92 protein-coding genes and 5 tRNA genes (1 of these 97 running past the window's edge) are annotated in these 115,343 nt (G+C 57.4%); 43 read left to right on the top strand and 54 right to left on the bottom strand.

From position 1 onward, the window contains the following. The 7 genes from AAAX72_RS02875 to aroQ form a co-directional block, all read left to right on the top strand. On the top strand, nt 1-269 hold the 3' portion of the coding sequence (locus tag AAAX72_RS02875; RefSeq protein ID WP_349128960.1) for a prephenate dehydrogenase/arogenate dehydrogenase family protein. 646 nt of this gene lie to the left of the window's left edge; the window shows 269 of its 915 coding nt (coding positions 647-915); its start codon lies beyond the left edge, outside the window; its stop codon occupies nt 267-269. A 36-nt stretch (nt 270-305) separates the two neighbouring features. Continuing rightward, nucleotides 306-1,412 (top strand): 3-dehydroquinate synthase, encoded by a 1,107-nt coding sequence (aroB, locus tag AAAX72_RS02870; protein WP_238057417.1) that lies wholly within the window; start codon nt 306-308, stop codon nt 1,410-1,412. Next, nucleotides 1,406-2,725: a 3-phosphoshikimate 1-carboxyvinyltransferase gene (aroA, locus tag AAAX72_RS02865; RefSeq protein ID WP_117861955.1), complete on the top strand. Its 1,320-nt coding sequence runs from the start codon at nt 1,406-1,408 to the stop codon at nt 2,723-2,725. Before aroB ends, aroA begins: the two co-directional genes overlap by 7 nt. A gap of 1 nt (nt 2,726) precedes the next feature. Next, nucleotides 2,727-3,824 carry a chorismate synthase gene (gene aroC, locus AAAX72_RS02860; RefSeq protein WP_349128959.1) on the top strand — a complete coding sequence of 366 codons (1,098 nt, stop codon included), beginning with the start codon at nt 2,727-2,729 and terminating at the stop codon, nt 3,822-3,824. A 53-nt stretch (nt 3,825-3,877) separates the two neighbouring features. Next, nucleotides 3,878-5,023, top strand: coding sequence for a prephenate dehydratase (pheA, locus tag AAAX72_RS02855; protein ID WP_349128958.1), 1,146 nt, complete (start codon nt 3,878-3,880; stop codon nt 5,021-5,023). Then, on the top strand, nt 5,024-6,274 hold the full coding sequence (locus AAAX72_RS02850) for a shikimate kinase (RefSeq protein ID WP_349128957.1): 1,251 nt from the start codon (nt 5,024-5,026) through the stop codon (nt 6,272-6,274). Between the two features lie 64 nt (nt 6,275-6,338). Further along, nucleotides 6,339-6,776, top strand: coding sequence for a type II 3-dehydroquinate dehydratase (aroQ, locus tag AAAX72_RS02845; RefSeq protein ID WP_349128956.1), 438 nt, complete (start codon nt 6,339-6,341; stop codon nt 6,774-6,776). Nucleotides 6,777-6,880: 104 nt separating this feature from the next. On the opposite strand, the gene AAAX72_RS02840 is transcribed toward aroQ, so the two are convergent. The 3 genes from AAAX72_RS02840 to AAAX72_RS02830 all read right to left on the bottom strand — a co-directional run bounded on the left by AAAX72_RS02840 (nt 6,881) and on the right by AAAX72_RS02830 (nt 8,636). Next, a tRNA-Arg gene (locus tag AAAX72_RS02840) sits at nt 6,881-6,957 on the bottom strand. Between the two features lie 54 nt (nt 6,958-7,011). Continuing rightward, complete coding sequence (locus tag AAAX72_RS02835; RefSeq protein WP_349128955.1) at nt 7,012-7,779, bottom strand: ABC transporter ATP-binding protein; 768 nt, start codon at nt 7,777-7,779, stop codon at nt 7,012-7,014. Nucleotides 7,780-7,790: 11 nt separating this feature from the next. Continuing rightward, nucleotides 7,791-8,636 carry an ABC transporter permease gene (locus tag AAAX72_RS02830; protein ID WP_349128954.1) on the bottom strand — a complete coding sequence of 282 codons (846 nt, stop codon included), beginning with the start codon at nt 8,634-8,636 and terminating at the stop codon, nt 7,791-7,793. A gap of 160 nt (nt 8,637-8,796) precedes the next feature. On the opposite strand from AAAX72_RS02830, the gene AAAX72_RS02825 reads away from it, so the two are divergent. Next, nucleotides 8,797-9,768, top strand: a complete 972-nt coding sequence (locus tag AAAX72_RS02825; RefSeq protein ID WP_052044190.1) for a glycosyltransferase family 2 protein — start codon at nt 8,797-8,799, stop codon at nt 9,766-9,768. Between the two features lie 102 nt (nt 9,769-9,870). Here AAAX72_RS02825 and AAAX72_RS02820 read toward each other — a convergent pair whose 3' ends face one another. The 5 genes from AAAX72_RS02820 to rfbA form a co-directional block, all read right to left on the bottom strand. Next, on the bottom strand, nt 9,871-11,325 hold the full coding sequence (locus tag AAAX72_RS02820) for a sugar nucleotide-binding protein (protein WP_349128953.1): 1,455 nt from the start codon (nt 11,323-11,325) through the stop codon (nt 9,871-9,873). Nucleotides 11,326-11,447: 122 nt separating this feature from the next. After that, on the bottom strand, nt 11,448-12,467 hold the full coding sequence (gene rfbB, locus AAAX72_RS02815) for a dTDP-glucose 4,6-dehydratase (RefSeq protein ID WP_349128952.1): 1,020 nt from the start codon (nt 12,465-12,467) through the stop codon (nt 11,448-11,450). Nucleotides 12,468-12,542: 75 nt separating this feature from the next. Continuing rightward, entirely contained in the window at nt 12,543-13,517 is a 975-nt protein-coding gene (locus AAAX72_RS02810; protein WP_349128950.1) for a hypothetical protein, read from the bottom strand. A gap of 9 nt (nt 13,518-13,526) precedes the next feature. Continuing rightward, nucleotides 13,527-13,964 carry a DUF4869 domain-containing protein gene (locus AAAX72_RS02805; RefSeq protein WP_349128949.1) on the bottom strand — a complete coding sequence of 146 codons (438 nt, stop codon included), beginning with the start codon at nt 13,962-13,964 and terminating at the stop codon, nt 13,527-13,529. 95 nt (nt 13,965-14,059) lie between these two features. After that, nucleotides 14,060-14,959, bottom strand: coding sequence for a glucose-1-phosphate thymidylyltransferase RfbA (gene rfbA, locus AAAX72_RS02800; RefSeq protein WP_349129032.1), 900 nt, complete (start codon nt 14,957-14,959; stop codon nt 14,060-14,062). A 156-nt stretch (nt 14,960-15,115) separates the two neighbouring features. Between rfbA and AAAX72_RS02795 the strand changes: the two genes are divergently transcribed. After that, on the top strand, nt 15,116-17,587 hold the full coding sequence (locus AAAX72_RS02795; RefSeq protein WP_349128947.1) for a glycosyltransferase family 2 protein: 2,472 nt from the start codon (nt 15,116-15,118) through the stop codon (nt 17,585-17,587). Between the two features lie 147 nt (nt 17,588-17,734). Here AAAX72_RS02795 and AAAX72_RS02790 read toward each other — a convergent pair whose 3' ends face one another. From AAAX72_RS02790 to AAAX72_RS02740, 11 genes are all read right to left on the bottom strand, one after another. Further along, complete coding sequence (locus AAAX72_RS02790; RefSeq protein ID WP_349128946.1) at nt 17,735-19,582, bottom strand: hypothetical protein; 1,848 nt, start codon at nt 19,580-19,582, stop codon at nt 17,735-17,737. 111 nt (nt 19,583-19,693) lie between these two features. After that, nucleotides 19,694-21,235 (bottom strand): DUF2142 domain-containing protein, encoded by a 1,542-nt coding sequence (locus AAAX72_RS02785; RefSeq protein WP_349128945.1) that lies wholly within the window; start codon nt 21,233-21,235, stop codon nt 19,694-19,696. 213 nt (nt 21,236-21,448) lie between these two features. Beyond that, a complete protein-coding gene (locus AAAX72_RS02780; RefSeq protein WP_349128944.1) occupies nt 21,449-22,243 on the bottom strand; it encodes a glycosyltransferase family 2 protein in 795 nt (264 codons plus the stop codon). A 4-nt stretch (nt 22,244-22,247) separates the two neighbouring features. Next, complete coding sequence (locus AAAX72_RS02775) at nt 22,248-22,601, bottom strand: DUF2304 domain-containing protein (protein WP_349128942.1); 354 nt, start codon at nt 22,599-22,601, stop codon at nt 22,248-22,250. Between the two features lies 1 nt (nt 22,602). After that, entirely contained in the window at nt 22,603-23,307 is a 705-nt protein-coding gene (locus AAAX72_RS02770; RefSeq protein ID WP_195520344.1) for a glycosyltransferase family 2 protein, read from the bottom strand. A gap of 300 nt (nt 23,308-23,607) precedes the next feature. Then, nucleotides 23,608-24,714 (bottom strand): UDP-N-acetylglucosamine 2-epimerase (non-hydrolyzing), encoded by a 1,107-nt coding sequence (wecB, locus tag AAAX72_RS02765; RefSeq protein ID WP_349106009.1) that lies wholly within the window; start codon nt 24,712-24,714, stop codon nt 23,608-23,610. A 129-nt stretch (nt 24,715-24,843) separates the two neighbouring features. After that, the gene (locus tag AAAX72_RS02760; protein WP_195520342.1) at nt 24,844-26,088 is read right to left on the bottom strand and encodes a polysaccharide biosynthesis protein; all 1,245 of its coding nucleotides are present in this window, start codon (nt 26,086-26,088) and stop codon (nt 24,844-24,846) included. A gap of 3 nt (nt 26,089-26,091) precedes the next feature. After that, on the bottom strand, nt 26,092-26,916 hold the full coding sequence (locus AAAX72_RS02755) for a LicD family protein (protein ID WP_349091546.1): 825 nt from the start codon (nt 26,914-26,916) through the stop codon (nt 26,092-26,094). 14 nt (nt 26,917-26,930) lie between these two features. Beyond that, entirely contained in the window at nt 26,931-27,899 is a 969-nt protein-coding gene (locus AAAX72_RS02750) for a hypothetical protein (RefSeq protein WP_349128940.1), read from the bottom strand. A 267-nt stretch (nt 27,900-28,166) separates the two neighbouring features. Beyond that, nucleotides 28,167-30,236 (bottom strand): L,D-transpeptidase family protein, encoded by a 2,070-nt coding sequence (locus AAAX72_RS02745; RefSeq protein WP_349128938.1) that lies wholly within the window; start codon nt 30,234-30,236, stop codon nt 28,167-28,169. A gap of 43 nt (nt 30,237-30,279) precedes the next feature. Further along, nucleotides 30,280-32,451 (bottom strand): hypothetical protein, encoded by a 2,172-nt coding sequence (locus AAAX72_RS02740; RefSeq protein ID WP_349128937.1) that lies wholly within the window; start codon nt 32,449-32,451, stop codon nt 30,280-30,282. Nucleotides 32,452-32,616: 165 nt separating this feature from the next. Between AAAX72_RS02740 and AAAX72_RS02735 the strand changes: the two genes are divergently transcribed. After that, on the top strand, nt 32,617-34,389 hold the full coding sequence (locus tag AAAX72_RS02735) for a phosphotransferase (protein WP_199408842.1): 1,773 nt from the start codon (nt 32,617-32,619) through the stop codon (nt 34,387-34,389). Between the two features lie 2 nt (nt 34,390-34,391). After that, nucleotides 34,392-35,333, top strand: coding sequence for a DMT family transporter (locus tag AAAX72_RS02730; RefSeq protein WP_273378273.1), 942 nt, complete (start codon nt 34,392-34,394; stop codon nt 35,331-35,333). A 64-nt stretch (nt 35,334-35,397) separates the two neighbouring features. Here AAAX72_RS02730 and AAAX72_RS02725 read toward each other — a convergent pair whose 3' ends face one another. From AAAX72_RS02725 to AAAX72_RS02715, 3 genes are all read right to left on the bottom strand, one after another. Beyond that, nucleotides 35,398-37,911, bottom strand: a complete 2,514-nt coding sequence (locus tag AAAX72_RS02725; protein ID WP_349128935.1) for a C39 family peptidase — start codon at nt 37,909-37,911, stop codon at nt 35,398-35,400. Nucleotides 37,912-38,953: 1,042 nt separating this feature from the next. Next, the gene (locus tag AAAX72_RS02720) at nt 38,954-41,002 is read right to left on the bottom strand and encodes an N-acetylmuramoyl-L-alanine amidase family protein (protein WP_084591862.1); all 2,049 of its coding nucleotides are present in this window, start codon (nt 41,000-41,002) and stop codon (nt 38,954-38,956) included. Between the two features lie 59 nt (nt 41,003-41,061). Beyond that, nucleotides 41,062-42,282, bottom strand: coding sequence for a hypothetical protein (locus tag AAAX72_RS02715; protein ID WP_349128933.1), 1,221 nt, complete (start codon nt 42,280-42,282; stop codon nt 41,062-41,064). 360 nt (nt 42,283-42,642) lie between these two features. Between AAAX72_RS02715 and AAAX72_RS02710 the strand changes: the two genes are divergently transcribed. Further along, nucleotides 42,643-43,092, top strand: coding sequence for a DUF4869 domain-containing protein (locus AAAX72_RS02710; RefSeq protein WP_035138642.1), 450 nt, complete (start codon nt 42,643-42,645; stop codon nt 43,090-43,092). Beyond that, complete coding sequence (locus AAAX72_RS02705) at nt 43,092-44,069, top strand: translation initiation factor 2 (protein WP_349128932.1); 978 nt, start codon at nt 43,092-43,094, stop codon at nt 44,067-44,069. Before AAAX72_RS02710 ends, AAAX72_RS02705 begins: the two co-directional genes overlap by 1 nt. On the opposite strand, the gene AAAX72_RS02700 is transcribed toward AAAX72_RS02705, so the two are convergent. The 5 genes from AAAX72_RS02700 to AAAX72_RS02680 all read right to left on the bottom strand — a co-directional run bounded on the left by AAAX72_RS02700 (nt 44,066) and on the right by AAAX72_RS02680 (nt 50,976). Further along, the gene (locus AAAX72_RS02700) at nt 44,066-46,552 is read right to left on the bottom strand and encodes a glycosyltransferase family 2 protein (protein WP_349128931.1); all 2,487 of its coding nucleotides are present in this window, start codon (nt 46,550-46,552) and stop codon (nt 44,066-44,068) included. The genes AAAX72_RS02705 and AAAX72_RS02700 overlap by 4 nt on opposite strands. Beyond that, nucleotides 46,553-47,620, bottom strand: coding sequence for a glycosyltransferase (locus tag AAAX72_RS02695; RefSeq protein ID WP_349128929.1), 1,068 nt, complete (start codon nt 47,618-47,620; stop codon nt 46,553-46,555). Between the two features lie 12 nt (nt 47,621-47,632). Then, nucleotides 47,633-48,751 carry a glycosyltransferase family 2 protein gene (locus tag AAAX72_RS02690; protein WP_349128928.1) on the bottom strand — a complete coding sequence of 373 codons (1,119 nt, stop codon included), beginning with the start codon at nt 48,749-48,751 and terminating at the stop codon, nt 47,633-47,635. Between the two features lie 74 nt (nt 48,752-48,825). Next, nucleotides 48,826-49,866: a glycosyltransferase family 2 protein gene (locus AAAX72_RS02685; RefSeq protein ID WP_349128927.1), complete on the bottom strand. Its 1,041-nt coding sequence runs from the start codon at nt 49,864-49,866 to the stop codon at nt 48,826-48,828. A gap of 6 nt (nt 49,867-49,872) precedes the next feature. Further along, the gene (locus AAAX72_RS02680; RefSeq protein WP_349128926.1) at nt 49,873-50,976 is read right to left on the bottom strand and encodes a glycosyltransferase; all 1,104 of its coding nucleotides are present in this window, start codon (nt 50,974-50,976) and stop codon (nt 49,873-49,875) included. 256 nt (nt 50,977-51,232) lie between these two features. Between AAAX72_RS02680 and AAAX72_RS02675 the strand changes: the two genes are divergently transcribed. Next, nucleotides 51,233-52,255, top strand: coding sequence for a glycosyltransferase (locus AAAX72_RS02675; RefSeq protein WP_349128925.1), 1,023 nt, complete (start codon nt 51,233-51,235; stop codon nt 52,253-52,255). 17 nt (nt 52,256-52,272) lie between these two features. Here AAAX72_RS02675 and AAAX72_RS02670 read toward each other — a convergent pair whose 3' ends face one another. The 3 genes from AAAX72_RS02670 to AAAX72_RS02660 form a co-directional block, all read right to left on the bottom strand. Then, nucleotides 52,273-54,072: an AAA family ATPase gene (locus AAAX72_RS02670; protein ID WP_349128923.1), complete on the bottom strand. Its 1,800-nt coding sequence runs from the start codon at nt 54,070-54,072 to the stop codon at nt 52,273-52,275. Nucleotides 54,073-54,273: 201 nt separating this feature from the next. Continuing rightward, nucleotides 54,274-56,088: a hypothetical protein gene (locus tag AAAX72_RS02665; protein WP_349128921.1), complete on the bottom strand. Its 1,815-nt coding sequence runs from the start codon at nt 56,086-56,088 to the stop codon at nt 54,274-54,276. Between the two features lie 139 nt (nt 56,089-56,227). Beyond that, complete coding sequence (locus tag AAAX72_RS02660) at nt 56,228-56,659, bottom strand: Rrf2 family transcriptional regulator (protein ID WP_117770222.1); 432 nt, start codon at nt 56,657-56,659, stop codon at nt 56,228-56,230. Between the two features lie 219 nt (nt 56,660-56,878). Between AAAX72_RS02660 and sufC the strand changes: the two genes are divergently transcribed. The 5 genes from sufC to sufU are packed head-to-tail and all read left to right on the top strand — an operon-like array spanning nt 56,879 to nt 62,124. Beyond that, nucleotides 56,879-57,679 (top strand): Fe-S cluster assembly ATPase SufC, encoded by an 801-nt coding sequence (sufC, locus tag AAAX72_RS02655; RefSeq protein ID WP_006235561.1) that lies wholly within the window; start codon nt 56,879-56,881, stop codon nt 57,677-57,679. Between the two features lie 12 nt (nt 57,680-57,691). After that, complete coding sequence (gene sufB, locus AAAX72_RS02650; RefSeq protein WP_022094821.1) at nt 57,692-59,104, top strand: Fe-S cluster assembly protein SufB; 1,413 nt, start codon at nt 57,692-57,694, stop codon at nt 59,102-59,104. Beyond that, nucleotides 59,104-60,375, top strand: coding sequence for a SufD family Fe-S cluster assembly protein (locus AAAX72_RS02645; RefSeq protein ID WP_349128920.1), 1,272 nt, complete (start codon nt 59,104-59,106; stop codon nt 60,373-60,375). The genes sufB and AAAX72_RS02645 overlap by 1 nt, the downstream gene beginning before the upstream one ends. Continuing rightward, complete coding sequence (locus AAAX72_RS02640; RefSeq protein ID WP_349128918.1) at nt 60,372-61,697, top strand: SufS family cysteine desulfurase; 1,326 nt, start codon at nt 60,372-60,374, stop codon at nt 61,695-61,697. Before AAAX72_RS02645 ends, AAAX72_RS02640 begins: the two co-directional genes overlap by 4 nt. Further along, nucleotides 61,690-62,124 carry a Fe-S cluster assembly sulfur transfer protein SufU gene (gene sufU / locus AAAX72_RS02635; RefSeq protein ID WP_349128916.1) on the top strand — a complete coding sequence of 145 codons (435 nt, stop codon included), beginning with the start codon at nt 61,690-61,692 and terminating at the stop codon, nt 62,122-62,124. The genes AAAX72_RS02640 and sufU overlap by 8 nt, the downstream gene beginning before the upstream one ends. A 65-nt stretch (nt 62,125-62,189) precedes the next feature. Here sufU and AAAX72_RS02630 read toward each other — a convergent pair whose 3' ends face one another. After that, nucleotides 62,190-62,999, bottom strand: coding sequence for a transposase (locus tag AAAX72_RS02630; protein ID WP_349128915.1), 810 nt, complete (start codon nt 62,997-62,999; stop codon nt 62,190-62,192). Between the two features lie 403 nt (nt 63,000-63,402). Here AAAX72_RS02630 and AAAX72_RS02625 point away from each other — a divergent pair, with 403 nt between their 5' ends. The 4 genes from AAAX72_RS02625 (at nt 63,403) to dinD (ending at nt 67,965) form a co-directional block, all read left to right on the top strand. Next, nucleotides 63,403-64,137: a nitrogen-fixing protein NifU gene (locus tag AAAX72_RS02625; RefSeq protein ID WP_006235554.1), complete on the top strand. Its 735-nt coding sequence runs from the start codon at nt 63,403-63,405 to the stop codon at nt 64,135-64,137. 18 nt (nt 64,138-64,155) lie between these two features. Further along, nucleotides 64,156-65,160, top strand: coding sequence for a GGGtGRT protein (locus tag AAAX72_RS02620; protein WP_006235553.1), 1,005 nt, complete (start codon nt 64,156-64,158; stop codon nt 65,158-65,160). 256 nt (nt 65,161-65,416) lie between these two features. Continuing rightward, complete coding sequence (locus AAAX72_RS02615) at nt 65,417-66,943, top strand: FAD-binding protein (protein WP_349128913.1); 1,527 nt, start codon at nt 65,417-65,419, stop codon at nt 66,941-66,943. A gap of 161 nt (nt 66,944-67,104) precedes the next feature. After that, nucleotides 67,105-67,965, top strand: a complete 861-nt coding sequence (gene dinD / locus AAAX72_RS02610; protein WP_035138660.1) for a DNA damage-inducible protein D — start codon at nt 67,105-67,107, stop codon at nt 67,963-67,965. 83 nt (nt 67,966-68,048) lie between these two features. Here the strand turns inward: dinD and AAAX72_RS02605 are convergent. From AAAX72_RS02605 to AAAX72_RS02595, 3 genes are all read right to left on the bottom strand, one after another. Further along, a tRNA-Lys gene (locus AAAX72_RS02605) sits at nt 68,049-68,124 on the bottom strand. A gap of 43 nt (nt 68,125-68,167) precedes the next feature. Further along, nucleotides 68,168-68,243: transfer RNA gene (locus tag AAAX72_RS02600), tRNA-Lys, on the bottom strand. A gap of 22 nt (nt 68,244-68,265) precedes the next feature. Then, nucleotides 68,266-68,342 (bottom strand) — tRNA-His (locus AAAX72_RS02595). A gap of 166 nt (nt 68,343-68,508) precedes the next feature. Here AAAX72_RS02595 and AAAX72_RS02590 point away from each other — a divergent pair. Together AAAX72_RS02590 and AAAX72_RS02585 are read left to right on the top strand one after the other, a co-directional pair. Next, nucleotides 68,509-69,690 (top strand): aminotransferase class I/II-fold pyridoxal phosphate-dependent enzyme, encoded by a 1,182-nt coding sequence (locus AAAX72_RS02590; protein ID WP_195239198.1) that lies wholly within the window; start codon nt 68,509-68,511, stop codon nt 69,688-69,690. Between the two features lie 141 nt (nt 69,691-69,831). After that, entirely contained in the window at nt 69,832-70,722 is an 891-nt protein-coding gene (locus AAAX72_RS02585; RefSeq protein ID WP_349128910.1) for an ROK family protein, read from the top strand. 113 nt (nt 70,723-70,835) lie between these two features. On the opposite strand, the gene AAAX72_RS02580 is transcribed toward AAAX72_RS02585, so the two are convergent. The 4 genes from AAAX72_RS02580 to argS form a co-directional block, all read right to left on the bottom strand. Continuing rightward, the gene (locus tag AAAX72_RS02580) at nt 70,836-71,285 is read right to left on the bottom strand and encodes a VanZ family protein (RefSeq protein WP_349128908.1); all 450 of its coding nucleotides are present in this window, start codon (nt 71,283-71,285) and stop codon (nt 70,836-70,838) included. A gap of 7 nt (nt 71,286-71,292) precedes the next feature. After that, nucleotides 71,293-72,693 carry a hypothetical protein gene (locus AAAX72_RS02575; protein ID WP_349128907.1) on the bottom strand — a complete coding sequence of 467 codons (1,401 nt, stop codon included), beginning with the start codon at nt 72,691-72,693 and terminating at the stop codon, nt 71,293-71,295. A 313-nt stretch (nt 72,694-73,006) separates the two neighbouring features. Continuing rightward, nucleotides 73,007-75,580, bottom strand: a complete 2,574-nt coding sequence (rho, locus tag AAAX72_RS02570; protein ID WP_349128905.1) for a transcription termination factor Rho — start codon at nt 75,578-75,580, stop codon at nt 73,007-73,009. A 528-nt stretch (nt 75,581-76,108) separates the two neighbouring features. Beyond that, a complete protein-coding gene (gene argS / locus AAAX72_RS02565; RefSeq protein ID WP_117655689.1) occupies nt 76,109-77,962 on the bottom strand; it encodes an arginine--tRNA ligase in 1,854 nt (617 codons plus the stop codon). 341 nt (nt 77,963-78,303) lie between these two features. Here argS and AAAX72_RS02560 point away from each other — a divergent pair, with 341 nt between their 5' ends. Continuing rightward, nucleotides 78,304-78,789 carry a CarD family transcriptional regulator gene (locus tag AAAX72_RS02560; RefSeq protein ID WP_022094807.1) on the top strand — a complete coding sequence of 162 codons (486 nt, stop codon included), beginning with the start codon at nt 78,304-78,306 and terminating at the stop codon, nt 78,787-78,789. A 108-nt stretch (nt 78,790-78,897) separates the two neighbouring features. Then, nucleotides 78,898-79,497: an HD domain-containing protein gene (locus AAAX72_RS02555; protein ID WP_349128904.1), complete on the top strand. Its 600-nt coding sequence runs from the start codon at nt 78,898-78,900 to the stop codon at nt 79,495-79,497. A 69-nt stretch (nt 79,498-79,566) separates the two neighbouring features. Here AAAX72_RS02555 and AAAX72_RS02550 read toward each other — a convergent pair whose 3' ends face one another. Continuing rightward, nucleotides 79,567-80,853 (bottom strand): glutamate-5-semialdehyde dehydrogenase, encoded by a 1,287-nt coding sequence (locus AAAX72_RS02550; RefSeq protein ID WP_349128902.1) that lies wholly within the window; start codon nt 80,851-80,853, stop codon nt 79,567-79,569. A 112-nt stretch (nt 80,854-80,965) separates the two neighbouring features. On the opposite strand from AAAX72_RS02550, the gene AAAX72_RS02545 reads away from it, so the two are divergent. After that, a complete protein-coding gene (locus AAAX72_RS02545) occupies nt 80,966-82,384 on the top strand; it encodes an alpha/beta fold hydrolase (protein WP_349128901.1) in 1,419 nt (472 codons plus the stop codon). 99 nt (nt 82,385-82,483) lie between these two features. Here the strand turns inward: AAAX72_RS02545 and proB are convergent, their stop codons facing one another. The 5 genes from proB to AAAX72_RS02520 form a co-directional block, all read right to left on the bottom strand. Then, on the bottom strand, nt 82,484-83,611 hold the full coding sequence (gene proB / locus AAAX72_RS02540) for a glutamate 5-kinase (protein ID WP_035137237.1): 1,128 nt from the start codon (nt 83,609-83,611) through the stop codon (nt 82,484-82,486). A gap of 80 nt (nt 83,612-83,691) precedes the next feature. Continuing rightward, the gene (locus tag AAAX72_RS02535; RefSeq protein ID WP_035137238.1) at nt 83,692-85,197 is read right to left on the bottom strand and encodes a nicotinate phosphoribosyltransferase; all 1,506 of its coding nucleotides are present in this window, start codon (nt 85,195-85,197) and stop codon (nt 83,692-83,694) included. Between the two features lie 82 nt (nt 85,198-85,279). Continuing rightward, nucleotides 85,280-85,738 carry a hypothetical protein gene (locus AAAX72_RS02530; RefSeq protein ID WP_349128900.1) on the bottom strand — a complete coding sequence of 153 codons (459 nt, stop codon included), beginning with the start codon at nt 85,736-85,738 and terminating at the stop codon, nt 85,280-85,282. 61 nt (nt 85,739-85,799) lie between these two features. Further along, a tRNA-Ala gene (locus AAAX72_RS02525) sits at nt 85,800-85,875 on the bottom strand. 150 nt (nt 85,876-86,025) lie between these two features. Beyond that, nucleotides 86,026-86,964 carry a radical SAM protein gene (locus tag AAAX72_RS02520; protein WP_349128898.1) on the bottom strand — a complete coding sequence of 313 codons (939 nt, stop codon included), beginning with the start codon at nt 86,962-86,964 and terminating at the stop codon, nt 86,026-86,028. Between the two features lie 525 nt (nt 86,965-87,489). Between AAAX72_RS02520 and AAAX72_RS02515 the strand changes: the two genes are divergently transcribed. Beyond that, the gene (locus AAAX72_RS02515; protein WP_349128897.1) at nt 87,490-88,689 is read left to right on the top strand and encodes an MraY family glycosyltransferase; all 1,200 of its coding nucleotides are present in this window, start codon (nt 87,490-87,492) and stop codon (nt 88,687-88,689) included. A 159-nt stretch (nt 88,690-88,848) separates the two neighbouring features. Next, entirely contained in the window at nt 88,849-89,898 is a 1,050-nt protein-coding gene (gene trpS / locus AAAX72_RS02510; RefSeq protein ID WP_035137246.1) for a tryptophan--tRNA ligase, read from the top strand. Nucleotides 89,899-90,291: 393 nt separating this feature from the next. Here the strand turns inward: trpS and AAAX72_RS02505 are convergent, their stop codons facing one another. The 5 genes from AAAX72_RS02505 to pckA form a co-directional block, all read right to left on the bottom strand. Continuing rightward, nucleotides 90,292-90,612, bottom strand: a complete 321-nt coding sequence (locus AAAX72_RS02505) for an MGMT family protein (protein WP_217107928.1) — start codon at nt 90,610-90,612, stop codon at nt 90,292-90,294. Nucleotides 90,613-90,692: 80 nt separating this feature from the next. Continuing rightward, on the bottom strand, nt 90,693-91,547 hold the full coding sequence (locus tag AAAX72_RS02500) for a DegV family protein (protein ID WP_349128896.1): 855 nt from the start codon (nt 91,545-91,547) through the stop codon (nt 90,693-90,695). A gap of 119 nt (nt 91,548-91,666) precedes the next feature. Then, entirely contained in the window at nt 91,667-92,116 is a 450-nt protein-coding gene (locus tag AAAX72_RS02495) for a MarR family transcriptional regulator (RefSeq protein WP_022093866.1), read from the bottom strand. 173 nt (nt 92,117-92,289) lie between these two features. After that, nucleotides 92,290-93,009 (bottom strand): phenylalanine--tRNA ligase beta subunit-related protein, encoded by a 720-nt coding sequence (locus AAAX72_RS02490; RefSeq protein WP_349128894.1) that lies wholly within the window; start codon nt 93,007-93,009, stop codon nt 92,290-92,292. A 227-nt stretch (nt 93,010-93,236) separates the two neighbouring features. Beyond that, entirely contained in the window at nt 93,237-94,907 is a 1,671-nt protein-coding gene (gene pckA / locus AAAX72_RS02485) for a phosphoenolpyruvate carboxykinase (ATP) (protein ID WP_349128892.1), read from the bottom strand. A 379-nt stretch (nt 94,908-95,286) separates the two neighbouring features. Here pckA and AAAX72_RS02480 point away from each other — a divergent pair, with 379 nt between their 5' ends. Further along, nucleotides 95,287-96,867: a lipopolysaccharide biosynthesis protein gene (locus AAAX72_RS02480; RefSeq protein WP_349128890.1), complete on the top strand. Its 1,581-nt coding sequence runs from the start codon at nt 95,287-95,289 to the stop codon at nt 96,865-96,867. Nucleotides 96,868-97,173: 306 nt separating this feature from the next. Here the strand turns inward: AAAX72_RS02480 and AAAX72_RS02475 are convergent, their stop codons facing one another. Continuing rightward, nucleotides 97,174-98,013, bottom strand: a complete 840-nt coding sequence (locus AAAX72_RS02475) for a metallophosphoesterase family protein (protein WP_238023057.1) — start codon at nt 98,011-98,013, stop codon at nt 97,174-97,176. Between the two features lie 253 nt (nt 98,014-98,266). Between AAAX72_RS02475 and AAAX72_RS02470 the strand changes: the two genes are divergently transcribed. The 5 genes from AAAX72_RS02470 to AAAX72_RS02450 all read left to right on the top strand — a co-directional run bounded on the left by AAAX72_RS02470 (nt 98,267) and on the right by AAAX72_RS02450 (nt 104,577). After that, the gene (locus AAAX72_RS02470) at nt 98,267-99,868 is read left to right on the top strand and encodes a potassium/proton antiporter (protein WP_349128888.1); all 1,602 of its coding nucleotides are present in this window, start codon (nt 98,267-98,269) and stop codon (nt 99,866-99,868) included. A 227-nt stretch (nt 99,869-100,095) separates the two neighbouring features. Beyond that, nucleotides 100,096-101,220, top strand: coding sequence for a 3-phosphoserine/phosphohydroxythreonine transaminase (serC, locus tag AAAX72_RS02465; RefSeq protein WP_349128887.1), 1,125 nt, complete (start codon nt 100,096-100,098; stop codon nt 101,218-101,220). A 72-nt stretch (nt 101,221-101,292) separates the two neighbouring features. Next, nucleotides 101,293-102,456 (top strand): phosphoglycerate dehydrogenase, encoded by a 1,164-nt coding sequence (locus tag AAAX72_RS02460; RefSeq protein ID WP_349128885.1) that lies wholly within the window; start codon nt 101,293-101,295, stop codon nt 102,454-102,456. Between the two features lie 177 nt (nt 102,457-102,633). Then, entirely contained in the window at nt 102,634-103,854 is a 1,221-nt protein-coding gene (locus tag AAAX72_RS02455) for a M20 family metallopeptidase (protein WP_349128884.1), read from the top strand. Between the two features lie 39 nt (nt 103,855-103,893). After that, nucleotides 103,894-104,577: a DUF1015 family protein gene (locus AAAX72_RS02450; RefSeq protein WP_349128883.1), complete on the top strand. Its 684-nt coding sequence runs from the start codon at nt 103,894-103,896 to the stop codon at nt 104,575-104,577. Nucleotides 104,578-104,706: 129 nt separating this feature from the next. Here AAAX72_RS02450 and AAAX72_RS02445 read toward each other — a convergent pair whose 3' ends face one another. The 3 genes from AAAX72_RS02445 to AAAX72_RS02435 form a co-directional block, all read right to left on the bottom strand. Then, nucleotides 104,707-105,342, bottom strand: a complete 636-nt coding sequence (locus tag AAAX72_RS02445; protein WP_349128882.1) for a histidine phosphatase family protein — start codon at nt 105,340-105,342, stop codon at nt 104,707-104,709. 17 nt (nt 105,343-105,359) lie between these two features. Next, nucleotides 105,360-105,902 (bottom strand): histidine phosphatase family protein, encoded by a 543-nt coding sequence (locus tag AAAX72_RS02440; protein WP_040359466.1) that lies wholly within the window; start codon nt 105,900-105,902, stop codon nt 105,360-105,362. An 83-nt stretch (nt 105,903-105,985) separates the two neighbouring features. Continuing rightward, nucleotides 105,986-106,657 carry a nitroreductase family protein gene (locus AAAX72_RS02435; RefSeq protein ID WP_006235441.1) on the bottom strand — a complete coding sequence of 224 codons (672 nt, stop codon included), beginning with the start codon at nt 106,655-106,657 and terminating at the stop codon, nt 105,986-105,988. 264 nt (nt 106,658-106,921) lie between these two features. On the opposite strand from AAAX72_RS02435, the gene AAAX72_RS02430 reads away from it, so the two are divergent. Both AAAX72_RS02430 and AAAX72_RS02425 read left to right on the top strand, forming a co-directional pair. Next, nucleotides 106,922-107,524, top strand: coding sequence for a DUF308 domain-containing protein (locus tag AAAX72_RS02430; RefSeq protein WP_349128879.1), 603 nt, complete (start codon nt 106,922-106,924; stop codon nt 107,522-107,524). Then, a complete protein-coding gene (locus AAAX72_RS02425) occupies nt 107,525-108,007 on the top strand; it encodes a DUF188 domain-containing protein (RefSeq protein ID WP_006235439.1) in 483 nt (160 codons plus the stop codon). Nucleotides 108,008-108,173: 166 nt separating this feature from the next. On the opposite strand, the gene AAAX72_RS02420 is transcribed toward AAAX72_RS02425, so the two are convergent. Then, complete coding sequence (locus tag AAAX72_RS02420; protein ID WP_349128878.1) at nt 108,174-109,262, bottom strand: putative manganese transporter; 1,089 nt, start codon at nt 109,260-109,262, stop codon at nt 108,174-108,176. 171 nt (nt 109,263-109,433) lie between these two features. Between AAAX72_RS02420 and AAAX72_RS02415 the strand changes: the two genes are divergently transcribed. The 5 genes from AAAX72_RS02415 to AAAX72_RS02395 all read left to right on the top strand — a co-directional run bounded on the left by AAAX72_RS02415 (nt 109,434) and on the right by AAAX72_RS02395 (nt 115,064). Then, entirely contained in the window at nt 109,434-110,402 is a 969-nt protein-coding gene (locus AAAX72_RS02415) for a 3'-5' exonuclease (protein WP_118935060.1), read from the top strand. Nucleotides 110,403-110,753: 351 nt separating this feature from the next. Further along, complete coding sequence (locus AAAX72_RS02410; RefSeq protein WP_349128875.1) at nt 110,754-111,944, top strand: hypothetical protein; 1,191 nt, start codon at nt 110,754-110,756, stop codon at nt 111,942-111,944. 419 nt (nt 111,945-112,363) lie between these two features. Continuing rightward, nucleotides 112,364-112,729 carry a metalloregulator ArsR/SmtB family transcription factor gene (locus AAAX72_RS02405; protein WP_035137284.1) on the top strand — a complete coding sequence of 122 codons (366 nt, stop codon included), beginning with the start codon at nt 112,364-112,366 and terminating at the stop codon, nt 112,727-112,729. A gap of 63 nt (nt 112,730-112,792) precedes the next feature. Beyond that, nucleotides 112,793-113,011: a heavy metal-associated domain-containing protein gene (locus AAAX72_RS02400; protein WP_035137286.1), complete on the top strand. Its 219-nt coding sequence runs from the start codon at nt 112,793-112,795 to the stop codon at nt 113,009-113,011. Nucleotides 113,012-113,111: 100 nt separating this feature from the next. Continuing rightward, on the top strand, nt 113,112-115,064 hold the full coding sequence (locus tag AAAX72_RS02395; RefSeq protein ID WP_349128874.1) for a heavy metal translocating P-type ATPase: 1,953 nt from the start codon (nt 113,112-113,114) through the stop codon (nt 115,062-115,064). Nucleotides 115,065-115,343 lie beyond the last annotated feature (279 nt).

The raw sequence follows: 115,343 nt of genomic DNA, 5'->3' as shown, positions 1-115,343 counted from the left end.
ACGTAAAGAGCCCGACCGCCCAGGTCCACCACGGTTTTTCGGCCGGTAGCTACCGCGATCTCACCCGCGTGGCGCACCTCAATCCTCAGATGTGGTCCGAGCTCATGATCGACGACGCCGACGCGCTTGCCTTCGAGATCGACCACCTGATCGACTCGCTTGGCGCCTACAGCCGTGCGCTCAAGAACCGCGACCAGCGCTATCTGGAGAATCTCCTTGCCGAGGGCGACCGCATCAAGCGCGCACTCGACGACGAGGCCTCCCACTAGACCACCTATCACGCCAGGTCGAAAGGACCGAAGCTTATGGCGATTACCATCGATATCGACACCGCACGCCCCTACCAGGTGCATGTTGGCACGTTTTTGCTGGAGCAGGCGGGACCGCTCGTGCGCGCCACTGCCGGCGGCACCAAGGCCGTCATCGTGACGGACACCAACGTAGGCCCGCTCTACCAGATGCCCGTTAAGCAGAGCCTGGAGGCATCAGGCTACGAGGTGAGCATCTGCACCTTCGAGGCCGGCGAGGCCCATAAGCGCGCCGAAACCTATGTTGCCATTTTGGAGTTTGTGGCCGAGCACGAGCTTTCGCGCTCCGACGTGATCGTGGCACTCGGGGGCGGCGTCGTGGGCGATGTGGCGGGCTTTGTGGCCGCGACCTACATGCGCGGCTGCAAGTTTGTGCAGATCCCGACGAGCCTGCTCGCCATGGTGGATTCGTCGGTGGGCGGCAAGACCGCCATCGACCTGGCTGCCGGCAAGAACTTGGCCGGCGCCTTTTGGCAGCCGAGCGTGGTTATCGCCGACGTGGGGTGCCTGGCCACCCTCACGCCCGAGCAGTTCGCCGACGGCTGCGGCGAGGTCGTCAAGCACGCCGTGATCGCCGACCCGGAGCTTTTCGCCGAGCTGGAGAAGACCCCGCTCACGCTGGAGCTGCTCAACCGCGATGTGGCCCGCGTAGCACTCATCATCGCCCGCAACATCGACATCAAGCGCGCCGTGGTCGTCGCCGACGAGCACGAAACCAACCAGCGCAAGCTGCTCAACTTTGGACACAGCGCCGGACACGCCGTCGAGGCCTGCGAGCACTTTGAGCTCGGACACGGCAACTGCGTGTCGATCGGCATGGGCATCATCACGCGCGCCGCGGCCCTGCACGGCGTTTGCGATGCTGCACTGCCCGGCCGTATTGAGGAGCTCTGCGCCCGCCACGGCCTCAAGACCCGCTGCGACCTCAATGCCGATGCCGTCTTTGCCGAGGCGCTCCACGACAAGAAGCGCGCGGGCGACACCATCGACCTGGTGATTCCGCACGGCATTGGCCGCTGCAGCATCGACCGCACGCCGCTTTCCACTTTCCACGAACTCATTGCCGAGGGCCTCGGCCAGAAGGGAGACGCATCCGCATGCTAGCCCGCATCACCCCATCCCCGCTTAAGGGCACCGTTCCCGCCATCGCGTCCAAGTCGATGGCGCACCGTCTCATCATCTGCGCTGCCCTTGCCAACGGCGAGACACACGTCACCTGCAACACCACCTGCGCCGATATTGAGGCCACGGTCCGCTGCCTCACGGCGCTCGGCGCCCGCATCGAGACCGTCGAGGACGGCTTCCAGGTCCACCCCACCATGAAGAGCATTGAGTTCGGCCTACTCAAGGCCCTTGCCGGCGGCACGCTCGACTGCGGCGAGAGCGGCTCCACGCTCCGCTTTATGCTGCCCGTCGCCTGCGCGCTGGGGGCAGAGGCAACCTTTGTGGGACAGGGCCGCCTAGGCGCACGCCCGCTGTCCCCGCTCTCGGACGAGATCATTGCCGCCGGCTGCGACCTACAGGGTCTGGGCGGTTTTCCGCTCAAGACGAGCGGACGCATGCGCCCGGGCACCTTTGTGCTGCCGGGCAACGTAAGCTCGCAGTACATCTCGGGCCTGCTGCTGGCAGCCCCGCTGCTGGCCCAGCCCTCCTGCGTGCAGGTGACCGGCCTCATTGAGAGCCGCCCCTACATCAACCTGACGATCCAGGCCATGAAGGCCTTCGGCGTCGAGGTCAACGTCGAGCGCATTCCCGCCAAGGACGGTCAGCCCGAGGTCACAAACTTCCGCGTGAGCAGTGGCTCGTACCGCACGCCCGGCAGCGTGGCCGTCGAGGGCGACTGGTCCAACGCCGCCTTTTGGTTGTGTGCTGGCGCCATCGGCACCGATCCCATCACCGTGGAGGGCGTGTCGCTGAGCTCTGCGCAGGGCGACCGCAACGTGCTTGCCGCGCTTTCGCGCTTTGGCGCCCGCATCGTGCGCTCCACCAACGCCGCCACCGTGCAGTCCGACAAGCTCGCCGGCTTTGAGATGAGCGCCCACGACATCCCCGACCTGGTGCCCGTTATCTCGGCCGTGGCCTCGCTGGCACAGGGCCGCACCTTTATCCGCGATTGCGCCCGTCTGCGCATCAAGGAATCCGACCGCCTGGTCACCACCACCCGCGAGCTCACCGCGCTGGGCGCGCAGGTGCGTATTGCCGGCGACGACCTCATCATCAAGGGTGTCGATGCCTTTACCGGCGGCGAGGTCGATTCGCACAACGACCATCGCATCGCCATGATGGCCGCCATCGCCGCGAGCCGTGCCACCGGCGAGGTCGTGATCCACGGCGCCGAGGCCGTCAACAAGTCCTATCCCGATTTCTTCGACCACTACCGCCTGTTGGGCGGCAAGGTCACGCTCGAGGAGGAATAGCATGTCCTCGACCTTTGGCAACGTTTTGCATCTGAGCATTTTCGGCCAGTCGCACTCCCCCGCCATCGGCTGCTCGCTCGATGGCATCCCGGCGGGCATCGCCGTGGACCAGGAGAAGCTGCAGGCCTTCCTCGACCGTCGCGCCCCTGGCCGCGACGAGACCGCAACCAAACGCCGCGAGGCCGACGCCGCGCATATCATCGCCGGTGTTGTCGATGGACATACCACCGGCGCGCCCATCGCCGCGATTATCGAGAACACCAACACGCGCTCCAAGGATTACTCCGAGCTGCGCCGCAAGCCCCGCCCCGGACATGCGGACTTCCCTGCGCGCGTGAAGTATCACAACATGCACGATGTCGCTGGTGGCGGGCATTTCTCCGGCCGCCTAACGGCACCCTTATGCATCGCCGGCGGCATTGCGCTGCAGGCACTCGAGGCCCGCGGCATTCAGGTCATGGCGCACGTCGCGCAGATCGGCGGCATCTCCGACCTGCCGATGGACGATATGGTCTATCGCGAGGCCGACCGCAAGGCGATCCTTACGAACGATCTGCCGTGCATTGACGCCGCCGCAGCCGGCCGCATGCGCGAGGAGATTCTGGCCGCGCGCGACGAGCTCGACAGCATCGGCGGCATCGTGGAGTGCGGCATTTACGGGCTTCCCACGGGCATAGGCGACCCCATGTTCGACGGCATCGAGAACCGCATCGCGCAAATCGCGTTTGGCATTCCCGCCGTAAAGGGCGTGGAGTTTGGCATGGGCTTTGCCGTGGCCGCCATGCGCGGCAGCGAGAACAACGATCCATATCGCATCGATGCCGAGACCGGCGAAATCGAGGTCGAGTCCAATAACGCCGGCGGCATCCTGGGCGGTATTTCGACCGGCGCGCCCGTCATGTGGCGCATGGCCGTAAAGCCGACGCCCTCAATTGGCCGCGAGCAGCAGACCGTAGACATGGACGCTATGGAAAATGCCGAGCTCTCGGTGCACGGCCGTCACGATCCCTGCATCGTCCCCCGAGCCGTCCCCGTAGCCGAGGCAGCCGCGGCGCTCGCCATCTGGGACGCTCTCCTCGAGGACGTCGCCCAGCTCTAACCCGACTCACCTGGGTTGCCTGTCAACTCAGCCGTTACGTGAAAGGGGCCTCCATGGACCTTGCTGACATCCGCCAGGCCATCGATGGCATCGATACCACGCTCCTCAACAGCTTTGTCGAGCGCATGGACATTGCCACCGAAGTCGCCAAGTCAAAAATCGAGATGGGCAAGGCCGTCTTCGACCCCGCCCGCGAGCGCTCCAAGCTCAACAACCTCGCCAGCCGCGCGCCCGAGCGCTACGAGGCACAGACCATCGCCCTGTTCCGCCTCCTCATGAGCATGAGCAAGGCCGAGCAGCAGCGCTACATCAACGAGCTCAAGGGCATCACCGTCTCGCAAAAGGCACACGCCACGGCTGCAGCCTCCGACACGCCCTTCCCTCAAACGGCCACCGTCGCCTGCCAGGGCGTGGAAGGTGCCTATAGCCAGATCGCCGCGTGCAAACTCTTCGACGTGCCCGACATCGCGTTTTTCGAGACCTTCGAAGGCGTCATGCGCGCTGTGCGCGACGGCTTCTGCGAGTTTGGCGTGCTGCCCATCGAGAACTCCACCGCCGGATCGGTCAACGCCGTCTACGACCTGCTCGCCCAGTTCGATTTCCACATCGTGCGTTCGCTGCGACTCAAGATCGACCACAACCTGCTCGTCAAGCCCGGCACCAAGCTCGCCGACGTGCGCGAGGTCTACAGCCACGGCCAAGCCATTGCCCAGTGTGCCGGCTTTATCGAGTCCCACGACCTGCACGCCACCAAGTACCCAAACACGGCCATGTCGGCCGAGATGGTCGCCAACTCCGAGCGCACCGACGTCGCCGCCATCGCCTCGCGCAGCTGTGACACGCTGTATGGCCTGGAGGTGCTGGAGCCCAACATTCAGGACTCGGACAACAACTACACGCGCTTTGTCGTCATCAGCCGCGAGCCGCGCGTCTACCCCGGCGCCAACCGCACCTCGCTCATGATCACCACGGCCAACGAGCCGGGCGCCCTCTATCGCGTGCTCGAGCGCTTCTACGCACTCAACATCAACCTGATCAAGCTCGAGAGCCGCCCCATCCCCGGCCGCGACTTTGAGTTTATGTTCTACTTTGATCTGGACTGCCCCTTTGGCAGCAAGGCCCTCGACGACCTGCTCGATTCCATCGACGACGTGTGCGAGAGCTTCACCTACTTTGGCAGCTACACGGAGGTGCTCTAGATGACCGATATCACTGCAACCCGTCCCTACGGCGTGCTGGGCCGTGTGCTGGGCCACAGCTACACCCCGACCATCTACAAAGAGCTCGCTGGGCTCGAGTACGTGCGCTTTGAGCGCGAGCCCGAGGACCTCGCGGCCTTTATGACCGGCGACGAGTGGGAGGGCACCAACGTGACCATCCCCTACAAGCGCGCCGTCATGGACTACCTTGACGAACTGAGCCCGCTCGCCGAGCGCATGGGCAACGTCAACACCATCACGCGCCTGCCCGACGGCCGCCTGCGCGGCGACAACACCGACTACTTTGGTTTTCAGTGCCTGGTCGAAGAGTTGGGCGTTGAGGTTGCCGGTAAGAAGGTCCTCGTGCTCGGTGCCACCGGTGGTGCGGGTACTACGGCCAGTATGGTGCTCGGAGATCTGGGCGCCATCGTCGTACCCGTGGGTCGCACGAGCGAGGTCAATTACAGCAACATCGCTCAGCAGTCCGATGCAACGCTGCTCGTCAACTGCACGCCCGCCGGTATGTTCCCCCACTGCCCCGACGCTCCCTGCACGCTCGAAGGCCTCGATGCGCTCGAGGGCGTCATCGACATTGTCTACAACCCCGCCCGCACGGGACTCATGCTCGAGGCCGAGCGCCGCGGCATCCCCTGCATCGGCGGCCTGCTCATGCTCGTGGCCCAAGCGGCGCAGGCTGTCGAACGCTACACCGGCCAAGTCACCCCGCGCGAGCGCATCCTGGACGTAACGGAGCGCCTGTCACGCCGCGAACAGAACATCGCGCTGATCGGCATGCCGGGTTCAGGCAAGACCCGCGTGGGTGAGCAAGTCGATGTGCTCACGGGCCGCGAGCACATCGACTTGGATCACGCGCTCGAGGAGCGTCTGGGCATGCCCTGTGCCGACTTTATCGTCGAGCGCGGCGAGGCGGCCTTCCGCGAACAGGAGACGGCTGCGCTGGCCGACATCTCCAAGCGCAGCGGCCTGGTGCTCTCCACCGGCGGCGGCGTGGTCACACGCGACGAGAACTACCCGCTGCTACACCAGAACAGCCAGATTGTGATGCTCAACCGCAAGCTCGACGAGCTCGCCCACAAGGGCCGCCCCATCACCGCGCGCGACGGCATCGACAAGCTGGCCGAGCAGCGCATGCCGCGCTACCGCGCCTGGGCCGACTACATCATCGACTCACGCGACTGCGCCGCCAACACCGCCCAAGCCCTCCTCGAGACCCTCCAACCCGCTCTCTAACCAAAACCACCACAAAGGGGACAGGCACCTTTGTGGTGGTTTCTCGACTGCAAAGGAAGCAACCATGAAAGCACTCGTCATCAACGGCCCCAACCTCAACATGCTCGGCATTCGCGAGCCGGGCATCTACGGCAACGACAACTACGACCGCTTAGTGCAGATCTGCCAGGAAGCGGGCGCCGCACAGGGCTTCGAAGAAGTCGAGGTCTTCCAGTCTAACCACGAGGGCACCATCGTCGACAAGATCCAGGAGGCCTACGGCAAGGTCGACGGCATCGTCATCAACCCGGCGGCCTACACGCACACAAGCGTCGCGATCCTCGACGCACTCAAGGCCGTCGCCATCCCGGCTGTGGAGGTCCACATCAGCGCCGTAGAGACGCGCGAAGACTTCCGCCAGGTAAGCTACGCCCGCCTGGCCTGCTTCGCCACCATCACCGGCGAGGGCCTGAAGGGCTACGCCCACGCGTTGGAGCTGCTGAAAGAGCATCTCGAAAAGTAAAATGCCAACCCCAACAAACAGCAGCGGCTTGCTCGCGCTCGGCTCCAGCAACACACAAGATGAAAAAAGCCCAGACCACCAAGCGGTCTGGGCTTAATAAACGATGGTGCTCCATGGCGGATTCGAACCGTCGACCTTGGGATTAGAAGTCCCCTGCTCTATCCAACTGAGCTAATGGAGCAAATAACCGCACGCCCAAGCAAGCACAAGCCTGTCAGGCGCAAGTAATTATAACCTAGTTGAACTGCTCGCGGTACGCCTTGCAGACCTCATCGACCGGGCCGTCCATGCGAAGGTCACCCTTCTCAATCCAAACGGCACGCTGGCAGATGCGCTCAACCTGCTCCATAGAGTGCGAAACGAACAGAACCGTCACGTCGCCGCTCTGGATAAAGTGTTGGATGCGGGCCTCACACTTTTGCTGGAAGAACACATCACCGACGGACAGCGTCTCGTCAACGATCAGAATATCGGGCTCGGTAATCGTCGCGATTGCAAAGGCGATACGCGCCACCATGCCCGAAGAGAAGTTCTTAAGCGGCATATCGACAAAGTTCTGCAGCTCAGCGAACTCGATAATGCCGTCAAAGTTGGCGTCGATGAACTCCTTGGTATAGCCGAGCAGGGCGCCGTTCAGATAGATGTTCTCGCGGGCGGTCAGCTCGGGGTCAAAGCCGGCGCCAAGCTCAATCAGCGGCGCGATGTTACCGTGCACCTTAACGCTGCCCTCGCTAGGCTCAAGAACGCCAGCGATAATCTTGAGCATCGTAGACTTGCCGGAGCCATTGGTGCCGACCAGACCCACAACCTCGCCGCGATGAATATCAAACGAGATGTGCTTAAGCGCCCTAAACTCCTCAAAGAACAGCTCGTGCTTGGCAAGCTTAATGAAGTACTCCTTGAGGTTGGTCAGCGACTCGGACGCCATGTTAAAGATCATGGTGACGTCGTCGACCTCGACAGCCAGAGGCTGCTCGCTGTAATCAACAACAAATTCAGTCATCACAGCACTCCTTAGATGTAGAGGATGAACTTGCGCTCGGACTTATGGAACACGGTGTAGCCAATAACAAGCGCAAGAACCGCCCAAGCGACGCACATACCAAACGTCATAAGCGAGGGCGTAGTCTGGAACAGGAAGATATCACGCATAAACTGCAGGTAGTTGTACATGGGGTTCGCATACATCAAGATACGCACGAGATGCGGCATTTGCGCAATAAAGTCAGTCGTCCAAAAGATGGGCGTGATGTAAGTCCACGCCGTAATGACGACGCTCCACAGATGCATGACGTCGCGGAAGAAGACCGTAAGGGCAGAGAGCATCATGCCCAGGCCCATGCAGAAGCACATAAGCAGCAGCAGGCAGACCGGCAGCAGAATCAGGTGCCAAGAAGGCGCAACGCGGAACCACAGCATAACGATGGCGACGGCGACCAGCGAGAAGGCAAAGTTGACCAACGAGAAGAGCACCTTCTGCACCGGGAAGACCCAGCGGTGTACCTTAACCTTCTTGAGCAGCGGAGCCGCACCCACAATCGAGGTCAGCGCCTGGTTCGTAGACTCGGACATGACGGCAAAGGTAACGTTACCTACGATCAAGTACAGCGGGTACATCTCGGGCGTAATCGAGCCATTGCGGCCCTGGGCGAAAATCGTCGAGAACACGATGGCCATGACGATCATCATCAGCAGCGGGTTGAGCACCGACCATGCGACGCCCAGAACGCTACGGCGATACTTGATCTTAAAATCCTTGGTAACCAGCTGACGAAGGATAAACGCGTCCTTCTCAAATTCGTTCTTAGCAAACGTCGCAGGCAGACTGCGAGTTTCTTGTTGCTTTGTCTGATCCGACACGGATGCAACTCCTTTACTCGTAATCGTTGACAAACGAACAGTATAGACCCGACGGCCATGCAAACGATTCGCGCAACAAAACTGGAGAACTAACCCACATCTTAGGATGCCAGGCCCAAACGGCTATACTTTCTAGGATTGAATGTATAAGGAGCATTAAGTGAATTCTGAATCCATCGCCGTCATCATCCCTTGCTACAACGAAGCGCTCACGATCGGCAAAGTCATCGACGACTTTCACCGCGAGCTTCCGCAGGCGACGGTCTATGTCTATGACAACAACTCGTCGGACGATACCTCACGCATTGCCACCGAGCACGGCGCCACAGTCCGCTTTGAGCCCCGTCAGGGAAAGGGCAACGTGTGCCGCCAGATGTTTCGCGATATCGACGCCGATTGCTACCTGATGGTCGACGGAGACGACACCTACCCCGCCGAGGCGGCCAAGGCCCTCTGCGAGCCCATCCTTAACGGCACGGCCGACATGACCGTAGGCGATCGCCTTTCCAACGGCACCTACGCCGAGGAGAACAAGCGTGCCTTCCACGGCTTTGGCAATAATCTGGTCCGCGCCATGATCAAGTGGATCTATGGCTACAGCTTCGATGACGTCATGACAGGCTACCGCGCCATGAGCCGCCCGTTCGTTAAAACCTTCCCAGTGCTTTCCGAGGGCTTTCAGATCGAAACCGAGCTCTCGATCCACGCCGTCGACCACCGCTGGCGCATCAAAGATGTGCCCATCGAGTACCGCGACCGTCCCGAGGGTTCCGAGTCCAAACTCAACACCGTGAGCGACGGCATTAAAGTCGTTGCGATGATCGGCACGCTGTTCAAGGACTACCGCCCGCTGAAGTTCTTCAGCCTCGTTGCGCTTCTGTTCGCGGTATTCGGCCTCGCCCTGGGCATGCCCATCGTTGTCGAATATTTCCAGACCGGCCTCGTCCCGCGCTTCCCCACCGCTATGCTCGCCGCCTCGTTTATGTTCCTGTGCGGCCTGAGCCTTGCGACCGGCTTCATCCTAGATTCTGTAGCAAAGGTCGAAAAAAAGCAGTGGGAGGTCAACGTGTACAGCAAATACGCCTACGACGACCAGCCCGGCCACCCTACTTCCATGCCAAGCGAGAGGTAGATCTTCCGCAAAATACTATTGGCACCACTGCGCAGATAGCCACCAACAAGAAAAGCCGCCGTTAAAGAACGGCGGCTTTTACTCTCGAAAAGTTAATAGCGGCTAGAGCGTCTTGATGTACTCCCCCAGCTCTTCCTCCCAGTCGGGCATGTGGAAGCCCGCGGCCTCGAGCCTGGACAGGTCGAGCGCGGAGTGGACCGGGCGCGGGGCGATGGGGCCCGCGGCGTTCGCGTAGTAGTCGGCGGTCGACACCGGCACGACCTTCTCCCCGTTGCCGTTGGCGGCCTCGAAGACGGCGCGGGCGATATCGGCCCAGGACTTGACGGCGCCGGAGCCGGTGCAGTTGTAGGTGCCATAGGGGGCCTTCACGTCCAGCACATGGAAGATGGCAGCCGCCATGTCGCGCGTGAAGGTCAGGCGGCCCAGCTGGTCGTCCACGACCGTGACCTGCGTGAGCCTGTCCTCGGGGTCGGCTACGCGGTCGGACAGCCCCTTCATGGTCTTGACGAAGTTGTGCCCCTCGCCGATGACCCAGGAGCTGCGCATGATGTAGTGGCGGGGGCACCCTGCCACGGCGATGTCGCCGGCGGCCTTGGTCTGGCCGTAGACGGACAGCGGGCTGAGGGGCTCCTCCTCGGCGTGCACCTCGGCCGTGCCGTCGAAGACGTAGTCGCTGGACACGTGGACCAGGGTGATGCCGTGCCCGGCGCAGGTGCGGGCCAGAAGCGCCGGCCCGGTCGCGTTGGCCTTCCAGGCGATGGCGCGGCCCTCGGGGGTCTCCGCTTTATCCACGGCCGTGTAGGCGCCGCAGTTGATGACGGTGCCGTAGAGCGACCAGTCGTACTGATCGTAGGCGTCCGGGTCTGACATGTCGAAGGTGTCGATGTCGCAGAAGTCGAAGTCCTTGGCGACCCCGCGCTCCTCGGCCAGCGCGCGCACCGCGCGGCCCAGCTGGCCGTTGCAGCCGGTGACGAGCGTCCTCTTGGGCGCCATGGGGACGACGTCGGCGAGCATCGGGTGGTTGAGGTCCGCCTCGGAGACGGTGGCCTCGTCGAGCGGGATGGGCCACTGGATGGCGAGCTCGGGGTCGGCGAGGTTCACGAAGGTGTAGGTCCTCTTGAGCTCGAGGGACCAGTGGGCGTCCACCAGGTAGGTGTAGGCGGTGCCGTCTTCGAGCGCCTGGAAGGAGTTGCCCACGCCGCGGGGCACGTAGATGGCCTTGGAGGGGTCCAGGACGGTCGTGTAGACCTTGCCGTAGGTGTCACTGCCCTCGCGCAGGTCCACCCAGGCGCCGAAGACGCTGCCGCGCGCCACGGAGATGAACTTGTCCCAGGGTTCGGCGTGGATGCCGCGGGTGACGCCGCGGCTGTCGTTGTAGGAGATGTTGTTCTGGACGACCCTGAGGTCGGGGATGCCCAGGGAGGTCATCTTGGCGCGCTGCCAGTTCTCCTTGAACCAGCCGCGCGAGTCGCCGTGGACGGCGAGGTCGACGACCTTCAGGCCCTCGATGCCGGTCTCGGTGACGGCGAGGTCCTTCTCGAATGCGATGTCTGCCATGTGGGAAAAGCTCCAATCGAAGAGGTTGGGTAACCGGGGGCGCCCGCGCGGGGACGCAGGATCATCCCCATGCCCTGCGGCCCCGCGCGGGCGCCCCGCGGTGCGGTTCGCCGGGATGCGGTCTACTGGCCCTGTGCGCGGTAGCGCGCCTCGGTGGCCTCCTTGGCCGGGCGCCACCAGGACTCGTTCTCGACGTACCAGTCGATGGTGGCCTTGAGGCCCTCGGCGAAGTCGGTGTGCGCCGGCCTCCAGCCGAGCTCGCGCTGGAGCTTCGTGCTGTCGATGGCGTAGCGGCGGTCGTGGCCGGGGCGGTCGGCGACCCAGTCGAAGTCCTCGGGGTCGCGGCCCATGGCCTCGAGGATCATGCGCAGGACGGTGATGTTGTTCTTCTCCCCATTGGCGCCGATGAGGTAGGTCTCCCCCATCCGGCCCTTGGTGAGGATGTCCCAGACGGCCGAGGAGTGGTCCTCGGTGTGGATCCAGTCGCGGACGTTCTCGCCCTTCCCGTAGAGCTTGGGGCGGACGCCGTCGATGATGTTGGTGATCTGCCTGGGGATGAACTTCTCCACGTGCTGGTAGGGGCCGTAGTTGTTGGAGCAGTTGGAGATCGTGGTGCGAAGCCCGTAGGTGCGGGTCCACGCGCGCACGAGCATGTCGGAGCTGGCCTTGGTGCTCGAGTACGGCGAGGACGGGTGGTACGGCGTCTCCTCGGTGAACTTCGCCGGGTCGTCGAGCGCCAGGTCGCCGTAGACCTCGTCGGTGGAGACGTGGTGGTAGCGGACGCCGTATTTGCGGACGGCCTCCAGCAGGCGGAAGGTGCCCTCGACGTTGGTGCGCAGGAAGGGCTCGGGGTCCGCGATGGAGTTGTCGTTGTGGGACTCCGCGGCGTAGTGCACGATGGCGTCGTGGCCCGGGACGATGCGGTCCAGCAGCTCGGCGTCGCAGATGTCGCCCACGACGAGCTCCACGCGGTCGGAGGGCAGGCCGGCGATGTTCTCGGGGTTGCCGGCGTAGGTCAGCTTGTCCAGGACGGTGACGTGCACGCCGGGGTGGTTATTGACCACGTAGTGCACGAAGTTGCTGCCGATGAAGCCGCAGCCGCCCGTGACGATGATATTCTTGGGTTCAAAGATCTCAGACATGAAAATCCAATCTGAAGCATGTACAGCTTCTTTAGTATGCCGCAGGAAGTGACGCCGCGGCACTATTCAACAAAACTATCGGACATTTCGGCATGCGATAAGAGCCATAACCTTCGCAGAATTACTTCCCCTACAAAACGCCTCCGGAATGCAGTCTTTGTCGCAACGGAAGACCGAATTCCCAGTTTTATCGCGTAAGTACTTATAGAAGAAGTCCTCCCAGCTTTTAAACTTCTCACTGTTTATAAAGGCTTCTGGGGTTTCCAAAACCGCCTTAACATCTAACCCTGAAATTACGCCGGAGCTCAGCAGAAGCCACTCGAATGACTCGGGAAGACAAACCGTAACAGTATCGCGGTGAATGTCTTGCAGCTTAAGGACGCGGTCCGCATAGCACCCAAATGCCGCTCCGTCCGCGACAACAAACACGCGATCGTCGAAATGCTGATCCAACCAGCCCAAAATCGCACTGTTCGTCATGGCCGAAGCGCAGGTAAGCTCACTGTCAGCGAAATGCCGTTCAAAGAACTGGAAACCAGACTTACTGTCCTCGCATAGAAGGATAGAAAAGTCCTGTTTTGGCGCCGACCGGGAAATAGCATAACGATGATTCCCGCGATCTTGATAAACAGGGACGAAAGAATGGTATTTTCCGCTCGTCTTAATCTTGTAAATCTCATCCACGCTATACGGAAGATTGGGGAAATCAGCCCTTGAGGTCAGCACGAAATAATTCGAGGAATACAGCACATGATGGGCAAACTCATCAGAATGGATCTCTTTTAAGCCCTCATCGACAAATACAATCGAATCATGAACGGACGAAAGCTGGTTTCGCCAATCATAATCGGTCAGGGCGACACAGGGACAATCGCATTGCAAGGAAACGCCCGACTGCTCGCCCGTTCGCATGTAGTCTGCGACCATGTCAAACAGCGTCGTCTTACCCGTGCCGCTATCGCCACGCACAATAGTGATGTTCCGCTTGATGGTAAATGTGTACTTGGTTCCCCTACGGCGGGAAATCTTAACGAGATGCGAACCGTTCATAAGCAGCACCTACAGATACGGAATCGACTCGTGAATCAATTCGGCCATGTTATGAACGATTCGGCCGCTGTTCACGACTTTGATTTTAAAATCCTCGCGACCAAAGTCCATCACATGATAGAGATTCACAACGAGCTTGCGGTCTTTCGCCATGTCGAGAACCCACTTGGCACAGTTGTCACCACAGGTAGAAGCGTTAAAAATATGCTTACGATCAAATCTCATAAGCAGCAGCGTTTTCACGCCACCAGAAAGCTGGAGTGGGGAGATGGATCCAAGCACAGGGCTTTCGATGACGTTTTCGGAGACAACAACCGATCGATCGACATCTTTAATTATCGAGACTGCATAGGGATCCGTAATCCAAGTAGACCGGTAAGAGTTTTTGAAATATGTCGCTGTGTTGTAAATCGCTTCTGGCATATCGCCAAAGTAGACGCTTAACACATCCACTCCCAATCATATTGTCTTTATGGTCAACGTAATCATAACGAAAGGGGCCACCAGATAAACGGTGACCCCTAAAAGAAAACAAGCTGGCGCTAGTACTCGCGCGGGCTGTTGACGATCTCGCCGGCGGCGACCTTCTTCAGGTGCTGGCCGTAGACCGACTTGCCGTAGGCCTCCGCGGCCTCCTCCAGCCCGGCGGTCGTGATCCAGCCGTTCTCCCAGGCGATCTCCTCGGGGACGGACACGGGAAGGTCCTGGGAGTGCTCCACGGCGCGGACGAACTCCGCGGCCTCGTGGAGGCTCTCCATGGTGCCGGTGTCCAGCCACGCGTAGCCGCGGCCGAGGGTGACCACGGACAGCGTCCCCTCCTCCAGGTACATCTGGTTGAGCGTGGTGATCTCCAGCTCGCCGCGGGCCGAGGGCTCCACCCTGTGCGCCTTGGCGGCCACGTCACCCGGGTAGAAGTACAGGCCGGTGACGGCGTAGGAGCTCTTGGGGCGCTCGGGCTTCTCCTCGATGGAGACGGCCCTGCCCTGCGCATCGAACTCAACGACGCCGAAGCGCTCGGGATCGTCCACGTGGTAGCCGAAGACCGTGGCGCGGCCCGACTCGGCGTTCTGGACGGCGCGCGTCAGGTGGCGCGACAGGCCGTTTCCGTAGAAGATGTTGTCGCCGAGCACCAGGGCGCACGGCTCGCCGGCGATGAAGTCCTCGCCGATGGTGAAGGCCTGGGCGAGGCCGTCGGGGCTCGGCTGCTCGGCGTAGGACAGGTTCACGCCGTAGCGCGAGCCGTCCCCGAGCAGGCGCTCGAAGTTGGGGAGGTCGGTCGGCGTTGAGATGACCAGGATGTCCCGGATGCCCGCCAGCATGAGGGTGCTAAGCGGATAGTAGATCATGGGCTTGTCGTAGACCGGCAGCAGCTGCTTGGAGGTCACGAGCGTGAGCGGGTACAGGCGCGTGCCGGACCCGCCGGCGAGGATGATGCCTTTCATAAAAATCCTCTCGATTGACAATCGTTGAGCAAAAGCCGCTGTTTACAGAAGCATAGCTAATAAAATTATACGCACCGGCGGCAACCTCCCCGTCTTCTTATTTAAATCGGACAGCAGAAACACGCAACTCTTTCTGCATTTCTAGCGAGGCAACAAATGAAAAAGTACAATGGGCAGTGTCCAACAAACGAAAGGCAGACAATGCGAGTCGAAACAACCGGAGTATGCAGAGGAAACTGGAAAATCTACCAGCAGCTTAAGATTGAAGGCATCCATAAAGGCTCCAGCGTAACAGCCCAAGCGGCTACAAACGACAACCGCTGCTTACCTTTATCCCTCCTAAAATTCCGGGACAATGGTTGTGACTCGAACTCATACGTCCTTGTACTCCCCGATCCCGATGCCCGCACCATCAAAATTGAGTTTTGCGAAATCGGCCAAGACGGTCGTACCCTGAGCAGCGACTCCCTTTCACTCAATTGCAAGAACATCAAATGGGAGTCTCGCCTTAACTACAAAATTAAACCTGACATGTGCAGTAAACTCCGAAACTATGATGACGTTTCAGAGTTTGACATGGCAACGATTGATTTCTGGCAGTGCATCGAAGATTCAAGCGACTACATCCTTAGGTGCACGGTGAGAACGCCGTATCGTAGCGACTCCCAAATCAAACTTCGCTGCCTCGATCGAACCCTCAATGAAGTTGATTTGAGCATCGTCAATTTCGGTTCGAATGTAACAAGCGTTGGATTTACGTCTGAGAAAAAGCAACTTGAAACGCAGCTCTCGGTTCGTATGCCAAAGGCGTTCGATCGTTATTATTTTGTTATTGACGATCAAAATCACCCATCATTCAGTGCATTCGACTGCTTAACGCCCGATAAATTAGGCATGCTTCTTGAGGAGACCAACTTTCTCTTTACCCATGCGCAGTTTGACCCTGAATACCCCGAATGGTTCACGGAACATAAGTCAACCATCGGCGCTCTGGAGAAACAGAGAAAAATCGTCTTCAACAGCGCTCCGAAGTTCAGCATCATTGTCCCTCTTTACAACACGCCCATTTCGTTCTTTAACGATATGGCCGAATCCGTAAAAACCCAGTCTTATGCAAACTGGGAGCTCATCCTAGTTAATGCAAGTCCTGACAATCAGGAACTAAAGGCTCGCGTTGAGCAGGAGACGGCCCACGACAACAGAATTAAATCAATTAACCTTACCGAGAATAAGGGCATTTCCGAAAATACAAACGCCGGCGTTGCCATCGCTACGGGTGATTTCGTTAGTTTCTTTGACCATGACGATATTCTTGAACCGGACCTGTTGTTCTCATATGCCGAGGCAATTGAAAACAATGATGCCGTCGATCTTCTTTATTGCGACGAAGACAAACTCATGCCCGATGGAAAGCTAGCGCAGCCGTTCTTTAAGCCGGATTTCAATATCGATCTGCTCAGAAACAATAACTATATCTGCCATATGCTTACCATCCGTAAGTCGCTGCTTGATGTTCTAGAACCGAACACGAAAGAGTTCGATGGAGCACAGGATCATAATCTGACTCTCCGCGCCGTGGAAAAGGCAAGGAAAGTTCATCATGTTGCAAAGGTTCTATATCACTGGCGCCTAAGCGGGACCTCCACCGCAGCAAATGCCGATAGCAAGCCGTATGCCACTATCGCAGGTATCAAAGCGGTCCAGAGTCATTTGGACAGGCTTGGGCTCAATGCGAAGGTCGAACAAGCGCGTCGTCCCTTTACATATAAAGTAACCTACGCTGTGCCAGATTCCCATCCACTCGTGTCAATTATCATCCCGACTAAAGACCACGCCGACATTCTGGACAACTGCATTAAGTCAATTGTTGAGAAATCAACGTACAACAATTACGAGCTTGTCATAATCGAAAACAACAGCACAGAAAAGGCGACGTTCGATTACTACGATAAGTTGCAAGCAAAATATCCAGATATCGTTCGTCTTGTAACTTGGGAGCACGAATTCAATTTCTCCAAGCTCATGAACTTTGGCGTTGCTCACGCCAAAGGTAACTATCTCTTGCTGTTGAATAACGATACTGAGGTAATTACGCCCAATTGGATTGAGATAATGCTTGGCATCTGCGCACGTGAGGATGTTGGCGCAGTTGGTGCAAAACTCTACTATCCCGACAACACCATTCAGCATGCGGGCTTATGTGTCACTGGTGGCGTGGCGGGGCATCTTTGCCAAAGCATGCCAAAGGATAACTGGGGCTACTTTGCACTCAACGATGCACAACAAGACTTCAGCGCCGTCACTGCAGCTTGCATAATGACTAAGCGTAGCGAATATGAGAAAGTCGGAGGTTTCACGGAAGAGCTTCAAGTTGCATTTAATGACGTTGACTTTTGCTTAAAGCTACGCGAGATCAACGACCTGATCGTATACACACCCGAAGTCGAGCTCTATCACTATGAGTCGATTTCTAGAGGCGTTGAAAACAATACGGAGAAGCAGATTCGCTTCCACAAAGAGGTCGCATACATGAATTATCGCTGGGCCAAGCATTACATCGAAGGTGATCCCTATATGAATCCAAACTTTACCGTTGGGGAACCCGCGAATCGTTATTATCATTTATAAAAAGTTGGCGTTTCTTCTCTTATTCAATCAGGACAAATTAACGTGTGCCTAAGCTAGATAGGGGAATCGAGGATTAACCCTCGATTCCCCTATTGTGGGTTCCCCCATTGTGATAAGTTGTCCTCCACTCGACAGTCAGAGAGCATCTTATTCTAATGGCGTATTTAAAACCCAGCCCCACTGAGGCGTAGCAGTAGTGTGGTAGTAGTTCAGCCACCAGGCCAGTGATGTCGTCCTAATGTAACCGATGTTATCCATAACCATACCGTTACCAACATAAATAGCAATGTGTCCCCAGCGAGCCCCCGCATTAGTATGCGTATGAGTAGGGACCGCAACAATCATTCCAACCTTAAGCTGCGATATATCTCGACTGTGACACCAATTCCAAAACATGTCGCATGCGTCACCGTTGGGATAAGACCCCAGCACGGGATAAAAAACTTCGCTAACCCACTCCGAGCACAATCCCACTCCAGGAGAAGGAACGTTGTAGCAGCGACTAACAATTTGAGACTGAAAGGAAGTACGGGCAGAACGCTCGGGCTCTACCCAAGCACCAGCAGCATTAAAGAAATACTCGCCATTCTCGATACTGTTCCAGCCAGTTGCCATTTGACCTGACGACATAAGGTAATACCATAGCCCGTCATCATCGCGGAACCAGCCTGTATTCATAACGCCAGATTCGTTATCGAGGTGATACCACTTCCCGCCAATTAATTGCCAACCGCGCTGTAGCACCCCGTCTGGATCCGTGTAAAACCACGTCTGAGCAGCGGAGGACCAATACCAGCCTACCATGGGCTTTCCTTCGGCGTCGTTGAGCTTAATTGCGCCCACGCTGTCCTTGACACCCTTTAACGCAATTGCACCACTGCTGCACGCATAATATGCGTTTCCATCTTGCGAGAAGACCCAGGCGTTGCACTCTAATGCGCCGCCACTATCCGAATCCAAATAGTACCAATTACCATTTACAGACTGAAATCCTTCGAGCATGGCGCCATTATTATTGGAATCAAGCAAATACCAGCTAGAATCAAAGTAAAACCATCCTGTGCGAATCGCTCCAGAGCCATTGGCGCAATACCATGTCCCATCGTCAACAAACCAACCAGTGTTCATGGATCCAGATTGAGAAAAATGATACAAACTGCCGTTTACAAGTTTAAAGCCCGTAGCCATTGATCCGGAAGGCTCAAGCCAATACCAAGTATTGCCAAGGAGCAGCCAGCCAGTATGCATAGCACCCGAACCATCCAAATAGTACCAGTTATGATTGTCTAAAACCCAACCGGTCTTCATTGAACCTGATGTTTCGTCAAGGAAGAACCAATGACCGCCGATGGCAGCCCATCCCTTCAAATGCGCACAGGATTCAGAGAATAAGTGCCATCCATCACTCAGGTATCTCCAGCCAGTAGCTGCGTAGCCTTCGGAATCAAAATAATATTCGGCTCCCCCAATAGTCAGAAAACAGTTTGACGGCCAACCACCGGCCTCATATCTCCACCACCATTTACCGTTTTCGCAGACCCAAGAACCAGGAAGGGCGATTTTGTTATCAGAAGAGCGAACAATCTGGAACGACAACCGGGTGGTAGCGCCAGCGTAGTCCCCTAGCCCATTTACAGCTATATCAGCACAGCCAGGTGCAACATTATTCGCATAAAAGACTTCATAATCGGTCCCACATGTAAGCTTTAAACCGCTATCAGCAAAAACCGACACACTCGGAGTAATCGCATCACCAGTGTATTCATATGTCGACAAATCGATAGACGCTGTGAAGTTAACCGAATCAGAAGGTAACCGATCACCATCCGATGGCCCAACTGGACCCTGTACCGATTGATCTGTAGAAATATCAGCGCCTAGAACCGCACAATCTTCGGGTAATGAAAAAGCAACCGTTGGGCATAAAAGAGGGGTGAAACAAATTGATACAAGGCAGACCACACCGATAAAACTCAAATAACGATTTCTCAACATTACACTTTTCCCATACAATCTAATTGGTCTTTGATAGACCAGGCCTAGTTAACCCTGAGATTAAGTCCCCAACTACAAGAAATTACCAAAGCAACTGCGCGCGAGATAAATCTACAAACAGGAGGCGACGCTAATAAAACGAATAAGATATAGGCAGTTCATAACACAGACGCCAGTAGTAACAACGGAAATGGAAGTAGAGCTGAACCTAAATAATCGTGTTCTTAGTCCAAACAACAAAGCTGGTAAAGCCGGAAGAAAATAGCGCCCCTGAACACCCTGTATTACATTTTCATAGTTGAAGGTCCATGCCAACCACATTGATGCAATGGAACCGAGTGCAGCCAAAAGGAAAGCAAAAATGAAAAGAAAGGATACAGGAGCAGTAAGAAACGAGGGCTCATCACTAGAGTCAAGGCAGCAAATAAACCCGAAAAACAAATAAGGAATCATATAGAATGCAGGGAAACGCAAGTTCTCTTGAAGCCATCCAAGGGAATAGCCCAAAGACGTTTCCCAATAGAAATCACCTAGAGAGTCGAGAGTTCTACAAAAAACAAGGAAACTATTCTTTGGATGCAGCAGAATATCGCCGAGCGAATATAACTGCCCCGCTTCATGGCCCCGAGAGGAATCTGAAGTCTGAGAAACCAAGCTGCTCATCGATGCCAAACGTAAGGCCAATACAGAAAGCATAACGCAAAAGATCAACAAGAACCTGCTAAAACGCCCGGTCTTCTCATCAATGAACTGCGAAAGAGGGACGAACAATCCAAGTAAAATCAACCCTGAATAGATAACCTTGCACGGAGCCAAAAGAACCGAAATGATTAAATATATAATGATTTCTCTTTTTCCTATCGACCGCTGTTCGCCAAAAAAACCGCGCATCAAACATGCGAATACCAGAAGTGAATAAGCAATGATTCCAGAATCATAGGAATATGAAGCTGCCAAATGAAGCGTCATGGGCAACAATGAAACGAATACAATGACCGATTTGCCTTTAGGTGCGATTCGAAATGCCTGGAAAGCGCAGAAGCAAAAAACGAGAGCCGAACCAATTCGACCCATATAGAACGCGGGATAAGCTCCAAGCCCAAAGAACAACCCTATCTGCAAGCCAATGATAGAGCCCAGTTTTGCAGTAATATTCTCACCGCCGGCACTAAAAGAAAATTCACTGAAAGGAACCAGCTGTCCATTTCCAAATAGTGAAAAACCATCAATAACAGAATCAAATGAAGCTGAATTAATTACATCGCCCGGTTGGCGGCTATTGTATAGCGCGTAATCAATATCTCGCACCAGAAAAGCACCGTCATTAGACACATGGGCATTAAATGGAAGGCTATCAACCAACCAATAAGTCGAAAAATAATGATGGCCCTCATCGGGCGCGGTGAACGGAGGGAATATAAAGCAAAATATGATTAAAAATGATATGAGCAGTACCAAGAATACCCACTCACTTTTAAGGCGATCCTTATCACTAGCAAATACGCTGCCGAGCGCGAGAATTATAATTAACGAAATCGCAATTGTAAGCAGAACAAGCAATCTAGGATTATTTAAGTACCAAAATACTGAATAGACTGCAAATAAACCGGCAAAAGCAAGAAAAGCAGGTTTGCATCTTACAAAACTCGTCATGCTAGAATCCTTAAATTTCAAAACTCACATAAGCGCAACTAAATATAGTGGTAGCAAGTATATCAACAAGTTAATTATTATCTCAGAGCTTGCGTCGATGATATCAACGCAAGAACAGTGCCGTAGCATCCGACTTCGATGGCTAATATCCGAATTCAGTCATACACGAAGCGCTCGTCAACCGACTCAGAGGAGACGTTCAACACAGAGACGTTAAAGAGTGTTGCTATTCATGCTGACTGAATATAGTCGATGGATTACTTTCGCAACCTTTTTAGGCCAAAATTTTTCAAGCATAGCAAGGTCTTCGGAGCTCCGTGTATTATCTTGGATCAAGGAAGTCGTCTCAGATTCTTTGTGAATTCGATGATGCATAAGAATCTCGGGAGAATAAACAAAAGAGCCTTCAAGTCGCGAAAATCTCTCCCACGCTTCCCAGTCCAAGTCACACTTCATCTCACTCGAAAACAAAGGTGTCTCGAGATTAGGCATAACATACGTGACCGAAGGGCAACAAATCGCAGATCCAAACCGCAAAGCCCGACGCTTGTCCCTGACTATAGATGAATTACCAACTCGAGCGAGTTTTCTTAGTATTATTCTTTTGACTTTAAGAATCGAGATGTCATCGACATATTCCCCATTACGAATCTCCCCATAATTAGAAAAGAAGATCAGGGGATGATTGGAGGCGTTCACAGAGCGAAGCATTTCAATTGAATAATTAGGGGAATACAGATCATCTTGATGAGCAATGGTGACCAATGGAGTTTGAGCATGGGAAATTGCACAATTCCAGTCATGGCCAATCCCTGGCATCCCATTGTTAATAAATACAGGCAAGTTATAGCTAGAAGCAATCTGCTCAATATGCTTATTCGGAGTAGAAGTAGAGATAAAGATCCTACTGGCTTGCTTCTGGTTCATTAAAGACGATATACAGTCGTTCAAATACGGTGATTCGCCATAGGCGCAAACTACGAATGTATGATCATTGCACGTAAACATAGAACTACTTATCCCTCAGAATGCTCTCGATATCTTTTTCAAGCAATGCAACTCGTTGAGTTAAGTTCTTAATCGCATCGGCCTGTTTGCTGGCAATTAAACTAAGTGAAAGCATGATTAGGATTACAAAGACAAACCCCAGAACAAATATAAAATTGGAAGGCATGGCAAACCCCATCGCCGACGATAAATAGCACAGGGGCTGCGGAAATAGAGCAGACAGGACTAGGACTAGGACCAGAGCCAGCCACAATAGAGAATACTTAAGTTGGAGCCTGCCACTCTCAATAAGCTTAACTACATATGCAGCAAGTAAAATACAGGCCGCTGCGACAGAAACGCGAAGGGTTACCGGCACTTTAACACCTCGTTTTTGAACATGCAGAAATAATAATTGCAAGGGTAACTTTGATCATGTAATAGGCACTCGAAAAGCCCGAAATGGATGATGAGCCCCCTTGTCTCTCTTTCATGACAACGGGAATCTCAGATACAGACAGACCGCGAGCAAGCACTGAGACAATAGAATCGGGTTCAGGGTAATCAACTGGATAGTTCTTACAGAAATAGTCGATAGCTTTCGGTCCGCAGGCCCTAAATCCAGATGTCGGATCAGCTATGTACTTCCCCGTACACATTTTAATCACCCTAGTAAGCCATGAAATACCCACTCGGCGTAAAAACGTAGACTGAAACCCCCCAGTTCGCTCGAGAAACCTAGACCCGATAACCAAGTCATAGCCAGCTTCAATCTGCTCAACCATACTGGAAATAAAACAAGGATCATGCTGTCCATCGCCATCCACCTGAACGTCGATGTTATATCCATATTTTTTAGCGTACTTATGGCCGGCTTGTACAGCCCCTCCAATACCAAGATTCTGCGGTAGATCAAGTACATTGAGATGGTTAGCATGACAAATCTCAAGCGTATTATCAGTTGAACCATCATTGACCACGACATAATCATATCCTGAATCAATCACGGCTTTAACTGTCGCACAAATTGATTCAGCTTCATTATAAGCAGGCACAATAACTAGCACCTTATAAGGATTGCTCATGAACAACCTTTCAATGATAGCCCGTTATCCTTAGCTAAAAGTAAAAGTAGCACCAACAAGACGAACTACATGTTATGCAAGGAGCTAGCGTGATAGGCAACACAGTATCCACAACGGTCCTAGAACATATAAACACTATAGCTGTTATCACCATCGACAATCTGTGGTCTGCGTAGTGACCACTGTGATTGCCGCAAGGTGTCCTGCATCTGCCCTCTTGCAAATGCCACGAATCTTATAGAAAAGAACTAAACAGATGAATTGTTTAATCAAATATAGCTAAGTTTCTACTAGCACGGTTCATCGTAAATGACCGTCAGAAAGAACCGAAGCGATTCTTTCGCTTGCATGGCCATCACCATAAGGATTGGAAGCGTGACTCATCGATTCATACTCTGAGACATCCGAGAGCAACCTGCTAAACTCGTTGTAAATTACATCTTCCTCTGTGCCAACAAGTTTCAAAGTCCCCGCCTTAACGCCCTCAGGACGCTCAGTAGTGTCACGCATGACAAGAACAGGCTTACCAAGGCTTGGCGCTTCTTCTTGAATACCGCCTGAGTCAGTGAGTATCAGATAGCTTTTAGCCATAAAGTTATGAAAATCAAATACTTCAAGGGGGTCAATAATATGCAGTCGATCAAATCCATCTAGCTCTTCATGAGCAGCCTTGCGAACAAGAGGATTCATATGAATAGGGTATATGGCCTTGGTATCGGGATAATCTTCCATTACGCGACGAATAGCACGGAACATGCGATGCATAGGTTCACCAAGGTTTTCGCGGCGATGTGCGGTGATAAGAATCAAACGAGAACCCTTTGCCCAGTCAAGCTCATGATGTGAATACTCCGGATCCACGGTAGTATGAAGTGCATCAATTCCCGTGTTACCTGTAACCCAAATCTTTTCGGGTCTTTTTCCCTCATCGAGAAGGTTTTGTCTGCTCACCTCGGTTGGTGCGAAATAATATTGACTCACGATGTCAACTGCTTGGCGGTTAAACTCCTCTGGCCAAGGACTGCTGATATCATGTGTGCGTAAACCAGCCTCAACATGACCGACCGGAATTTGCAGATAAAAACAAGCTAAGGCTGCAGCAAAGCTTGTCGTGGTATCTCCATGGACAAGCACGACATCCGGTCTTTCCCCCTCAAGAACCTTCTTAATTTTAAGAAGGATGCTACACGTAACATCGAAAAGAGTCTGACCAGGCTTCATGACTGCTAGGTCAATATCGGGTACCACATTAAAGACATGCAAAACCTGCTCAAGCATCTCCCGATGTTGACCAGTCACGACAACAACGGTACTGAAATCATCCGGATGAGTTTTGAGCACATTCACAAGTGGGCACATCTTAATTGCTTCCGGACGAGTTCCGAAAACTAGCATTACCTTTTTCATTTCAAGAACCAGCCCCTTAAAAAAACCATTGAAATGCACATAGTCATTACGAACAAATTATAATCATTTAAATAATTCAGAGGAAGAAGTCAGGAAGAGAGCAATTCGCCCTGAAATCAAATGATGCAATTAAACGAGATTATTAAAATGACGTCTCAACAAGATAGACAATACGACCACCATATATACAAGTCCAAAAAGACAAGATATTAAGCTACACACTGTAACACCATTTAAATTGAATACTTCTACGGAATACTTCATTGAACTTAGCGAAACGATAAACATCAACACGCCAGCAACAAGGGTATGCGAAAAATACCTAAATGAAATCAACAAATCATTGACAAGCCACATCAGTCCAGTCAAAACAGCAGAAGCTATCAAAGGTGGAACTAAATACATGAAAGGTAGTATTTCCTCACCAAATACAAATGAAAATAAGCTATTTCCAATCACCTCAAAACCAATACCGAACACAACGGCGATGATTAACGCACCAAGTAAGCAGGCAAAGCATAGGCGAAAGAAAGAACACCTGTCTTTATCTGAATAACTTTTCGAGAAATAACCCAGCAGGGGGTTATACAAATATGAAACACCCATTTGAATGATAGCAATAGGAGCCGCAATAGACGAGTAGACCCCAAGAGCAGAATCCCCCAATGCAGAAGATAAATATTGGCGTGGAATTGACGATGACGCGGAAACCGCTATGCCAGCAACCACAGCCGGCAAGCATGTTATCAATAATCGCTTTGCCTTATTTCGGCTAATTCCAACAACAATGCTTGTTAGGGCGGTAGTTCGTGGCAAATCGTAAATCCATCCAACTAATACGACCGCAATAAACATTGCAAATATAGCTAGCGGCACCGAACGAAAGCAAGATAAAGCAACGCAGAAAAAAACTAGAGACAATGCTCCCTGAAGCGCAAGTGAGACTCCAACATAATCCATCCGGGAGAACTGCTGATCAGCAGCATGAAGGACATCTATCAATTGGTTGGCGCTTTTATATAAGCCGTAGAGAAAAATGCAGAAAACGGAAGCAGGGCGACAAGTAAATAGCGAATAAGCAAAAGTCAAAGCAAGTGATAAAAGTATGGTTAGTAATCTAAAGGAAAGATACTCCCCTACCGTGTTTTCCCCATTAACATCTGAAACTTGATATGTATACATCCTATATTGAGCAATTGGGAAAAAAATGCCATAGACAGACATCGAAAGCGAGTATAAGCCAGCATCAGAAAAACCAAAGGATAGGCGAACCACCAGCACGCTTATTAACCATTGGCAAGATAAACCGATAATCGAGCCAATAGAACTCCATAAAATATTAGACTTTATCGAAAGAACTTTATCGGAACCCAACAATTACTCCGTTCTTGAATTAACTGATGCAGTTAATTGATGAGACACCTGTTTATCAGCAGGAGGAATGGTCATATAGTCGCCATAAAGTTGAGTAAGCATCTCATCATAATGAGTTGGGATTTTAAATTGATGACCCTCAAATTCCGCATCCATTACATCCGTAAAATACCTATTTGGAAAAGCCTCCCTGAGACCAAACCCCCATCCGATTTGTCCCGCTCTCTTTGTTTCGCCAATATCATATTTTCTTGAAAGTTTATGTAAACGTTCGGAAGCCCATTTCTCTATAGGCAGTACTAGAGAAATGGGATAAAAAATAGCCATGAGAATTTTCATGCTAATCGGATGTGGATAATGGAAGTTGAGCCTTGATACAATACAAATCAAATCAAGCAATTTCACTTCGTAAAACATAATAGTGGCCTTTAGATTTGAATCGGATATACCGTCAATTGGGAACACATCTATCCAAAGCCATTCTGGAACTGAAGGGCGATCTCTCTCTGTCTGAACGGAGATCTTAGGATTAATTACTTTTGCGAATGAAGGTAAATACCCATCAATCTCTGTAGCCTGAACGCGAAGCCACGGAGAAAACCTACCGCTTTGAACTAGGCCAAGAAACCTATCGTAATCCTTCCGAGGCATGACAACATCTATATCATCATCCCAGGGGATAAAACCCTTATGACGCACGGCACCGATTAGAGTTCCATACGACAGCGAATAGCACAAATTATATTTCTCACAAAAATCGTGAAATTCCACCAAGATTTTCAGTTCTTCGTGTTTCACCGCATCAAAAGAAAGAATTTCATTCGTCATTAAAAAACCAAGCCTTAAGAAATGAACGAAGTATATCTATCCGAATAGTTCTGATTGTCATCATATGCATCGGTTAACAATTTCTCGCAACCCTTAATAAAGCTATTCGAATCTAGACCGGTATAGTATTCGAACAATAAATCGGGCCAATTAACATTTGTATTATCTAAATCAAGTGTAAAACCAATACCATAATCACTTGCCATTGTTTCCATTGCGGTATTCGGGCAAACAAGAATTGGCATATGAAGCTGGGCAGCTATATACATTTTGTTAGAAATAGCATAATCGAGAAATGGATCCCCATTGCCGTACAGATTGTGGATTATGTTGACTCCTGTATATAAAGAGTACATTTTTTCAGGTGCAAACCTCCCTAACAGTTGGACGTTTTCTACGTGATTATTTCTACAATAATCCTTTAGCTTTTCAGATCCAGCTCCTGCAAACATCAAACGGAAACGTGAATCATTTTTAAACATATTGATCAACTTAACATGTTGCTCAATATACTGGCCAACACTACCAATGAATGCAATCACGATCGGTAAAGAAGGATTGCCATTTAAACTATTCACGCATGAACTAGCATCAAGATCAGAGAATGACGGTCGCTGCAGATTGTGGACATAACTGTATTCAGAAGGGGCGAGAAAAGCGGCATAAAAACGTGATGAAAGCACCACGATTCCAGCAAAGGACACTATAGCGCGAGACATGAGGCCCAGAATCGGATTAAACTCTCCTCCGTAATCTCGAACATCCATTACATAGCGTTTGCGATACTTAATAAGTAGTGCAGGAAACGCAAAATAACCAGCAATAGTATTAAGTAAAACTATGTGATCAAAATCACTATTTAATAGCTGTTTATTTACAAACAACATATAGGCAAAATAACTGTAAAGCCTGCGTAATAAACCAGTATCTGGGCAGGGCTTAGTATATTCAATGCCCTTAATCGACCCTAGCGTCTCTTCCACGCCATCCCTATTCCAGTAGACAAGGTATTTTTCCCCGGGAGTATTATCGACATAAAAGTTAAACAAATAAGGACATAGATACGCATTACCACTAAGAACAAAACAGGTTTTTTTCATCTCTTGAATTACTCCAATGCCCAGACTAATTAATCCACTTAGTAGATATCTTTGATGAATCGCCCATTCATAAAACCAGTACGAAACTTGACCCTCTTACAAAAGACATGCGACTTATTCTTCCGTTGAAGATATTGATGCAGAAATCACTTAATACGTAACAACTTTTGTTCCATAAGGAATATTATCGTAAATCCATTTTGCGTTCTGAATCTCAAGGCGAACACATCCCGCAGAGGATGGAACACCCATCGTGGGATCCATCACGCGATTGCTGTTAACGTAGTAGGGCGAAGAATGGAACAGATAATCACCATAGAACTGCGTGTAGTAATAGCAAGTATATCCATGCCCAAAGGAATATCCCTTTCCGTAGACTTGATACTCCCCTATCACCGTAGGTGTGCTAGCTTTTCCCGTCGAACATACATATCGACGGTTTAAGGACCAGTTATTCCAGGATCCAGTGTAAATACTCGTAATGCAACGCGACGTATCGACAAGTATCAGCCAATTTGTATTGCTTGAATAACTTTGAGCTTTAGCATCCATATAGTCTGACACCCACGCGCCGTTTGCCATAAAGTAATTCCAGGACCCGTCCACAACGCGCCAGCCAGTAGCCATAGCGCCGCTAGCGTCAAGCCAATACCAGGTGCCGCCCAGATTGAGCCATCCCGTCTGCATGAAACCAGACGAATTCAGGTAATACCAAGATCCGTTAACGGCAACCCAACCGGTTTTCATAGCATAAGTGGACGGATCTAAATAGAACCAGGAGCCATCCTTGTACAGCCAGCCAGATCGTGCATAGCCAGCGGTCTCATCAAAAAAGTACCATTTTCCGTTAACGTTCTTCCATCCAGCGCAGGGGGAGCCATCGGTTGGATCAGCATAGAACTTACAGCCTCCAAGCATCACAAACCCGTGAGCTTCGACCAATTCGCCATCGCCGTTTGATGTAAACAGTTTTCCATTACGCAATGCTCCACACAATGAGCAATCAGAACCAGCAAAAGCCTTAGATGGCTCATCCTGAACCGAGTCCTGGACATCTACCCATTCACGACAAGCAACAGCGCCTGAAGCTTTTGCATAATAGCTTTTCCCATTTACAGAAAAATGACCAAGAAGCATTTTACCGTCGGCGGCAGGATCGAGATAATAGTATTGACCACCGTCCTTCAGCCATTCAGTCTTTATAATGCCCGACGCTTGAGAAGGCTCAGCGTAATACCAGTCTCCATCGCTCATAAACCAGCCAAGTGACAACGCTCCCGTTGAAGAAAAATGATACCGGTTGGATCCGATGACATAAAAGCCGGTAGCCATTCTATTGTCATTTGCGACATCGAGCCAATACCAAACGCCGTTCACCAAACGCCAGCCCGATGCAAGTGCGCCGGAACCGTCAGCGTAATACCAGTCCGTCCCATCAAACGCCCAACCAACAGCCATTGCGCCGGAATCCGATAAATAGTAAAGAGACGAACCGACAGAAACGATTCCTCTAGACATAACACCATCATTGGCGGGATCAAGCCAATACCAATTATTGCCAGTTTGAAGCCAACCGGTTAAGACTTCACCATTGTTTCCCCAATACCATAAACCGTTATCAAGGCACCAACCATTAATCAGTCCATAGGTTCCAAGAAGATAAGGGTGCCCATCAATAACACGTCGACCAGTAGCCATAGAACAGCTGTCAAAGGAGTCAAACCAGTACCATTGGCCTCCGATAAACTGCCAACCACTTGCCAAAGCGCCTGATGGACCCGCGTAATACCACTTATTTTCAGTAAAAATCCAGCCGCAGCTCATTGCGCCGTCACGAGCGGGGTCCAAGTAGTACAACGAGTCGTCAATATTCTGCATTCCGGTCAAACGACAGCCGTCTAGATAGTAGTACCAGGACAAACCGTTCCATTGCCATCCAGATAGTTTTTCTGTCGTCGACGGGTCTTGGCTTTCGACAACCTGTAGGCTCGAATCTTCCGTTGTTTTGCCGGCACAATCACTGGAGTCTTGAGAGCAACCGCCACCGACAAATGCTCCCGACCCTCCTGTCGAGTCGCGCTCTACGACACCGTTATCCGCCCCCTCTTCCACGGCATAGGCAGTGCAAGAAAATGCGGGGACGGAAACTGAGAGCAAGGCGGAAAATAGCATCAAGCCAATTACTCGCCAACAAATTCGATGTTCAATCCTGACATTCATTTCAGGCCCCCAAACCGATATCGATCGTCTTGCAGCAAATCAATTAAATAAACGGACGAGCTGCGCCGATTACATTTCCCCTTGCGCTAATAGGATGAATTCCGACACCCTGATGAGGCCAGGAGTCGATCATCATACCGCCGCCAAGTGCAATTGCGATATGCCCGCGATAATAAATTACATCGGCGCGTTGAATCGAGCTCGTGCTCACGGGCATAAAGATATTGCTTCGATACCAATTCATGGAATTGTAGGTTTGGCTTGGATCCCAGCGATGGTTATAAGGGTTGTAAACACCCATATCCATGACAGTAGCATAAAGGCACTGCAAGACAAAACCAGAGCAATCAACAGCTCCACCGGGAGCGGTAGACCAAGGCTCAATATATTGCGTACCGATATACTCATAGGCGCGCTGGATAAAGGCGTTCACGCAATCTTCCCGCGTTGCTTCGACAGAAATGCGAGAAGGGGTCACATAGGTAAAGTATCCGGTGCAATAGCTAGGCAGCTGAACAGTCCAAGAACTGACCTGAGGATACTGGGATGGATTTTGCCAGCCAACTTTGTCGCACTGACCATCGCTCCAGAAAACTCGACGAACGCCATCGATGGTTCTTGCACCCGTTGCCATAGCGCCGCTACCGTCTAACCAATACCACTTACCCGAATCTTTAAGCCAGCCAGCATGCATGCTGCCATTGGACTCAAGGTAATACCATGTTCCATTCAGGCATTTCCAACCAGTTGCCATTTTTCCGTCAGCGTTTAGGTAATACCATGCTCCGCCAGTAAAAACCCATCCGGTCTTCATTACGCCAGAATCAGCATCAAGCCAATACCAATCGCCGTCAATCTGTAACCATCCAAGATGAATGACGCCCGTTCCGGGCTCAGCGTAAAACCTTAGATTTGCGACATTAACCCAGCCGGACGCAACCTGCCAACCATCGGCTCCGGCTATTTTTAGGATGGTGCCGTTTTCGCGAATCGCATCCTTGCAAAGGTATCCATTACCATCGGCGTATCTTTCAACGCCTTCATTAACGGTAACCCAGCTTGAAATCACAAGCCTACCGCTCTGGTTTGCAAAACAATCGTTGCCGCCCACCTCAAATAAGCCCGTTTTCATGAGATGGCTAACAGGGTCCAGGTAATACCAGCTCGTGCCCTCTTTATACCAGCCAGAAATAAGTGCACCAGATTGGGAGGCGAAATACCAGCCGTCCTCGACCTGAGCCCAACCAACAGCCATAGCCCCGTTAGGCTTTAAATAATAAGCTGCATTGCCAAGGTCTAAATACCCAACGGACATCTTACCATCGGAGGCTGGGTCGAGATAATACCAAGCGCCGTTAACGAGTTTCCAGCCAGTGGCCGCAATACCGTTAGAGCAGTAATACCAATCTGCTCCGTCTTTGTACCATCCATTTGCGAGGCCATAGTCACCAAAAATGTAGGTTCTTCCATCAATCTTTTGACGACCCTTAAACATGATGAGCGTCTGTGGGTCAAAATAATAGCGAGTCCCACCTATCGTCTGCCATGACGAAGCAAGGGCACCCGATGAATAAGCCCAGTACCAATTCCCGTCAACGAGAATCCAGCCGGTTTTCATAGCACCAGTGGCATCTAAATAGTATTTCCCGCTCCCGAGGTCGACAAAACCAACCTGCATTATATGGGTGGCAGGATCCAGGTAATACCATGTGCCGTCTTGATAAAACCAACCAGCAGCTAAATCGCCTCCAGCATTGGCATAAAACCAATTTCCATCTGAGTTACGTAGCCAGCAGTTCTGATATAGCGCGCCAAAAGGCGTTGCGGCATTGCCGTCATTCGCATAAAACGAAGCAGTCGATCCGCCAGCATCGGTCACATTGAAATAACCTGTCTGCATTGCACCATCATTGGCTGGATCAAGCCAATACCAATAGCCCCCGCTTTGCAGCCAGCCAGTTTGGTGTTTACCGTTTTTTCCGTAATACCAAACTCCAGACGACTCGTCTCGTTGCCAGCCATCTTTTATGACGGAAGAATTATCAGGTTGCAAATCATCGGAAACCACAGAAGAAAAAACCGCTTTTGACTCAATACTCTGAGCCTCAACGGAATCCTGTGCAAACGCGACATTCGCGCTCAGGGGCAAGCAGCAAGCAGTGATTAATGACGCGGCAGCACAAACAAGCGTGGCCTTCTTTTCGAATCGATACATAAGCGACCCTCCCAGATATCTCATTTATTTATTTTAATCCACATTCCAGGATTGATTTTCGTTACTGTCTGTTCAGTCTATGTAGATAAATATATTAAATTGAACATATCGTTCAATCATTCTATTCTTTCCCTGAGCAATGAACATCTTAATTGGAGGCCTGCAGTGGAACTGACCAAGCGTAACTTTACTGTTCTGTACGAATACCTAAAGAACCCATATGCTAGCCAGCGAGAAGTTGCCGAGCGCACTGGCCTCTCACTTGGATCGGTAAACGCAGCAAATAAAGAGCTTACGAATGAGGGCCTTCTCGAATCGGACAGCCTAACCGACAGCGGTTACGAAGCACTTCACCCCTATAAGGTTGAAAACGCAGTGATATTGGCTGCGGGGCTTTCGAGCCGCTTTGCTCCCATTTCGTATGAAAAGCCCAAAGGCCTTTTAAAGGTACGTGGTGAGATTCTCATCGAACGTCAGATTAGGCAGCTGCAAGACGCAGGTATCAGCAATATCACCGTCGTTGTCGGCTATAAAAAAGAATATTTCTTCTATCTCGAAAGCAAGTTCGGCGTCTCGATTGTCGTCAACAACGAATATGCATCCAAAAATAACCACGCATCGCTTATGTGCGTAAAAGAGCGGCTTGGCAACACCTATATTTGCTCAAGCGATGATTACCTTCTAAACAATCCGTTTGAAGCATACGTTTGGAAAGCATTTTATTCTGCTCAATATGCTGAAGGCGCCACCAAAGAATGGTGCATTCAAACCGGAGCAATGGACAGAATCACCAATGTTACGATTGGCGGTTCCGATGCTTGGTATATGCTTGGACATGTCTACTTTGATAAAGCCTTCTCGCTTGCATTTAAGCAGATTCTCGAAACGGAATATAACAAGCCCGAAACAACGGACAAGCTTTGGGAAGATCTATATATCGAGCACATCAAGGAGCTCGATATGGTTATCAAGAAGTATCCTGAGGGCGAGATCAACGAATTCGATTCTCTTGATGAACTGCGTGCCTTTGATCCGCATTTTATCGAAAACGTTGACTCCGATATTTTCGATAACATCGAGCAAGTGCTCGGCTGCTCCAAATCAGAGATTCACGACGTTTATCCCCTTAAACAAGGTCTTACGAATCTATCGTGCCACTTTAGAACCAATGACGGAGAGTACGTTTACCGCCATCCGGGAGTCGGGACCGAACTGCTTATTAACAGAAATGGAGAAGTAGCCGCACTTAAAAAGGCCAAGGAACTCGGCCTTGACGATACGTTTATTCATGAGGACCCAAAGCGTGGTTGGAAAATTTCGAAGTTTGTACCCAACGCAAAGCAGCCTGATCCGCATGATGCTGCCCAAATGAATCGAATGATGCAGATGTGTCGTTCGCTTCACGAGAGTGGTGCAAATGTCGAAACCGAATTTGACTTCTACCTCGAAGCGAAGCGCTACGAATCACTTCTTCTGGAAAAAGGTCCCATCGACATTCCAGGCTACAGGGAGATGTCCGCCGAAATCGATGAATTGGAGCGCTTTGTACAGGCCGATAATGCACCAAAATGCCTTTGCCACAATGACTTCTTTTACCTCAATTTCCTTATCGATGAGAACGACAAGTACTATCTCATTGACTGGGAATATGCTGGCATGAGCGATTACGCAAACGATTTTGGAACGTGCAGTGTCTGCTGCGAGCTTTCCGAAGATGAAGTCGACCGCGCGCTTGATGCATATTTTGGGCGCAAGGCAACAAACAACGAAGTTGCGCATAACTATGCGCACATTGCCCTTGCAGGATGGTGCTGGTACCTCTGGTCTCTTCTGAAAGAAGCCGAAGGTGACTTCGTGGGCGAGTGGCTCTATATCTACTTCAATTACGGTGCCAAATACCTTAAAAAGGCACTGGAGATCTATCGGAAAGGTGAGTAACGATGCAATTCGGCTTTTTTAGCGGCCTTCTTTGGGGCCTTGATACAGTAATTCTTGGAATCGGTTTGGCGCTCGCGCCCTATATAGGATCGGCGGAAGCGCTTGCATGCGCCTCCATTGCAGGATCTTTTCTCCATGATGCTTTCTGTGCAATCTGGCTCTTTGGGTACATGGGAGTTCGAGGCAGATTAAAAGACACGCTCGCTGCACTTAAAACTCGTTCGGGCAAGGTCGTCATCGCCGGCGCTCTGCTCGGTGGACCTATCGGAATGACCGGATACGTATTGGCGATTAATAATATCGGAGCAGCCTACACGGCAATTATCTCCGCCTTCTATCCCGCTGTCGGAGCATTCCTTTCTTTCGTGCTGCTGAAGGAGAAAATGGGCAAAGGACAGATTCTTTCCCTTCTCGTTGCTCTTTGCGGCGTAATGACGATGGGCTATCTATCGGCCGGATCGAGCGAGATTGCAAATGCCCCCCTCGGCTTACTCGGCGCGGTGCTTGCTGTTATCGGATGGGGATCCGAAGCGGTGCTGTGCGCATGGGGAATGAAAGATGATGCCGTTGATGACGAAACGGCTTTGCAAATCCGCGAAACTACGAGTGCGCTTGTTTATGGAGTGCTTGTACTTCCCCTCTTCGGAGCGTGGCATTTCACGCTGAGCGCTATCCCGAGCATGCCCACATTGATTATTGCACTCGCCGGGCTCGCAGGAACTGCATCCTATCTGTTCTATTACAAGGGCATTGCGGCAATCGGAGCAGCGCGTGCGATGGCTCTGAATATCTCCTATTCGGCATGGTCGGTGGTCTTTGGCCTGATCTTGCTTGGAACAATTCCCGACATGGCATCCGTAATCTGCTGCGTTGTAATCGTATGCGGAACAGTTTTGGCAGCTAGTAACTGGGACGAACTATTTGGACGTAATAGGACAGCGTAGCTTGAATAAAAATGTAGTAAAAAGGGGAGAGCTCGACGAGCTCTCCCCTTTTTTAACATCATGGCTATTCAATTACCACGGCCTGGCTATCCATCTGTTGCCACGTACCGAAGAACACCTGGGCATTTCGCGTAACATTGCCGTTAATCGAATCCGAAAGATAGACAATTCCCTGCTCGTCATCATAGCCTTTAAGGACTACGGCATGATTACCGCCCCACAGACCATAGGAATGCCCGTTATACCAACGCGCAGCATAACGGCCTCCTGGCCAACTTCCCCATTCGGTATTCCACATCTCAACAGGTTGACCACAGGTCAGCCTGTTCTTAATGGAAGAAATTGACGAGAAAGAGACGTCTTTTGCCTGCTTGCCACTTCCAGCAGCACGCAGAAAGTTATTACCAGCAATAGTAATCGCAGGTGCGACGCATCCCATGAGACCCCCGCTGCTACGCCTTGGATTGCCATCAAAAGCGGTAACAAAATTGCCATTGCTTCCCTTGGGCAAATAGTAATCCGCAATAATCGTCTTACCTAAACCGAAACCATAGTAGTTAAGCAAGTTTGTAAGGGCAACCGACTCACAGCCAGTAGGAAGTTCCGGGTACTGCGAATAGCACGGGACATCGACCCAAGCGCCAACCATTGCGCCGGATGAACTGAACTTGTAGTCAGTAGAGCCGATCCAATACCAACCGTTGCTCAACATTACTCCCCCACGTGCGGCATCAAGGTAATACCATGTGCCCCCACGGGAAAGCCATCCCGTTTTCATTATGCCAGAAGCGGAATCTAGCCAGTACCAGTTACCGCCATCGTTAAGCCAGCCGGTCGCCATTCGACCATCCGAGTTAAAGTAATACCAAGACCCAGCTATTTGCTGCCATCCAGTCAGAATTACCCCATCAGCAGAACAATAATATCGAGAACCCTGACTCTCAATCCAGCCCGTTCTAACATTCCCGCCATCGTCAATCAGCTGGATTCCCGAATCGGTCATGATGCCCTTAAGGTCAATTGCACCGCTGGATGAAGAATGATACATACAGGACCCATCACCGTTTGACCAGCAATTAGCCATCATCTTGCCGGAACTATTAAATATGTATTCACATGATCCAATAGTTTGAAAGCCCGTTGCCATGGCGTGCGTCGCGGGGTCGAGCCAGTACCACGCACCGTTTAGGCTGAGCCAGCCGGAGGCCAGCGCGCCGGAGCCTGTCGCGTAGTACCAGGTGCCGCCGTCGAGGACCCATCCGGTCGCCATCGCGCCGGAGTCATTGAACCAGTACGCGGAGCCGTGGCACGAATGGAGGCCCGTCGCCATGGCGCCGCCCGCGTCGGGCTCGAGCCAGTACCAGGAGCCGCCGGTGTAAAGCCAGCCGGTCGAGGCGATACCGTCAGCGAACCAGTACCAGGAGCCGTCGACGAGGCCCCAGCCGTTAAGGGGACCGCAGCTGCCGAAGTAGCGGCGGACGCCCTGCGCATCAGTCTGGTAGCCCGTCAGCATGGCCCCCGTCCGGGCGTCGAAGCAGTAGGGCACGCCGCCGACGGATACGGGGCCGCGCGCCAGCGCGCCGGAGCCCGTCGCGTAGTACCAGGTCCCGCCGTCGAGGACCCACCCGGTCGCCATCGCGCCGGACGAATTAAACCAGTACAGGGAGCCGTTGCACTCGTGAAGGCCGGTAGCCATGGCATGGGTGGAGGGGTCAAGCCAGTACCAGGCGCCGCCGACGTAGGCCCAGCCGGAGGTGAGGGCGCCGGAGCTCGTCGCGTAGTACCATGTGCCGCCGTCGAGGACCCATCCGGTCGCCATCGAGCCGGAGCCGTTGAACCAGTACATGGAGCCGTTGCACCCATGGAGCCCGGTGGCCATGGCGTGCGTCGAGGGATCGAGCCAGCACCACGTACCGTTTAAGTTGAGCCAGCCGGAGGCGAGGGCGCCGGAGCCCGTCGCGTAGTACCAGGTGCCGCCGTCGAGCACCCAGCCGGTCGCCATGGCGCCGGAGGCGTTGAACCAGTACGCTGCGCCGTTGCACGCGTGGAGGCCCGTCGCCATGGCGCCGCCCGCGTCGGGCTCGAGCCAGTACCAGGAGCCGCCGGTGTAAAGCCAGCCGGTCGAGGCGATACCGTCAGCGAACCAGTACCAGGAGCCGTCGACGAGGCCCCAGCCGTTAAGGGGGCCGCAGTTGCCGAAGTAGCGGCGGACGCCCTGCGCGTCCGTCTGGTAGCCCGTCAGCATGGCCCCCGTCCGGGCGTCGAAGCAGTAGGGCACGCCGCCGACGGATACGGGGCCGCGCGCCAGCGCGCCGGAGCCCGTCGCGTAGTACCAGGTCCCGCCGTCGAGGACCCATCCGGTCGCCATCGCGCCGGAGGAGTTGAACCAGTACAGGGAGCCGTTGCACTCGTGGAGCCCGGTGGCCATTACACCGCCCGCGTCGGGGTCGAGCCAATACCAGGCTCCGCCCTGGCGCAACCATCCGGTATACGCTTTGCCGTCAGAGGTTGCGTAATACCAAGTGCCCTCTTTTAACTGCCAGTAATAAAGAGAGACATCAACATACGCGTAATTCATATCAACGTTTCCGCTAATACCAGAAACTTTTCCGCGGCTTGTATACTGCCAAAAGCTGTAACTGCCGGTATAGTGACATTGGGAGTTGTATTGAGCAATCCAATGATCCCAAGAACCGCTCTTAAATACAGGGTCGGTCAATATATTGTTAAACCAATTTAGGTTTGCATAAATGCCTGGCTTATATCCAGCACTAGAAATCTTATTACAGAATGTCTGAGCCCTAGATGCAATTCCGGATTGACGACCATCTGCAATAATTGTCTTGTCCTCAAGATCGTAATACACCGGTAGCCTAGGATTGTGCCCCGATAGGCAGTCAATCACCATGGACGCCTCATCGGCTGCCTGTTGATTATCAAAAGCATATGAATAGATATAGACGCCGTAAGGAATTCCGAGTCGCTCGCACTCAGAAATATTTCGATTAAATTGATAGTCAACTCGACCGCCCCAAGATGGAGCGCCAAATCCAACACGCAGAATAGCGAAATCGATACCAGAAGCCTTAACAGCATTCCAGTCAATACGTCCTTGATGCTCACTGACATCGATGCCCTGCGCCGTAGCCCCATCGGGAAGAATGTCCATGGACAATAAGGCTATTCCATCTTCTTCGGAAGAAGCATCCTCTGCGACCAATTGTCCATCCTCATAACGCCAGGAATTCTCAACTAGGGACCGCGCAGCTTCCGCGTTCGAAGGAAAAACAAACACAGAAATGGGCGCAAGGACCATCAGCACCAACAATGCCGAAAATAACTTAAGATGTTTGCTCATGTAAACCTCGTCATTCGTTCTTGTTTGCGTCTAGCTTACAGCATGGCTGTGAAAGATTCCCGAACATCCAACTGGACAAGGCGCCATCTAGGACGACAAATAACTGCACGCAATACCACAATGTAAACAAGAACTTCCCAGCAGGGTGAAACCAAGGACTCCTGGTCCCTACTCTTTGCCCAAAGAATGCCGACATCAGTTAGCTTTCAAACCAGATGTCAAAAAGGCAGGGGGCCCAGAGAGTCCCCTACAACTCGGAATTCTAACGAATCAATATTACTTTCGATGGACCCAAAGCAGTCAAACCAGAAATACGGTTTCCATAACCGTCACTATGCCAAAACAAGTTTTCGCTCGGCGAATTGCCCCAGAAAAAGCCAATGTGGCTATCGTCCGCATATGGGTTGTAAGGATTGAAGAACACAATGTCCCCCTTACGAGCCAAACCGCTACGTAACAACTCATCAATAGAGTTGAAATAAGTCACGTTTGCGCACGTATCGATAGCGTAGCCGTACCAACGATAAGCGTTAACGCAGCCGCCCCTTCCGGGACCACCACTCCAAGGGGAATGGCTCTGCTCGGCGGCAATTGGAGCTAAATCCCCGCCTGCTTTCATATATGCATGCGATACAAATCCGCCGCAGTTCATACCGGTATACCCGTCCCAACGAGGATCACCCTTTGGATGCATGCATGATTCTTGGCTAAGATGCGTATCATAGCGTGTTCCACGGTAATAGCCATCGTTCTCGTGGCTCATAAGCCAATTGACCAGGCTGGACCTATTAACCCCTAAAACAGAACCAGACGTATTCAACCATGCACCACTTGCATTGAAGTAATAGTCAACGCCATCGATTTTCAGCCACCCGTTAGCAAACATGGCGCCCGAAGGCTGGAGCCAGTACCACGTACCGCCGTCATTAAGCCATCCAGTTTTCATCTTGAATGTGGAAGGATCCATCCAATACCACGCGCCGTTGACATATTGCCAACCAGACTTAAGGACACCATTGGAAGATGTGTAGTACCAAGTGTTGTCGCTTTCGTCAGAAGCGTCATTCGACATAATCCAACCAGATGCCACATTAACGACACCGTTTGCGTCCGCATAGAAAACCGAGTCTCCAATATGAATTGTACCTGGCAATGAAGACAAGTCGGCACGATCAGCGATTACGGGAGATCCATCAGATGAAGTAGGCAACGGCTCGCTCAGTGCTCCAGACGAATTCGCCCATGAAATACCGTCGCTCAAGTTGATCCAGCACGAAGATGCCATCGCACCGGAATCATAAGAATAATAGCGCGTGTCGCCTACCGTATATTCACCAGTACGCATTGCGCCGGATACATCATCAAGGTAATACCAGGCGCTTCCGGACTTTATCCATCGCCCTCGTTGAATTGCTCCGTTTGATGCGGCGTAGTACCAAGTATCATCAGCAAGTGCCCAGCCTGTTGCCATGGCACCTGAACTCGTAAGGAAATAGGAGGATGTACCCACTTGCACAAAGCCCGTGAGCATAATATGGCTTCCTGGATCCAGGTAATACCAAGAATTCCCTAGAAGTAACCAGCCTCCATGCAGCAAGCCGTTGGAGTCAGCGTAATACCAGTTGTTGTCAATAAGCGCCCACTGGGAGGAGAGCATGGCCCCCGAACTGTTAAAGATATAAGAGGTGCCATTACATTCTTTCAGCCCGGTGGCCATAGAACCATCTGCAGGATCAAGCCAGTACCAACGACCCCCATCCGAGAGCCAGCCCTTTACCAGAGCGCCAGAGCCGGAGAAATAACGCCAAGCAGAAGTGGAGCCCGTAGAATCTAGGTACCAGCCGACACGCATTGCACCCGAAGAGGAGAATCCATAAGTCGCACCCCCGACTTGGACCAATCCATCCTGAGCCATTCGACCTTCGTCGTCGAACCAGTACCAGCTACCGTTTATATGTCTCCAAGAGGAAACAGCGATCGTTCCGTCGGACAAGCCCCAACGCCAAAAACCAGCCCCTTCTTCGGGTGATATCCACCCCTGATGCCAAACAATTTGATTCGAAACCTCAGAAGGGGTCTCATTATCCACCTGAGAGTTCTGCTCGACAGCGAAGGTCGAATCGCGCTGAGCATCAATGGCTGACTCAACAGAAGCAATAGCAACGTTAGATGCGGAACCTTCGTCAGTGTTATTCGAATCAAGGGCGTATAACATCGAGGGCGAACTCAAAAGGAGCCCCAAAGAAACAAGGCCGGAAAAGACCAGCACCCCGAATGAGCATTTCTTCATAGCAGCACGGTATCCAATCACGCAGCGACCCCGTCACCTCAGGGCAACGGGGTCTCAATCAAAACTAACTCAGTAATGTGCTAGCCAATTTGCTGGCAGTTTTTGCACTCTCGTGAAGCACCACGCCTCTGGGCCTCCTGAATAGAGATCTGCGAATAGCCCTTTGCGTCCTTACCAACGGTACGGCACTTATGCGTATGGTAAACATTGCTACCGTTCTTATACCAAACTAGGCCGTAGCCCGGAATCCACTTACCGTCCTCGCCGACATAATAGGAGCCGATCCAGGCATTAGTAGCCATGGCACCGGAAGACTGGAGGTAGTAGTCGCCGACCCAGGAGTCGTGGGCCATAGCGCCGGAACCGCTAAAGTAGTACCAGGCGCCGCCGATCTGACGCCAGCCGGTGGCCATCACGCCGGAATCGTCGAACCAGTACCAAACTCCACCAACGTTGGCCCAAGAGTTAGAGGCCATAGCGCCCGAACCTCCGAGCCAATACCACGTGCCGCCATTGCTGAGCCAGCCGGTTACCATGGCGCCCGAACCACTCGCATAGTACCAAGAGCCACCTGCCAAGAACCAGCCGGTAGCCATCGCGCCGGAATCGCCGAACCAGTACCAGGAGCCGCCCAGGCTGCGCCAGCCGTTAGCAACCATGGCGCCCGAGCCATCGAGGTAGAACCACGTACCGCCGATATTGAGCCAGCCAGTGACCATCGCACCGGAAGCGTTGGCGTAGTACCACGTCCCCGAAACGTTGATCCAGCCGGTCAGCATGACACCATACTCGTCGAAAAAATACCAAGTTCCACCGATATTATGCCAACCGGTCAGCAGTTCGCCACTGGAGGTCGCATAGAACCACTTTCCATAGATGGAGTCATAGAGCCAGCCGCTATGCTGCATGCGGCCATCGGCGTTGGCACCAGGGGTGTTCAGGAAGTAGTTCTTGCCGTCAATCTGAACTCGGCCGTATGCCATATCATGGCTTTCGGGGTAAAAGTAATACTTGTCCCCACCGATAGACTGCCAGCCCGACACCGCGATCCCGTCAGCGCCAAAATAGTACCAGACAGCTTCGTATTCGTTATGCCACTGGTTCGTGACCATGGCGCCAGTTTCGGGATCGAAATAGCGAAGGTTGCCGTCCTCGCACCGAACGAGTCCAGTCTTCGGACGACCGTCGGAACACCATTCCGTAATCGGTCCACCGTCTCCGCCACCGCCAGCAATATCAGCAAATGAGGGCACCGGGGCAACCGTCATGCAGGCAGCGGCAAATGCAACAACTCCCAGCACTGTTAGTCCGCGCCATCTTTCTCGAAGGTTTTTCATACGACATCCTTTCTCCGAGATTTAAGGCTCTCTTAAGTTATTTTTAAACTATCAATTCAGTATTTCAACGGGAAATCGATAAAAGGTGTCTTTGTGACTGCAATTTAAATATGAGTCGCCACACCTCAACCGTTACGCTGAATAGCTTCTAAGGCAAACTTAGCGCATGAACGAACTGATTAAACGAGTGAACTGATTAATAAAGCAACAAAATACAAACCTTGGTCATCAATCACATCTACCGCGGGCCGATAACGCCCGCCTAATGTGCTGCGATATAATCAATCTCACTAAATGCCAAATCAGCAAGCCGAAGGAGCTAACGTGCTAACAATTCACTATGGTGATATGGAAAACGTTATCTACAACACGTCGGTTTACTTCGATAACGTCTATTCGCCCCAGTGGTTTCAAGACTCCTTTGCCCAAAGGGTCATTAAATCCATCGATAAAGGCACCGTGGTAGGCCCCAATGCAATCGATACCAAGATTCTAGGCGTCATTCCTCCCGAGAAACTATCCAGCGGCACCAAAACACTACTGCTTATGTACTTTATGCCGCAGAATATATATAACGCCTCAAATTGCGGTGATAATTGCGCCTACTGGATTCTGAGGATCGCCGCGCAAAAGGATCTAACAATCAATCTCTACCATTTAATGGATTTCGGAAACGGAAAATTCACGGCTGCCATTGCGAACACAGGCGATGTCGTTCACACGATGTTTGACCTTGTCCCCATAGCTGGAAAATGCCTAAGGGAGAACTCCTGATGCGCGGATCATACAAGGTAACTATTCAAAATAACCGGGTTCAGTTTAAACTGACCATCAATCGAAATCTGGCCATCATCCAAGGCAACAGTGCTACAGGCAAGACAACTTTGCTTGAAATGGTGGCAGCTCACGAAGATCTTGGGGCACAAAGCGGCGTAACAGTAAGTTGCAAAGTGCCCTGTAAAACAATATCTGGAAAATATTGGCGCAGAGATCTCCAAGAAATTTCCAGCAGTATTGTATTTATTGATGAGGGCAATACTTTTGTTCGATCAAGAGAATTTGCCCATGAAGCAAAACGTAGCTCAAACTACTACGTAATCGTCGCCAGAGAGTCACTGCGTCAACTGCCCTACAGCGCTGATGAAATCTACGGTCTTAAGAACACCAACCGAACCACAACGAAGTATCCCGTTTACTCTCGTGTCTACACCTCTACATATCGTATTTACGGTGATACTGATTTTAGAGGCGAGAGGCCCGAGCTTGTCATCGTCGAGGACACAAATTCGGGCTACGAATTCTTCAGTTTGCTATGCAAAAAGAGCAGCATTAAGTGCATCAGCGCGGGAGGAAAATCAAACATTTGCAACTGCATTATGGACGCACCGGAAAACGACATCCTCGTGATTGCCGACGGCGCCGCCTTTGGACCAGAAATTGCGGAAGCAGCTGCTCTATTGCGCCGAAAGAACATCAAGCTATTCCTACCGGAATCGTTTGAATGGCTCGTGTTGAAGTCGGGATTATTCAACAGCAAACACATTAAGGACATGCTGCTTAACCCCGCTGAACATATCGAAAGCTCAAAGTTCTTTAGCTGGGAGAAGTTCTTTACTGCAGAACTCATCGAATGCTCACGAGACACACGTTTTCGATATGACAAGAGCTGCTTGAACGAGGAGTACTTGAACCCCACCGCTCTTGCGGCTCTTGAAGATACTTTGCCGGAACTTGGCATTACTTCGCACTAAAACGAGAAGTACTCACTGTCGGAGGATAGGTTTGGTCCGAGCCACGGGTCGCCATCGAGGAAGAACTCAGGCCAGCGCCGCATGAACAGTGCCTGCTCGCGCTTCCAGCGGCGCAGCTTTTCCTCGTTGGCCTCTTCCCTGCCGCGCGAGGTGAACTCGTAGTGATACAGCTCGGCATAGGGCGTAAAGATGGTGCGGTAGCCCGCCTCCCACACACGAAGGCAAAAGTCCGCGTCGTTGAAGCCGACGGCGAATTCCTCGTCGTAGCCTCCGACCCGCTCAAATACGTCGCGTCGGACCATCTGACAGGCACCTGTTACGGCGCTAAAGCTGCCCGGTCGTACGGCACGAGCAAGATAGCCCTCGCGCTTTGCCGAGAAGTCCTGGTTGGCATGGGCAAGTGCGCCGCGCACCCCAACCACAATGCCGGCATGCTGCACCAGATGATCGGCAAAGTAGAGTTTGGCGCCCACCACGCCCGCATCGGGACGCTGCAGATAACCCATCATCTCTTCGATAAAGTCGGGGCTTATGACCTCGGTATCGTTGTTGAGCAGCAGCAGATAGTCGCCCTTGGCATGCTCCACGCCAAAGTTAATGATCTGGGAGTAATTGAACTCGCCCGGCCAGTACACAACGCGCGCGCTACCTTTGCCCTCAGATGCCGCGACCACGCGCTCCGGCAGGGTTTCGTAATACGCAAACGTCTCCGGGGCTTCGCTGTTGTTCTCCACCAAGACGATCTCGTAGTTGGCATACGTGGCCTTCTGGGCGATCGACATCGCACAAGCATCGAGCGTCTCAACATGGTCCTTGGTGGGAATCACAATGCTCACCAGTGGCGCAGGCTCCGGCAGCGCATAGCGCATGCGGTAGACAAACGGCGTCTCGGTCTCCTCGACCGTTCCGTGAACGCCCAGCGAGTCAAAGTGGCGCTGCAGAGCCAGGCGCCCGGCCTCGATGGCATACGGTTTGCTGTCGGCGGATCCGTCGGCGGTCGATCCCGGATGAACGCGCCAGTGATACAGCACGTGCGCAACATGCTCAAACCGCGCGTCCGCCGAAAGGCAGCGAAGCGTCAGGTCGTAGTCCTGGGCACCCGCAACGTCTTCTGGGGACGTGCCGATACGATCGATAAGCGTCTTCTCCACCATCAGGAAATGCGTCACGCAGTTATGGCTATAGAGCAGGTCGACGTTGAGTTTGGTCTTAAAGACCGGCTGGCCCCACTCCCCCGTTTTCTGGAACATGTCCTCGTCGCAGAATAGGACCTGGGGACGCTCGTCCTCGGCCGCCTTATTCAGCGCGGAAACATAGTGGAATAACGCGTCCGGCTCCAGAATGTCATCGTGGTCCAAGAACGCGATGTAGTCGCCCATCGCTTGCTCAATACCTGCGTTGGTGTTGACCACAATGCCGCCGTTGCCGGGCAGCCCAATGCGACGAACGCGCTCGTCGTGGGTGCCTGCCGCAAGGTCGGCAACCGCATCCCATTCAGGTGAGGCATCCATAAGGAGCAATTCCCAGTTGTCATAGCTCTGGGCTAGCACCGAGTCCAGTAGCTCGCGCAGGTAGACCCGATCAGTCTTGTAGCACGGCACCACAATGCTCACGAGCGGCCTATAGGCAAAGGCCGCCGAAGCGACACGCTGGCACGCCAGATCGCCCGGCTTTGCGCGATGCTGCTCAAACCAACGTCGATAAGCTGCGTCGTCAGCGCGTGCATCCTTCATGCGGTTCCAGCTGTCGTCGACCATGCCGTTGTACAGGCGACCATCCATGGCGCAAAACCCGCTCTGGATCTGCTCCGTAGGATCGCTCACAATCGAGACAAAATCTCGTATATCCCGAGGCATCTCAACGCTCAGATACGTTTTATTGACGCGGCATCCGTTGCACTGCGGTACATCGACCTGCGATTCAAACACATGCATGGTGGCATCGATGGCGTTCATATGCGTATCGAAGACCTGGAGCTCAGGTGCGCACTGGGGGTCTCCCACCCACGTAACCTCATAGCGCCACACCGCGCCGGCGTCTGCCGGTAAATAACGAACGGCATCGATCTCATAGCGACCGCAGCACTCGCCGCGCTGTGCATCGCGAACGAGCGCGCACATCGCAGCCTTTGCTTTGTAGTTAATCTTGGATTCCAGCTTGGCCACGCGGCTATCGAGGCGAATGGAGCCCAACCTTTGACCACCGGATGCAAAGACGACATCCATCGACGAGCCATCCAAAAACGGAAGCACCAAGACGGCGAGCTCGCGCTCGTAATCGGAAACGGAAGGGCAAAGCGCCAGCACACGGTCATGATCGACCGGGAGCACCAGCGACGGCACACAAGAACCGCTCGTCGTCGCGCGGGCAAACGCTTGAGAACCCTCCCGCTCAATAAGCGCGGCGACATCCTGACCGGCAAAACGAAGCAGCACAAAAAGACGGCCCTGACTGCGGCAAAGTGCCAAACGCTTGATACTCATCTACACTTCTCGCTTTCCCAGGGCGTTCGCTGCCATGCGTTTGCAGGCACCCAGGCGCCCAAACCTCAAGACGTCGTAATCGAACATGAGCTTTTTGCACCCACGGGCATTGGGGGCCTTGCTGGTAAGCGCCGCACGCACCATGGCAGCAACAGAAGGAGCGCATTGTGCGAGCGCAGCATCGCTGCCCACGGCAGAACCGGCAAGTGCCGTGGCAACGGCAGCAAACACCTTGCCGCAATCCGAACCCAGCAACCTGAGCGCATCGTACAGCACCAGGTCGCATAGGAAGTACGCCAGGTCATCGGCATACTGGACATCGAGACCGTCGCGCTGCCAGTCAGCCAGCACAGCGGAGTAAATCTTCACATGCTCCAGCAGACGCGTCTCGTCGTCATAGCGCATGGTGTCCATGAGCGAACCCTTGCGCGCCACGCGGTAGTCATACAGTTTGCTGGAGATAAGCGCGGTCTTGCGCGAGCGGCCATACACGGCAAAGTCAAAGACCTGATCCTCGCCATACTTGACGGTCTCATCAAACACGATCCTGTTGTCCAACAAGAACGCGCGCCTGCAGGCAGTGCGCCACGCAAACGGGCGAGATGCTTCCTTAAACAGCAGGTCGAAGCTATAACCCTCAAACAACACATCGCGTGGGCTCAGCACATGGTTGAGCCACGGGTACCCCGCCTCCAGCGGATACGGGTTCGCGCCAAAGGTCAAAACGTCGCAGTCCTCGCGCTCAAAGGCATCGACGATCACGCGGCATGCATCGGGCGTAAACCGGTCGTCGGAATCCAAAAACGCGACGATAGGCGCCGTGGACGCAGCGATGCCGGCATTACGTGCACTCGACAGGCCACCGTTCTCCTTATCGACCAGCGTAAAACGCGCATCCTTTTCGCAATAGGCAGCCGCAATATCGCGCGAACCGTCCGGCGAGCCATCGTTGACCAGCACGCCTTCCCAATCGGGCATGTCCTGAGCAAGCAGGGAGTCCAGGCACCAGGCCAGGCACTCCTCCACCTTATAGATGGGAACGACAACGGAAATCTTGGGGGTAACCATAATCACTCGCTCCTACTGTGCGGCCGGAACGTCATCGGGGTGCGGGTTGTCGCCGTAGGTGCGCTGATACGTCAGCACGCGCCAGACCAGCGGCAGGCCGCCGATCTTAAAGTAATGCTTAAACGTATTGAGCTTGCCCGGCTTCTTGAAGTCAAAGCGCGACTCGATATAGGCGCGGGGCGACTTGACCATCAGGCGCAAGTCGGTCTCGCCACGCGGATCAAACAGCGACAGGTCAAAGCGACCGGCATCCCAATCGGCCTTGAGATCGGACGAGGCTTTCTTCCAAAACTGCTCACGCAATTCATCGACCAGACGCTCATCATTCCAACGATACGTATCGACCTTCATGCGCATTAAAATGCCCTGGAGCTGAGCCTTGAGCTCGGGACGTTCGTCCAAAAAGCGCTGCATCTCGGCATATTCGTCGCAAACGCAAAATACCTTGTTGGGCGAATTAACGGAGCTCTTCTCGTTATCCTGGCGATAACACAGGATGGGGTCCGCAATAAACGCGGCACGCTCGGCGCACGCCCAAACCTTGAAGTTAAAGCCCGCGTCCTGATACGAGGCACCCGGCGTGGGAAGGAACCGAATCTGATTGTCGTTGAGGAACTCGCGCCGATAGATAGCCGACCAAATGGAAGGTTTGCGGTAGAAGATGCCCGGACGATCGACGGGGCGATACGCGGCGCCCGTCATATGCTCGTCGATGATCCCAAACAGCTCACGTCGCTCGCTGGGCGTGGACCAATACAGGTAAAAGTCGCCCTTAACCACATCGGCATGCTCAGCATCGGCCTTGGCGACCAGCTTTTTGAGCGAATCCTCAAACATAAAGTCGTCGGACTCAAGGATGCCCACGTACTCACCGCGCGCCATCTCCAGGCCGCAGTTCATCGAGTCACCGTAGCCGCTGTTGGCTTTGTCGATCATCTTTACACGGGGATCGCGCTCCATGTACTCGCGGATGATATCTGGCGAGCTATCGGTGGAGCCGTCGTTGATACAGATGATCTCGATGTCCTTGAGCGTCTGCGCCACGGCGGAATCGAGGCACTCGCGCAGGTAGCGCTCAACATTGCAGATGGGGACAAGCAGCGAAACTTTAGGGTTATCAGAGTTCTGCAAGAGAACCTCCTGTTGAATAGCGTGTAACAGGGTTATTTTAGCAGCCGAGTTGCGGCGGGCGGAAGCGCTTGGAATTAGATAAAGCGCTCCAGGCAGGCTTTGAGACCGCGAGTCGAAAGATAGAACAGCGTGGCGTCTGCCATCGAAACGCCCGAGGTCGCCGCAACGAGCTTGTGGGCAACACGGCGAACGGCGCCCTTAGCAGGCATATCCGCCCACTCAGTTCCCAAAAATGTCGTGAGGTCCATGTTGACGCAAGCCGCCACGCGATGGAAGTCGTCGGCATCCAAGCGCGCTAGGTCGAACACAATTAGGTCCAAAAACCAAGTTATCAGCTCGCCGGGGCACAGGTCCCAAAGACCGTAGGCCGCCCAGTCCTCCAAGACCTCCTCGAGCATCCTCATGTGGGCGTCAAGCTTTTTGGCGCGAGCCTCGGCACTGTTGAACTCGTGCGTCGCCGATTCACTCTCCATCACGTAGTGGTAGAACTTGTCCGGCATGACGACGGTCTTGCGGGCAAGCGCATAAGCCGCAAATTGGAAGACGACGTCCTCGCCCAAAGCCAAACCGGGGGCGAAGCGAATACCTTCGCGATTGAGCAGCTCGCGCGAAAAAGCCGCGCGGCAGGCATAGGGCTGCGCATTCGAATGGAACAGCAGTTGGGGATCACGGGCGCCGAAGGTACCAGCTTTGGGGCTCATGAGTTGCTGGACGCGTTTGGGGGCAGCATCGGCAGGTTCACAGACGCCGCCAAAAACGGCGGCCTCGGCATCCGCAGACTCCATGGCATGCAGCACGCGCTCGACCGTCTGGGCATCGATATAATCGTCGGCGTCCACAAAAAAGACGGTCTCGCCCTCGGCAGCATCGATACCGGCATTTCGAGCGCACGAGACGCCCGCGTTTTCCTGGTCAATCACCAGTACACGATCGTCGGCCTGCGCGATCTGGCGCAACGCGTTCAACGAATCATCAGTCGAACCGTCGTTGACGCAGACAACCTGAATCGAGCGCTCGGACTGGGCCAACAGCGAATCGAGGCATCGCTGAATCGAGCGCGCAGAGTTGTAAACGGGGACGACAATGGTAGCTTTAGGACACGAGGCCTCTCCCATGCCGACCTACCCCCTCAGCGATTCGATGAGGAAGGCAGCAACCACGCCTGGGCCTCCAACCGAGGCGTAATACTTAGCACGCCCCAAGGCACCATCCGTCGCAAAGCTCGGATGCTCGTCAACCCAGCCCTCAGGATCTTTGAGGATAGCAGCGAGATTTGCGCGCTTCCACGGCTTGAGGTCGTCAAGCGAAAACTCCCCGGCGTCCAAGGCCGCTTGGAACTCCTTGGCCATCTGAACCAGGAACTCCTTATAGAACTTGGGCGCCAGGCGCACGTAGTTCCACATGTACGAATCGTACTTAATGAGCTGGTTGAACTTGAGCATGCGCGCGACGTCGCCGCTTGCGTGGTCACGGGCATAATCCTCTCGAATCCAACGCTCAATCTCGGCATACTCGGTATTGACGCAAAAGACCTTAGCCGAAGAATTGACCGAGGAATTCTCGTTGTCCTGTCGATACGACAAAACAGCATCATGCAGGTAAACAGCCTTATCGGCGCACGCGATCACCTTAAAGGCGAATGACGTGTCCTGAAAGGATGCCCCCGGAGTCGGCAGGAACTTAATGCCGTTGCGCTCAAGAAAATCGCGACGGTACACTGCCGACCAAATCGACGGCTTTTGCTTAAAGAACTGCGTCGTATCGCTCGGGTACACTGGCTTGCCACAGTCCTTGGCTTTAAACATCTCGTGCAGCGAACGGCGCTCCTCGGGCTTAGACCAGTAGAAATCAAAGTTCGCCTTCGCAAAGTCGGCATTATTGCTATCGGCGGCCGAGACAAGCTTTTCGAGTGCGTCGGACGCCATAAAGTCATCGGACTCCAAGATGCCCACGTACTTGCCACGCGCCATCTCTAGACCGTGGTTCATCGAGTCGCCGTAGCCGCTGTTGGCCTTGTCGATCATCTTGACACGCCCATCGCGCTCCATATACTCGCGGATAATCGCGGGCGAGTTGTCGGTCGACCCGTCGTTAATGCAGATGATCTCAATATCCTTGAGCGTCTGCGCCAGGGCGGAATTGAGACACTCGCGCAGGTAGCGCTGAACATTGTAAATGGGAATAAGCAGCGACAGAACAGGGCTGCCAGAGGCGTTAGTAGACAAATGTGCTCCTTAGGAAATACCTGTCGTTTCATGGTATCAAAGGGTCAGCGCGCCAGCGGGCGTTTATATAATCTATGGAGCCTCTTGCGGGCAAAGCAGCCCCACGTCATGCGGCGGGCCCATGGCAGGTTCCTGCGTTTTATTCAAAGCTTGCCGCTAAGGTACGCCGAGCCTTTACAATAGGACAGTCCCAAGGACGTATTCGATAGCTTCCGCGCAGCACTCGCCCGCCGCGCGTGAAAGGATATATTGCTCCATGCCTTCAACCCTTCCCGCCCCCATCGATAAGCTCGCCATCGTTGTCGTTACGTACAAGCGCCAGGAACTCCTTGCCAACCTGTTCGACTCCATGACCGAGCTCACGGCAACGCCCTGGCGCATCGTTATTGTCGATAACGAGAATTCGCGCGAGACCAAGGCCATGTGCGCCGCATTCAACGAGCGCCTGGCCAACCTGTGGGACATCGACACCGAGCAGCCTGACGCGCAGGGCGGCACCGACCGTGTCATCTACGCCCCGCAGCTCGAAAACGGCGGCGGTGCGGGCGGCTTCTCCGCCGGCACTAAATGCGCCTACGACCTGGGCGCCCAGTGGTTCTGGGTGATGGACGACGACGTGCTCGTCATTCCCGAAGGCATCGAGCGTCTTGCCAAGTGGACCGACCGCTACGATGTCATCCAGGGTTCGCGCCTGGACTTTGACGGTGGCGCCTTCTTTTGGCAATACCAGCTTATCCTTTCGCTTGGCATCCCCAACCCCATCGCTAAGTGGGACCTGGGCCCCGAGGGCTGCCGCGCCATGAACCAGTTGTGCTTTGAAGGCGGCCTGTTCTCGCGCCGCGTAGTCGACAAGATCGGCCTGCCCGATGCGCGCTTTTTCATCTACGGCGACGATGCCTGCTATGGCTACGTTGCCAGCCAGCACTTCCCCGCCGCCGTGGTCGCCGACGTGGTGCTCAAGCGCGCCCGCGCCGTCTCTAACTGGGATATCGCCGGCAAACGCCAGCTCAACTCCACGAGCGACACCAACCGCTACTACATCATGCGCAATCGCGGCTTTTTGGCCCGCTACATGCAGATTTACGGTGACTACCACCCCATGCTATTCCGCCTGGGCAATGCCGCGACCTTCTGCAAGGAATTCATTCGCCTGGCTGCGGTCGACAAATGCTTTAAGACCGGTATTCCGGCGCTGCGCCGTGGCATGAAGGACGCCCGCAAGATCGTTAAGGATCCTAACTGGAAGCCCATGCCGCCCATGAAGGACGCGGAGCAGTAAAGGGCTTTCGCCATCCCCTACAACCGTTGGCACACCACGGACACACGTTGCCCGTCAAAGCCAAAGCCCCAGCGCATCCGCCCGACGGCGGGGCGTGGCACGCGAATATCATCGATGCCGTTGCGCTCGATTTCGAGCAGCGCCTGAACCGCTAACAGTTCTAGGCCCAGGGCATCGACGCCAGGGTCGTACATCATGTTGATCGTTATCAGCGGGCGCTCGTCGAGTATGCCGAGCGTGTCGGCCACGTCAAACACCCGACCGGTGGGAATCACCTGGATATCCCAGCGATCCGAAACGCCACTTCGCTTGGAGCTGGGATTGCAATAGCCGGGCAGTCCAAAGCAGAGCCCCTGCAGCGCCAGATGATAGGCTGTCGGCATATCTGATTGGCCCACATCGATGCCCAGATCGCCGATAGCACAGCTCAAAGCTTGCTTTACAGCGTCCTCGTCTCCTCGACACAGCCCGTCATGGAACGAGTCGATAACTCGAACGTCCTCAACGGCGCACTCAAACCATTCCAGAATTACAAGACGGAGCGCCTGACGTACTTCGTTGTTAGGCAGACGCAGGGAACGAAGGCGCACGCCGTCCTCCGAATGCCCCGTCATGTCCGTGGTAAGGAATCCAGACAGATACAGCGCAGTCCAGATATCTTCGGGCTTGGCGGCATCGGCCTCCTCGGCATGCACATGCACCGACGCCTCAATAAACCCATGCGGCTCAAGCAAATCGAACAATGCGGACAGGCGCATGAGATTCCAGTCACCGACGTATGCGCTCAGACGATCGGCGCAACCATACAGATCTGTCCGAACGGGCGCGACGCAACCGCGATGTGCGTAGTCCACCACACGCTCCGGGATCGAACAATAAAAACCACCAAACAGATAACCCTCGAGCCACTCACGCGCGTCATCCAGACAGCCGTTGCGACCGATGCGATCCAACAGTACCTGGACTTCGTCGTCCGAAAAACCGAACCATCGATCACACCAACTCGACAGCGGCGTCGCCGACCGATAGGAAACCCCACGTTGGGACAACGCAAACTCGGCAGGACCGGGGCGCTCGCCCATAAGGCACGTCAATCGCAACAAATCGCCGGCGTCGGCAATGGTGTCGAACAACATCCGGCTGAGCGACTCTAGGGAATCCATGCTACCGTAGTCCTTAGCGTCCAAACGCTTTGGACATACCGCGTCGTAGTCGTCTATCAGAAGAACAACCTGCTCATCGAAAGCTGTCTGGAGCAGCTTAATAAGCACGCCTAGCGCCGCATCGATCTCTCTATCGCTGGCCACCCCACGCGCCGCCCTCTCGATAAGACGAACCTCACGTCTTGACAGATCAGGCGCGGCAAGCAGCGGCAGCAATCGGGCGCACTCGTGCGCGACGGCGCTGCGAATAGCCGCCGCAGCATCAGCGTCGCGCCTCACAGCGACAGCTGAAAAGTCGAGCATGATGACCGGATAACACGCGTACTCATCACGATAGCGACCGCCACCCGCCTGCCAAATCTGGGTGCCGACGAACGGGCTTCGATCCGGCCGCCGGTGATCAGGTCGTTCCAAATAGCATTTGAGCATCGACAAGTTCATGCTCTTGCCAAAACCCTTGGGTCGGCAGCAAAACGCGACGGATGCCTCACAATCCAACATATCGGCAATAAACATGGTCTTCTCGACGAGTAAATACCGATTGATTGCATCGGAAAAGTCGTGAACATCAACCGGTAGAGCTGCGTTATCCGCATGATTGAGCAACCGCGCACCAAACGCATGAGTAAAACCACAATTCACCTGTTCAGACACCGTAAACTCTCCCTCTAACGCAGCACGATGCCAATTGTAATGACCGCCTCGCGCGTACCGATGTCGCCGCGCAAACATATCGGGCAACGGTAGCAACAAGAGGTGTGAGGGGGCATAACTAATCGTTGCACAACAAAACGGGGCCCGATGCATTCGCACCGGACCCCGTCCCAACTCTTTAGTTATCTAGCAACCGAGAGGCTACTCCTCCGAGCCATCCTCCCCAGAAGCTTTCTTCTGCTGATCGAGCTTATGCTTACCACTTACGATAGACGTAGCGCCCAGCGTGGCCAAGCTCGCGCTGGCAAGGCTCGCCATAACGATAAGGTCGCCCGTCTTGGGCATGTTACCGCCCGAAGTCTTAGTCGTTGTAGTGGTGGTTGTAGTGGTCACCGTCTTGGAGTCATTTTGCTCTTGGTTCTGGTTGTCGGTGTTGCCCTTACTGCTGTCCTCGCCCTGCTGCTTTCCGTCCTCGGTCTTGTCCTTGTTCTTGTCCTTCTCCTCAGATTCAGACTTCTTGTCCTCGTCCTTCTTCTGAGCGGATTTGTCGTCCTTCGCCTCAGAGCTAGAACCCTTATCGGATTCGGTCTTCTCGGAAGCCTTGTCCTTGGAGTCGCCCTTTGAGGCTTCGGTCTTTTCCTTGGAAACCTGATCAGAGTTGTCCTTGTTCTGGGTCGAGCCGTTATTGACACCAGCCATCAGCGAAGAGCCCAGCGTAGAACCAAGCTGCACGGAGAAAGAAGGTTTCTTGTCCGGCGAAGTAACGGGAGCGTCCGGCGCCTTATTCGAGTCATCCTTGGAAACATCGGAATCAGGGGTTGCGTCAGAGCCAGAGCCGTTGTTAGAGCCGGTGTCAGCGGACGAATCGCTCGAGCCGGTGGATGAGTTAGAGACGCCAGCGTCGGTCGAACCAGAAGCATCGCTGTCCGTATTGCCGGCAGAGCTTGAAGACGAATCGCCCGCAGCAGAGCCGTTCGAATTGGAGCCGTTCGAGGTAGAGCCGTCGTTGGTAGTGCCACCAGCAGAGCCATTACCGTCAGCATCGGTCGAGGGCGCATCCATCCTGTCATCGTTGGCATCGTCACTCGAGTCGTCATTCGAATCAGGTGTCGGCGAGGGCGCCGGTGTGGGCTCGGGCTGCACGGGCGTCGCGGCGGCAGCCTCGTCCTCGGCGATATAAGCCAAGCAGTCCTTCAGCTCATTCTTATAACGATTCTTCCAGCCCTCATGATACTGGGGCTGACTCGAAAACTTAGTGGCGACATTGTTGACCACACTATTGGAGAGCGCCGTCACAAACTCGCGGTCGGACATATCGTTGGAAAGATTCGCCCAGCGGAAGAAGTCCCTGCAACCACCGGTGCCGCACATGTTGGTGATGCTCCACACCATGCCCTTGACGCAATCGGCGCGGCCCGAAATATCAATACCCAGGCCGCTCTTGAGCCACGCCTCGGTCACCGCATAGTACGAGTTGTACGCATACGCATCCTGCAGAGCCGAAAACTCAGCAGGATCGGTGTTATAAGCACCCTGGAAGGCCTCCTGTGCAATACGGCCCAGCTCGGTAAGCTGGCCGTTCTCGTACATGGCATTGCTCGCGTTGGAAATCTCGCTGCCGCGATCAATCGCATCCTTGAGCATGCCGTACTTGGCAGAATCGTAGTTGTAAACCTGCTTCATAAACGGAATGAGCGACCAACGACGGTCGAACTGGTAATAGCCCAGCGCGTTGTAGCCGTCACCATACGAAAAGCCCTGGTTATAGTTGCCATGGCTCTCATATTTGGTGAAGTACTTCATCTCGGGAGTCACGTTGACAAACGAAACGCCCTGGACCGACCTCAGCACGCCCGAGAAGGACTGTTGGGTGTAGAGACCCTTATCGATATCGGTGGCATCCGAGGCAACGCCCGGCGTGGGCTCCTCGGCGGCGGCGGGTGCCGGCGCAGAAACGGCACCAAACGAAAGCGCCAGCGTCAGGCCCGCGACAATCGCAGAATGCTTGGGCTGCATAAGATCCTCCCTGCATTGGTGTAGTTAAAGTGCAGTTTGCAAAGATAGATTTAAGTATTGCAGCTCGCCCGTTATTGCACAACAACCCCTCGGTAAACGGCAACAACCCTCCGCGAAATCTTAAGGAATTGCGCTCAACCTACAGCTTAATGTCAAAGTTGATCTCGGGGACGGCGGCCAAGTCGGCCAACGTCACGCCGTCGACGTACTTTTCGATCACGTCGTCCAGACCGCGCCAGAACTTGACGGTCGAGCACAGATCGCTGCGGGCGCAACTGTTGTCGATGCCGTCGCACGCCACCGGAGCCGTGCTGCCCTCGACGGCGCGCAGGATGTCGCCAGCACGCACCTCGGCCGGGTCCTTGGCCATCATGTAGCCGCCGCCCTTGCCGCGCACGCTCTTAAGCAGGCCCGCCTTCATAAGCGGACGAACCAGCTGCTCCAGATACTTTTGCGAGATATGCTCGCGGTCGGCAACCTCGCGCAGGGCAATCTTGCCCTCGGCGTCGCCCAGCGCCGCGATATAGATCATCAGTCGGAGGGCATAGCGGCCCTTAGAAGAAATGAGCATACCTACCCTCCCATCGTTACTGGGACAAAACCAGGCTTGTTTGTCCCAAATCCTATGCACGCGGGGCAAACAAACCTGATTTTATGTCCCTCATCTAAAAAGTCGAGTGGATTAGTCGGGTTTTCCCTTGACTAACGCCGAACCCATAGTAACTTTATTCCGAGAAGATTCCTAGGGTTTAGTACACCTATGAGTACACCATATACAGAGAGGGACAGCATGAGCGCAAATCCGCTGCTTTCCATCGAAGGTCTGACCGCCTCCGTGGACGAGAAGACCATCCTCCACAACGTCAACCTCAACGTCGCCGCCGGCGAGACCCACGTGCTGATGGGACCCAACGGCGCCGGCAAGTCCACCCTCGGCCACCTGGTCATGGGTGACCCCGTCTACACGGTCAACGACGGCCGCATCGTCTTTGACGGCCAGGACATCACCGAGCTCACCACCGACAAGCGCTCGCGCGCCGGCCTGTTCCTGAGCTTCCAGGCCCCGGTCGAGATTCCGGGCGTGCCGCTGTCGAGCTTTTTGCGCGCCAGCATCGCCGGCCGCCCCGGCCTGGAGATGAAGGGCAAGGAGTTCCGCCGCCGCGTGAAGGAGCTCGCGGCCGAGCTCAACATGGATACCGCCTACCTCAACCGCGAGCTGGGCGTGGGCTTCTCGGGCGGCGAGAAGAAGAAGGTCGAGATGCTCCAGCTTCTGCTGCTGCAGCCCAAGCTCGCCATCCTGGACGAAACCGACTCCGGCCTGGACGTCGATGCCCTGTCCACCGTCAGCCACGGCATGGACGCCTACCGCAAGAGCTGCGACGGCTCCATGCTTATCATCACGCACAACACGCGCATCCTGGAGCACCTGGATGTCGACCGCGTCCACGTTATGGTCAAGGGCCACATCGTACGCGAGGACGACGCCTCGCTCATTCCCTGGATCGACAAGAACGGTTTTGAGACCTTCGAGCGCGAGGCCGCCGAGCAGCGCGCCCAGGCCGAAGCCGCCGCTGCCGAGCAGCAGGCGTAAAGGGGCGACGCAATGACCAAGAACCGCACCGAGGTCGCGGACATCGACCGCAGCCTCTACGACTTCACCTATGGCGAGGAGGGATTCGAGCGCCTCGACGCCGGCATCACGCCCGACATCGTGCGCGAGATCAGCGCCAAGAAGGACGAGCCGCAGTGGATGCTCGACCTGCGCCTCAAGTCCCTCGAGATTTTCAACCGCTTCCCGGATCCGACGTGGGGCCCCTCCATCGAGGGCTTGGACATGGACAACATCGTCACCTACGTCAAGCCCAACACCGACCAAAAGCACGACTGGGAGTCGGTGCCCGACGACATCAAGAACACCTTTGAGCGCCTGGGTATCCCCGAGGCCGAGCGCAGCTACCTAGCGGGTGTCGGCGCGCAGTACGACTCCGAGCTGGTCTACCACAACATGCAGGACACGGCGTCCAAGATGGGCATCGTCTACTCCGGTATTGAGGAAGCCCTGCATGACCCGCAGTGGGAGCCGCTCATCCACGAGAAGTTTATGACGCTCATCCCGCCCACCGACCACAAGTTTGCGGCCCTGCACGGCGCCGTGTGGTCGGGCGGCTCGTTTGTCTACGTGCCCAAGGGCACCAAGTTGGACTTCCCGCTGCAGAGCTACTTCCGCCTTAACGCCAAGGGCGCCGGCCAGTTTGAGCACACGCTCATCATCGTCGAGGACGATGCCGACCTGCACTTCATTGAGGGTTGCTCCGCGCCCAAGTACAACGTGGCCAACCTCCACGCCGGCGCCGTCGAGCTCTTTGTGGGCAAGCGTGCGCACCTGCGCTACTCGACCATCGAGAACTGGTCCAAGAACATGTACAACCTCAACACCAAGCGTGCGCGCGTGGACGAGGACGGCGACATCGAGTGGATCAGCGGCTCCTTCGGCAGCCACGTGGGCTACCTCTACCCCATGAGCGTGCTCAACGGCCGTCGCGCCCGCTCGAGCTTTACCGGCATCACCTTTGCCGGCGCCGGGCAGAACCTCGACACCGGCTGCAAGGTCGTGCTCAACGCGCCCGAGACCTCGGCAACCGTCGAAACCAAGGGCATCTCCAAGAGCGGCGGCATCCAGACCTTCCGCAGCTCTATCGTGGCGACACCCAAGGCCGAGGGCTCCAAGGCAACCGTGAGCTGCCAGTCGCTGATGCTCGACGACCAAAGCCGCTCCGACACTATTCCGGCCATGGACATCCGCGCCAAGAACGTCGACATCGGCCACGAGGCCACCATCGGCCGCATCGGCGACGATAAGGTGTTCTACCTGATGAGCCGCGGTATCTCGGAGGAAGAAGCCCGTACCATGATCGTCAACGGCTTTGCCAACCCGGTCTCCAAGGAGCTGCCGCTGGAGTACGCCGTCGAGATGAACAACCTGATCAAGCTCGAGATGGAAGGAGCGATCGGATAATGAAACAGGAAACCAACACCGCTGCTACCACGCTCGAGCAGGTCAACGCGATGCCGGCTGCCACTTGGGGCTGGCTGAAGATGAATCAGACCAAGCTCGAGCTCTCTGACGAGCTTGCCGCCGCTCCCACCGAGACCATTGAGGTCGAGGGCTTGGACGAGCAGTTTACCGGCGTGGTAGACGCGTTCGACGCCGCCATGGACGCCATGGCCGAGCGCTTCCTCGAGCGCCGTGCCTCCGCCCCCGGTGATGCCGCCGACCGCGCCCGCATCACGCCCGAGACCGAGCTCGACGTGCCCGCAACCTCCGTCTACCAGGCCGGCGCCATTAAGCTCGAGGAAGAGCTCTCCCCTGCTGAGGCCTTCGAAACCGGCATGGGTGAGGCTGCCTACGCCTACTTGGCCGAGCACGCTACCAAGCGCATCGTCATCGATGTGCCCGCATACAAGCACGCCACGGTTACCGTGCGCGTGAGCGGTGTCGATGCAGCCGCGGCCATCGCCGCCATCGACGTCGTCACCCGTCCGCAGGCAACACTCGATCTGCGCATAGCCCTGGACTCCCCCGTCAACGGCCAGGGCGTCGTGGGCTCTGTGCTACGCGTGTGCGCTTACGAGTACGCCACCGTCAACGTAACCTGCACGCAGACGCTCGATGACAGCTGGATCGCACTCGATGACACCGGTCTATTCCTAGACGAGGGCGCGCGCGTCAACGTGCAGCACACCGTTCTGGGTGCCGGTGCCAGCGCCACCGGCCTCGCCGGCGACCTGCTGGGCGACACCGCCAAGGTGACCATCGATACCGATTACCTGGGCGCCCGCGAACAGGTGCGCGACTTTAACTACGAGCTGCGGCACCGCGGTCGCAAGACCGAGTGCGAGATCGACGCCAACGGCGTGCTGACCGGCACGTCCAAGAAGGTCTACCGCGGCACCATCGACCTCGTGCACGGCTGCAAGGGCGCAACCGGCACCGAACGCGAAACCGTGCTGCTCGCCAACAAGGGCGTCGACAACAAGACCGTCCCCGTCATCCTCTGCGACGAGGACGACGTTGCCGGCAACCACGGCGCTACGATCGGCCACGTCCGCGACGAGCAGCTGTTCTACCTCGCCTGCCGCGGCCTTGACCAAAACGCCGCCGAGGACTTGTTCATCCGCGCCAAGCTGGAGGACGCCGCGCTTTCCGCCACCGACGAGCGCACCCGCGCAGCCGTCGTCCGCCTGGGCAACAACCTGATCGACAACTTTGAAGAGGAGCTCGCATGATCGACACCGAGCACGTTAAATGCGATACCTGCACTGCCCCCGAGCCCATGGAGCTCGACGCCAGCGACGAGGCTTCGCGCGGCTGGCCCACCGTAGACATCGAGACCAACCCCTACAAGGCGCAGTTCCCGCTCTTCCAGCAGCACCCCGAGATCGCCTTCCTCGATAGCGCCGCCACCGCGCAGCGCCCTGCCTGCGTGCTCGACGCCGAACGCGACTTCTATCAGCGCATGAACGCCAACCCCCTGCGTGGCCTGTACTCGCTGTCCGTCGAGGCCACCGATGCCATCGCGAAGGTGCGCCAGCAGATCGCTGACGTCATCGGCGCTCCCCAGGCCAACGAGGTCGTCTTCACCCGCAACACGAGCGAGTCGCTCAACCTAGTCGCCAAGAGCTTTGCGCCCACGGTGCTCGAGCCCGGTGACGAGGTCGTCATCACCATCATGGAGCACCACTCCAACCTAATCCCGTGGCAGCAGGTCTGCCGCGAAACCGGCGCCAAGCTCGTCTACCTCTACCCCACTAAGACCGGCCAGCTCACCACCGAGGAGGTTCTTGCCAAGGTTGGTCCCAAGACCAAGATTCTGGCCGTGGGTCAGGTTTCTAACGTGCTGGGCGTCGAGAACCCGGTCAAGAACCTCGGCAAGCTCGTCCACAAGTACGGCGGCTATCTGGTCGTCGACGGCGCGCAGTCGCTGCCGCACATGCCGGTCGATGTGGCCGACCTGGGAGCCGACTTCTTTGCCTTTAGCGCACACAAGGCCATGGGCCCCATGGGCATCGGCGTGCTGTGGGGCAAGATGGACCTGCTCAACGCCATGCCGCCCATGCTCACCGGCGGCGAAATGATCGACTCTGTCACCGAGCAGGACGCCGTCTGGGCGCCCGTCCCCGAGAAGTTCGAGGCCGGCACGCAGGACGCCGCCGGCATCTTCGCCACGGGAGCCGCCCTTGATTACCTGGTCAACACGGTGGGTTACGAGAACATCCAGGCCCGCGAGCAGGCACTCGTCCACTACCTGATGGGCGAGCTCATGCAGCTCGACTTTGTCCAGATCATCGGCTCCATCTATTGGGACAACCACCACGGCGTTGTGAGCTTTAACGTCAAGGGCATCCACCCGCACGACGTCGCGAGCATCATGGACATGGACGGCGTCTGCATTCGCGCCGGTCACCACTGTGCACAGCCGCTGCTCACCTGGCTGGGCGTCGAGAACCTCGCCTGCTGCCGCGCCAGCGTGGCCTTCTACAACGACAAGGCCGACATCGACAAGTTCATCGCCGGCCTGCATCACGTTTGGAGCACGTTCAATGGGTAATCTGTACACCTCCACCACATTTATGGAGCACAACTCGCACCCCGACTATAAGTACGAGATGGATGCTCCCACGCACGAGCACGACGGCATCAACCCCAGCTGCGGCGACGAGCTCACCTTGCAGCTGCGCGTCGAGAACGGCGTGATCGAGGAGGCCTCCTTTACCGGCCACGGCTGCGCCATCAGTCAGGCCAGTGCCGACATCATGGCCGACCTCATCACCGGCGAGACCGTCGAGGAAGCTCGCCGCCTGGCAGAGCTCTTCCTCGCCATGATCCGCGGCGAGAAGCTCTCCGAGGAGGACCTGGAAGACCTGGACGAGGCCGCCCAGCTCCAGGACATCTCGCACATGCCCGCCCGCGTCAAGTGCGCCGAGCTCGCATGGCGCACCCTCGACGGCATGCTCACGGGACAAAATAATCAGTAGAACTTGTCCCAAATCTTAAGATTTTTGTTGGCCGAATCGCTTGACAAGAGTGGTTCGGCCATTTTCTATTCCGAGAGCTCAGCCTGTGCCTTCACCCGCGCATAAGCGCGCACGATACGAGATACGGTACTCTTGCTGATTCCCGTATACCGTTCGACCTCGCGCACCGTGTAGCCGCCATCGTGCAGAGCGAAAATGATTCTGTCTCGCCGCGAGGGCGCAACGGTCTTGAGTTCGTTGAGCGGAACCCCGAGGCTCTTCGCCATCTTGTCGGCAAAGGCGTGGCGTTCCCACTCCGTCTCTTTCATATCGCACAGCGCTGGCTCACTGCCGTCGGGCGTCGAAAGCGAATAGGCAATAAAGCCCTCGGCAGAGCCAAAAAGCTCAAGCACACAAGAAGGATCAGAAAATCCCCTCGCGGCATCGGCCACATCACCGTCGTAAGCGCGTAGATGTTCCGGAAAGCTGCTCCAGGGATAACGCTCGATTAGGCTAACGCCCACCTCCTGCGGATCGGCGTGTACAGAGCGAATAGCCTCCATCACCTGCCAGTCGGTATCGAGCGAGCGCCGGTCAAAACGGTTCTGGAACAGATGCCCGGAGCGTCCGGTACGCTTGTTGAACCGACGAGCGTACGTCAAAAGCAGTCGGTGCATCGCCGCGCTCATCGTGTCCTCATAATCCGAGAGTACCAGATCCACGTGGTCGTTCATAAGGCACCACGCAACGACCGTCACACCCTCCTCCCGGCAGCAGTCGCGCATCAGTTCCAAAAACTCCCACCGGTCTTCATCGCTCTCAAAGATGAGCTGCTTGCCCGTACCGCAGGCACAGACATGGTAAAAGCCGGTAACCGTTCTCCAAACGCGCTGCATGGCGCTCCCTTCGCCGGGATCTGCTTGCCATCCAATACAGCACGATTGAAGCGTGCCATCAAAACATTCACGCAAAACAATACACTCGCGCGGCCAAAGGCAGTAAACGGGCGGCGAATGGCACCGTTGCAACAGGTCAACCCCTGCAACGCTTACAAGAGCTGACCAAAAGCTTGCCAAAGACGGACCCCCTCTACGGAAGTTCGCGACCACAGAACATAGCGTTAAACCGTTTCAATTAAAACTTCCGGACTTCTCGCTACGAAAACTGAGCCGTTCGCCGAATATTCCGTGCATTTCGCGGTATTATAGGGGCTGCATGTCATGTCCCTTTCGAAGGGTCGCCCGGCAATCGCCAGCCACGACCCCCAGACGGGACGCCAACACGATAGAGAGGAGAGGCATGCAGTACTCACAGGAAGTGGAGAACATGTGCCCCGTTGCCAAGGGTGCATACCACGGCCCCGCACCCATCCCCGAGGAGGGCAAGTGGGTCCAGGCTAAGGAGATTTCCGACATCTCCGGTCTTACGCACGGTGTGGGTTGGTGCGCACCTCAGCAGGGCGCCTGCAAGCTCACGCTGAACGTCAAGGACGGCATCATCGAGGAGGCCCTCGTTGAGACCATCGGCTGCTCGGGCATGACCCACTCTGCCGCCATGGCTTCCGAGATCCTTCCCGGTAAGACCATCCTCGAGGCCCTCAACACCGACCTCGTCTGCGACGCCATCAACGTTGCTATGCGCGAGATCTTCCTGCAGATCGTTTACGGCCGCAGCCAGACCGCGTTCTCCGAGGGCGGCCTGCCCGTGGGCGCCTCCCTCGACGACCTCGGCAAGGGCCTTCGCTCTCAGGTCGGCACCATGTTCGGCACCAAGGCCAAGGGCGCTCGTTACCTCGAGCTCGCTCAGGGCTACGTCACCCGCATGGCTCTCAACGACAAGAACGAGATCATCGCATTCGAGTTCCTGAACCTCGGCAAGTTCACCGACGCCGTCAAGGCCGGCAAGACCCCCGAGGAGGCCATCGCTGGCGCTATGGGCCACTATGGTCAGTGGGAGAACGCTGCCAAGTACATCGACCCGCGCACCGACGAGGAGACTCACTCCGTCGCCAGCGTGTTCCCGGTTCACGAGTAGAAAGGGAGGGAAATAACTATGACTGTTACGTTCGAAGGTTACGAGCGCCGCGCTGACAAGATCAACAAGTGCCTCGCCGACAACGGCATCGCCTCCCTCGAGGAAGCTCTGCAGATCTGCACCGACAAGGGCTTCAACCCGCGTGAGATCGTCAACAACACCCAGTCCATCGCCTTCCAGAATGCCGAGTGGGCCTACACCCTCGGTTGCGCTCTCGCTGTCAAGCGTGGCGCCAAGTCCGCTTCTGAGGCTGCCGCTATCATCGGCGAGGGCATCCAGGCCTTCACCGTTCCCGGCTCCGTCGCCGAGGACCGCAAGGTCGGTCTGGGCCACGGCAACCTGGGCGCTATGCTGCTCTCCGACGACACCGAGTGCTTCGCCTTCCTGGCCGGTCACGAGTCCTTCGCTGCCGCTGAGGGCGCTATCGGCCTGGCTCTGAACGCCAACAAGGCTCGTAAGAAGCCGCTGCGCGTCATCCTCAACGGTCTGGGCAAGGACGCTGCTCAGATCATCGCCCGCATCAACGGCTTCACCTACGTGAAGACCCAGTTCGACTACTTCACGGGCGAGCTCAAGGTCGTCGAGACCATCCCCTACTCCGATGGTCCCCGCGCCGCCGTCAACTGCTACGGCGCCGACGACGTCCGCGAGGGCGTTGCCATCATGTGGCACGAGAATGTCGACATCTCGATCACCGGTAACTCCACCAACCCCACGCGCTTCCAGCACCCCGTCGCTGGCACCTACAAGAAGGAGCGCCTCGAGGCTGGCAAGAAGTACTTCTCCGTCGCTTCTGGTGGCGGCACTGGCCGTACCCTGCACCCGGACAACATGGGCGCCGGCCCTGCCTCTTACGGCATGACCGACACCATGGGCCGCATGCACTCCGACGCCCAGTTCGCCGGTTCTTCCTCCGTGCCTGCGCACGTCGACATGATGGGTCTCATCGGCATGGGCAACAACCCCATGGTCGGTGCCACCGTCGCCTGCGCTGTCGCCGTCGAGGAGGCCCTCAAGGCCTAATCGCGCCCGCGCGATGCTCATATAGTTGAGCTTTGGAGCCGCTACCCACCCGGGTAGCGGCTCTTTTTGTTTGCGCTGTCGCAGGGTAGCTAATGCCGATATATCAGTTGGGACGAAATACAAGATGTGATGAGATGGAGCGTCAGAGCGCCCATGACGCCCACCTGCCATATTTGCCCTTTACCGATTTGCCGGGTCTTTGCGGCCCCATTGCCGATCACCCGTGCGACAATGCGCCGGACGAGAAAGGAATCCGATGGAATCGACTGATGTACTGGTAATTGGATCTGGCATTGCGGGCCTTTGTGCCGCCATCGAAGCGGCACGCACGGGTGCAACCGTCACTGTGGCAAGCGCCGGCAAGACCATGAGTGGATCGAGCTTCTTCCCGGGTACCTGGGGCCTCGGCCTCATCGGTCCCGTCGACGAAGACGACGAGCAGGACCTCATCGACACCATCCTGGCCGTCGGCGGCGGCGTTGCCGACCCCGAGCTCGTCCAGACGTTCGTCCACGGCATTCCCCAAGCGATTGACTGGCTCGAGCAAGACCTGGGCGTTGAGCTCCAGCGTCCGCAAAGCGCCAAGAGTGCTCAACAAAAGCAATTTATCCCCTGCTTTGACCACAAGACGCGCATGTGGCGCGGCCTCACCCGCAAGCCCCTTGAGGACGCTTTGACGACCTGGATCGAGTCGCTCGGCATTCGCCTGCTCCCCCGCCATGAGCTTATCGACCTTGTTGAGGACACGAACGGCAGAATAACCGGAACCGTACTCTACGACCTTACCGAAAATCGAATCGTGCCCTTTGCTGCCAAGGCCACGGTCATCGCAGCCGGTGGCACAGGCGGCCTGTTCGAGCGCAGCCTTACGTCGGCTGATGTGCTCAGTTCCTCGCAGGCCATCGCGCTGGCGCACGGCGCAACACTTACTAATATAGAGTTCATGCAGATGATGCCCGGCTTCATCGAGCCCAGGCGTAACTTGGTCTTCAATGAGAAAACCTGGCGCTACGTGCACGTAGACCAGCCGGTAGATATTGCCGACGACAAGCTGGACGACCTGCTCGAGCAGCGCTCTGGATATGGTCCCTTCACGTCACGCTTGGCCTCCCGCGCTATCGATCTCGTCATCGATCAGGCAGGTGTCGAAGGCCTGGCACTCCACTACGACTTCCCCCGCGAGGATGTCCCAGAGTTTGTGCAGACCTTTGCCACCTGGCTGCAAGACGAGCACGGCATCGCGCCGACCGACGAGATGCGCGTTGCGATGTATGCCCACGCTGCTAACGGCGGCATCAAGATCGATAAGACCGCGCACACGGGCGTTGAGGGCCTCTACGCTTGCGGCGAGGCGACAGGCGGCATGCACGGCGCCGACCGCATTGGTGGCTTGTCAAGCGCCAAGGGCATCGTATTCGGACGTATCGCGGGCGCATCGGCAGCCCTCACAGCGCAGAAAGAGCCTGAAGCGGCCCTGAAGACGGATATCACCCTCCCCCAGTACGGCATTGCCACAACAGATGCCGATCGCCTGACACACAGCCTTAGGCACACGATGAGCACCTATTGCATGATCAACAGGACCGAAACAGGCCTATCCGAGGCCCTGCAACAGCTTGAAAGCCTGCAAGACAAGGCCATGGCGCTGAGCAAGCCGCATGCCGATGACAGCGAGATCGCAGCCCTCGCCCGCCTACAGTCGCAGATTCAGCTGTCGACGGAGATGGTCAAAGCCATGCGTAAGCGGACCGAAAGTCTCGGATCGCACTATCGAGCGGATTAAACCGGACACCTATCTAAAGCAGAACACAATCAATCGATATCCATGGGCCCCGTGAGCTTGAAGCAGCACGGGGCCCATTCGTGTCCGCACGACAGCGTATCCTTATTCTGAATATAGAGCGGGCAAAGCCCGCATAGAAAATAGACCAGCGAGGAGGAGATATGGACAGCAGGGATATCGAGAAATGGCGTGTCGAACTTGACAGCTACGCCCATGTGGAAGACGGCGTTGAGTATTGGCTCGCACGCGATTTAATGGAACCCATGGGGTACACTCGATGGGAGAACTTCGCCGAAGTTGTTAAGAGGGCAAAAGTCTCGTGCGAAACAAACAAAACTCCAGTTGATTCCCATTTTCGTGACACCACGAAAATGGTAACTGCCGGTGTCGCCGCTCGCGCGGTTAAAGACTACAAACTTACGCGCTATGCATGCTATTTAATCGCACAGAACGGAGATTCAAACAAGCCAGAGATCGCGCTCGCCCAGGCATACTTTGCCGTGCAGACGCGCCGCCAAGAGCTCATAGAGCAGCGCTTCGCAGAGATTCAGCGCTTGCAGGCGCGCCACTCGCTATCCGATTCAGAGAAACAGCTCTCGGGTATTGCGTTCAAACGCGGCGTGGACTCCAAAGGATTCGCGATCATCAAGTCGAAGGGCGATGAGGCGTTATTCGGCGGCAGAAGCACGGCGGAAATGAAGCAGCAGCTCGGCGTACCCAAGAGCGCGGCATTGGCGGACAGGTTAGCCGATGTCCTCATCAAAGCAAAGGACCTCACGAACTCGATGACGGCCTTCAACGCCGAGGAACACGACTTGTACGGTCTGGACCAGATCAAACAAGAACACGTCGAGAACAACACGAGCGTGCGTGGCAGCCTCATCGACCGCGGAATTGTTCCCGAGAACCTACCGCCTGCCGAGGATACAAAAAAGCTCGAGCGTCGCGTGAAGGCAGACGAGAAGAAACTCAAGGAGGGTACTGACGGTTTCACCGATCCCCAGGGTAGACTCAATCTGTGAAAGCGGCCGCGCCCTTTCGGGTTCGACCCCATGCGAGGTTAACAAAAAAGCGACCAGCCTAAGCCAGTCGCTTTAACATGCTTTGGTGGGCCGTCAGGGGGTCGAACCCTGGACCTTGGGATTAAGAGTCCCCTGCTCTACCAACTGAGCTAACGACCCAAAGCTAAAGTCCGTTATGGCGGACTTTAGAGGAGATATCGTGTGGTGGGCCGTCAGGGGTTCGAACCCTGGACCTTGGGATTAAGAGTCCCCTGCTCTACCAACTGAGCTAACGACCCGATATCAACACGAAGCAAGAACTGGGGTGGGTAAAGGGACTCGAACCCTCGACCTACGGGACCACAACCCGTCGCTCTAGCCAACTGAGCTACACCCACCGTGTCCTGTGCGCTTCGCGCTCGACTATTATTGCAAGGAACGCCACGCGATGCAAGCCCCAATTTTCAAGAATTTTGAAAAGAGTTTTTCGAGCGCGTTTCGAGCAATTCCCACCGGTTCCATAGGAGTAAACTTGCCCCACTGCAAATCCTCGAAAGGACCGGCATGAAAGAACTCTCCAACCGCACGGCAACATTTACCGATTCGGTCATCCGCCGCATGACACGCATCTCCAATAAGTACGATGCCGTCAACCTGTCGCAGGGCTTCCCCGACTTCGATCCTCCGGCGCAGCTGCTCAACAGCCTGAGCACCATCGCCGCCGACCCCAAGCCGCTCTACCACCAGTACTCCATTACCTGGGGCTCCCAGGCCATGCGCGAGGCGCTCGCCGCCAAACAGGAGCACTTTATGGGCATGCCGATCGACCCCAACCAGAATATCGTGGTCACCTGCGGCTCCACCGAGGCCATGATGGCCGCCATGATGACGGTTACGAACCCCGGAGACAAGGTCGTCATCTTCTCGCCGTTCTACGAGAACTACGGCGCTGACACCATTCTCTCGGGTGCCGAGCCCATCTATGTGCCGCTCAACCCGCCCACATTCGACTTTGACCGCGAGACGCTCGAGGCAGCCTTCCGCGACAACGACCCCAAGGCCATCGTCCTGTGCAACCCTTCCAACCCTTGCGGCAAGGTCTTTACGCGCGAGGAGCTCACTTTCATCGCCGACCTCTGCAAAAAGTACGACGCCTACTGCATTACCGACGAGGTATACGAGCACATCGTCTACGCGCCCCACGAGCACGTCTATATGGCCACGCTGCCCGGCATGTTCGAGCGAACCATCAGCTGCAGCTCGCTGTCTAAGACGTACTCCATCACCGGTTGGCGCTTGGGCTACACCATCGCCCCGGCCCAGATCACCGAGCGTATCAAGAAGGTCCACGACTTTCTCACCGTGGGTGCCGCCGCTCCCCTGCAGGAAGCCGTTGTCACCGCCCTCAACTTCGACGACAGCTATTACGATGAGGTCCTCGACCTCTACACCGCCAAACGCGACCTGTTCTGCCAGGGGCTCGATAGCATCGGTCTTGAGCATAACGTGCCGCAGGGCGCCTACTACGTCATGATGGACATCTCTGAGTTTGGCTATGACAGCGACCTCGAATTCTGCGAGGATCTCGCATCCAAGGTGGGCGTGGGCGCCGTGCCCGGCTCGAGCTTCTTCCGCGAGCCCGTCAACCATCTGATTCGTTTCCACTTTGCCAAGCGGGACGAGACGCTTAACGCGGCACTGGAGAACCTCAAGTCGCTACGTGATAAAATCAAGCCGCGCGGGTAAGGACGGCCCGGCAACTAAAGCAACCAAAGAAGCCTCGCACCGCCCGCCACGTTGCGAGGCTTCTTTTTATAGCGCTTTCTTAAATGGTTTAGAGCCCTATACTTTAGTCACGGAGCAACTCGTCCCAGAGAGAGGAATACTATGGCAGAACAGCAGCTTATCGGAGCGCTCGAGGCCGGCGGCACCAAGATGGTCTGCGCCACGGGCTATGCAGACGGTACGGTCCTGGAGCGTGAGCAGATCGCGACCACGACCCCGCAGGAGACCGTTGAGGCCGTCAACGCATGGTTTGCGAACAAGGGCATCGCCGCGCTGGGCATCGGCGCATTTGGCCCCACCGCAGTCAACCCTGCCTCGCCCCAATACGGCAAGATCCTGGAGACGCCCAAAACGGCATGGCGCTACTTCGACCTGCTGGGCACCATCCAAAACGAGCTCAATATTCCCTGCGGCTACGACACCGACGTCAACGTCGCCTGCCTGGGCGAGGTCACCTTTGGTTGCGCTCAGGGCCTCACTGACGTGGTTTATCTGACCATCGGCACCGGCGTGGGCGCCGGCGTTCTCTCGGGCGGTAAGCTCGTGCATGGCATGATGCATCCCGAGGCCGGCCATATCCTGGTCACTCGCGACCCGCGCGACACCATCGGCGAGCATAGCGCCTGCCCCTTCCACGACAACTGCCTCGAGGGCCTCATCGCCGGCCCTGCCGTTAAAAAGCGCTGGGATGGCAAGAGCGCCGGAGACATGGCCGATGACCCGGAGGCCATGGACCTGCTCGCAGGCTACCTGGCACAGGCGCTCATGACCTACACGCTGTGCTATGCCCCGCAGAAGATCATCATCGGCGGCGGCGTGGCCGACCACACCCCCATCGTGCCGCTCGCACGCAAAAAGTGCGCCGAAATGCTCAACGGCTATATCGTCACGCCCGAGGTCAACGACATCGATACCTACATTGTCAACAACAGCCTCGAGGGCAAGCAGGGCATCATGGGCTGCTTGGCCCTGGGCGCCCAGGCGCTTCAGTAGCAGACGCACCCACAGGGCGTGGCGCGCTCGGCAAATCCGACCTACGGAACGACGCCACCACGCCTCATATAAGCCTCAAATAAAAAAGGCTGCCTAGGACCAAACAATACGTCCTAGGCGGCTTTTTTGGCGCATATCAGCGACCGTAAGAGATATCGGAGCACAACGCCCATTGCCGCTCCACAGCAGTCGATCATCACATCGGTGATCATGCCGGCGCGTCCCGGCACAAAGAGCTGAATCGTCTCGTCAATCGAGGGAATCAGCAGCAGGAACACCGCCGTGGGCAGCAGCACGTCAAAGGTGCGCCAGCCCTCAAAATCAAAGGCGTGCGTTGCCAAGATGCCGAGCACCATATACTCGGTAAAATGCGCGCACTTGCGAACAACAAAGTTGGTCACCCATTCATATGGAAGTCCCACGCCGTGCAGGAAACCGCGGATAGCTTCCATGACCGTTAGGCTCAGCGAGCCCGACCCCGAGCCGGGAACCAGCGAATTGCCCCAGATCAAGAGCGCCATCAGGCAGGTTACAACCGCCCATTTTCGATTGATCTTAACCATGCAGAAGTTATGCCTCCGCGCGGAGCGGCGCGAAGCTGGCGGTACCGCCCTCGATAACGCTCAGATAAGCACGGCCCGTACGCTTGGCGGTAGAGGACTGCAGGCGCTCGATCTCTTCCTCGAGGATCTGATTGACGCGCTCGTGACGACGGTTTTCCATAATGCCGGCGGCAATAGCCTCGGCCCGCTCGATGCTCTCGCGCGAGATACGGGCAGTATCCTCGGGGAACACAGCGCTGTGACGACCGACATAGGCGGGGGCAGCAGGCTGAGGGGCAGCGACGGGAGCGGGGGCCGTAACAGGAGCAGGCTCGTCAATCTCATCCAGAATCGCGGTGGCGGCGGCCCACATGTCCTCGTGGCCCGAGTAATCGGGCATGGGAACATCAACCTCGAGCGAGGCGTCCGGAAGGTCGCCGGTGTCGATGCGATCTTGGACATCAATCGATGCGGTGATGGCCGCAGGCTCATCGAGGTCATCGAGATCGATGTCCGCGGCACCGGAGATGATAGGCATGCTGGCGAGGTTTGCATTGTACGGCGCAGCCTCAGCCGCCTGCTGCTGGGCAGGAGCGCCCCACAGCGAGCTTTCGGCGGCACGGCGGGCGGCAACGGCCTCCTCGTCCGCAGTCATGGCTTCATCAACGTACGAATTGTCGGCAGAAGCGTTCGCGTCCGCCGAGGTAGCGTTGTAGGCGTTATTGGCTGCCGCGTTGGCAACGAGTGCCACGAAAGCCGCCGTGCTGCCCGCAGGGGCGGCCTGGGAACCAGACACGGCGCGTGCCGCGGCGGCGATGTCGTCGCGATTGAAGGAGCCGGTCTGCCCGCCGTTGGTGAGCTCGTCGATGGCGACTTGATAGACGTCGCGCGAGTGTGCAGGGTCGCAGCTCACCGGCGAATCGTCGTCGAGCATACTGTCGATCATGGACCAAGCCTCGTCCTCGTCCATAGCATCTGCGGCTCGAGCGATGGTAGGGACACCATCATCGGCATGACGGCGCTGGAACGCACCAGTCAGGCCGGAAAGGAATGCCGAGGTAGACTGCTCCGCCTGAGCCTGAGAATCAGAAGTCGCAGCGTAAGGAGTCGCATCCTGCTGCTGGGCTGGAATCGAGGCGGTCTTGAACTCGCTTTGATGCTGATTGAGATTGGCGGCACCGCCCATGGCATCGGGCTGGAACAGACGCTCTTCACGCTGCGCACGGTACTCGGAGATACCCAGCGAGGCGGCATAGATACCCACGCCCGCCACCGCACCCACGGCGAAGGGAACCGCACCCGCCACGACCGTCTCGTTCACCGACGAAAACGGCAGCGTCGCGGCATACATAACCACGGGAGCGGCAAGGCCGATCCCGCACGAAAGTCCGGCAAGGACTGCTCGTTGTGTTGCATCAGAAGAAGCCATGAGCTCTCCCCATCTTCCAGCACCCAAATCGCATCATTCAGTTGGCTGCGCGAGAGAAGATGAAGCGGGGCTATGCCCCAAAGCAACGGTATATGGTTCGTTTCATCTGCGTTTTCCGTCGCGAAGCTTAAGAGCTATTATGCGAAACCGCCCTATCGATTGCAAGCGACGATGTCGGATTGAAACGGGAAACCTGCTGCTTGCAAGTCTTATGGTCAAAAATAAGTGCGAAGCGGCGATATAGAAAAGGGCCGAGGCTCAAAGCCCCGACCCTTTATCGCATTGATGATTAACGCTGCGTGTGGATTACAACCTAGAACGTCTGCTCGTAGTCGCTGTGCTTTTTGGCCGAACGCACCAGGAACTCCTGGTTGGTGTTGGTGCCCTTTAGACCCTTGATAAACGATGCGGCCGCGCGCTCGGTGTTGTTCATGCCGGCAAGAATGCGACGTAGACCAAAGACAAACGGACGCATCTGCTCGTCGACCAACAGGTCCTCGTTACGCGTACCGGAGGCAACGGGGTCGATAGCCGGGAAGATGCGGCGATCGGCTAGGTCGCGGTCGAGCTTAAGCTCCATGTTGCCGGTGCCCTTGAACTCCTCAAAGATGACCTCGTCCATCTTGGAACCGGTGTCGATGAGGGCAGAGGCCAGGATGGTGAGCGAGCCACCGTTCTCGATATTACGGGCTGCGCCCAGGAAGCGCTTGGGCGGATACAGGGCCGCCGAATCGACGCCGCCCGAAAGGATGCGGCCTGAGGCGGGCGCCGCCAAGTTGTAGGCGCGGGCAAGACGCGTGATGGAGTCGAGCACCACCACGACATCGCCGCCCAGCTCCACGATGCGCTTGGCGCGCTCGATGACGAGCTCTGCCACACGAGTGTGGTTGTCGGCGGGCATATCGAAGGTCGACGCCACAACCTCGCCCTTGATGGAACGCTGCATATCGGTAACCTCTTCGGGGCGCTCGTCGACGAGCAGGCAGATGAGGTGCACCTCGGGGTTGTTAATCGAGATAGACTGGCAGATCTTCTTGAGGATCGTGGTCTTGCCGGCCTTGGGCGGGGACACGATCAGGCCACGCTGACCCTTGCCGATCGGCGACACGATGTCGATGGCGCGACCGGTAATGGAGTCCTTGCCATGCTCCATGCGCAGCGGCTCGTTGGGATAGACCGGGGTGAGGTCACCGAACTTGGGGCGGTTGCGAATCTGCTCGGGGTCCAGACCGTTGACGGTCGTGATTTTGGCGAGGCCGGCGCGCTTGTCGCCGCCGCGCGAAGGACGCAGCGAGCCCTCGATGACGTCGCCCGTGCGCAGACGCGCGGAGCGGATGAGGTAGGCAGGGACGAAGGCGTCGTCGTTGGACTTCATGTAACCGTGGGCATGGATGATACCGGAGCTGTCCGGACGAATCTGCAGGATACCCTTGATGTCGCGGAAGCCCTCGGCCTTCGCGGCGGTGACGTAGATCTCCTCGACGAGCTCGGCTTTCTTCTTGCCGGTCGTCTCGATCTCGAACTCCTTGGCCTTCTCGCGCAGCTCGGCGACCTTCATGGCCGCGAGTTCCTCACGCGAAAGCGTGGGCTCGGTGGGGGCGGCGTTGCGCTCCTTGTTGCGCTGTTTGCGATCGCGCTGGCGGTTGCGGCGGTCGTTGTTGCGGTCGTCCTTGCGCTCATTGCGCTCCTCGTTGCGCTTGTGCTGGCGACGGTTGGGGCGAGCGCCGTCTTCGGCCACGCCGGGCGCGGCGCCATCGGTTGCGGCGGCGTCGGTATCGGCCGCAGCGGCGTCATTGGCCTCGGCGCCGGAATCAATCTGCGCTTCGGCATCAGCCTGCTGCTCGGACGCCTTGGCCTTAGCGGACTTCTTACGACCGCGCTTGGGATTCTCAGACGCAGGCTGTTCGATGTCCTGGGGCTCGGCGGCATCAGTCGATGCATCGACGGTCGTCTCGGCGGAATCCTCGGACGCACCCTTCTTGGCAGTCTTGGCCTTGGACGTGCGCTTAGAAGCAGTACGACGGCTGCGACCGGGACGGACGTCGGCGGGCTCGGCATCGACAGAAACGGCCTCGGAAGTCGTAGCATCCTGGACGGGCGCGTCGGCGGCGGTTGCAGACTCGGCGGTCGCCGCAGCATCCCGAGCGGCTGCAGCTGCGGCTGCGGCCTTCTCTGCCTCGACGAAGGCCTTGGGCTTGCGACCGCGACGGTGCGGGCGCAAAGCCGGATCGACAACGGGAACTTCGCTGGCCTCGACAGGCGCAGCGGGCTCAGCAGGCGATGTGCCCTCCCCTGCCGCGGAACGGACCGAAGCCTCAGTGAGCTCGAGGGTTGCCTGTTCAGCAACCTGCTCGGCCTTAGCAGCCGTGCGACGGCGTGTGCGCGGTGCCGGCTTCTCGGTCGGCTGGTCGGCGGCAGGCGTCTCGGTGGCAGCAGGCGTCTCGGGCACAGACGGAGCTGCAAGCTCGGTCAGAGCCGCGGCCTCACGCTCGGCAGCACGACGGCGGGCGCGCACCACCTGAGCCTCGCTAATCTGCGCCAACGCACGTGCCTGCGCGACCTCATCGGAAATCGGCGCCGAGGAGTCAGCTACAACGGTGCGCTTGGCACGCGTCGTGCGCGTAGTACGGCGCTTGGGCTTGGTGACCACCTCGCCGTCAGCGACAGGCTTGGCCGTGCGGCGCGTGCGCTTGGGCTTTACCGGAACAGCCTCCTCACCAGTTGCAGGCACGGCTTTCTCAGCCGCTGAAGGCGTAGGCGTCGAAGCAGCCTTAGGCGTCTCAGGAGCCGAGGCTTGCGCGGGCGCCGCGACCTGGTCCGACACAACCGGTGCAGCGGGAGCGCCTTGCGTCGTCGTTATTTCGTTTTCTTGCTGTTGATCAGACACAGTGTTTGCTCAACTTTCTTTTCAAGCCCTGTGATCACATGCTCCCTGCATAAACCTTCAGGGCGGCTAAACAGTCTAGTTCCGTCAAATACCGACGGACATCATTGATCTGTATCGAGATGATTGCGTCATATACGCAGCGTTAGTGTAACACAACCGCCGCCACCTGCAACTTAGTCATTGGGAACGCTCTTAAACGACTAGTCAAAAGGGGCGCTCTTTGGTTTAACACCCACAAATCTGACTGCCTCCGCCAAAACTATGGCGGTTTACTACGATGAATCGCTCAGCCGCGACCACTCCGAAACTTGTTGAACTAAAACCGCAGGTAGATGCCTTGCACTTTTTTGCGAAAAGCCGGCGTGGTTGGAATTTTTCATTTCATCGTAGTAAACCGGCATAGTTTCGTATTTCCAGCAGTTCCAAATTCGTCAATACGTCGGCGTTTGCAAAAAGCCCGACCTCCGTGGGAGATCGGGCTTTCAAGGCTCAGTTAAACCAAACCTTCACGGTCAAATGACTCGCAGATTACATCTGCTCGGGCGCGGAAACGCCAACGAGGGTGAGCACCAGAGCGAGCGTCACGCGGACGGCGTCGCAAGCAGCCAGACGGGCGCGCGAAAGCTCGGGATCGACGGGACGGCCCTCGCTCGGCAGAACCTGGCAGGCAGCGTAGAAGCTGTGGAAGTCGCCGGCGAGTTCCTCGGCAAAGTGCGTCAGACGGAACGGGGCGCGGTCGCGAGCGCAGCTGGCAATCAGGTCGGTGAGCTCGTTGAGCTTGCGCGAAAGGGCAAGCTCGGTCGGGTCGGTCAGTAGCGAGTAATCGACGTTCTCACCGATGGCCTTGGCGGCGACGGCCTTCATGCCCATCTCGTCAGCCTGCTCGGGCGTAACGTCGGCGGCACGGCGCAGGATGGAGCACACGCGGGCGTGAGCGTACTGCACGTAGTACACCGGGTTGGAGTTGTCGCGCTTCTTGACGGCCTCGATATCGAAGTCGACCATCTGGTTGGAGCTCTTGGAGATGAGCGTGTAACGGGCGGCGTCGGAGCCGACCTCGTCGACGAGCTCCTGCAGGGTCACCATGGTGCCCTTGCGCTTGGACATACGGACGGGCTTGCCGTTACGCAGCAGGTTGACGAGCTGGCCCAGCAGAACCTCAAACTTGCCGGGGTAACCCAGAGCGTCGCAGACGCAGCGGACGCGCTCGATGTAGCCGTGGTGGTCGGCGCCCCAGATGTCGATGACATGGTCGACGCGCTGGAACTTATCCCAGTGATAGGCAACGTCGGAGGCGAAGTAGGTGTACTCGCCGTCGGACTTGATCAGGACGCGGTCCTTGTCATCGCCCAGGTCGGTGGAGCGGAACCACAGGGCGCCGTCCTTGGTGTAGAGGTAGCCCATCTTGTCGAGCTTCTCAAAAGCGCGGTCAACGGCAGAGGTACCGGCGGTCTCGCCCTCGGTGTCCTTCACGTACAGCGAACGCTCGGAGTACCAACGATCGAAGTCGCAATTGACGGCGTGGCAGAGGTCGCGCATGTTGTCGACCATCTTTACGTAGCCGCGCTCGCGGAAGCTCTCCATGCGCTCCTGCGGATCGGCGTCGACCCACTTGTCGCCGTCGGTGCGCCAGAACTCGGCGGCCTCGTCGATGATGTAGTCGCCGCCGTAGGAGTCCTTGCCCAGAGTCTCGGCAAAGTTGTCCTGGTACGGATGAGTCTCGGGGTGCTCGTCGTTCTCGTCGGCAACAAAGGCGTCGCGGTCTGCGATCAGCAGCTTGTGAGCCTCGTCGATATCCACACCCTGCTTGGCGATGATGTCGGCAAGCTGCATATAGCGCGTGCTGATGGAGTTGCCAAAGGTGTTCATCTGAGAGCCGTGGTCATTGATGTAGAACTCACGCTGGATGTCGTAACCGGCGTGATCCATAACGCGGCAGAGGGAGTCGCCCAGAGCGGCCCAGCGGCCATGGCCGATGTGCATGGGGCCGACGGGGTTAGCGGAAACGAACTCGACCTGGGTCTTCAGGCCACCGCCGACGTTGGACTTAGCGAAGTCCATGCCCTTCTCGCGAGCCTCGCCAAAGATGGCATTCTTGACGGCGACAGAGAGGTAGAAGTTGATGAAGCCGGGGCCTGCGATCTCGACCTTCTCGATCGCGGGGTCCTCGGGCATATGGGCAACGATGGCCTCGGCGATCTTGCGCGGGGCGCAGTGGGCCAGCTTGGCGGACTTCAGGGCCATGGTAGAGGTCCACTCGCCATGAGAAGTGTCAGCCGGTCGCTCGATAGCGCAATCGTCAAGTTCAAATGCGGAAAGGTCGCCGGCCTCCTGGGCCGCAGCAAGCGCAGCGCGTACCAGCTCTTCAATCTTCTCGGGCATAGATCCTCCTTGTGTTAAAGCCCCCGAGCTCTTGGTCACTCGTAGGGCAAAAGCCAGAGTTTGTAGCACTCTATCACAAGCGACGGGCACTGTCGCAGGGTAAAGCTAATAGATATTGCATATGCACAAAAATGACTACAGCTTGTATGGAGTCACTCAAAGATGCCGGTCTGCCTGCAGATTATGCAGGCGTTAAAATGCATAAAGGTGTGAATGAGCTGCGCCTGTTATCGAATACTCTTACCTATCAGAGTTGTGTGCTTTTCCTGCATAAAGTAAGGGTTTACGCACGTCAGCGTGTTATTCTAGACATACGTAAATTCGTATAAGTTGGAGGTAGCATGTTCTCAATCGGTCAACACGTCATTCATCCGGGTCAGGGAGTCTGCACCGTCGTCGGTTTTAGGGACGACACACCGCAGCCCATGCTGCTGCTCGAGACCAAGCAGGGACATGCGCAGACGATCCTCATGTACCCCGTGGCGCAGGCCGACCGTTTGCACGCCGCCATCTCGCAGCAAGATGCCGAGCACCTGCTGAGCCACTATGACGAGCTGGAGTGCGACACCTTTACCGAGCGCAACAGCTCGCTTGAGGAGACACACTTTAAGCAGCAGCTCAAGCTGGGCGCGCCCGAGACGGTCCGCGTGGCAAAGACCATGATGCACCGCATTCGCCAGGCCGAGGAAGCTGATAAAAAGCCCAGCTCCTACTACATGCGCGTACTCAAGGAAGCCAAGCGCCGCTCCATCGAGGAGTTCGCTGTGGCCTTGGGCGTCACCGAGGAGGATGCCGAAGCCCGCCTAGCCCAAGCCGCCCTCAACTAACCCATCCACGCCAAAAACCACCACAAAGGAAACAGGCACCTTTGTGGTGGTTTTCTTGTTCTAGTAGTATTCATTCTTATCGATACCCACGAGCACAAGGAGTCTCTTATGGCAGAGCCGCTTACCGCCGGAATCACCCGCGACCGCGCGTTCGAACTGCTCAACGAGCACAACAAGGACCCGTTCCACATCACCCATGGCGAGACGGTCGAGGGCACTATGCGCTACTTTGCGCGCGAGTTCGACCCCGAGAACGAGGAGTTTTGGGGCATCGTCGGTCTGCTGCACGACCTGGATTGGGAGGAGCATGAGGACGACCCCATGAACCACACCATCTATGCTGCCGAGATTCTTGAGGGCGAAGGTGCGTCTCCCGAGCTCATTCGCGCCATCCAGACGCACACGTCCGATTTCAACGCCTCGCTGCCCAAGCCCGAGTCGCAGATGGAGAAGATCCTATTTGCGTGCGACGAACTTACCGGCCTGATCGGGGCCGCCGTTATCATGCGTCCGAGCAAAAGCGTCATGGACTTTACGACCAAGTCGCTCAAGAAGAAGTTCAAGGACAAGCGCTTTGCCGCCGGCTGCTCGCGCGACGTGATTACGCAGGGCGCCGAGATGCTGGGCTGGGAGCTCCCCGAGCTTTTCGACCGCACCATCGCGGCCATGCAGTCCTTCGCCCCCGACCGCGATACCTTCCAGGCCTAACCGCCCACGCCACCTAAAACCACCACAAAGGGGACAGGCACCTTTGTGGTGGTTTTTCTTGCGCGGGCGTTAGGGGCGGACCTGGCCGGTGCCGCGGAGCTTGTATTTGTAGGTGGTGAGGGCCTCGGCGGCAAAGGGGCCACGGGCGTGGAGCTTTTGGGTCGAGATGCCGATCTCGGCGCCCAGGCCAAACTCGCCGCCGTCAGTAAAGCGAGTGCTGGCGTTGGAGTACACGGCCGAGGCATCGACAGCATCGAGGAAGCGCTCGCAAGCATCCGTATCCTCGGCAACGATGGCCTCGGAGTGCATCGTGCCGTAGCGGTTGATGTGTGCGATGGCCTCGTCCTCGTTTGCCACGACCTTCACGCTCATCTCGAGCGCCAGGTACTCGCGACCCCAGTCCTCCTCAGTCGCGGCGACGTAGTCATCGCCCTCCACAAGCCCGGCATCGGCGCATGCGGCGCAGGTTGCCTCGTCGCCGTGAATCAGCACGCCGTGGTCATGCAGCACGGTCACGACCGCGGGCAAAAACGCATCGGCCACAGCACGGTCGACCAGCAGCGACTCGGCGGCATTGCACACGCCTACGCGCTGGGTCTTGGCATTAACGATAATGTTGAGCGCCTTATCAAAGTCGGCGGATTCATGCACGTAGATGTGGCAGTTGCCCGTGCCCGTCTCGATCACCGGCACAAGCGACTCGCGCACGCAGCGCTGGATCAGGCCTGCACCTCCGCGCGGAATGAGTACGTCGACAATACCGCGGAGCTTCATGAGCTCGCCGGTGGCCTCGCGGTCGGTGGACTCGATCATCGACACGGCCTCGCGCGGGAAGCCCTTGGCCTCGAGCGCATCGGCCAGCAGCTCGGCAATCATGGCACACGAGTGATAGGCCAGCGAGCCGCCGCGCAGAATGCAGGCGTTGCCGGTGCGGATGCAGATGCCCGCGGCATCGGCCGTCACGTTGGGGCGCGCCTCATACACCATGGCGACCAGACCCAGTGGCACACTCACGCGGGTCAGGTCCACGCCGCTTGCGAGTATACGGTGGTCGAGCACGCGGCCCACGGGATCGGGCAGCTCGGCGAGCTTTTCCAGGCCGGCGGCCATGCCCTCGACGCGCTCGGGCGTCAGCAGCAGGCGATCGAGCAGTCCGGCCGAGGTACCCGCATCGCGCGCAGCGGACATATCGAGCTCGTTGGCGGCGACGATGGAGTCGACACCGTTGCGCAGTGCTGCGGCCATGGCGCGCACGGCCTCCTGGCGCTGCTCATCGCTCGCCGTGGCAAGCGAGGCCGACGCTGCCTTGGCGGCAACGGCAAGATCGTGGACATACGTGGCTATATCGACCGACATGGGCGGCCCTTTCTCCTAGAAGTTTGCAACCATGGTAGCCGATTTGCGCATGGCCTCGCCCGCGGCGGTAGAATTGGTCAACCCGAAACACCGCAACGAACGGAAGACTCACATGGCCCTCATCACTTCGTACCACGTCCCCGGCCTTTACGTCGAGGACCACAGCATCGACGTCCCCCTTGACTGGCGCGGCCTGGAGCCGATGCTCCTGGCCGTCGGCAGCACCATGCGCCGCGGCGCTATGCCGGCACCCATCGCCGGCGCGCCCGAGAGCATCAAGCTCTTCTACCGCGTGGTTTGCGCGCCCGACCGCATCAACGACGATCTGCCACTGCTCCTGTTTTTGCAGGGCGGCCCCGGCGGCGAGAGCCCGCGTCCGCTGACGCCCACAAGCGACGGCTGGATCGAGGAGGCCGTCAAGCACTTCCGCGTGGTCCTTCCCGACCAGCGCGGCACCGGACGCAGTAGCTGCGTGGACGGACGCACGATCAAGGCACTGGGTGAGCGCGCGACGGCGGCCGGCTCCGATGCTGCACGCTCGCAGGCGGATTTCCTCAAGCGCCACCTCGCCAGCTCCATCGTGCGCGATTTTGAGTACCTGCGCCTGGTGGGCTTTGTCGGCAAGCCCTGGGTCACACTCGGGCAGAGCTACGGCGGCTTTTTGACGTTGAGCTATCTGTCGCTCTTCCCCGAGGGCATAGCGGCAAGCTTTACCTGCGGCGGCATCCCCCACGTGCCGGCGAGCGCAAGCGAGGTCTACGCGCACACCTTCCCGCGCATGGCCGCCAAGACGCAGCAGTATTACGACCGCTACCCCGCTGACGTCGACCGCGTGGCAGCCCTGGCCGATGCGCTCGAGGCCCAGAAGCCCGTGCTGCCCGACGGCTCGCCGATGACGGTCGAGCGCCTACAGCTCATGGGCAGCGACTTTGGCATGAAGCCGAGCTTTGAGCGCATGCATTGGATTATCGATCACGCGTTTGTTACTGGCGACGGTACGCTTAGCTGCGGCTCCTCGGTATCCGACAGCTTTTTGATGCGCGCCTTCGAGCGCACCAACACGCGTACAAACCCGCTGTACTGGACGCTGCAGGAGTTTATCTACGCCGACGGCGACACCATGCCCATTCGCTGGGCCGCAGCAGAGGAGAAGGCCCATCGTGCCGAGTTCGACACACTCGCGCGCCCGCTCATGTTTACCGGCGAGGCCATGTTCCCGTGGATGTTTGAGCAGATGCCCGAGCTTATGCCGTTTAAGCCCGCCATGGACCTGCTGATGGAAGACACCAGCTGGGACAAGATCTACGACCCGCAGCGCCTAGCCTGCAACGAGGTGCCACTCCAGGCCGCGGTGTATTTCGACGACATGTACGTCGATTCGGGCATGCAGCTCGATACGCTCAGCCGCGTGGGCAACTCGCATGCCTGGGTGACCAACGAGTTCGAGCACGACGGCCTGCACGGCAGCGTGGTGTTCAAGCACCTCTTCGACGAAGCGCTCAACCGCGGAGACCTGCGCCGGATCTTCTAGCTAAGGAGTGTCCCAAAGTGCCGGCACATAAGGAACGTCCCCAAGTGCCGGCACGAGAAAGACAGCGCTGCAGGAAACGATCCGCAGCGCTGTCTTTCTTTATGCAAATACGATCAAGTTATCCCTGTGTATCGCCGGCTTCTCGGCCAGGTTAGCGAGCAGGCGGTTGCTGGCGATCTGGTCCTGGCGGCGGCCGGCTGCAAGCTCCAGCACGTCCGAATCGGCCTCGGCGATACCGCGGGCGACGACCATACCGCTCGGATCGCACACATCGAGCACATCGCCCTCGGCAAACTGGCCATCGACCTCGCGAATACCCACCGCAAGCAGGGAAGAGCCACGGCTGACCAGCGCCTTCGCAGCACCGTCATCAACCGTCACCGAGCCGTGGGCCTTGTCGCCCAGCGCGATCCACAGTTTGCGGGGTGCGATGTCCAGGCGCTCCGCCGGCGGATCGAACAGGGTTCCCACGCTCTCGCCGCGGGCGAGACGCACGAGGGCATCGGGCTCCTCGCCCGAGCAAATCACGCTCTGAATGCCCGCCGTCATCAGGATGCGGCTCGCGCGAATCTTGGTGATCATGCCGCCCGTACCCACCGAGGTCGAAGAATCACCCGCCGAGGCAATGATCTTGGCATCGATCTTATGCACGACCGGGACAAACTCGGCCGTCGGATCCTCGTGCGGATTGGCGGTGTAGAGGCCGTCGATGTCGGACAGCGTCACGCACAGGTCGGCGGAAACCAGGCAGCTCACGAGCGCCGCCAGCGTGTCGTTGTCGCCAAACTTGATCTCGTCGACGGTAACGGTGTCGTTCTCGTTGACGACCGGCACCACGCCCAGCTCCACCAGACGCAGCAGGGCGTCGCGCGCGTGCAGGTAGGACGTGCGACGCGCCGTGTCGTGACGCGTGAGCAGCACGAGCGAGGTGAGCAGGTCGCGCGCATGGAACTCCTCGTCGTAGGCCGACGAGATGATGCACTGACCAGCCGAGGCGCAGGCCTGCAGGCTCGGAAGGTCGCCGACCGGCTTGCGGTCGAAGCCCAACACGGGATAGCCACAGGCGATAGCGCCCGAGCTCACCACGACCAGACGCCAGCCGAGCTTGCGCAGCGCTGCGGCTTGATCGGCAAGTCCGCCGATAAAGGCGCGGTTGACCTTGCCATCGGCGCCCACCACCGTGGACGAACCGATCTTTACCACCATCGTTTTATAAGAAGTCGTCATACGTCAAACCAATCAACTGTTCAGCGAACGGGCGAACGGGCAAGCGAGAAAATGATCCGTTATCTTCCGTCGCATGCTGATCATTTTGCCCAGGGGAAAGCCGAGGCCGCGGCCATGTTCTTGCGCACGAGCTCGTCGCGCACCTGAGCCAGGCCCTGCTCCATGCCCACCACATAGGTCTGCGGGTACAGGAAGCGCTTGAAAGCTGCGTCCAGATGATCGAGCGCCCAAACACAGCGCTCGCGCGCGTCCTGGATGCTCTCACGCGGAGCCACTGCGCTGCCATCGCGCACGATCGGCACCAGCAGCTCGCGATACTCAAGCTCCGACACGTCGGTCACCAGGGCGGCATCATTCACGGCCACGAGGGTATTGCCGCGCGCGGCGCCCTCCCCCGCCAGATGGTCCTCGTCGTAGATCATGTCGCAGACCGGGCCGCCAAAGCCGTCGTAATAGCGGCGCACACGCTGCACGCCCGGGATCGTGCGCTTGTAGGGCTGCTCGGAGAGCTTGACCACCGGCGTCCACGGGTCGGCCTCGCTCGCACGGCGGGCGGAAAGCTTGTACACGCCGCCCAGCGCCGGCTGGTCATAGCAGGTCGCAAGCTTGGTACCCACGCCAAAGCTGTCGATGGGCGCGCCCTGGTCGAGCAGCGACTGAATCGTGTACTCATCCAGATCGTTAGAAACCGAGATCCCCACATAGGGCAGGCCCTCGGCATCAAAACGGCCGCGAACATACTTGGAGAGCTTGGCAAGGTCGCCGGAGTCGATGCGAATAGCCGACAGGCGCTCGCCCACCGCCTCCATCTCCTTGGCAACCGTAATGGCATGCTCGCAGCCCTCGCGCACGTCATAGGTGTCGATGAGCAGCGTGCAGTTCTTGGGGCTCGACTTGGCAAAGGCGCGGAAGGCCTCGAGCTCGGAATCGAAGCTCATCACCCAGCTGTGCGCATGCGTGCCAAAGACGGGAATACCGTAGCGGCGGCCGGCGAGCACATTGGACGTAGAGGAGCAGCCGGCAACGTAGCTCGCGCGCGCAACAGCTAGGCCGCCATCGGGGCCCTGGGCACGGCGCAGGCCAAACTCCGCCACGGGGCGACCGTCAGCGGCGAGCACCACGCGCGCCGTCTTGGTGGCGACAAGCGTCTGGAACCCGACGATGTTGAGCAGCGCCGTCTCGAGCAGCTGGCACTCCAGCGCGGGGCCGGTGACGCGCACCATGGGCTCGCGCGGAAAGACGAGCTCGCCCTCGGGCACGGCGTCGATGTTTACATGCGCACGAAAATCGCGCAGATAGTCGAGGAATGCGGACTTAAACATCGCGCCGCCGGCCGGGGCCTCAAGCGATGCGAGGTAGTCGATATCCTCGGGCGTAAAGCGCAGGTTCTCGACCAGCTCGGGCAGCTCGGCGGTGCCGCACATGACGGCATAGGCGCTGCCAAAGGGATGGTCGCGGTAAAACGCGGTAAAACAACCCTGCTCATTGGCCTTGCCGCTCTCCCACAGGCCCTGGGCCATAGTGAGCTCGTACAGATCGGTGAGCATTGCAATGTCGGTGGGATGCGAGATGTCGGTCAAAGCCATGGGGCGACCTTTCGGATGTGTTGTGCAGAGGTTGAGGGTTGGGCGAGGCGGACGTGCGGGCATGGAGCCCGGCGCGAACAGGTTAGTGCAGGCCCATGCTGCCCGTGATCGTGTAAACCATAAAGACGATAAACGCGATGAGGGCAAGGACAATGATGATTTTTTGAGCCGGCGCCATGCCAGGGATCTCGTTCTCGCCCGTAGGTTCCTTGGAGGTAACCATGCGCTGGGCAAAGGTCATCTCGTCACGGCTCGGCTTGGGCTCGACGGACTTGGGACGAGCGGCCTTTTTAGGCTGAGGTTTGGGCGCGGCAGGTGCAGGCTTCGCAGCAGCGGGCTTGGGTGCGGGCGCGGGCTTGCGCTCGGATGCGGCGTTCGAGGCGACCTCCTCGGCCTTCGCACGTTCGGCGCGCAGGGCAGCCAGCTCCTCACGCTCGCGACGGGCCTCTTCCCGAGCCTCGCGGCGGGCCTTCTCAGCGCGGAGCTCTTCCAACTCAGCGCGCTCCTCGTCGGACAATGGTTGGGACTCAAGCTCGGCCATGGTATAGCCCTTTCTTTTAAAAAAAGCCGCCGACACAATGTCAGCGGCTTATCAAATCCAATGGTGGAGACGAAGGGAGTCGAACCCTCGGCCTCTGCCATGCGACGGCAGCGCTCTCCCAACTGAGCTACGTCCCCAGGACAAGTTGATATTTTACCTACGGCTCGCCAACTGTCAACGCCCAATAACCAGTCTTTTTGGGGCACGGCTATTTTGGCAACTTTTCGAACAGGCGATGCTCTCGATGATTTTTTATCCCCGTCCCAGAAAAATCATCGACGAACGCACTACTTTGCGCTGGTAAGAACACCGGTGGTGTCGAAGGCCGGGGTGAAGCTCTCGTCTACCGCGCCGCCCTCTTGCCAGAACATCGTCGTAAAGCCCAGGTCGTCGGCATGGTCGAGCACCTGCTCGTACTCCTCGCGCGTCACGGCGCGTGCCAGGTCGCCGCCCTGCTCGCGCATGAGCGCATTGGGCGTGTACTGGTTCATAACCGAGATCGGCACGTCGCCCACCGTCCGCCACACCAGGTCCAGCACGCGACACGAATCGTCTGCATGCCCCGGAAGCACCAGGTGACGCACGATCATGCCACGCTTCATAAGCCCGTCCTCGTCCACCAACTCTCCCCCGCGGCGCTCGATCTCGCGCGCCATCTGGGCCAGACCCGACACGGCCACACGCGGGTAATCCTTTATATGGGAGAGCGACTGCGCAAGCCCGGCATCGGCATATTTAAAGTCGGTGAGCCACACATCGACCAGGTCGCCCAGCGCCGCCACGGCACTCGCGCGCTCGTAACCACTCGTGTTGTAGACGATTGGGATAACCAGTCCGCGCGCCCGTGCCGCGGCAATCGCAGCCGGCAACAGGTGCGCATAGTGCGTCGCCGTCACCAAATTGATGTTGTTGGCACCCTGGTCCTGCAGTTCCAGCATAATCTCGACCAGGCGCTCAGGCGAAATCTCAAGGCCAAAATTGCCGGTCGAGATCTCGTGGTTCTGGCAGTAGATACATTTGAGCGAGCAGCCACTAAAGAAGATCGTGCCCGAACCGGCCTCGCCCGAGATAGGCGGCTCCTCCCACATATGAAGCGCGGCGCGGGCCACCTTGAGCGTGTCGTTAGCACCGCAGACGCCGTGCGCGCCCTCATCGCGCGCCGCACCGCAACGGCGCGGACACAAATGGCAGGCGGGCGAAAAAAGTTCGGTCAACGACGTCGGCATAAAACCATGCTCCAAAACAACGATTCAGCAGCTCAAACGTAAAGGGATCAACCCCACAGACGGCTCGAGCCCAAGGCGCCGTAATCGTCCGACACGATTTTTGTAATGTCAAGACTGGAATCGATAAAGTGCCGCTTTATGATGTAGGTATTCCGCCCCCCGCGGAGCAACTGGGTGAACCGTCGCGTTTATTTAGGGAGCCCACACAGTCGTACCTAGTACAGGTATCCTTCGTTGTTAAGGACGCTGGAACAGTCGATGAGGGCACCCACCTGTTTTAGGTGGGTTCATTTTCGTAACGTGGGGGGTGGTTTTCTTTTGCCGAAAATCACCATTACAGTCCATATGGATCACCGCCGGCATCCCGACAAGCCATCGACAACATCCCAATATCTGGTAAGCGCGTGATTATCGCTGCGTGCAATTCCATGCACCCCCCTTGGTCGAGTATTATGGTTCGGCTATGCCCTTTGCGCATGGCGTTCTTCTGACCTTTTCCTTCGACGCTTGGCGGTTTTTAGATTCATGGCTTCATCCCCGAGCTACATACCGTACCTATGCGTGGCAGCGGCGGCCTTTATCACGACCTTCCTCGCGGTGCCCCTGGTCAAGCGCTTGGCAATCAAGCTCGACGCCGTCGACTATCCTTCTAAGCGCCGCATCAACACCAAGCCCATCCCGCGTTTGGGCGGAACGGCGGTGTTTTTGGGCCTGGTCGTCGCCTGCACTGTGCAAATCCTAGGCACCTGGTACCTGGGTTGGCCGCCCGTTTTGGTGCCCCACCCCCGTCTGCACATCAGGTACCCCATACTTGCGCTTTCTTTTACCGTTATCTTTGCGACCGGCGCTATCGACGACGTCTTCCAGCTCACGCCCAAGCAAAAGCTGGCCGGACAGGTCCTCGCCGCGCTTATCGCCTGCATGGGCGGCCTGCGGATCGGCGTCATCGTCAACCCGTTTGCTCCCGGCGAGATCATGCTCGGATGGCTCGCCTACCCCATTACCGTGATCTATCTGGTGGCATTCACCAACATCATTAACCTCATCGACGGCCTCGACGGCTTGGCCACGGGCATCTGCGGCATCGCATCGTTCACCATGTTTTCGATGGCTGTTCTCTCAGGCCGCATCGACGCCGCCGCGCTCTCCATTGCGCTCTTTGGCGCCTGTCTGGCCTTTTTGCGCTACAACTTCAACCCCGCAAGCATCTTCTTGGGCGACTCGGGGTCGTTGCTTCTGGGCTTTGCGCTGGGCTCCATCTCGCTGCTCAACGTGAGCCGCACCGCCGCACTCACCTCGCTTATCATCCCGCTCATCGTTGCCGGCGTGCCCATCATCGACACGTTTAGCGCCATTGTGCGCCGCAAGCGCGCCCACATTAGCATCGGGCAGGCCGACAAGGGCCACATCCACCACCGCCTGATCCAAGAAGGCTACAACCAAAAACAGGCCGTGCTGCTCATCTATGCCTGGTGCATCATGCTTTCGGCCGGCGCCGCCGCGATTAACCAGGTCGAGGTGCCCATGCGCGTGCTCATCTTTACCGTGCTCGCCATTGGCTCGGCGGCCTTCGCCAGGCATCTACATCTATTTGAGCCCGTGCTGCTCCACCATTACAACAAGCGCACGCACGAAGATGAGCTGGTCACCCCCGACGACCCCGCTTTTAAGCAGGAGGAGCAGGCAGCCGAGGAGCGCAAAGAAGAGCGCCACCACAAGCTCTAGGGCAAGCTGCCGAGGATGTGCCAAGGCACCGTTGGCCAAGCGCGGCCGCGCCGCGCCCATCGCACAAGCCACCCTTCTCCCGCCCCTCGCCTACTTACGCCCCGCCCCTCCAATAAACGCGTTATCATCTTGACCCATGAAGATACGTTAGGAGCAATCATGCCAAACGAGAACAGCTACGAAGTCGCGCTGCAAAAGAGCAACGCCATTCGCGAGGGCCTGACCAAAACGCCCGAGAAGTTCACCATGCTCACCGGCGACCGCCCCACCGGCCGTCTGCACCTGGGCCACTACTTTGGCACCCTCAAGGGCCGCGTTGAGCTGCAGAACATGGGCGCCAAGACCAACGTGCTCATCGCCGACTACCAGGTCATCACCGACCGCGACACCACCGAGCATATCCAGGACAACGTGTACAACATGGTCATGGACTACCTTGCCTGCGGTATCGACCCCGACAAGACCATGATCTACGCGCACTCCGCTGTGCCCGCAGCCAACCAGCTCATGCTGCCGTTCCTGTCGCTGGTCTCCGAGGCCGAGCTGGCGCGCAACCCCACGGTCAAGGCCGAAATGGAGGCCTCGGGCCACGAGCTCACCGGCCTTCTGCTCACCTACCCGGTGCACCAGGCCTGCGACATCCTGTTCTGCAAGGGCAACGTGGTGCCCGTCGGTCGCGACCAGCTACCGCACATCGAGCTTACCCGCACCATCGCCCGCCGCTTTAACAACCGCTACGGCAAGGTGTTCCCCGAGGTCGATGCGCTGCTGTCCGAGACCCCGCTGCTGCCGGGCCTGGACGGTCGCAAGATGAGCAAGAGCTATGGCAACGCCATCAATATTTCGATGACCGCCGAGGAGACGGCCAAACGCATCAAGAAGAGCCAGACCGACTCCGAGCGCATGATCACATTCGATCCCGAGAACCGCCCCGGCGTGTCTGGCCTGCTTTCGACAGCCGCCATCTGCACCGGTCGCTCCGAGGTCGAGATTGCCGAGGAGATTGGCATGGGCGGCTCCGGCCAGCTCAAGAAGTACGTGACCGAGGCCGTCAACGAGTACTTCGCACCGATCCGCGAGCGTCGCCAGCGCTACGAGAACGATCTGGACTATGTGAAGGACGTCCTGCACGAGGGCAACCGTCGCGCCAACGAGATCGCCGATCAGACCCTGGCAGAGGTTCAGGACGCCATGGGCATGGTGTACTAGACCGATTTGCTGGCTTGAGCTTTCGATTGCTTTAGGGCGGGCGCTACGACGTCCGCCTTTTTCGGAGCCGGACTGCTTCGGCTCCGCCCATTGCACTCCCCCGATAAACAGGAACGGGCCCGCCGGCAGTCAGTTGCCGGCGGGCCCGTTCCCGAAGTACACCGTTGAATCGCACAGAGGGGAGGAATGCGAATCAAACTCAACAGGGCAGGCTTTTTCATCGCCTATTGCCTGCTCCGTTGTTGAATACAACATAGTTCACCGTGGTTTACTTTGCAGCATCAATATTCGCCGCCATAGCTTCTCCATAAGTTAGCCCCGGTAAACCTGCAACAGAAAACCACCACAAAGGGGACAGGCACCTTTGTGGTGGTTCTGGCCACGGCAGAGCTGTTAGAGTCCGGCAGGCCAACGACAGACGGCCAGGTCGACGTGCATGTCGTCCTTAAACGCCACACCCTCCCCTAGCAAAAGCTCACGTTGAGCATCGGGACCGCCAAAAGCAAAACCCTCGCATATGCGCCCGTCGGCAAACACCACGCGGTGACAGGGAATCTCGCCGGGGCGCGGATTGCTATGCAGGGCATACCCCACATACCGCGCACTTCGTGGTCGACCGGCAAGCAGCGCCACCTGACCATACGTGGCGACCATCCCCTCGGGGATCTGCTCGACCACCTCGTACACCCGTTCAAAAAAGCCCTCAGACGCCATTGCTCGCTCCCTTCCACCCTGAAAAGCATAAACCACCGCAAAGGGGACAGGCACCTTTGTGGTGGTTTATGGCAGGTCAGTTAGTTGGCGGGCTGGAAGAAGGCTACGGCTACGGCGCCAGGGCCTACGTGGGTACCGATGGTGGCGCCGATGGTGTGAACGGGCAACTCGCCCTCGGTGTGGCCAGCCCAAAGTGCCGCGCTGTCCTCGATATACTTCTTGAGCACCGCATCCGAAAGACCCGTATAGCCGAGCGCCAGCGGCATGGAAAAGTCGATGCCGCCCGCCTTTTCGACCTTTTGGTTCAGCAGGTTGCGGCCGTTCTTGGAACCGCGCGCCTTGCCCAGCTGCACGATCAGACCGTCCTCGACAGCCACCACAGGCTTTACGTTGAGCAGCGTGCCCACGGCGCCGGCCGCAGCAGACAGACGACCGCCGCGCACCAGGTACTCCAGCGTCTCGAGCAGGCCGATGACGACCACGCGGTCACGGACGGCCTCGACGGCCGCCGCGATCTGGGCCGCACTACGGCCCTCGTTCACCAGGCGCAGGGCATACTCGACCAGGACACGCTCGCCCAGAGTGACGTTATTGCTATCCACCACGTACACGTCGCCGCCCGGCGCCTCGGCAAGTGCGGTACGGGCACTCTGATTGGTGCCTGATAGCTTAGCGCCCACGGTAATAATCACAGCCTCATCGCCGGCTTCACGAACCTTGGCAATCGCCTGCGAAAACGCGTACGGGTTGACCTGGCCGGTCTTGGGCAGCTCATCGCGCTCCACGAGCATCTCGTAAAAGCGCTGGTGATCGATGTCGATGCCATCCATGTACACATCGGTGCCAAAGGTGACGGACAGTGGCAAAACGGCCAATGCTGGGTGCTCGGCCGGTGACATATCGCTTGCGGAATCGGTAATAATACGGACGGACATAGCGAATCCTTTCTTGCGCAGGTCCCGCGCAGGGAATTTTGACAGCAAGGCCCCAGCACGGTATACGCGCTCAAACAGGACTATGCAGTTGTTAATTGGAAGCAAAAGCCTTGACGACCTTAGATCTCGCGCAGGGTGTTGAGAATCGTACGCAGCGACGCATACATCTGCTCGCGCTGCTCCACACCCATAGCCTTACCGGTGGTATCGAGCACCTCGCGAATGATGCGGTCCGCCTCGCTCATGCTCTCGCCGCCCAGAGCGGTCAGACGCACCGGAGCACGATACTTAACGGCGGCATCGCCCGAATCATCGACCTCGACGTAGCCGCCCTCCTCCAGATGCGCGAGCGTACGCGAGACGGCGGCGCGGGTCACGCCTGCCATGCGAGCCAGGTCAGCGCCAGTCAGGCCGTCCTTGCTGCGCTCAAGATAGTACAGGCACATCACGTCGGAGCCCTTGAGGCCCAGCCTTGCGCCCTCGGATGTCTTAATGCGCTGGATCTCCTTGTAGAGCCCGCTGATCAGTCCGACAAAGTCCTCGAAACGTGTCTCGTCGTTCTGCTGCATGGGAGACGACCGCCTTTCGCTTGCATAATGCTTACGGGTAAACATCTTAACCGTACTTATCGGCCGCCAGCCCTGCACACCCTATTTGTTAACCCATCAACATAAAAACCACCACAAAGGGGACAGGCACCATTGTGGTGGTTTTGACCGTCGAGTTTGATCCGCAGACTTCGCTACAGCTCCACGCAGGGATTGTCGCGAGTCACAAGCGTCTTAACGACAACCGTCGCTCCCAGATAACGCTCGAGCAACTCAGCGAGGCGATCGATCGCGGCCTGGCATTCCCCCATCCGCTCGGGCTCCACGCACTCAATCGCCAGGAACGCATCGGCCGAATCATCGGACAGCGCCGTGCGAACGCCGTCGCGCCAGTTCCAGCATCGGCACACGGCGCCCGCATCATCGATGTAGGCAAGCTCGCCGGGCAACGTCGGGTCATCCACTTCCTCGCCAAGCGGCAGGAACGCATTGCCACCGTCGGTCACCTTCAGGCGAAGGTCCCCCTCGATCGCATGCAGATCCTCGCCTCCCACGGGCAGCGCGTAGGTCAGCGACACCGTGTTGTAAATATCCACCGCGGGCGTAATGTGGCCCACCGGCTTGCCTTTGAGCACGCGTTTGAGCAAGTTCTCGATCGAGCAGCGCGCGCCTTTCTTGGTCTTGAACAGACGATAGGCCTCGCGCCATGCCTTGACCGGTGCGTTCTCGCTGATAGTGTCGCTGGTCAGATGACGCTCCGCATCGATATTGGCGCGGTCGAGCAACGCCGCAATCGCATCCACGTCCTCTTGAGGAATCTGAGCCGTGGGCTTCATGCCCTCCACGACCACAACACCGACCGCTGCCTGCGGAAACAGCTCCCAGAATGAATCCTCGGCAATAAAGCTCTTCATACGCTCTCCCTTCATTATGCGCGCCCGAGTGAGGGCGCCTAAACAAAAAGCGCCCTTACAACGGCCACCTTCAAAGTCCTACGGTGCCGTCACAAGAACGCTTGCGCTGTCCCCATCCGGAGAAGGGGACGATATGTCAGGCGTATTGTAACCCGAGTCATCCACGTGAGCAAAACCACCACAAAGGTGCCTGTCCCCTTTGTGGTGGATATGGACTCACGGCGAAGCTAGTGACGGAGTCCCAGCAGGCCGCGGCCGCGATGACGGGCCTCGGCGGAAACCTGGGCGTGCGGGCCGGCGGCTTTGACGGACTCGGGCAGGTGCGAGTACTTCTTCTCGAAGTTCTCCTCGAACATCACCGCCAGGTTGTGCGCGGCCTCGTCGTAGCGCGCGGTGCTCTGCCAGTATTGGCGCGGCACCAGGATGCCATCGGGCACGCCGCGGCACGTCGTGGGAATGTCGACGTTAAAGATGTCGTCGTGCACGAACTCGCTATCCTCGATGGTGCCGTCGAGGGCGCGTGCGACCAGCGAGCGCGTGTAGGCCAGCTCGATGCGATGACCCACGCCGTAGCCGCCGCCAATCCAGCCGGTGTTGACCAGGTACACGCGCGTGCGGCCGTCGGCAATGCGCTCGCCAAGCATCTTGGCGTAAACCATGGGGTCGAGCGGCATAAACGGCTCGCCGAACAGCGAAGAGAACGTGGGCGTGGGCTCGGTGACGCCGACCTCGGTGCCGGGAATCTTAGCCGTAAAGCCCGTCACAAAGTGGTACATGGCGGCATCGGCCGTCAGGCGTGAGATGGGCGGCAGCACGCCAAAAGCGTCGCAAGTCAGGAACAGCACGACACTCGGAGTGGTGCCCATGCCCTTAGTCCACGCGTTAGGAATGTGCTCCACGGGATAGGCCACGCGCGTGTTGTGCGTGATCGAGATGTCGTCGTAGTTGGGCTTGCGGTTCTCGTCGAGCACCACGTTTTCGCAAATGGCGCCAAAACGGACGGCGTTGAAGATCTCGGGCTCGTGGAAGGCGTCCAGGCCCTCGCATTTTGCGTAGCAGCCACCCTCAATGTTGAAGATACCCATGTCGGACCAACCGTGCTCGTCGTCGCCGATCAGCAGGCGCGTGAGATTGGCCGAAAGCGTGGTCTTGCCGGTGCCGGACAGGCCAAAGAACACGGCGGTCTCGTGCGTGACGGGATCCATGCTGGCCGAGCAGTGCATGGGCAGCACGTCGTCCTCGACGGGCAGCAGATAGTTCATGACGCTAAAGATCGACTTTTTAATCTCGCCGGAATAGCCGGTGCCGGCGACCAGAATCACGCGTTCCTGGAAGTTGATGACCACGGCGGCACTGGAGTTGAGGCCCTTGATGACAGGATCGCACTGGTAACCGGGCGCTGCGAGCACGCAGAAGTCGGGCTCGCCGGTGCGCGCGATTTCGCGGGCAAGCGGGCGGGCGAGCATCTGCTTGATAAAGAGTGCCTGGCTGGCTCGCTCGCAGGCAACGAGCAGTCGACGCGTGTGGTTGCGGTCGGCGCCTGCCATGCCGCGGGTGACGAACACGTCGCGCTCGTTGAGATAGTCGACGATGCCGGCCTTGATGGCCTCATAGCTCTCGACGGACAGCGGGCGGTTGACCGCGCCCCAGGCAATCTTGTCGTGAACATCGGGGGTGTCAACGATAAAGCGGTCATTGGGGGAACGGCCGGTACGCTCCCCCGTCTCGATCACCAGCGCGCCGTTGGATGCCATGCGGCCTTCTTCGCGGCGGATAGCGTGCTCGACGAGCTCCGCGGCGGGCAGATCGACCAGCAGACGGGGTTGATTCTCGGCGGGATCTTCGACCAGCGTAATACCAAAATTGGACAGAACTTCTGCAGGGGTAACACCAGGCATGGGGCCTCCTTTAAAAACGCGGCACGTGGACGCGGCGCGCACTTTACTCACGTAAAGCCCGTTGTACCCGATATGCAAAAACGTTTTTGCGGCAAGGGCGGCAAGCCCGCCCAACGGTCAAAAATCGCAGGCAAGCGGCCCAGTCATTGGGGACGTTCTTAAACGACTAGTCATTGGGGACACTCTTGAACAGGCAACATTCAAGGAGTGTCCCCGGATGCCGGCACTTAGGGACGTTCCCAAAGTGCCGGCACATAAGGAACGTCCCTAAGTGCCGACTACTGAATGGCGCCGCCGAAATTATTGAACAACCTGTTCAAAAACACGAATGGATACCACCGCGACTATACTAGAGCGCAGCAATAGAAAGGACCCCGCTTTGAGCATCACGCCCCTCGATAGCATTCGCCGCGCCATCGCCCGCCGCAATGGCGTCGCCGACTCCGCCGTAGCGGGCAGCGGCACCGCAAGGGCCCAGGGCGGCCGCATCGAGAACGGCCTCTTCCCTGCCTCCCACACGGCCGAAGAGCTCGCGCGCATCCAGGAGCTGAGTCAGCGCAACGCCGGCGGACCCGATAGCAGCCAAGCCACACGCCGTCGCCGCGAGCGCAATCGCCAACCCGGCCCCATCCACCGCATGGTCAACGCTTGGTGGAACCGTCTGCTCGGCGCCGTCTACGGCGGCGGCTTCTCCATGCAGGAAGCGGAATACGAAGAGCACGCCACCCGCCGCGACTATCTTTGGAACACCCTCGGCACCGCCGTGTGGGGCATGGCGTTTCCTCTGCTCACCATCGTGTCCACACAGCTCGCGGGTGCCGAGGAGGCCGGTAAGTTCTCCATCGCCTTCGTCACCGGCACGCTCATCATGATCGCATGCAACTACGGCGTGCGCAATTTCCAAGTCTCAGACATCGACGAAAAGACGTCCTTTGCCTCCTACCAGCTCAACCGCTGGCTTTGCGGAGCGCTCGCCCTAGGCTGCGGCCTCATGTACAGCAGCGCCCGCGGCTATGACGCGCAGATGGCGACGATCGGCCTGGGCGTCTACCTGTATAAGGTCATCGACGGCATCGCCGACGTGTACGAAGGCCGCCTGCAGCAGGCCGACAAACTCTACTTGGCTGGAATGAGCCAAACGCTACGCTCCGTCGGCGTCATCGCGGTCTTCAGCGTGGCGCTGTTCCTCACACGCAGCATGCCCATCGCGGCCATGGCCATGGGTGTCACCGCGATCGTCTCGCTCGTGCTGGTCACCGCGCCGCTCGCCCTGCTCGAGACCGAAAAATCGCGCCGCGTGAGCCTGCGCGAGGTCGGCCACCTGTTTGTCCAGTGCGCCCCGCTCTTTGGTGCACTGTTCCTGTTCAACCTAATTGAGAGCATGCCCAAGTTTGTGATGGAAGGCACGCTGGCATACAAATATCAGCTGTACTTTAATGCCCTGTTCTTTCCGGCGCAGGCTATTTTGCTGAGCATTGGATTTATCTATAAACCGCAGCTCCTGCGCTTGTCGAGCATTTGGGCTAATCCTCGCAAGCGTCATCGCTTTGACCTGATTATTGTTGCCGTTATGGCGCTGATCGTGGTCATCACCGGCGTGTGCGCCGCATTTATGGCAGGTCCCGGTATTCCCCTCATGAGCTTTATGTACGGCCTCAGCTTTGAGCGCTACCGTACGCTGGCGCTGCTGATGGTCGTCGCCGGCGGCGTCACCGCGGCCATCGACTTTATCTACGCCATCATCACGGTGCTGCGCCACGCTGGAGACGTCACCAAGATCTACCTGATCTGCTTCGCCGTAAGCGTGGTGCTGCCGGTGATCTTGATTAAGCTGCTGGGTCTGATGGGCGCCGTGGTGAGCTACCTAGCCATCATGGCCCTACTCCTGGTGCTACTGATTATCGAGTACGCCCACATCCGCCAACGCATCGAACGCGACCGCAACCCATACGGCGCCTAATTAGCTGCCCGGTCACCGGAATTTGCGATGGAATCACCCCGGCTGGGGTCTCGTTGCGGACACGCAAAACTAAGTGAGTAGACTTATACTGAATCCCGGACCACACCGACAGAGCACAAGTCTTTGACCTGCGGTTTTATTGAGGCAAATATGTTGGGTGCTCGGCATTTCCAAAAAAGTCTACTCACTTAGCCAGCGGGCAGCCAAATGATTATTTAATCCCCGTCCCAGAGAAATCAATTAGCGGGCAGAAGGGCAAAAGTAGTCAAAAAAGCCCCGTCCCAAATTAGCTACCACTTGCAACAATTATTCGCCCGGGTTGATGTTCGCGTAGAACTCCGCCCCATCATCGAGCCGCAGGATGCCCACGCGGCCGAACTCGGAGCCGGTGGCGGCGGCGCAGTCGATGTCGATGCGATCGGGCACACCAGCAGTGTCCTCGCCGCCCAAGCGCACGATCTGCCCGCGTCCCGATTCCTCATCGAGCCCCGCCAGACCACCGACCTCGCAATAGCGCCCAAGCGATACCGTGGGCGTGTGACCGCTCACCACGACCGGGCCCTTGCCCTCGGCAGAAAGCAGCCCGGTCGACGCATCCCAATAGCCATGACGAATCCACAGCAGGTCATCGGACGACTGCACCGCGAGCATCTGCTGCAGCAGCTCGCGATCGGCACCCACCGCTCCAACGCCATCGGCACAATCGACGCCATGCTCAAGCAAAAACGCCTGCGCCGCCTCGGTCTCAATACCGGCATGTACCAGCAGATACGGGCGCTCCTCGGTCTCGACCACCGCGTAGAGCGGCAGCGCGGCCATCCATCGCACGAGCTCCTCGTATGCCTCAAATTCCATGTCGTTGAGCTGCTCACGCGTCGTCCAGCCACCGTTGATATCCCAGGTCTCGGCATCGAGCGGATCCTGGCCAATGATGGCATCGAGCATGATCTGCTCGTGATTGCCCTTGAGCACGCGGGCGTTGGGCAGCGAGCGCACGAGCTTAATAACGCCGACCGGATCGGGCCCGCGATCGATCATGTCGCCCAGCACGTACAACGTGTCGTCGGACGTCAACGAGATCTTAGACAGGGCCTCGTCAAGCGCACGCACGTGCCCGTGAGCATCAGATGTCACATAGATCGCCATGGTACGCCTCTCCTTGCATTGCGGCCGAAGCCCGGCGCCGCAACTAAAACTTCAAGTTGAACTTAAACGTTACCCATTGTACTCCGTTGCAATAAAGCTGGAAAGGGTTTCCGAGCAGAGGCAAAGACGGCAGCCGTCTATGACGATATCGCGCACGCCCGCAATCCAACCCCATAAACCCACCATCTCTGGGTACAAATGACCGCAGACAACTGACCGTGCCACGCCAACCACCCAGGAGCGGACACTATCCATGAACCAGATCCTTCTCTTTATCGGCCTCGTCATCATTTTGTGCCTGACCATCAAACCCGTCGGCAAAAAACTCCCCTTCCCCACCCTGCTCATCTTTATCGCGCTGGGCATGCTGTTGGGCGTCAACGGCCCGACGCATATCGACTTTAGCGACTACGCACTCACCGAAACCGTCTGCAGCACGGCGCTGCTGTTCATCATGTTCTACGGCGGCTTTAACACCAATATCGACCGCGCCAAGCCCGTCGCTGCGCCGGCGGTGCTGCTGAGCACGCTCGGCGTCGTCATCACTGCCGGCATCACCGGCGTATTCGCCCACTTTGTGCTGGGTTTCGACTGGATCGGCGGCCTGCTGCTGGGATCGGTCGTGGCGTCCACCGACGCGGCCAGCGTCTTTAGCGTTCTGCGCGAGCACAGCCTTTCGCTGAGGGGCGGCACCGACTCGCTGCTCGAGGTCGAATCGGGCTCCAACGATCCCGTCGCCTATATGCTCACCGCCGTGCTCGCCACACTCGCGGCCGGCGGCGACATCAACATTCCCGCACTGCTGGCCAAGCAGATTATCTTGGGCGTGGGCCTGGGCCTCGCCATCGGCTGGGCGGCGGGCCGCCTGATTGAACGCGCGCACGCAACGGCCGAGGGCGCGCAGACCATCTTTTTGTTCGCCGTGGCCATCGTCGCCTACGCGCTGCCGAGCTACCTGGGCGGCAACGGATTTTTGGCCGTGTACCTGGCCGGCATTGTGCTGGGTGCGAGCGACATCACCGGCAAGGTCGAGATGGCGCACTTCTTCGATACCCTCACCGAGATGGCCGAGATGACGATCTTCTTCTTGCTCGGCCTGCTCGTAACGCCCGCACGCCTGCCGCAGATGCTGCTGCCGGGCCTGGCGCTCATGGCGTTTATGCTCTTTGTGAGCCGCCCCATCGCCGTCGGCGTGCTCCTAGCGCCCTTTAAGACGAACCCTCGCCAGGTTGCGCTCGTAAGCTGGGCGGGTCTGCGCGGCGCGGCTTCGGTCGTGTTTAGCCTCTTTACCGTGGTGGCCGGTGTTCCTGGCGGTCACGACCTGTTTGACCTGGTATTTGTGATTGCCGTGTCGAGCATTGTGGTGCAGGGCTCGCTGCTACCGGCGGTGGCGAAAAAGCTCAATATGATCGACGCGGAAGGCGACGTGCGCCGTACGTTTAACGATTACCGCGACGAGGACGGCATGTCGTTTGTCAAGTTCAAGGTGGGCGCGGGCCATCCGTTTTCCGGACGCTCGCTCGCCGATATTGGCAGCGCCACGGACATGCTCGTCGTCCTGGTGCTGCGCGATGGCGCTCACCCGGTGCTGCCCAATGGCGATACCGTGATTGAGGAAGGCGACCTATTGGTGATGGCTGCCCCGACGTTTGAAGAGCGTGCCGAGGTTACGCTGCGCGAGGTCACCGTGACGCCCCACGGTCGCCTGGCCGGCCAGCGCCTGCGCGACGTGCCGCAAGGCAAGCATCCGTTTATTGTGGTGATGCTCAAGCGCGACGGCCAAACGATCATTCCCGATGGCAACACCCTAATATACGCCGGCGACGAAGCCGTCATTGCCACACTGGCGTCGTAGCGGGCAGGAGGTAGCTAATTTGCGGCGAAGAGATCAAGCGCCTAGAGAACCTCATGTCTTCGCTCGCAGATTTGGATTTGCCTGAGGAGTAAGGTCACCTCTCCCCCATGTAACAACCCTGTAAATCATAGCAACGCACTCGAGTTTTACCGTGATGCGGTCGCGTCTGGCGCTCCACTGTGCTAAAGTATCCCGAACGTTCAAACGACTACGAGGGAGACTAGAAGATGGCACGTGTGCACAACTTCTCAGCTGGCCCGGCCGCACTGCCTACAAGCGTGCTCGCCGAGATCGCCGACGAGATGATGGACTACCGCGGTTGCGGCATGTCCGTGCTCGAGATGAGCCATCGATCTAGTATGTACCAGCAGATCATCGACGACGCCGAGGCAACCCTGCGTCGCCTGCTGAGCATCCCCGACAACTACCGCGTCCTGTTTTTGCAGGGCGGCGCCACACTGCAGTTTGCGGGCATCCCCATGAACCTCATGCGCCGCGGCCGCGCCGGCTACATCGTGACCGGCAACTTTGCCAACAAGGCACACAAGGAGGCCGCCAAGTACGGCGAGGCCGTGCTGCTCGCGAGCTCCGAGAACACCAATTTCGACCGCATACCCACCATGGCCGACATCAACGCGCGCATTGCCACCGAGGCCGCGAGCGACGGGCTCGACTACGTCTACATCTGCCAGAACAACACCATCTTTGGCACCATGTACCACGAGCTGCCCGCTTGCGGCGACGTGCCGCTGGTCGCCGATGTCTCGAGCTGTTTTCTGTCGCAGCCGCTCGACGTCGAGCGCTACGGCCTCATCTACGCCGGCGCGCAGAAAAACGCCGGCGCCGCGGGTGTGACCGTGGTCATCGTGCGCGACGACCTCATCGCAGATGGCCCCGCCTTTGCGCAGACGCCGCAGTACATGGACCTCAAGACCCAGGCCGCCAAGGGCTCCATGCTCAACACGCCCAACACCTTTGGTATCTACGTATGCGGCAAGGTGTTCCGTTGGGTTGAGAAAACCGGCGGACTTGCCGCCATGGCCGAGCGCAACTGGGCCAAGGCCAATCTGCTCTATGACCTGCTCGAGCACAGCGAGCTGTTCCATAGCACTACGCAGGCCGACAGCCGCTCCATCGCCAACGTCACCTTCCGCACCGGCGACGCCGAACTCGACGCGGCCTTTGTCGCAGGCGCGGCCGGGCACCAGATTCAAAACGTCAAGGGCCATCGCCTGGTGGGCGGTATGCGCGCCAGCGTCTACAACGCCGTAACCATGGAAGACGTGCAGGCACTGGCCTCGTACATGAAGGACTTCGAAGCGCAGCATAGTTTGAGCCCGCGATCTAACTAGCCCGCAACGCGCGGGCCGACCAGCCATCTCAAACCACCCTGTTTAGATCAAAACCTGCTAAGGAGTTTTTCTATGCGTAAGATTAAGACCATCGACGACATCACCAAGGACGGCAAAGTCGAGTTTGGCGAGGGCTACGAATTTGTGAGCACCACCGAAGAAGCCGACGCCATCCTGATGCGCTCGACCGACCTGCACGGCTACGAGCTGCCCGAGGGCATCCGCGCCATCGCCCGCTGCGGCGCCGGCGTCAACAACATCCCCATCGAGGAGTACGCCAAGAAGGGCGTCGTCGTCTTTAACTCCCCCGGCGCCAACAGCAACGCCGTCAAGGAGCTCGTCCTGGGCATGCTGGTGCTTTCGAGCCGTGGCGTGGTGCAGTCGATGAACTGGGTGCGCGACAACGCCGACGATCCCGAGATCCAGGTCGATGCCGAGAAAGCCAAGAAGGCTTTTGTGGGCCGCGAGCTCAAGGGCAAGCGCATCGGCGTCATCGGCCTAGGCAACGTAGGCTCCAAGGTCGCCAATGCCTGCGTCGACCTGGGTATGGACGTCTACGGCTACGACCCGTTCATTTCCGTCGAGCACGCGTGGGTGCTGAGCCGCGAGGTGCAGCGCGTGGGCACGCTCGAGGACCTCTGCCGCGGCTGCGACTACCTCACCGTGCACGTGCCCAGCAAGGCCGACACCATCGGCATGATCAGCACCGAGCAGATTAACCTGCTGGCACCCGACGCTGTGCTCATCAACTACGCACGCGAGACCATCATTGACGAGGACGCCGTCGGCGACGCCCTGCGTGCAGGCAAGCTCAGCTGGTTTAGCTGCGACTTCGCCACGCCCAAGACCGTCAAGATGCCCAATACGTTTATCACCACGCACTCGGGCGCCGGCACAGGCGAGGCCGAGGCCAACTGCGCCGACATGGCCATCAGCGAGCTCAAGGATTACCTGGAGAACGGCAACATCGCACACAGCGTCAACTACCCCGCCTGCAGCATGGGCAAGGCGCGTGCCGCAAGCCGCATCGCCTGCCTGCACGCCAACGTGCCCAACATGATCGGCCAGATCACGGCAATCCTGGCCAAGGACAACGCCAACGTGCAGCGTATGACCAACGAGTCTGCCGGCGAGAACGCCTACACCATGTTCGACACCGATGAGCACCTGGATAGCAGCACCATCGAGGCGCTCAAGCAGATTCCGTCGATGTATCGCGTGCGCGTAATCAAATAGCGCCGGCTGATATGACGGGCAGTTCCCCATGTGGCCTGCCCGTCACTGACATTGAATGCCCGCGGGGGCGCCTTTCGCACGAGAGGCGCCCCCGTTTTTGTGAGCACTCCATTAAATGCACTGAGCCGCTTCTTGGCATACAATCTGTATGTTGACCTAACTATCTGTGAGGTGCCTATGGTTGATACAGATTTTGCTTGGCGGCTTACGCAAGGACTCGTGCGGATCGACAGTTCCGACCCAGGTGCGTATGAGGGCGAGATTGAACGCTATATCAAAGCGTTGGTTGAGGCTCAATTGGAGCGGTTGAGCCATCCGGTGCTCCATGCCGTGCAGGTTGAGGAACTCGAGGTGCTGACCGGACGCCGCAATCTCATGGTCACCGTGCCCGGTTTGAGCGACGAGCCACGGCTCGTCTACATCTGCCACATGGATACAGTCACCTTGGGCGACGGCTGGGACGCGGACATTACGCCGCTCGGGGCGGTCGTGCGCGACGGCAAGCTCTACGGCCGCGGTGCCTGCGATATGAAGGGTGGCCTGGCCTGTGCCATTGCCGCACTGGTCCATACGCTCGAGCGCGTGGCGGCGGATGGCGCGCTGCCCCGCCGCGGCTTTTCGCTCATCTGCTCGGTCGACGAGGAAGACTTTATGCGAGGCTCCGAGGCAGCCATCGATGCCGGCTGGGTCGGTTCGCGCGAATGGGTGCTGGACACCGAGCCCACCGACGGACAGATCCAGGTGGCGCACAAGGGGCGTACGTGGTTCGAGATTGAAATGGCTGGCGTGACGGCGCATGCGAGCCAGCCGTGGAAGGGCGCGGATGCCGTCGCCGCCATGGCCGAGGTCGTGTGTTCGCTCCGTCGCGCGTTTGTGGCGCTGCCCGCGCACGATGAGCTGGGGTCTTCGACCATCACGTTTGGCCAAATCGAGGGCGGATATCGCCCCTATGTCGTGCCCGACCGCGCCAAAGTCTGGGTCGACATGCGCCTGACCCCGCCGACCGATACGGCCGCCGCGATGCGCATGGTAGAGCAGGCCATCGCCGTTGCCGAAGCCGCGGTCCCCGGCTGCCATGGAAGCTACACCGTGACAGGCGACCGCCCCGCTATCGAGCGCGATCCAAGCTCTCCTCTTCTAGCCGCGCTCAAGCGTGTCGCCGATGACGTGACGGGGGCGGACACAACCGTCGGCTTCTTTACCGGCTACACCGACACCGCTGTCATTGCCGGCAAGACAGGTAACCGCAATTGCATGAGCTACGGTCCCGGGTCGCTCGCGCTCGCGCACAAGCCCAACGAATATGTGCCCCATGCCGATATCGTTCGTTGTCAGCAGGTGCTGATCGCGCTCGCCGATAACGTGCTCTGGGACGCGAGCGGCCAAGTTGGGGCATAATAAGCCGCGAACAAACCGACTCGTGCGTTAGGACCGCCCATGAAAGCACTTCCGTTTCCCTGCATCCGCCCGGCTCAGGACCGCGTGCTCGAGGCGCTGCCTGCAATGGGCAGCATCCTGAGCGGCAACGATGCTCTGCGCGGAGCCATTGCCGATGGCCTGATGCTCAAGGACCCGGGTGCGGCGTATTACGTGTACGAATGCTCGGGCGAGCCGGGGCGCGTAACAGGTGTCGTGGCGATCTGCCCGACGAGTGTACTTGCGGGCGGCAAGGGCGTTGCCAGCGCTGACGTGGCCGCCGCTGCGCACGCGATCGCCGAACTCAAAGTTCAGCCTCGTCCCGTGTCGCTCGCCTACGAGGCCTCACCCGTCATGGATATCATCCTGGGCGCCGCCAAAGAGGGCGCGTCGCTCTACGCCGTCACCGACCCCGCGGGCATTACGCACCGCGCGTGGGAGGTCAAGCGCGAGGACGCCGTCGGGGCCACCCGCGCTATGCTCGACCAAGCACCGGAGCCAGCACTGGTCGACGACCCTACCTACGCTGCCGCGCTGGTCGGGGCATCACAGCTCCTGACCGACGATGCCCGTGCCGCCGGCACCTACACGGGCAAAGAGCCGTTCAACTTTGCCGTAGCTGTACTCTTCCCCGCCGCGCAGGTCAGCGGCGGCGTGCCGCAGGTTCCGACGGGTCTGCTCACGCACCAGGTCGCGCGGTTCTAGCAAGACCAGACCGTCCAGCACAAAAATCGGCAGCTCAACAAACAGGGGGCGGAGATGCAGCAGGTACATGCATCTCCGCCCCTTTTGCGTCGAGAAGTTATGCCGGCGACCCGTGCCGCCGCGCTCGCGTTATCCGCGCTGCGGACCTGCAGTAGCCACAAGCGGTTCAAGCCCCAGCTCGCGCGCGTAATCCTCCTGCGTAAAAATCTCAATCAGCTCAAACGTGCCGGCCTCGTCGTTAAACACGAAATGCAGCACCGAGCAGTTGCCCGGCACGCGATCGCGCTCGTCAGCCGCCGCACCCTTCACGTGGTCCATGAACTCCTTGATGGCCGAGCCATGGCTTACCGCGAGCACGCACATATGGTCCGGACGCTGCATAAGCTCGGTCAGCGTCGCCACCATGCGCTCGCGCACTTGCATCTGGCCCTCGCCGCCAAACTGGCAATAGAAGTCGCGGCACGGGCGCTCGGGCATGAGCACCACGCGCTCGGCCTCAAAGTCGCCAAAGAACCACTCGCGCAGGCCGTCCAGGCGCTCGTACGCCAAGCCCGGCCACAAGTTGGCGATAGTCTGCTCGGTGCGATGAAGTGTGGAGGTGTAAGCATGATCGGGCTCAATGCCGCGTGCGCGCAAAAACATACCGGCGCGCGCCGCCTGATCGCAGCCCAGCTGCGTGAGCGGCGAGTCACTCCAACCCTGAATGATGCGCTTAAGGTTGAATATTGTCTGCCCATGACGAACCAGATACAGGTCTTTATTCATAGGGGTCCTTTCGTTCGTTACCAACACAAGAGCGAAAACGCCCCGTCGCAATAGCCAAAATGAAGCACGGCACCGTTGTCGGGTAGCTCTCCCTCGCCAGTCACATACTCAAGAAACTCCTGGCAGGCTGAGCCGTGGGAAACCGCCAGCACGCAGTCGTGTTGCGGCCTGGCCATGATGCGGGACAGCGCCGCGACCATGCGCGACTGAAGCTGCACTTCCGACTCGCCGCCAAAGGCCACCGGATAATCGCCCCAGGGCTGCGGCGGCATCTCGCGATTTGATGTGCCCTCCAGCGAACCAAAATGCCACTCACGCAGGTCATCGACCAGCTCAATGGAACGGCCCTCGCCAACGATAAGCTCGGCCGTATGCCGCGCCCGGCCCAACGGCGAGGAATACACATGATCAAAGGCCACGCCACGCGCCGCAAACGCCGTACGCGCCGTCAGCGCCTGCTCGCGCCCGCGCGCCGTAAGCGGCGAATCGTGCCAGCCCTGCAAAATGCTCTGCACATTGAGCTCAGTCTGCCCATGCCGCACCAAATACAGATCTGCCACACACCCTCCCCTCGTACCACCACAAAGGGGACAGGAGTCTTTGTGGTGATTTTGCCGCCGGATTGCGCCGCAACGACGCACAACTACAGCAGCACGTCGGCAAGCGGACGCTTGGGTACGTGGTGCACCCGCGCCTCGTCGCGCCAATAATTGATGGAGCCGTCGGGGTTGGAATCGATCGCATCGATCACCTGTGTCTCGGCCGGAACGCCAAACGCCATGATCAGCTTGAGCTCATATTTGTCGTTATCGAGCCCCATGGCATCGATCGCGTGGGGCGTAAAGGCCTTGAACATGCAGGCTGCCACCTCGGGCGTGGCGCTGCGGGCGGCGAGCATCATCGTCTGCGCGGCAATGCCCGTGTCGACATCGGTAATGGGAGCGGCGGGCTTGCCCGGAACGGCGCGCTCAGCAAGAATCGCGATGTAGCCGGTCGGGCGCTCACCCTCGGCAGGACCCGGCCAGTCCTTAAGTGCGCCGGCCCATGCGAGCTCGTCAAATACACGCGCGCAGTCCTCTGCACCGCTTACCACATGAAAACGCAGACGCTGAGCATTGGCACCACAGGGAGCCAGGTGCGCAAGTTCCGCCAGCTCGAGCAAAAACTCGCGCGGCACGCGCATGGACTCGTCAAAGCGGCGGCACGTGCGGGCGCGGCGAACCAACGCATCAAACGCGTCCAAGCCGAGCTTTTCGCAACCCTGCTTTGCCATCGACTCAGCGCTTACCGGCGCCGCGGGAACTGTTTCGTTCATAGGGACCCCCAATTTCGGGCAATTGTTCTTAGGAGAATCTAACCTAAAACCTAGGCAATTACATACAGCGGCGTAATGTTCTACAATTGTTGATTAATCCTCACTGGAGCGGGAACAAAAGTAACAATTCGGGAATGTGGGGCGGCAATTCGTCCTTCCCGCCCCATGCATCGGCGCCCTTGGGCGATACTTGTTGCAGCACTTTTGGCGTACGCCGCACGGAGAGCAATGAACGCGACGTGCACCACACGGAAAGGAGACATTATGGGCATCTTTAAGAACGATGACCAAAAATCGAGCCAGTTTGGATTTGACGAGAAAAGCATGGCGGGCAAAGCCGTCAAGGCCGTACGCTGGATCTACGCCATCACGGGCGTCTTAGCGCTCATTGCTGGTATCGCGCTGCTTTTTGCACCCGCCAAGTCCCTCGTCTTTTTGACGACTGTCCTGGGTTTTTACTTTGTAATCACTGCTGCCATCAGGCTGTTCACTGCCATTTTTGAGCCGCTGCTGCCCACCGGCTGGCGCGTGACGAGCATCATCTCCAACCTACTCATTATCTTGGGCGGTGTCATAATCCTGCGCAACCAGGCCTTCTCGACCGCGACGCTCACCACGATGGTGGTTATCGTGGCCGGCTTTGGCTGGATTGTCGAAGGAGTCATGTCCATTCTGGAGTCCGAGCTTTCGTCCAACCGCGCCCTCGCTATCCTGAGCGGTGCACTCTCCATCATCGCCGGCATGTTCGTGTTTATCTATCCGCTATGGTCGGCCAAGATGCTCGTCATCTTTAGCGGCGCCGCGCTGCTGGTGTTTGGCGTTACGCTGATTGTTCGCGCTATTCAATTTGGCAAACTGGCGCACTAGATGCCGCGAACGCTCTTTATTGATGCCGACGCCTGCCCGGTCACGCGCGAGTCGATTGACTGCGCGCGGCGGGCGGGCGTCGCCGTTGTTATCGCCGGCAACAGCACGCAAAACCTGGAACGGCACATTCGCCGCGACGACCCGCGCGATGCCGAGCACGCGCGACGCGGCTTTTGGGTCACGACGCTCGACGTGAGTGTGGGCGCCGACAGCGCCGACTTTGCCATTGTCGAACGCCTGCAGGCGGGCGACGTGGTCGTGACGCAGGACATTGGCTTGGCGAGCATGGTGCTCGGGCGCGATGCCGCCGCCATCGGTGTGCGCGGGCGCGTCTACGACAAAGCGACCATCGACATGCAGTTGTTTATTCGCCACGAGGAAAAGAAGGTGCGTCGCGCTGGCGGTCGCACCCGCGGGCCGGCAGCCTTCACCAGCGAAGATCGCGCTCGCTTTAAACGCAACCTCACCGAGCTGCTGCGCTAACCAAGGTAGATTTTTGGGACATGTCCGGAAATCTGCTTTTTGCTTTGGGCGGTGTGAGCGCTCAAAATCCATGGCTCAACAAAAAACGGGTTTCAAAATGCCATGCGTCGCCGCATTGTGCAGGCGCCGAGCATGGCTATTTTGAAACCCGTTTTGTTAGGCCCACTTAGAGGCCGAAGGCGGATAGGATGAGGCCCCAGCCGGCACCGATGACGTACATCATGATCAGGAACAGGACGTTTTCGCGGGCGCTGCGGTTGGTGCGGAACAGCACCAGGTAGCCCACACCGGCAGAGATGAGCGTGCCGGCGAGCATCGGGGCCAGCTGCAGCGCGCCTTCCAGGTACAGTTGCGTGATGACGACGCTGGCCGAGCAGTTGGGGATCAGGCCGACGAGTGCCGAGCCCAGGACGGCGAGCGTCTCGTTGCCACGCAGGAACTGCTCGATCGCGGACTCGCCGAAGGTCTCGAGCACGGCGACCAGGACCAGCGTCACCAGGAAAATAAAAACCGAAACCTGCACAGTGTGCGAGATGGCGCTGCGAATAATCGACAGGAGGGGCGCGCCCTCGTGAGAGTGGGAGTGACCGTGGCCATCATGGTGTTCATGCTCGTCCTCATGACCGTGATCGTGGCCATGTCCGTGTTCGTGCTCGTCCTCGTCTTCATCGCAACCGCAATGGTCGCGCTCGCACAGCTCATGGATGTGATCGGCGCTCACGCCCGCCTCGGCCACCTCGTCGATGATGTCACCGCCAGTGTGGTCGTCGTGCGCGCAGTTCACATGAGCCGGATTAGCAGCGGTCCCCAGCACGGTACGGCGAATCGCCGCATGTGCGCGAGCGTTACGACGCAGGCCGCGAATGGCGGCGTCCACGATAAAACCCGTGACCAGCGCGATCAGTGCCTTCGAAGCCAAAAGCATCGCCATAGTCTGCACGGGCACCTGCTCTGCGAGCAACAGCGGCAGCATCTCATCGGAGGTCGAAAGGAACACCGCCACCAACGTGCCCAAGGTCACGACGCGACCGGCGTACAGCGTGGCCGCCATTGCCGAAAAGCCGCACTGCGGCACCATGCCCAGCAACGAGCCAACCACGGGGCCCGCGGCACCGGCGCGCTTGATGGCGCCGTTAACGCGGTCGCCCGCAACGTGCTCCAGGGTCTCGAGGGCCAGATACGTCACCAACAAAAACGGCACCAGCGACAGCGTGTCCCTGCCAGCGTCGAGCAAAATACCAATCAGCAAATCCATGAAGGATGGAACCTTTCGTGTCTTTCGGCAGCATTGTAAAAGTCCTAGCGGTCAACTAGGGTATTGTAGTTGACCTAGACGTGGTGCCAATAGTTGCCCATGGTAAACTATCATCTCGCCATAACTCAATGCCACCGAACCGCGCGACGCGGCCCGTCCAAGGAGCAGTCTATGAACGTTTCGCAAGCACTCGAATACGAGCGCCAGCCGTTTATCCCCATGTTTATCTATGGCGATCACGGCGCCATGGAGTCCGAGCGCCAGAAGGGCGAAGAGGCCCTTAAGGTGCTCGAGACCGAGTACTTTACCGCCGAGGGCGACCCCGGCTTCGACTTTGCCACCGTGCGCGACCTGGCCGACCGCAACCGCGACCTGTGCGACCAGATTGGCGAGGCACGCCTGCGCAACGTGACGCCCGCGACGCTTTCGCGCGGCCTGTCCGATGCCGACACCTGCGCCGCCATCGGCAAGATGCAAAAGCGCACCGCCGCGTCCGTCATGCGCGAAATCCGCGGCGACCGCGACGCGCTCGGCGTCGCCTACGCGCGCAAGCCCATCCAAGGCACCGTGCTCGGCATCGACATCGAGACCACCGGCCGTGCACCCGAGCGCGGCTACATCATCAACGTGGGCTGGGAGATCATGGAGCTCACCAGCGACGCCGTCCCGCACGACGCCGAGGCACACTACTGCGGCCTGCCCGATATCTACCGCGGCGAGGATGTGCCGCTGTCGAATATCCACCACATCACCTGGGACGACATCGACGGCAAAACGCCCTTCCGCGAGAACAAAGAGCTGCAAAAGCAGCTGCTCAAACTTATGAAGAAGTACCCGTACATGGCGCATAACGCCGCGTTCGAAGACAGTTGGTTCAAGATCCACCTGGACGGTTACGCCGAGGCACGCCGCGCCGGCAAGATCATCGTCATCGACTCGCGCCAGATCTGCCGCAGCCTGGATGCCGACGTCCGCTCGCTCCCCCGCGAGTCCGCGCCCGCCGCGCTCGAGAACTGGGCGCGCCGCCGTGGCACCCTCGCCGCCGACGCCAACGAGCAGCACCTGGGCCTCGACGACACCGACCTCATGCTCCGCACGGTTCAGGCCGAGTTCAACCTCAAGAACCTATTCGCCAAGTAGAAACGCCTGCGACAAACCCCGGCGTAGATCACGAGCGGTCTCGCAGCGGGAAACCCCGCAGTGGGGCCGCCCTACGTTCCACAGATAGATTTGCCATCACAAATTCTGAACACTCATTGCGAACGATTTCAGCCAATTCCCGACACGCAATTCGTTGTCGGATGGTGATGCATCGATATCAAATGTGCAGCAATTGAGTATTTCTATGCTATAGCCGAGCTGCGAAAACGTTTATTTATGGCATACCAACCCATAATTGCGTCAAGCTTTTGGACAGCATTTGGTTAGACCTCTAAAACGGCTTTTCCACTCAGCGCCGTCAACACGGCATTAGCTGACACGATATATACCATGAGTATCGTATTGTCACATACCACTGCAAAAGCGGTCTACCAGGCCGCGCATTCAGTGTCTGCGAAAGGCATCGAGTCCTGTAACCCTGCCGCGATTTACGGATCATGTCCCACCGGAACGCTCCTTGACGCAGCCGCAGAATGGCTCACCAAACATGATGTTTCCCTCGACGCGAATGATTCCCTCGAGGTGATGGTGTTTGATCGCAGGAATGCGCGCCATGCAATGAACTGTCAATGCCACGTTTCTTCAAAACGATTCTCGAACTCACGCTTTATAGAGCTCAAAGATGGCATCTTCATTGTTGGCGTTGAGCTTTGCGCACTTCAGGCCGCCACCTATCTTTCTTTTCGCGAACTAGTGGAGTACTACTTTGAACTGTGCGGCGCTTATTCCCTTGGAACCGACTCTTCCACCTCCTATACCGAGCGTTTCGCGCTCACCTCGACCGAGAGGTTAAAGCAGTTCTTTAATTCCATTACCAGATGCGACGGTCTGGCCCTTGCCCGAAAGGCGATCCAATGTGTGCGCGACGGATGCCGGTCTCCCATGGAAACGGCATTTGTCATGATGCTAACGCTGCCCAAAAGCGAAGGAGGGCTTGGTATTAAGGGAATTGAGACCGATTACGAGGTGCAGGTCACCACTGCCGCAAAGAATCTCACGAGACGCAAAAAGTTCTTTATGGATGCGTATCTAAAGAAATCTCGCACAGACATTGAATACAACGGTTTTTATCATGACGCGGAAGAAGACCGCGCCATCGATGAGGAGCGCAAGAATGCACTTGCGTCCATGGGGTACGGAATCATCACCGTCAGCCGTTATTCCTTTATGCATGCCAGCTCTTTTGTTAGGGTCATGGAAGCAATCCAGCGGAAAGAGGGCGTACGCCCCTCGCGTCTGCCAAAAGACTTTCAAATCATGCAAGAGGACCTGAGACAGTTTGTGCTCAGAAGGTTTATAGAAGAGAAAAAGCGAATTCAGAAGCAGCTTCGCCAGGATTCCGAAGAGCGTCAACGAATCGACCTTGAAAAAGCAACGCTCGAAGGCATCACGCTGGATGACCCGACAATTAATGAAGTTCCGGCAATCGATGACATGCAGACTGTCGAATCCGACAGCCCATCATTTGCCCAAACAGGCAGCCTCGCGCCCGAGGGCAGGGTCTTCGGGGCCGGAGACTAGGCCGGCTAACAAGGTGGGTACCCTAGCGACGTGCAAAATTGCGAGTATTCAGCAGGGTCGGGTGTCTATCACCCTCGAGTGGATCCAAATGTGAAGCGAAACGCTCTTGCGTGAGAGCGTTAGGCAACATTTGAGGAAGAACTCATCGGATTAACACCCTAAGATAACTCTTGAACTGCATTATATGACCTGCAATAAATTAGCGGACCCCCTATAGTTGCAGAATACTCCATTTTTTGCACGGCACGAGGGTGCCCACCTTGGCATCGACTATCAAAAAACGCTCAGTCCGGGATCTCGTCCACTATTCCCCATCATTTTGTACAACGAATTACCTGAACGTCATTGACATATGAACATGCACTCATATAATCGAAAGTAAATTATATGAGCGCATGTTCATATGAAAGGATATTGCAATGAGCATCCGCGTTGATGAAACGAAACTCGACATCGAGGCCACCGAACCCGCGATCCCGACCACCTGCTCGCCCGAGGACCTTCCCGACGAGGAGCTTCTCTACGACCTCGCCGACCTGTTCAAGGTCTTCAGCGACACCACGCGCATCAAGATCCTCTATGCCCTCATGGGCCGCGAGCTCTGCGTGGCAGACATCGCCGAAGCGACCGAAACCTCGCAGTCCGCGGTGTCGCACCAGCTGCGCACACTCAAGCAGTCGCACCTGGTTAAATTCCGGCGCGACGGGCGCAATATCCTCTACTCGCTCGCCGACGACCACGTCTACACCATGCTCAACCAGGGCATGAGCCACATCTGCGAATAGCGACCAACCACGGTACCAGCGCGGCCTGCACCCAAGCCGCAAATACAGAGAAAGGAACCCACCATGAAAAAGCAGTTTAAACTCGACGAGATCGACTGCGCCAACTGTGCGCGCGAGCTTCAGGACGAGCTGGCCAAGCTCGAGGGCGTCAAATCCGTGTCCGTCAACTTTATGACCCAGAAGTTGACGCTCGAGGCCGATGACGCCGAGTTCGACGAGGTGCTCAACCGCGTTGTAGAGTTTACGGCCGACGCCGAGCCGGACTGCGAGATAATTCTCTAGCCCAGGTTTGCGCCAACCCGCAAGGCCGCGCTTGCCGCGCCCTTTGCTCGCGAAATTATATGAGCGAGTGTTCATACATTCAAATGGGAGGATACGAGTCATGGCCACCGCCGACCCCAAGAAGAAAAAGAAGAAGCGCAAGAAGAAAGAGTCACTCGAGCATAAGCGCAACCGCATCCTGGTAGCGCTGGGCATTTTTGCCGTGGTGTACGCCCTCGATGAGTTCGGCACCCTCACCGCCGCATTCGGTACCCCGGGCGACATCTACGCCAGCTTTATGCTGTTCCTCATACCGTTTTTGATTGCCGGCTACGACGTGCTGCAAAAGGCATTCAATAACATCCGCCGCGGCAAGGCCTTCGATGAGAGCTTCCTTATGGCAGTCGCGACCATCGGCGCGTTTGCCATGGTGCTCTTCCCCGATACCGACCCGCACATGGCCGAAGGCGCCGCCGTCATGCTGTTCTACCAGGTCGGCGAGCTGTTCCAGGCATACGCCGTGGGCAAGAGCCGCAAGTCAATCAGCGCCATGATGGACATCGCGCCCGACTACGCTAACGTCGAGCAACCCGACGGCACACTCGAACAGGTCTTCCCCGATGACATCGCCGTCGGCACCGTGATCGTGGTCAAGCCCGGCGAGCGCGTGCCCATCGACGGCGTCATCGTCGAAGGCGAAACCCAGCTCGACACCGCCGCCCTTACCGGTGAGTCGGTCCCCCGCCCGGCCAAAACCGGAGACGATATCATCAGCGGCTGCATCAACATGACGGGGCTCATCCACGTGCGCACCACCAAGCCCTTTGGCGAGTCCACCGTCGCGCGCGTTCTGGAGCTCGTAGAAAACGCCAGCGAAAAGAAGGCGCGCACCGAGAACTTCATCACGCGCTTTGCCCGCATCTACACGCCCGCCGTCACCGGCGCTGCCGCGGTACTCGCGCTCGGCGGCGGCTTGGTCACCGGCGCCTGGTCCGACTGGATCCTGCGCGGCCTGACCTTCCTGGTCGTCAGCTGCCCGTGCGCGCTCGTGATCAGCGTGCCGCTGAGCTTCTTTGGCGGCATCGGCGGCGCGTCCAAGCTGGGCGTTCTCATCAAGGGTTCTAACTACCTCGAGACGCTCGCCGACGTGGACACCGTCGTCTTTGACAAGACGGGCACCCTCACCAACGGCACGTTCTCGGTGGTCGCGGTACACCCCGAGGCCGGCTATACCGAGCAGTCGTTGCTCGAAGTCGCAGCCCTTGCTGAGTCGTTCTCCGATCACCCCATCGCGCAGTCCGTACGTGTCGCCTACCAAGGCGAGGTCGACCCCAAGCGCGTTAGCAACTCCGCCAACGACGCGGGCCACGGCGTGACGGCAACCATCGACGGCAAGCACGTCGTCGTTGGCAACGCAAAGATGCTCGCCGCGGCCGGAGTCGAAGCGCCCGATTGCGAGGTCGTCGGAACGATTCTGCATGTGCTCGTTGACGGCGTGTACGCCGGCCACATCGTGATTGCAGACACCGTCAAGGCCGATGCTGAGCAAACGATTCGCGACCTGCACGCCGCCGGTGTCAAGCGCACCGTCATGCTCACGGGCGACCGCGAGGAAGTGGCTGCTGCGGTGGCCAAGCGGCTGGGGCTCGACGAGTTCCACGCGCAGCTGCTGCCGGGCGACAAGGTCGAGCGTGTTGAAGCGCTGCTGGCAGCCGAATCGGGCAAGGGCAAGCTCGCCTTTGTCGGCGACGGCATCAACGATGCGCCCGTGCTCACCCGCGCAGACGTTGGCATTGCCATGGGCGCTATGGGTTCCGACGCCGCGATTGAGGCCGCCGACGTGGTGCTCATGGACGACAAACCGTCCAACATCTCCCGCGCGATCCGCGTGGCGCGCAAGACCATGTCGATTGTTTGGCAGAACATCATCTTTGCGCTGGGCATTAAGTTGCTGATTCTGGTGCTTGCGGCACTGGGCATCGCCAACATGTGGCTTGCCGTGTTCGGCGACGTAGGCGTGGCGATCATCGCCATCCTGAACGCCATGCGCGCGATGGGTGTCAAGAACTTGTAGCGTTCGTGGGCTGTCCGGCCGGGGCCGGGCTTGGTTTTGAAAACGTCCTCGACCAATGAAGTGCCCCCGTTCTGCTCCTTCGGAGCTACGAACGGGGGCACTTCTGGTCTGACGCTCCTATTTGGCAAGGTGTTTTTTAGAATCCATTTTGCGCTCGGCCTCGAAGGCTTGCCTGTCCCAATCGAGCGGAAGTCCGGCCTCGACCCACGCCTCGTAGGCCCTCCTTATGGGCTTGAGCTCCCTTTGGCCCCTCTCCAGCATCGAGATGTACTTCTCGCT

The organism is Collinsella sp. CLA-ER-H8 (assembly GCF_040092335.1).
Lineage (GTDB): Bacteria > Actinomycetota > Coriobacteriia > Coriobacteriales > Coriobacteriaceae > Collinsella.
The sequence above is the reverse complement of the archived record's forward strand: the minus strand, read 5'-3'. Positions and strand labels throughout refer to the sequence as shown.

Bases quoted from the DNA above. Each gene is read 5' to 3' on its own strand.
- aroB (WP_238057417.1), top strand. From the start codon at position 306: ATGGCGATTACCATCGATATCGACACCGCACGCCCCTACCAGGTGCAT.
- aroA (WP_117861955.1), top strand. From the start codon at position 1,406: ATGCTAGCCCGCATCACCCCATCCCCGCTTAAGGGCACCGTTCCCGCC.
- aroC (WP_349128959.1), top strand. From the start codon at position 2,727: ATGTCCTCGACCTTTGGCAACGTTTTGCATCTGAGCATTTTCGGCCAG.
- pheA (WP_349128958.1), top strand. From the start codon at position 3,878: ATGGACCTTGCTGACATCCGCCAGGCCATCGATGGCATCGATACCACG.
- AAAX72_RS02850 (WP_349128957.1), top strand. From the start codon at position 5,024: ATGACCGATATCACTGCAACCCGTCCCTACGGCGTGCTGGGCCGTGTG.
- aroQ (WP_349128956.1), top strand. From the start codon at position 6,339: ATGAAAGCACTCGTCATCAACGGCCCCAACCTCAACATGCTCGGCATT.
- AAAX72_RS02835 (WP_349128955.1), bottom strand. From the start codon at position 7,779: ATGACTGAATTTGTTGTTGATTACAGCGAGCAGCCTCTGGCTGTCGAG.
- AAAX72_RS02820 (WP_349128953.1), bottom strand. From the start codon at position 11,325: ATGGCAGACATCGCATTCGAGAAGGACCTCGCCGTCACCGAGACCGGC.
- rfbB (WP_349128952.1), bottom strand. From the start codon at position 12,467: ATGTCTGAGATCTTTGAACCCAAGAATATCATCGTCACGGGCGGCTGC.
- AAAX72_RS02810 (WP_349128950.1), bottom strand. From the start codon at position 13,517: ATGAACGGTTCGCATCTCGTTAAGATTTCCCGCCGTAGGGGAACCAAG.
- rfbA (WP_349129032.1), bottom strand. From the start codon at position 14,959: ATGAAAGGCATCATCCTCGCCGGCGGGTCCGGCACGCGCCTGTACCCG.
- AAAX72_RS02795 (WP_349128947.1), top strand. From the start codon at position 15,116: ATGAAAAAGTACAATGGGCAGTGTCCAACAAACGAAAGGCAGACAATG.
- AAAX72_RS02790 (WP_349128946.1), bottom strand. From the start codon at position 19,582: ATGTTGAGAAATCGTTATTTGAGTTTTATCGGTGTGGTCTGCCTTGTA.
- AAAX72_RS02785 (WP_349128945.1), bottom strand. From the start codon at position 21,235: ATGACGAGTTTTGTAAGATGCAAACCTGCTTTTCTTGCTTTTGCCGGT.
- AAAX72_RS02780 (WP_349128944.1), bottom strand. From the start codon at position 22,243: ATGTTTACGTGCAATGATCATACATTCGTAGTTTGCGCCTATGGCGAA.
- AAAX72_RS02770 (WP_195520344.1), bottom strand. From the start codon at position 23,307: ATGAGCAATCCTTATAAGGTGCTAGTTATTGTGCCTGCTTATAATGAA.
- wecB (WP_349106009.1), bottom strand. From the start codon at position 24,714: ATGAAAAAGGTAATGCTAGTTTTCGGAACTCGTCCGGAAGCAATTAAG.
- AAAX72_RS02755 (WP_349091546.1), bottom strand. From the start codon at position 26,916: ATGACGAATGAAATTCTTTCTTTTGATGCGGTGAAACACGAAGAACTG.
- AAAX72_RS02745 (WP_349128938.1), bottom strand. From the start codon at position 30,236: ATGAATGTCAGGATTGAACATCGAATTTGTTGGCGAGTAATTGGCTTG.
- AAAX72_RS02740 (WP_349128937.1), bottom strand. From the start codon at position 32,451: ATGTATCGATTCGAAAAGAAGGCCACGCTTGTTTGTGCTGCCGCGTCA.
- AAAX72_RS02730 (WP_273378273.1), top strand. From the start codon at position 34,392: ATGCAATTCGGCTTTTTTAGCGGCCTTCTTTGGGGCCTTGATACAGTA.
- AAAX72_RS02725 (WP_349128935.1), bottom strand. From the start codon at position 37,911: ATGAATTACGCGTATGTTGATGTCTCTCTTTATTACTGGCAGTTAAAA.
- AAAX72_RS02705 (WP_349128932.1), top strand. From the start codon at position 43,092: ATGCGCGGATCATACAAGGTAACTATTCAAAATAACCGGGTTCAGTTT.
- AAAX72_RS02700 (WP_349128931.1), bottom strand. From the start codon at position 46,552: ATGAGTATCAAGCGTTTGGCACTTTGCCGCAGTCAGGGCCGTCTTTTT.
- AAAX72_RS02695 (WP_349128929.1), bottom strand. From the start codon at position 47,620: ATGGTTACCCCCAAGATTTCCGTTGTCGTTCCCATCTATAAGGTGGAG.
- AAAX72_RS02685 (WP_349128927.1), bottom strand. From the start codon at position 49,866: ATGGGAGAGGCCTCGTGTCCTAAAGCTACCATTGTCGTCCCCGTTTAC.
- AAAX72_RS02675 (WP_349128925.1), top strand. From the start codon at position 51,233: ATGCCTTCAACCCTTCCCGCCCCCATCGATAAGCTCGCCATCGTTGTC.
- AAAX72_RS02665 (WP_349128921.1), bottom strand. From the start codon at position 56,088: ATGCAGCCCAAGCATTCTGCGATTGTCGCGGGCCTGACGCTGGCGCTT.
- AAAX72_RS02660 (WP_117770222.1), bottom strand. From the start codon at position 56,659: ATGCTCATTTCTTCTAAGGGCCGCTATGCCCTCCGACTGATGATCTAT.
- sufC (WP_006235561.1), top strand. From the start codon at position 56,879: ATGAGCGCAAATCCGCTGCTTTCCATCGAAGGTCTGACCGCCTCCGTG.
- sufB (WP_022094821.1), top strand. From the start codon at position 57,692: ATGACCAAGAACCGCACCGAGGTCGCGGACATCGACCGCAGCCTCTAC.
- AAAX72_RS02645 (WP_349128920.1), top strand. From the start codon at position 59,104: ATGAAACAGGAAACCAACACCGCTGCTACCACGCTCGAGCAGGTCAAC.
- AAAX72_RS02640 (WP_349128918.1), top strand. From the start codon at position 60,372: ATGATCGACACCGAGCACGTTAAATGCGATACCTGCACTGCCCCCGAG.
- sufU (WP_349128916.1), top strand. From the start codon at position 61,690: ATGGGTAATCTGTACACCTCCACCACATTTATGGAGCACAACTCGCAC.
- AAAX72_RS02630 (WP_349128915.1), bottom strand. From the start codon at position 62,999: ATGCAGCGCGTTTGGAGAACGGTTACCGGCTTTTACCATGTCTGTGCC.
- AAAX72_RS02625 (WP_006235554.1), top strand. From the start codon at position 63,403: ATGCAGTACTCACAGGAAGTGGAGAACATGTGCCCCGTTGCCAAGGGT.
- AAAX72_RS02620 (WP_006235553.1), top strand. From the start codon at position 64,156: ATGACTGTTACGTTCGAAGGTTACGAGCGCCGCGCTGACAAGATCAAC.
- AAAX72_RS02615 (WP_349128913.1), top strand. From the start codon at position 65,417: ATGGAATCGACTGATGTACTGGTAATTGGATCTGGCATTGCGGGCCTT.
- dinD (WP_035138660.1), top strand. From the start codon at position 67,105: ATGGACAGCAGGGATATCGAGAAATGGCGTGTCGAACTTGACAGCTAC.
- AAAX72_RS02590 (WP_195239198.1), top strand. From the start codon at position 68,509: ATGAAAGAACTCTCCAACCGCACGGCAACATTTACCGATTCGGTCATC.
- AAAX72_RS02585 (WP_349128910.1), top strand. From the start codon at position 69,832: ATGGCAGAACAGCAGCTTATCGGAGCGCTCGAGGCCGGCGGCACCAAG.
- AAAX72_RS02580 (WP_349128908.1), bottom strand. From the start codon at position 71,285: ATGGTTAAGATCAATCGAAAATGGGCGGTTGTAACCTGCCTGATGGCG.
- AAAX72_RS02575 (WP_349128907.1), bottom strand. From the start codon at position 72,693: ATGGCTTCTTCTGATGCAACACAACGAGCAGTCCTTGCCGGACTTTCG.
- argS (WP_117655689.1), bottom strand. From the start codon at position 77,962: ATGCCCGAGAAGATTGAAGAGCTGGTACGCGCTGCGCTTGCTGCGGCC.
- AAAX72_RS02560 (WP_022094807.1), top strand. From the start codon at position 78,304: ATGTTCTCAATCGGTCAACACGTCATTCATCCGGGTCAGGGAGTCTGC.
- AAAX72_RS02555 (WP_349128904.1), top strand. From the start codon at position 78,898: ATGGCAGAGCCGCTTACCGCCGGAATCACCCGCGACCGCGCGTTCGAA.
- AAAX72_RS02550 (WP_349128902.1), bottom strand. From the start codon at position 80,853: ATGTCGGTCGATATAGCCACGTATGTCCACGATCTTGCCGTTGCCGCC.
- AAAX72_RS02545 (WP_349128901.1), top strand. From the start codon at position 80,966: ATGGCCCTCATCACTTCGTACCACGTCCCCGGCCTTTACGTCGAGGAC.
- proB (WP_035137237.1), bottom strand. From the start codon at position 83,611: ATGACGACTTCTTATAAAACGATGGTGGTAAAGATCGGTTCGTCCACG.
- AAAX72_RS02535 (WP_035137238.1), bottom strand. From the start codon at position 85,197: ATGGCTTTGACCGACATCTCGCATCCCACCGACATTGCAATGCTCACC.
- AAAX72_RS02530 (WP_349128900.1), bottom strand. From the start codon at position 85,738: ATGGCCGAGCTTGAGTCCCAACCATTGTCCGACGAGGAGCGCGCTGAG.
- AAAX72_RS02520 (WP_349128898.1), bottom strand. From the start codon at position 86,964: ATGCCGACGTCGTTGACCGAACTTTTTTCGCCCGCCTGCCATTTGTGT.
- AAAX72_RS02515 (WP_349128897.1), top strand. From the start codon at position 87,490: ATGGCTTCATCCCCGAGCTACATACCGTACCTATGCGTGGCAGCGGCG.
- trpS (WP_035137246.1), top strand. From the start codon at position 88,849: ATGCCAAACGAGAACAGCTACGAAGTCGCGCTGCAAAAGAGCAACGCC.
- AAAX72_RS02505 (WP_217107928.1), bottom strand. From the start codon at position 90,612: ATGGCGTCTGAGGGCTTTTTTGAACGGGTGTACGAGGTGGTCGAGCAG.
- AAAX72_RS02500 (WP_349128896.1), bottom strand. From the start codon at position 91,547: ATGTCCGTCCGTATTATTACCGATTCCGCAAGCGATATGTCACCGGCC.
- AAAX72_RS02495 (WP_022093866.1), bottom strand. From the start codon at position 92,116: ATGCAGCAGAACGACGAGACACGTTTCGAGGACTTTGTCGGACTGATC.
- AAAX72_RS02490 (WP_349128894.1), bottom strand. From the start codon at position 93,009: ATGAAGAGCTTTATTGCCGAGGATTCATTCTGGGAGCTGTTTCCGCAG.
- pckA (WP_349128892.1), bottom strand. From the start codon at position 94,907: ATGCCTGGTGTTACCCCTGCAGAAGTTCTGTCCAATTTTGGTATTACG.
- AAAX72_RS02475 (WP_238023057.1), bottom strand. From the start codon at position 98,013: ATGGCGATCTATGTGACATCTGATGCTCACGGGCACGTGCGTGCGCTT.
- AAAX72_RS02470 (WP_349128888.1), top strand. From the start codon at position 98,267: ATGAACCAGATCCTTCTCTTTATCGGCCTCGTCATCATTTTGTGCCTG.
- serC (WP_349128887.1), top strand. From the start codon at position 100,096: ATGGCACGTGTGCACAACTTCTCAGCTGGCCCGGCCGCACTGCCTACA.
- AAAX72_RS02460 (WP_349128885.1), top strand. From the start codon at position 101,293: ATGCGTAAGATTAAGACCATCGACGACATCACCAAGGACGGCAAAGTC.
- AAAX72_RS02455 (WP_349128884.1), top strand. From the start codon at position 102,634: ATGGTTGATACAGATTTTGCTTGGCGGCTTACGCAAGGACTCGTGCGG.
- AAAX72_RS02450 (WP_349128883.1), top strand. From the start codon at position 103,894: ATGAAAGCACTTCCGTTTCCCTGCATCCGCCCGGCTCAGGACCGCGTG.
- AAAX72_RS02445 (WP_349128882.1), bottom strand. From the start codon at position 105,342: ATGAATAAAGACCTGTATCTGGTTCGTCATGGGCAGACAATATTCAAC.
- AAAX72_RS02435 (WP_006235441.1), bottom strand. From the start codon at position 106,657: ATGAACGAAACAGTTCCCGCGGCGCCGGTAAGCGCTGAGTCGATGGCA.
- AAAX72_RS02430 (WP_349128879.1), top strand. From the start codon at position 106,922: ATGGGCATCTTTAAGAACGATGACCAAAAATCGAGCCAGTTTGGATTT.
- AAAX72_RS02425 (WP_006235439.1), top strand. From the start codon at position 107,525: ATGCCGCGAACGCTCTTTATTGATGCCGACGCCTGCCCGGTCACGCGC.
- AAAX72_RS02420 (WP_349128878.1), bottom strand. From the start codon at position 109,262: ATGGATTTGCTGATTGGTATTTTGCTCGACGCTGGCAGGGACACGCTG.
- AAAX72_RS02415 (WP_118935060.1), top strand. From the start codon at position 109,434: ATGAACGTTTCGCAAGCACTCGAATACGAGCGCCAGCCGTTTATCCCC.
- AAAX72_RS02410 (WP_349128875.1), top strand. From the start codon at position 110,754: ATGAGTATCGTATTGTCACATACCACTGCAAAAGCGGTCTACCAGGCC.
- AAAX72_RS02405 (WP_035137284.1), top strand. From the start codon at position 112,364: ATGAGCATCCGCGTTGATGAAACGAAACTCGACATCGAGGCCACCGAA.
- AAAX72_RS02400 (WP_035137286.1), top strand. From the start codon at position 112,793: ATGAAAAAGCAGTTTAAACTCGACGAGATCGACTGCGCCAACTGTGCG.
- AAAX72_RS02395 (WP_349128874.1), top strand. From the start codon at position 113,112: ATGGCCACCGCCGACCCCAAGAAGAAAAAGAAGAAGCGCAAGAAGAAA.